This window comes from Kitasatospora sp. NPDC086791 (assembly GCF_040685975.1).
Classification (GTDB): domain Bacteria; phylum Actinomycetota; class Actinomycetes; order Streptomycetales; family Streptomycetaceae; genus Kitasatospora.
On sequence record NZ_JBFBOC010000006.1, the window covers coordinates 112,072 to 222,006 of the forward strand.

At 74.4% G+C, this 109,935-nt stretch carries 104 protein-coding genes, 1 tRNA gene, 1 other RNA gene and 1 riboswitch (2 of these 107 cut by a window edge); of the genes, 57 read left to right on the plus strand and 49 right to left on the minus strand.

Annotated elements, in window-relative coordinates; genetic code table 11:
• Positions 1–553: the 3' portion of a Tellurium resistance gene (locus AB0Q99_RS12055; RefSeq protein WP_363570643.1), read on the plus strand. It extends 197 nt beyond the left edge of the window; the window shows 553 of its 750 coding nt (coding positions 198–750); the start codon falls outside the window, past its left edge; its stop codon occupies positions 551–553.
• Positions 554–651: 98 nt separating this feature from the next.
• Here the strand turns inward: AB0Q99_RS12055 and AB0Q99_RS12060 are convergent, their stop codons facing one another.
• Entirely contained in the window at positions 652–1,845 is a 1,194-nt protein-coding gene (locus AB0Q99_RS12060) for a TerD family protein (RefSeq protein ID WP_363570645.1), read from the minus strand.
• A 367-nt stretch (positions 1,846–2,212) separates the two neighbouring features.
• On the opposite strand from AB0Q99_RS12060, the gene AB0Q99_RS12065 reads away from it, so the two are divergent.
• The 3 genes from AB0Q99_RS12065 to AB0Q99_RS12075 all read left to right on the plus strand — a co-directional run bounded on the left by AB0Q99_RS12065 (position 2,213) and on the right by AB0Q99_RS12075 (position 7,158).
• Positions 2,213–3,508: an HpcH/HpaI aldolase/citrate lyase family protein gene (locus AB0Q99_RS12065; protein ID WP_363570647.1), complete on the plus strand. Its 1,296-nt coding sequence runs from the start codon at positions 2,213–2,215 to the stop codon at positions 3,506–3,508.
• A gap of 147 nt (positions 3,509–3,655) precedes the next feature.
• A complete protein-coding gene (locus AB0Q99_RS12070) occupies positions 3,656–6,337 on the plus strand; it encodes a phosphoribosyltransferase (protein ID WP_363570648.1) in 2,682 nt (893 codons plus the stop codon).
• A complete protein-coding gene (locus AB0Q99_RS12075; RefSeq protein ID WP_363570650.1) occupies positions 6,337–7,158 on the plus strand; it encodes an HAD family hydrolase in 822 nt (273 codons plus the stop codon). The genes AB0Q99_RS12070 and AB0Q99_RS12075 overlap by 1 nt, the downstream gene beginning before the upstream one ends.
• An 84-nt stretch (positions 7,159–7,242) precedes the next feature.
• Here AB0Q99_RS12075 and AB0Q99_RS12080 read toward each other — a convergent pair whose 3' ends face one another.
• A complete protein-coding gene (locus AB0Q99_RS12080) occupies positions 7,243–7,470 on the minus strand; it encodes a zinc ribbon domain-containing protein (RefSeq protein ID WP_363570652.1) in 228 nt (75 codons plus the stop codon).
• A 102-nt stretch (positions 7,471–7,572) separates the two neighbouring features.
• Positions 7,573–8,943 carry a hypothetical protein gene (locus AB0Q99_RS12085; RefSeq protein WP_363570654.1) on the minus strand — a complete coding sequence of 457 codons (1,371 nt, stop codon included), beginning with the start codon at positions 8,941–8,943 and terminating at the stop codon, positions 7,573–7,575.
• Between the two features lie 162 nt (positions 8,944–9,105).
• Here AB0Q99_RS12085 and AB0Q99_RS12090 point away from each other — a divergent pair.
• The 3 genes from AB0Q99_RS12090 to AB0Q99_RS12100 all read left to right on the plus strand — a co-directional run bounded on the left by AB0Q99_RS12090 (position 9,106) and on the right by AB0Q99_RS12100 (position 12,654).
• Positions 9,106–9,177 (plus strand) — tRNA-Val (locus AB0Q99_RS12090).
• Positions 9,178–9,392: 215 nt separating this feature from the next.
• Complete coding sequence (locus AB0Q99_RS12095; protein ID WP_363570655.1) at positions 9,393–10,007, plus strand: HAD-IA family hydrolase; 615 nt, start codon at positions 9,393–9,395, stop codon at positions 10,005–10,007.
• Positions 10,008–10,119: 112 nt separating this feature from the next.
• Positions 10,120–12,654: an ATP-dependent Clp protease ATP-binding subunit gene (locus tag AB0Q99_RS12100; RefSeq protein ID WP_363570873.1), complete on the plus strand. Its 2,535-nt coding sequence runs from the start codon at positions 10,120–10,122 to the stop codon at positions 12,652–12,654.
• Positions 12,655–12,766: 112 nt separating this feature from the next.
• Here the strand turns inward: AB0Q99_RS12100 and AB0Q99_RS12105 are convergent, their stop codons facing one another.
• From AB0Q99_RS12105 to AB0Q99_RS12115, 3 genes are all read right to left on the minus strand, one after another.
• Positions 12,767–13,651, minus strand: coding sequence for a metallophosphoesterase (locus AB0Q99_RS12105; RefSeq protein ID WP_363570657.1), 885 nt, complete (start codon positions 13,649–13,651; stop codon positions 12,767–12,769).
• Positions 13,652–13,774: 123 nt separating this feature from the next.
• Positions 13,775–14,053: a DUF4190 domain-containing protein gene (locus tag AB0Q99_RS12110; protein WP_363570659.1), complete on the minus strand. Its 279-nt coding sequence runs from the start codon at positions 14,051–14,053 to the stop codon at positions 13,775–13,777.
• A gap of 61 nt (positions 14,054–14,114) precedes the next feature.
• Entirely contained in the window at positions 14,115–14,270 is a 156-nt protein-coding gene (locus AB0Q99_RS12115) for a hypothetical protein (protein ID WP_189918519.1), read from the minus strand.
• Between the two features lie 116 nt (positions 14,271–14,386).
• Between AB0Q99_RS12115 and AB0Q99_RS12120 the strand changes: the two genes are divergently transcribed.
• The 6 genes from AB0Q99_RS12120 to AB0Q99_RS12145 all read left to right on the plus strand — a co-directional run bounded on the left by AB0Q99_RS12120 (position 14,387) and on the right by AB0Q99_RS12145 (position 21,317).
• Positions 14,387–15,016, plus strand: a complete 630-nt coding sequence (locus AB0Q99_RS12120; RefSeq protein WP_363570661.1) for a TetR family transcriptional regulator — start codon at positions 14,387–14,389, stop codon at positions 15,014–15,016.
• A 153-nt stretch (positions 15,017–15,169) separates the two neighbouring features.
• A complete protein-coding gene (locus tag AB0Q99_RS12125) occupies positions 15,170–16,051 on the plus strand; it encodes a serine protease (RefSeq protein ID WP_363570663.1) in 882 nt (293 codons plus the stop codon).
• Between the two features lie 217 nt (positions 16,052–16,268).
• A complete protein-coding gene (locus AB0Q99_RS12130; RefSeq protein ID WP_363570665.1) occupies positions 16,269–17,771 on the plus strand; it encodes a S28 family serine protease in 1,503 nt (500 codons plus the stop codon).
• Between the two features lie 189 nt (positions 17,772–17,960).
• Positions 17,961–18,749, plus strand: a complete 789-nt coding sequence (locus AB0Q99_RS12135; RefSeq protein ID WP_363570667.1) for a TetR/AcrR family transcriptional regulator — start codon at positions 17,961–17,963, stop codon at positions 18,747–18,749.
• Entirely contained in the window at positions 18,733–20,367 is a 1,635-nt protein-coding gene (locus AB0Q99_RS12140; RefSeq protein WP_363570669.1) for an acyl-CoA dehydrogenase family protein, read from the plus strand. Before AB0Q99_RS12135 ends, AB0Q99_RS12140 begins: the two co-directional genes overlap by 17 nt.
• A 104-nt stretch (positions 20,368–20,471) precedes the next feature.
• Positions 20,472–21,317: an amidohydrolase family protein gene (locus tag AB0Q99_RS12145; protein WP_363570874.1), complete on the plus strand. Its 846-nt coding sequence runs from the start codon at positions 20,472–20,474 to the stop codon at positions 21,315–21,317.
• On the opposite strand, the gene AB0Q99_RS12150 is transcribed toward AB0Q99_RS12145, so the two are convergent.
• Positions 21,318–22,157: an inositol monophosphatase family protein gene (locus AB0Q99_RS12150; RefSeq protein WP_363570671.1), complete on the minus strand. Its 840-nt coding sequence runs from the start codon at positions 22,155–22,157 to the stop codon at positions 21,318–21,320. It abuts the gene before it with no gap.
• 117 nt (positions 22,158–22,274) lie between these two features.
• Here AB0Q99_RS12150 and AB0Q99_RS12155 point away from each other — a divergent pair, with 117 nt between their 5' ends.
• Together AB0Q99_RS12155 and AB0Q99_RS12160 are read left to right on the plus strand one after the other, a co-directional pair.
• On the plus strand, positions 22,275–23,297 hold the full coding sequence (locus tag AB0Q99_RS12155) for an Lrp/AsnC family transcriptional regulator (protein ID WP_363570673.1): 1,023 nt from the start codon (positions 22,275–22,277) through the stop codon (positions 23,295–23,297).
• A gap of 280 nt (positions 23,298–23,577) precedes the next feature.
• Positions 23,578–23,940, plus strand: coding sequence for a hypothetical protein (locus AB0Q99_RS12160; protein WP_363570876.1), 363 nt, complete (start codon positions 23,578–23,580; stop codon positions 23,938–23,940).
• A gap of 43 nt (positions 23,941–23,983) precedes the next feature.
• Here AB0Q99_RS12160 and AB0Q99_RS12165 read toward each other — a convergent pair whose 3' ends face one another.
• The 5 genes from AB0Q99_RS12165 to AB0Q99_RS12185 form a co-directional block, all read right to left on the minus strand.
• A complete protein-coding gene (locus tag AB0Q99_RS12165; RefSeq protein ID WP_363570675.1) occupies positions 23,984–24,859 on the minus strand; it encodes a helix-turn-helix transcriptional regulator in 876 nt (291 codons plus the stop codon).
• 61 nt (positions 24,860–24,920) lie between these two features.
• Positions 24,921–25,403 (minus strand): hypothetical protein, encoded by a 483-nt coding sequence (locus tag AB0Q99_RS12170; protein WP_363570677.1) that lies wholly within the window; start codon positions 25,401–25,403, stop codon positions 24,921–24,923.
• A gap of 139 nt (positions 25,404–25,542) precedes the next feature.
• Entirely contained in the window at positions 25,543–26,250 is a 708-nt protein-coding gene (locus AB0Q99_RS12175) for a 4'-phosphopantetheinyl transferase superfamily protein (RefSeq protein WP_363570679.1), read from the minus strand.
• A 186-nt stretch (positions 26,251–26,436) separates the two neighbouring features.
• Positions 26,437–27,663, minus strand: coding sequence for a kynureninase (gene kynU, locus AB0Q99_RS12180; protein WP_363570681.1), 1,227 nt, complete (start codon positions 27,661–27,663; stop codon positions 26,437–26,439).
• Positions 27,664–27,719: 56 nt separating this feature from the next.
• Entirely contained in the window at positions 27,720–28,550 is an 831-nt protein-coding gene (locus tag AB0Q99_RS12185; RefSeq protein WP_363570683.1) for a tryptophan 2,3-dioxygenase family protein, read from the minus strand.
• 215 nt (positions 28,551–28,765) lie between these two features.
• Here AB0Q99_RS12185 and AB0Q99_RS12190 point away from each other — a divergent pair, with 215 nt between their 5' ends.
• The gene (locus AB0Q99_RS12190; RefSeq protein ID WP_363570685.1) at positions 28,766–29,200 is read left to right on the plus strand and encodes an Lrp/AsnC family transcriptional regulator; all 435 of its coding nucleotides are present in this window, start codon (positions 28,766–28,768) and stop codon (positions 29,198–29,200) included.
• A gap of 94 nt (positions 29,201–29,294) precedes the next feature.
• Positions 29,295–29,834, plus strand: coding sequence for an NAD(P)H-dependent oxidoreductase (locus tag AB0Q99_RS12195; RefSeq protein ID WP_363570687.1), 540 nt, complete (start codon positions 29,295–29,297; stop codon positions 29,832–29,834).
• Positions 29,835–29,930: 96 nt separating this feature from the next.
• Here the strand turns inward: AB0Q99_RS12195 and AB0Q99_RS12200 are convergent, their stop codons facing one another.
• On the minus strand, positions 29,931–30,563 hold the full coding sequence (locus AB0Q99_RS12200; protein ID WP_363570689.1) for a MarC family protein: 633 nt from the start codon (positions 30,561–30,563) through the stop codon (positions 29,931–29,933).
• A gap of 277 nt (positions 30,564–30,840) precedes the next feature.
• On the opposite strand from AB0Q99_RS12200, the gene AB0Q99_RS12205 reads away from it, so the two are divergent.
• The 3 genes from AB0Q99_RS12205 to AB0Q99_RS12215 all read left to right on the plus strand — a co-directional run bounded on the left by AB0Q99_RS12205 (position 30,841) and on the right by AB0Q99_RS12215 (position 34,469).
• Positions 30,841–31,401: a DoxX family protein gene (locus AB0Q99_RS12205; protein ID WP_363570691.1), complete on the plus strand. Its 561-nt coding sequence runs from the start codon at positions 30,841–30,843 to the stop codon at positions 31,399–31,401.
• Between the two features lie 295 nt (positions 31,402–31,696).
• Positions 31,697–32,350: an FxLYD domain-containing protein gene (locus tag AB0Q99_RS12210; RefSeq protein ID WP_363570693.1), complete on the plus strand. Its 654-nt coding sequence runs from the start codon at positions 31,697–31,699 to the stop codon at positions 32,348–32,350.
• A gap of 289 nt (positions 32,351–32,639) precedes the next feature.
• Positions 32,640–34,469 (plus strand): glycosyl hydrolase family 18 protein, encoded by a 1,830-nt coding sequence (locus tag AB0Q99_RS12215; protein ID WP_363570695.1) that lies wholly within the window; start codon positions 32,640–32,642, stop codon positions 34,467–34,469.
• A 226-nt stretch (positions 34,470–34,695) separates the two neighbouring features.
• Here AB0Q99_RS12215 and AB0Q99_RS12220 read toward each other — a convergent pair whose 3' ends face one another.
• On the minus strand, positions 34,696–35,277 hold the full coding sequence (locus tag AB0Q99_RS12220; RefSeq protein ID WP_363570697.1) for a MarR family transcriptional regulator: 582 nt from the start codon (positions 35,275–35,277) through the stop codon (positions 34,696–34,698).
• A 144-nt stretch (positions 35,278–35,421) separates the two neighbouring features.
• Here AB0Q99_RS12220 and AB0Q99_RS12225 point away from each other — a divergent pair, with 144 nt between their 5' ends.
• The 4 genes from AB0Q99_RS12225 to AB0Q99_RS12240 all read left to right on the plus strand — a co-directional run bounded on the left by AB0Q99_RS12225 (position 35,422) and on the right by AB0Q99_RS12240 (position 40,207).
• Complete coding sequence (locus AB0Q99_RS12225; RefSeq protein WP_363570699.1) at positions 35,422–36,726, plus strand: MFS transporter; 1,305 nt, start codon at positions 35,422–35,424, stop codon at positions 36,724–36,726.
• Between the two features lie 191 nt (positions 36,727–36,917).
• On the plus strand, positions 36,918–38,552 hold the full coding sequence (locus AB0Q99_RS12230; protein ID WP_363570701.1) for a phospholipid carrier-dependent glycosyltransferase: 1,635 nt from the start codon (positions 36,918–36,920) through the stop codon (positions 38,550–38,552).
• A complete protein-coding gene (locus AB0Q99_RS12235) occupies positions 38,552–39,328 on the plus strand; it encodes an ABC transporter permease (RefSeq protein WP_363570878.1) in 777 nt (258 codons plus the stop codon). The genes AB0Q99_RS12230 and AB0Q99_RS12235 overlap by 1 nt, the downstream gene beginning before the upstream one ends.
• Before the next feature lie 291 nt (positions 39,329–39,619).
• Positions 39,620–40,207, plus strand: a complete 588-nt coding sequence (locus AB0Q99_RS12240; RefSeq protein ID WP_363570880.1) for a TMEM165/GDT1 family protein — start codon at positions 39,620–39,622, stop codon at positions 40,205–40,207.
• Between the two features lie 67 nt (positions 40,208–40,274).
• Here the strand turns inward: AB0Q99_RS12240 and AB0Q99_RS12245 are convergent, their stop codons facing one another.
• Positions 40,275–41,510, minus strand: a complete 1,236-nt coding sequence (locus AB0Q99_RS12245) for a peptidoglycan-binding domain-containing protein (protein ID WP_363570703.1) — start codon at positions 41,508–41,510, stop codon at positions 40,275–40,277.
• A gap of 360 nt (positions 41,511–41,870) precedes the next feature.
• On the opposite strand from AB0Q99_RS12245, the gene AB0Q99_RS12250 reads away from it, so the two are divergent.
• The gene (locus tag AB0Q99_RS12250) at positions 41,871–43,943 is read left to right on the plus strand and encodes an MDR family MFS transporter (protein ID WP_363570705.1); all 2,073 of its coding nucleotides are present in this window, start codon (positions 41,871–41,873) and stop codon (positions 43,941–43,943) included.
• A 128-nt stretch (positions 43,944–44,071) separates the two neighbouring features.
• Positions 44,072–44,548, plus strand: coding sequence for an adenylate cyclase (locus AB0Q99_RS12255; RefSeq protein WP_363570707.1), 477 nt, complete (start codon positions 44,072–44,074; stop codon positions 44,546–44,548).
• Positions 44,549–44,636: 88 nt separating this feature from the next.
• On the opposite strand, the gene AB0Q99_RS12260 is transcribed toward AB0Q99_RS12255, so the two are convergent.
• Positions 44,637–45,113, minus strand: a complete 477-nt coding sequence (locus AB0Q99_RS12260; protein ID WP_363570709.1) for a MarR family winged helix-turn-helix transcriptional regulator — start codon at positions 45,111–45,113, stop codon at positions 44,637–44,639.
• A 62-nt stretch (positions 45,114–45,175) separates the two neighbouring features.
• Between AB0Q99_RS12260 and AB0Q99_RS12265 the strand changes: the two genes are divergently transcribed.
• Both AB0Q99_RS12265 and AB0Q99_RS12270 read left to right on the plus strand, forming a co-directional pair.
• The gene (locus AB0Q99_RS12265) at positions 45,176–45,586 is read left to right on the plus strand and encodes a cupin domain-containing protein (RefSeq protein ID WP_363570711.1); all 411 of its coding nucleotides are present in this window, start codon (positions 45,176–45,178) and stop codon (positions 45,584–45,586) included.
• Positions 45,587–45,700: 114 nt separating this feature from the next.
• Positions 45,701–46,027: an antibiotic biosynthesis monooxygenase gene (locus AB0Q99_RS12270; protein ID WP_363570713.1), complete on the plus strand. Its 327-nt coding sequence runs from the start codon at positions 45,701–45,703 to the stop codon at positions 46,025–46,027.
• 674 nt (positions 46,028–46,701) lie between these two features.
• On the opposite strand, the gene AB0Q99_RS12275 is transcribed toward AB0Q99_RS12270, so the two are convergent.
• From AB0Q99_RS12275 to AB0Q99_RS12310, 8 genes are all read right to left on the minus strand, one after another.
• Entirely contained in the window at positions 46,702–46,962 is a 261-nt protein-coding gene (locus AB0Q99_RS12275) for a hypothetical protein (protein WP_363570715.1), read from the minus strand.
• 83 nt (positions 46,963–47,045) lie between these two features.
• Complete coding sequence (locus AB0Q99_RS12280) at positions 47,046–47,945, minus strand: LysR family transcriptional regulator (protein ID WP_363570717.1); 900 nt, start codon at positions 47,943–47,945, stop codon at positions 47,046–47,048.
• A gap of 140 nt (positions 47,946–48,085) precedes the next feature.
• Positions 48,086–48,919 carry an ECF transporter S component gene (locus tag AB0Q99_RS12285; protein ID WP_363570719.1) on the minus strand — a complete coding sequence of 278 codons (834 nt, stop codon included), beginning with the start codon at positions 48,917–48,919 and terminating at the stop codon, positions 48,086–48,088.
• Entirely contained in the window at positions 48,916–50,538 is a 1,623-nt protein-coding gene (locus AB0Q99_RS12290; protein ID WP_363570721.1) for an ATP-binding cassette domain-containing protein, read from the minus strand. Before AB0Q99_RS12290 ends, AB0Q99_RS12285 begins: the two co-directional genes overlap by 4 nt.
• Positions 50,535–51,644, minus strand: coding sequence for a CbiQ family ECF transporter T component (locus tag AB0Q99_RS12295; protein WP_363570723.1), 1,110 nt, complete (start codon positions 51,642–51,644; stop codon positions 50,535–50,537). The genes AB0Q99_RS12290 and AB0Q99_RS12295 overlap by 4 nt, the downstream gene beginning before the upstream one ends.
• Before the next feature lie 96 nt (positions 51,645–51,740).
• Positions 51,741–52,436, minus strand: a complete 696-nt coding sequence (locus tag AB0Q99_RS12300) for an SCO2322 family protein (RefSeq protein ID WP_363570882.1) — start codon at positions 52,434–52,436, stop codon at positions 51,741–51,743.
• 86 nt (positions 52,437–52,522) lie between these two features.
• A complete protein-coding gene (locus AB0Q99_RS12305) occupies positions 52,523–53,791 on the minus strand; it encodes a prenyltransferase/squalene oxidase repeat-containing protein (RefSeq protein WP_363570725.1) in 1,269 nt (422 codons plus the stop codon).
• A 106-nt stretch (positions 53,792–53,897) separates the two neighbouring features.
• Positions 53,898–53,977: riboswitch (cobalamin riboswitch) on the minus strand.
• A 124-nt stretch (positions 53,978–54,101) separates the two neighbouring features.
• Positions 54,102–54,728 (minus strand): TetR family transcriptional regulator, encoded by a 627-nt coding sequence (locus AB0Q99_RS12310; protein WP_363570727.1) that lies wholly within the window; start codon positions 54,726–54,728, stop codon positions 54,102–54,104.
• Between the two features lie 219 nt (positions 54,729–54,947).
• On the opposite strand from AB0Q99_RS12310, the gene AB0Q99_RS12315 reads away from it, so the two are divergent.
• The 3 genes from AB0Q99_RS12315 (at position 54,948) to AB0Q99_RS12325 (ending at position 58,216) form a co-directional block, all read left to right on the plus strand.
• Complete coding sequence (locus AB0Q99_RS12315; RefSeq protein ID WP_363570729.1) at positions 54,948–56,258, plus strand: glycosyltransferase family 4 protein; 1,311 nt, start codon at positions 54,948–54,950, stop codon at positions 56,256–56,258.
• A 156-nt stretch (positions 56,259–56,414) separates the two neighbouring features.
• Entirely contained in the window at positions 56,415–57,158 is a 744-nt protein-coding gene (locus AB0Q99_RS12320) for a class I SAM-dependent methyltransferase (RefSeq protein ID WP_363570731.1), read from the plus strand.
• A complete protein-coding gene (locus AB0Q99_RS12325) occupies positions 57,155–58,216 on the plus strand; it encodes a prenyltransferase (RefSeq protein ID WP_363570733.1) in 1,062 nt (353 codons plus the stop codon). The genes AB0Q99_RS12320 and AB0Q99_RS12325 overlap by 4 nt, the downstream gene beginning before the upstream one ends.
• Before the next feature lie 69 nt (positions 58,217–58,285).
• On the opposite strand, the gene AB0Q99_RS12330 is transcribed toward AB0Q99_RS12325, so the two are convergent.
• The 4 genes from AB0Q99_RS12330 to AB0Q99_RS12345 form a co-directional block, all read right to left on the minus strand.
• Positions 58,286–59,176 carry a hypothetical protein gene (locus tag AB0Q99_RS12330; RefSeq protein ID WP_363570735.1) on the minus strand — a complete coding sequence of 297 codons (891 nt, stop codon included), beginning with the start codon at positions 59,174–59,176 and terminating at the stop codon, positions 58,286–58,288.
• A gap of 215 nt (positions 59,177–59,391) precedes the next feature.
• Complete coding sequence (locus tag AB0Q99_RS12335) at positions 59,392–60,399, minus strand: N-acetylmuramoyl-L-alanine amidase (protein WP_363570737.1); 1,008 nt, start codon at positions 60,397–60,399, stop codon at positions 59,392–59,394.
• Between the two features lie 7 nt (positions 60,400–60,406).
• Positions 60,407–61,672 (minus strand): hypothetical protein, encoded by a 1,266-nt coding sequence (locus AB0Q99_RS12340; RefSeq protein ID WP_363570739.1) that lies wholly within the window; start codon positions 61,670–61,672, stop codon positions 60,407–60,409.
• Positions 61,673–61,871: 199 nt separating this feature from the next.
• Positions 61,872–62,525 (minus strand): class I SAM-dependent methyltransferase, encoded by a 654-nt coding sequence (locus tag AB0Q99_RS12345; protein ID WP_363570741.1) that lies wholly within the window; start codon positions 62,523–62,525, stop codon positions 61,872–61,874.
• A 270-nt stretch (positions 62,526–62,795) separates the two neighbouring features.
• Here AB0Q99_RS12345 and AB0Q99_RS12350 point away from each other — a divergent pair, with 270 nt between their 5' ends.
• Positions 62,796–63,878 carry an alcohol dehydrogenase catalytic domain-containing protein gene (locus AB0Q99_RS12350; RefSeq protein WP_363570743.1) on the plus strand — a complete coding sequence of 361 codons (1,083 nt, stop codon included), beginning with the start codon at positions 62,796–62,798 and terminating at the stop codon, positions 63,876–63,878.
• Between the two features lie 112 nt (positions 63,879–63,990).
• Here the strand turns inward: AB0Q99_RS12350 and AB0Q99_RS12355 are convergent, their stop codons facing one another.
• From AB0Q99_RS12355 to lanL, 3 genes are all read right to left on the minus strand, one after another.
• On the minus strand, positions 63,991–64,161 hold the full coding sequence (locus AB0Q99_RS12355) for a hypothetical protein (protein WP_363570745.1): 171 nt from the start codon (positions 64,159–64,161) through the stop codon (positions 63,991–63,993).
• A gap of 499 nt (positions 64,162–64,660) precedes the next feature.
• Complete coding sequence (locus AB0Q99_RS12360) at positions 64,661–66,667, minus strand: alpha/beta fold hydrolase (protein WP_363570746.1); 2,007 nt, start codon at positions 66,665–66,667, stop codon at positions 64,661–64,663.
• Positions 66,664–69,726: a class IV lanthionine synthetase LanL gene (gene lanL, locus AB0Q99_RS12365; protein ID WP_363570748.1), complete on the minus strand. Its 3,063-nt coding sequence runs from the start codon at positions 69,724–69,726 to the stop codon at positions 66,664–66,666. The genes AB0Q99_RS12360 and lanL overlap by 4 nt, the downstream gene beginning before the upstream one ends.
• A 554-nt stretch (positions 69,727–70,280) precedes the next feature.
• Here lanL and AB0Q99_RS12370 point away from each other — a divergent pair.
• From AB0Q99_RS12370 to AB0Q99_RS12380, 3 genes are read left to right on the plus strand one after another with little or no spacing between them, the layout of a single operon-like run.
• The gene (locus AB0Q99_RS12370; protein WP_363570750.1) at positions 70,281–71,117 is read left to right on the plus strand and encodes a Nif3-like dinuclear metal center hexameric protein; all 837 of its coding nucleotides are present in this window, start codon (positions 70,281–70,283) and stop codon (positions 71,115–71,117) included.
• Positions 71,118–71,140: 23 nt separating this feature from the next.
• Positions 71,141–71,884, plus strand: coding sequence for a C4-type zinc ribbon domain-containing protein (locus AB0Q99_RS12375; RefSeq protein WP_363570752.1), 744 nt, complete (start codon positions 71,141–71,143; stop codon positions 71,882–71,884).
• A 4-nt stretch (positions 71,885–71,888) separates the two neighbouring features.
• Positions 71,889–73,022 carry a bifunctional RNase H/acid phosphatase gene (locus AB0Q99_RS12380; RefSeq protein ID WP_363570754.1) on the plus strand — a complete coding sequence of 378 codons (1,134 nt, stop codon included), beginning with the start codon at positions 71,889–71,891 and terminating at the stop codon, positions 73,020–73,022.
• 85 nt (positions 73,023–73,107) lie between these two features.
• Here the strand turns inward: AB0Q99_RS12380 and yaaA are convergent, their stop codons facing one another.
• Together yaaA and AB0Q99_RS12390 are read right to left on the minus strand one after the other, a co-directional pair.
• Entirely contained in the window at positions 73,108–73,893 is a 786-nt protein-coding gene (yaaA, locus tag AB0Q99_RS12385; RefSeq protein WP_363570756.1) for a peroxide stress protein YaaA, read from the minus strand.
• A gap of 11 nt (positions 73,894–73,904) precedes the next feature.
• Complete coding sequence (locus AB0Q99_RS12390) at positions 73,905–74,357, minus strand: DUF3995 domain-containing protein (protein WP_363570758.1); 453 nt, start codon at positions 74,355–74,357, stop codon at positions 73,905–73,907.
• Positions 74,358–74,521: 164 nt separating this feature from the next.
• Here AB0Q99_RS12390 and AB0Q99_RS12395 point away from each other — a divergent pair, with 164 nt between their 5' ends.
• The 5 genes from AB0Q99_RS12395 (at position 74,522) to rnpB (ending at position 78,858) form a co-directional block, all read left to right on the plus strand.
• Entirely contained in the window at positions 74,522–74,869 is a 348-nt protein-coding gene (locus AB0Q99_RS12395; protein WP_363570760.1) for a hypothetical protein, read from the plus strand.
• Positions 74,866–75,252, plus strand: coding sequence for a type II toxin-antitoxin system death-on-curing family toxin (locus AB0Q99_RS12400; protein ID WP_363570761.1), 387 nt, complete (start codon positions 74,866–74,868; stop codon positions 75,250–75,252). Before AB0Q99_RS12395 ends, AB0Q99_RS12400 begins: the two co-directional genes overlap by 4 nt.
• Positions 75,253–75,293: 41 nt before the next feature.
• A complete protein-coding gene (locus tag AB0Q99_RS12405) occupies positions 75,294–76,766 on the plus strand; it encodes an RNB domain-containing ribonuclease (RefSeq protein ID WP_363570763.1) in 1,473 nt (490 codons plus the stop codon).
• A 189-nt stretch (positions 76,767–76,955) separates the two neighbouring features.
• Positions 76,956–78,446 carry an MFS transporter gene (locus tag AB0Q99_RS12410; RefSeq protein ID WP_363570884.1) on the plus strand — a complete coding sequence of 497 codons (1,491 nt, stop codon included), beginning with the start codon at positions 76,956–76,958 and terminating at the stop codon, positions 78,444–78,446.
• A 13-nt stretch (positions 78,447–78,459) separates the two neighbouring features.
• An RNA gene (gene rnpB / locus AB0Q99_RS12415) (RNase P RNA component class A) lies at positions 78,460–78,858 on the plus strand.
• A 195-nt stretch (positions 78,859–79,053) separates the two neighbouring features.
• On the opposite strand, the gene AB0Q99_RS12420 is transcribed toward rnpB, so the two are convergent.
• The 3 genes from AB0Q99_RS12420 to AB0Q99_RS12430 form a co-directional block, all read right to left on the minus strand.
• Positions 79,054–79,764 carry an excisionase family DNA-binding protein gene (locus AB0Q99_RS12420; RefSeq protein ID WP_363570764.1) on the minus strand — a complete coding sequence of 237 codons (711 nt, stop codon included), beginning with the start codon at positions 79,762–79,764 and terminating at the stop codon, positions 79,054–79,056.
• Between the two features lie 227 nt (positions 79,765–79,991).
• Positions 79,992–80,249, minus strand: a complete 258-nt coding sequence (locus tag AB0Q99_RS12425; RefSeq protein WP_363570766.1) for a Prokaryotic metallothionein — start codon at positions 80,247–80,249, stop codon at positions 79,992–79,994.
• A gap of 108 nt (positions 80,250–80,357) precedes the next feature.
• Positions 80,358–80,768 carry an ACT domain-containing protein gene (locus AB0Q99_RS12430; protein ID WP_363570768.1) on the minus strand — a complete coding sequence of 137 codons (411 nt, stop codon included), beginning with the start codon at positions 80,766–80,768 and terminating at the stop codon, positions 80,358–80,360.
• Between the two features lie 254 nt (positions 80,769–81,022).
• Between AB0Q99_RS12430 and AB0Q99_RS12435 the strand changes: the two genes are divergently transcribed.
• Both AB0Q99_RS12435 and AB0Q99_RS12440 read left to right on the plus strand, forming a co-directional pair.
• Complete coding sequence (locus AB0Q99_RS12435) at positions 81,023–81,160, plus strand: hypothetical protein (RefSeq protein ID WP_363570770.1); 138 nt, start codon at positions 81,023–81,025, stop codon at positions 81,158–81,160.
• A gap of 46 nt (positions 81,161–81,206) precedes the next feature.
• The gene (locus AB0Q99_RS12440; RefSeq protein WP_363570772.1) at positions 81,207–82,238 is read left to right on the plus strand and encodes a YihY/virulence factor BrkB family protein; all 1,032 of its coding nucleotides are present in this window, start codon (positions 81,207–81,209) and stop codon (positions 82,236–82,238) included.
• Positions 82,239–82,708: 470 nt separating this feature from the next.
• Here AB0Q99_RS12440 and AB0Q99_RS12445 read toward each other — a convergent pair whose 3' ends face one another.
• Positions 82,709–82,960: a hypothetical protein gene (locus tag AB0Q99_RS12445; protein ID WP_363570774.1), complete on the minus strand. Its 252-nt coding sequence runs from the start codon at positions 82,958–82,960 to the stop codon at positions 82,709–82,711.
• 223 nt (positions 82,961–83,183) lie between these two features.
• Here AB0Q99_RS12445 and AB0Q99_RS12450 point away from each other — a divergent pair, with 223 nt between their 5' ends.
• A complete protein-coding gene (locus AB0Q99_RS12450) occupies positions 83,184–83,780 on the plus strand; it encodes a PadR family transcriptional regulator (RefSeq protein WP_363570776.1) in 597 nt (198 codons plus the stop codon).
• Positions 83,781–83,825: 45 nt separating this feature from the next.
• Here AB0Q99_RS12450 and AB0Q99_RS12455 read toward each other — a convergent pair whose 3' ends face one another.
• Positions 83,826–84,023 (minus strand): hypothetical protein, encoded by a 198-nt coding sequence (locus AB0Q99_RS12455; RefSeq protein ID WP_363570777.1) that lies wholly within the window; start codon positions 84,021–84,023, stop codon positions 83,826–83,828.
• Positions 84,024–84,078: 55 nt separating this feature from the next.
• On the minus strand, positions 84,079–84,333 hold the full coding sequence (locus AB0Q99_RS12460; RefSeq protein WP_363570779.1) for a hypothetical protein: 255 nt from the start codon (positions 84,331–84,333) through the stop codon (positions 84,079–84,081).
• A gap of 509 nt (positions 84,334–84,842) precedes the next feature.
• On the opposite strand from AB0Q99_RS12460, the gene AB0Q99_RS12465 reads away from it, so the two are divergent.
• Positions 84,843–85,544 (plus strand): bifunctional DNA primase/polymerase, encoded by a 702-nt coding sequence (locus AB0Q99_RS12465; RefSeq protein WP_363570780.1) that lies wholly within the window; start codon positions 84,843–84,845, stop codon positions 85,542–85,544.
• Positions 85,545–85,637: 93 nt separating this feature from the next.
• On the opposite strand, the gene map is transcribed toward AB0Q99_RS12465, so the two are convergent.
• Complete coding sequence (map, locus tag AB0Q99_RS12470) at positions 85,638–86,483, minus strand: type I methionyl aminopeptidase (protein ID WP_363570781.1); 846 nt, start codon at positions 86,481–86,483, stop codon at positions 85,638–85,640.
• A gap of 191 nt (positions 86,484–86,674) precedes the next feature.
• Between map and AB0Q99_RS12475 the strand changes: the two genes are divergently transcribed.
• On the plus strand, positions 86,675–86,902 hold the full coding sequence (locus AB0Q99_RS12475; RefSeq protein WP_363570783.1) for a hypothetical protein: 228 nt from the start codon (positions 86,675–86,677) through the stop codon (positions 86,900–86,902).
• A gap of 43 nt (positions 86,903–86,945) precedes the next feature.
• Here the strand turns inward: AB0Q99_RS12475 and AB0Q99_RS12480 are convergent, their stop codons facing one another.
• Both AB0Q99_RS12480 and AB0Q99_RS12485 read right to left on the minus strand, forming a co-directional pair.
• A complete protein-coding gene (locus AB0Q99_RS12480) occupies positions 86,946–87,737 on the minus strand; it encodes a hypothetical protein (protein WP_363570785.1) in 792 nt (263 codons plus the stop codon).
• Between the two features lie 13 nt (positions 87,738–87,750).
• Entirely contained in the window at positions 87,751–89,148 is a 1,398-nt protein-coding gene (locus AB0Q99_RS12485; RefSeq protein WP_363570787.1) for an MFS transporter, read from the minus strand.
• Here AB0Q99_RS12485 and AB0Q99_RS12490 point away from each other — a divergent pair.
• On the plus strand, positions 89,123–89,422 hold the full coding sequence (locus AB0Q99_RS12490) for a type II toxin-antitoxin system RelE/ParE family toxin (protein WP_363570789.1): 300 nt from the start codon (positions 89,123–89,125) through the stop codon (positions 89,420–89,422). The genes AB0Q99_RS12485 and AB0Q99_RS12490 overlap by 26 nt on opposite strands.
• A 42-nt stretch (positions 89,423–89,464) precedes the next feature.
• On the opposite strand, the gene AB0Q99_RS12495 is transcribed toward AB0Q99_RS12490, so the two are convergent.
• Positions 89,465–90,070 carry a hypothetical protein gene (locus AB0Q99_RS12495; protein ID WP_363570791.1) on the minus strand — a complete coding sequence of 202 codons (606 nt, stop codon included), beginning with the start codon at positions 90,068–90,070 and terminating at the stop codon, positions 89,465–89,467.
• A gap of 47 nt (positions 90,071–90,117) precedes the next feature.
• Between AB0Q99_RS12495 and npdG the strand changes: the two genes are divergently transcribed.
• The gene (gene npdG, locus AB0Q99_RS12500; RefSeq protein ID WP_363570793.1) at positions 90,118–90,810 is read left to right on the plus strand and encodes an NADPH-dependent F420 reductase; all 693 of its coding nucleotides are present in this window, start codon (positions 90,118–90,120) and stop codon (positions 90,808–90,810) included.
• A gap of 110 nt (positions 90,811–90,920) precedes the next feature.
• Positions 90,921–91,112 (plus strand): hypothetical protein, encoded by a 192-nt coding sequence (locus AB0Q99_RS12505; RefSeq protein WP_363570795.1) that lies wholly within the window; start codon positions 90,921–90,923, stop codon positions 91,110–91,112.
• On the opposite strand, the gene AB0Q99_RS12510 is transcribed toward AB0Q99_RS12505, so the two are convergent.
• On the minus strand, positions 91,109–91,924 hold the full coding sequence (locus tag AB0Q99_RS12510) for a site-2 protease family protein (protein ID WP_363570796.1): 816 nt from the start codon (positions 91,922–91,924) through the stop codon (positions 91,109–91,111). The two genes, AB0Q99_RS12505 and AB0Q99_RS12510, sit on opposite strands and share 4 nt — an antisense overlap.
• A gap of 205 nt (positions 91,925–92,129) precedes the next feature.
• Between AB0Q99_RS12510 and AB0Q99_RS12515 the strand changes: the two genes are divergently transcribed.
• The gene (locus AB0Q99_RS12515; RefSeq protein ID WP_363570798.1) at positions 92,130–95,546 is read left to right on the plus strand and encodes a BTAD domain-containing putative transcriptional regulator; all 3,417 of its coding nucleotides are present in this window, start codon (positions 92,130–92,132) and stop codon (positions 95,544–95,546) included.
• Positions 95,547–95,677: 131 nt separating this feature from the next.
• Here the strand turns inward: AB0Q99_RS12515 and AB0Q99_RS12520 are convergent, their stop codons facing one another.
• The 3 genes from AB0Q99_RS12520 to panB all read right to left on the minus strand — a co-directional run bounded on the left by AB0Q99_RS12520 (position 95,678) and on the right by panB (position 98,540).
• Positions 95,678–96,490: an ABC transporter permease gene (locus AB0Q99_RS12520; protein WP_363570800.1), complete on the minus strand. Its 813-nt coding sequence runs from the start codon at positions 96,488–96,490 to the stop codon at positions 95,678–95,680.
• A complete protein-coding gene (locus AB0Q99_RS12525; protein WP_363570802.1) occupies positions 96,487–97,509 on the minus strand; it encodes an ATP-binding cassette domain-containing protein in 1,023 nt (340 codons plus the stop codon). Before AB0Q99_RS12525 ends, AB0Q99_RS12520 begins: the two co-directional genes overlap by 4 nt.
• Before the next feature lie 161 nt (positions 97,510–97,670).
• Positions 97,671–98,540: a 3-methyl-2-oxobutanoate hydroxymethyltransferase gene (gene panB / locus AB0Q99_RS12530; protein ID WP_363570803.1), complete on the minus strand. Its 870-nt coding sequence runs from the start codon at positions 98,538–98,540 to the stop codon at positions 97,671–97,673.
• A gap of 322 nt (positions 98,541–98,862) precedes the next feature.
• Between panB and AB0Q99_RS12535 the strand changes: the two genes are divergently transcribed.
• From AB0Q99_RS12535 to AB0Q99_RS12550, 4 genes are all read left to right on the plus strand, one after another.
• Positions 98,863–100,470: an MFS transporter gene (locus AB0Q99_RS12535; RefSeq protein WP_363570805.1), complete on the plus strand. Its 1,608-nt coding sequence runs from the start codon at positions 98,863–98,865 to the stop codon at positions 100,468–100,470.
• Positions 100,471–100,651: 181 nt separating this feature from the next.
• Positions 100,652–101,302: a TetR/AcrR family transcriptional regulator gene (locus tag AB0Q99_RS12540; RefSeq protein ID WP_363570807.1), complete on the plus strand. Its 651-nt coding sequence runs from the start codon at positions 100,652–100,654 to the stop codon at positions 101,300–101,302.
• A gap of 245 nt (positions 101,303–101,547) precedes the next feature.
• Positions 101,548–102,597: an endonuclease/exonuclease/phosphatase family protein gene (locus tag AB0Q99_RS12545; protein WP_363570809.1), complete on the plus strand. Its 1,050-nt coding sequence runs from the start codon at positions 101,548–101,550 to the stop codon at positions 102,595–102,597.
• A 203-nt stretch (positions 102,598–102,800) separates the two neighbouring features.
• On the plus strand, positions 102,801–103,064 hold the full coding sequence (locus AB0Q99_RS12550; RefSeq protein WP_051746784.1) for a DUF6059 family protein: 264 nt from the start codon (positions 102,801–102,803) through the stop codon (positions 103,062–103,064).
• A 36-nt stretch (positions 103,065–103,100) separates the two neighbouring features.
• Here the strand turns inward: AB0Q99_RS12550 and AB0Q99_RS12555 are convergent, their stop codons facing one another.
• Positions 103,101–104,423: a cation:proton antiporter gene (locus tag AB0Q99_RS12555; protein WP_363570811.1), complete on the minus strand. Its 1,323-nt coding sequence runs from the start codon at positions 104,421–104,423 to the stop codon at positions 103,101–103,103.
• Positions 104,420–105,664, minus strand: a complete 1,245-nt coding sequence (locus AB0Q99_RS12560; RefSeq protein ID WP_363570813.1) for an FAD-dependent monooxygenase — start codon at positions 105,662–105,664, stop codon at positions 104,420–104,422. Before AB0Q99_RS12560 ends, AB0Q99_RS12555 begins: the two co-directional genes overlap by 4 nt.
• Positions 105,665–105,946: 282 nt before the next feature.
• Here AB0Q99_RS12560 and AB0Q99_RS12565 point away from each other — a divergent pair, with 282 nt between their 5' ends.
• The 4 genes from AB0Q99_RS12565 to asnB form a co-directional block, all read left to right on the plus strand.
• Positions 105,947–107,227: a beta-ketoacyl-[acyl-carrier-protein] synthase family protein gene (locus tag AB0Q99_RS12565; protein ID WP_363570815.1), complete on the plus strand. Its 1,281-nt coding sequence runs from the start codon at positions 105,947–105,949 to the stop codon at positions 107,225–107,227.
• The gene (locus AB0Q99_RS12570; protein ID WP_033348117.1) at positions 107,224–108,429 is read left to right on the plus strand and encodes a ketosynthase chain-length factor; all 1,206 of its coding nucleotides are present in this window, start codon (positions 107,224–107,226) and stop codon (positions 108,427–108,429) included. Before AB0Q99_RS12565 ends, AB0Q99_RS12570 begins: the two co-directional genes overlap by 4 nt.
• A 69-nt stretch (positions 108,430–108,498) precedes the next feature.
• On the plus strand, positions 108,499–108,753 hold the full coding sequence (locus tag AB0Q99_RS12575; RefSeq protein ID WP_033348116.1) for an acyl carrier protein: 255 nt from the start codon (positions 108,499–108,501) through the stop codon (positions 108,751–108,753).
• A 2-nt stretch (positions 108,754–108,755) separates the two neighbouring features.
• Positions 108,756–109,935 carry the 5' portion of an asparagine synthase (glutamine-hydrolyzing) gene (asnB, locus tag AB0Q99_RS12580; RefSeq protein WP_363570817.1) on the plus strand. It continues 650 nt past the right edge of the window, so the window shows 1,180 of its 1,830 coding nt (coding positions 1–1,180); the start codon lies at positions 108,756–108,758; its stop codon lies off the right edge, out of view.

Below are 109,935 nucleotides of genomic sequence, written 5' to 3' on the forward strand. Positions count from 1 at the left end.
GGTCAAGCGGTTCTTCAGCCCGCGGATCCTCAGCCCGCTGGAGCCGGACTCGCCGCAGGGCAACGAGCCGATGAACGTCGACCTCGACCTGGCCTGCATGTATGAACTCTCCGACGGCTCCACGGGCGTGGTGCAGCCGCTCGGCGGTCTCTTCGGCGACCTCCAGAACGCGCCGTACATCAAGCTCAGCGGCGACGACCAGTACGGGGCGCCGTCGGGCGAGACGATGTACGTCAACCTGGAGAAGAAGGACAAGTTCAAGCGGCTGCTGATCTTCGTCTACATCTACGACGGCACGCCGGCCTTCGAGCAGTCGCAGGCGGTGGTGACGATCGTGCCGCAGACCGGGCCGCGGATCGAGATCAAGCTGGAGGAGCGGGCCCGGGCGGCGCGTTCCTGTGCCGTGGTGCTGATCGAGAACGCGGGGGACAACCAGCTGAGGGTGCGCCGCGAGGTGCGGTACGTCAACGGGTTCCAGTCGGACATCGACCGGTTGTACGGGTTCGGGATGCAGTGGCAGCGCGGGTACAAGAACCAGTCGGGGGGCGACTGAGGGGCTGGGGCTGGGGCTGGGGGGCTGGTCGGCGTCGGGGTCGGTGACGGCGTCGTCGGCGCCGGGGGCCCGGGCGGGACCCGCCGCCCCGGCGGGCGTCAGCGGGGCTGGAACTGCGGGCCCTGCGGGGGCAGCGCGAACTCCTCGCCGGTGGGCGCCCCCGACGGCGGCCGGGCCGTCGGCGCCTGCGGCGGGACGGGCGGCTGCTGGCCGGTGCCGGGCTGCGGGTAGCCGTAGCTGCCCGGGTGCGGCTGCGGTGGGACGTGCTGCGGCGGGACGGGCTGGTTCGGCTGGGGGTAGCCGTACCCGGTGCCGGGCTGCTGCGGGTACGGCTGGGTGGGCTGCGGGTAGCCGTAGCCGGTCCCGGGCTGCTGCTGGGGGTAGCCGTACCCCGTGCCGGGCTGCTGCTGGGGGTAGCCGTAGCCGGTGCCGGGCTGGTGGCCCGGCGGCTGGGTGGGCGGTGCCGGCGGGACGGCCGGGGGCACGGTCGGCGGGGTGGTGGGCGGCGGCGGTGCGGTGGGCGGTGCGCCCGTCGGCGAGCCCGCGGCGGCTGGGGCCGGGGCGGCCGGGGCCTGGTTGGCAGGCGGCTGCGGGACGGCCGGGGCCAGGGTGAAGGTGCCCGGCTCGGGGGCAGGTGTGCGCCGGTCCGGCAGCGGGGTGCTGCGCGGGTCCACCGCGCCGGTCGGGGAGGCGGTGGAGGCGGGGGCCGGGCTCTGCGTGGGGTCGGGCGCCGCGTTCGACCCCTCGTCCTCGACGGTGATGCCGAAGTCGGTGGCCAGGCCGATCAGCCCGGAGGTGTAGCCCTGGCCGATCGCCCGGAACTTCCAGGACCCGGACCGCCGGTACAGCTCGCCCGCGACCAGCGCGGTGACGCTCTCGGCGTCGCTGATCTCGAACTCGGCCAGCGCGGACGCGCTCTCGCCCGCCGCGGCGTCGAACAGCAGCAGCCGCAGGCCCGGCACCGTGCGGAACGGTCCGCCCTCGGAGGAGCCCGCCAGCACCACGCGGTCGACGTCGGCGGGCAGCTTGCCCAGCTCGACCTCGATCGTGTCGATGATCTCGGCGCCGCCGGAGGTCTGCTGCTTGGGCAGGTGGCGGACCAGGCCGGACGGGTGGCGCGGCTGGTTGTAGAAGACGAAGTCGGCGTCCGAACGGACCTTGCCGTTGGCGCCGAGCAGCAGCGCGGACGCGTCCACGTCCGGCGCACCGGGCGTGGCGCTCCAGCGCAGCACGGCGCGGACCGCCGCCGCCGGCAGTGCGATGTTGGCGCCCTTGGCCATCACGTGCGTCATAGCCGACCATCCTGCCTGTTCGCCACCCCTTCGGACAACGTGACCGGGACGGTTCGCGTCGGGTCGGACTTTGCCAAGACTTGCGCTTCCCGGGGTTTGCCCGCGCGGGGCCCGTGACCGTCCAAGTGGACCGGGATGTTCCGGGAGTTCAGTGCCGGGGAACCGGGGGCGGCCGGATCCCGTCCGTACGATGAGCAGTCGAAAGGCCCCCCGGGGGGTTCCGGGGATTCGACGGAGGGGCGTCCGCCGGTGGCGCGTCCGGGGAACCACGGAGCCCGGTCGGCCGGTTGACCAGGGTGTCGTCCGGTCGGCGGGGGCGTTGTCGGCAGGGGGCCGGAGGCCCGTCCACTTCCTGGAGGAGAGCACCTTGCGCCATTTCGGCCACCTCGGCGAGGACGTACGCGGCCGGCTCTTCCTGAAGCAGCCGCGCGCGTTCACCGCGCAGAGCGAGCCCCAGGTGCTCGCCACCGCGCTCGGCGGCACCCTCTACAGCCCCGCCACCAGGCCCGCGCTGGCCGCCGACATCCGCAAACTGGCTGCTCGGGGCGTGGTGTCGATGGTGCTCTGCCTGGAGGACGCGATCGCCGACCACGAGGTGGACGCCGGGGAACGCAACCTGGTCGAGCAATTGAATGACCTGGTCAAGGATTTCACCGACTGCGCACAGAGTCATCCGCTGCTCTTCATCAGAGTCCGTGCCGCCGCGCAGATTCCCGACCTGGCCGAGCGGCTCGGTCCGGCCGTCGAACTGCTCAGCGGCTTCGTCCTGCCCAAGTTCACCCCGGAGAACGGCGGCGGGTACCTGGCCGCGCTCGCCGCCGCCGAGGCCGCGACCGGGCGGCGGCTGTTCGCCATGCCCGTCCTGGAATCGCCCGAGCTGGCCCACCTGGAGACCCGTCGGGAGCAGCTCTTCGGGATCGCCGAACTGCTCGCCGGGCACCGGGAGCGGGTGCTCGCCGTGCGCCTCGGCGTCACCGACCTCTGCTCCGCCTACGGCCTGCGGCGTTCGCCGGACCTCACCGCGTACGACGTCGCACTGGTCGCGTCGGTCATCGGGGACGTGGTCAACGTGCTGGGCCGGGCGGACGGGACGGGGCACACCGTCACCGGACCGGTCTGGGAGTACTTCCCGGTGCAGGAGCGGATGTTCAAGCCGCAGCTGCGCCGCACTCCGTTCGTCGAGGCGTCGGTCGGGGTGGGGGTCGGGGTGGGGGTCGGTGGGGTGGTCGGGGGTGCGGTCGGTGGGGCTGGTGGTTCCGGTGACGCCGAGGGCACCGGCGGCACCATCGGCACCGTTCGGGGCTCCGCCGGAGAGGAGGTCCGCCGCCGGATCATCGAGCACGACCTGGACGGGCTGATCCGGGAGGTCGAACTCGACCGGGCCAACGGCCTGCTCGGCAAGACCTGCATCCACCCCAGCCACGTGCCCGCGGTGCACGCCCTGTCCGTGGTCACGCACGAGGAGTACTGCGACGCCCAGGACATCCTCCGGCAGGAGCAGGGCGGCGGCGGGGTGCTGCGCTCGGCGTACACCAACAAGATGAACGAGGCCCGGCCGCACCGGGCCTGGGCGGAGCGGGTGCTGCTGCGGGCGGAGGTGTTCGGGGTGGCCCGGGAGGATGTGAGCTTCGCGGAGTTGCTGGCGGCCTGTTTGTGCGGATGAGGCCGGGCCGTTCCCTCCGGTTCCCGTAGGGCGGATAGGAAGAGTCGGGCATGGCGGGTCGGGCCCCGTGAATCGGGCCTGGCTGGTCGGGCCTGGCGAGCTGGATATGACGAACGCACCATCGCACCATCGAAGGCAGGACCAGCAGTGACAGCAACACCCCAGACGTGGACCGGCCGTTGGGTCGCCGACCGGACCGGGATCGCGCTGACCGGTTCCGAGCGCCTCCCCGAACTCGTCGGTCTGGCCCTCCGGGAGAACCGCAAGCGCGCCCACCTGCTGGTCTCCACCGTGCTCGGCAAGCACGTGCCGCAGCGGCCCTCGGTGGTCCACGGCGCCGGGCTCGAACTCGGCCGCAGGGTCCGCGACCTGCTCGGCGACGAGGCGGCCGCGCGGGCCGTCGTGCTCGGCTACGCGGAGACCGCCACCGCACTCGGCCACAGTGTCGCCGACGGCCTGGACGCCCCCTACCTGCACTCCACCCGTCGCCCGGTGCCCGGGATCCCCCCGGTCGGCGGCTTCGAGGAGGAGCACTCGCACGCCACCTCGCACCTGCTGCTCCCGTCCGACCCCGAACTGTTCGCCGGGGACGGGCCGCTGGTGCTGGTGGACGACGAGTTCTCGACCGGTCGGACGGTGCTCAACACCATCCGCGAACTGCACGCCCGCCACCCGCGCGACCACTACGTCGTGGTCGCCCTGGTCGACCTGCGCTCCGCCGCCGACCGGGACCGGCTCGCGGAGGCCGCCGACGGACTCGGCGTCCGGCTGGACCTGGTGGCCACCGCGAGCGGTGGCGTCGAGCTGCCCGAGGACCTGCTGGACCGGGCCCAGCGGCTGATCGCGGAGGTGGCGGCGGACGGCGGGGCGCCGTTGGTGCGGGCCGAGCCGGCGCGGGCCGAGCTGGTGCAGGCCGAGCCGGTCCGGGCCGAGCTGGTGCGGGCCGAGCCGGTCCGGGCCGAGCTGGTGCGGGCCGAGCTGGACTGGCCCGTCGGGCTCCCGGACGGCGGTCGGCACGGCTTCACCGCCCGTGACCGTGCCCGCCTGGACGCCGCGCTGCCCCGGCTGGCCGGGCAGCTCGCCGAGGCCCTGCCCGCCGAGGCGCGGCGGGTGCTGGTGCTCGGCTTCGAAGAACTGATGTACGCGCCGCTGCGCCTGGCCGACGCCCTGGCCGAGCGGCTCGGCGGTGACCGCGTCCGCTACTCCACCACCACCCGCTCGCCCGTCCTGGCGGTGGACGACCCCGGCTACGCCATCCGCACCCGGCTGGCCTTCCCCGCCCACGACGACCCGCAGGACGACGCCTCGCGCGAGCGCTACGCGTACAACGTCGCCCCCGGCAGTGATCCGGCACGGCGGTTCGACGCCGTCGTGCTGGTGGTGGACGACGTCGGCGACACCCCGGCGCTGCACCGGGGCGAGCGGGCGCTGCTCGGCCAGCTGCGGCAGGTCACCGACCGGGTGGTGCTCGCGGTGCTGCCCTCGCACCGGCCGGTGTCCCCGCCGTCGGCCGCGCCGCTGCCTCCGCTGCTGCCCGCGCTGTCGCCTGTGCAGTCGCCCTCGCCGTCACCCTCGGACGGGCCGGTGCCCGCACTGCCGACCCCCCTGTACGGGCCGGCGTTCTCGTCCTACCGGGCCGAGGAGGTGGCCTGGCTGCTCAAGGACCTCTCCGGGGTCGCGCTGGAGGCCCCCACCGAGGAGCGCGAGGAGGCCGTGCAGAACGGTGGCGCGCATTACGCCGAGTCGCTGCCGGTCGAGTACCAGCCCAGTCCCGCGTACCAGGAGCTGTTCCAGCAGGCGCTGCACGGCTCCGCCCGCCGGATCGCGCTCGCCGTCGGCACCGTCGCCGAGACGCTGCTGCGCGAGCGCGGCCCCGGGCTGGTGCTCGCCTCGCTGGCCCGGGCCGGTACGCCCGTCGGCGTCCTGATCCGTCGCTGGCTGGCCTTCGCCCACGGCCTGTCCGTACCGCACTACGCCGTCTCGATCGTGCGGGGCCGCGGCATCGACCCGGTCGCGCTGCGCTACCTGGCGGCCCACCACCGCGCGCAGGACGTGGTGTTCGTGGACGGCTGGACGGGCAAGGGCGCGATCACCCGGGAACTCGCCGACGCGCTGGCCGGCACCGGCTTCGATCCGGACCTCGCGGTGCTCGCCGACCCGGGCCGCTGTGTGCGCACCTACGGCACCCGGGACGACTTCCTCATCCCGTCCGCCTGCCTCAACTCCACGGTGTCCGGGCTGGTTTCGCGCACCGTCCTGCGGGCCGGGCTGATCGGCCCGGACGACTTCCACGGGGCCAAGCACTACGCCGAGCTGGCCGGGAGCGACGTCTCGGCGGCCTTCCTGGACGCGGTGGCCGGGTGCTTCGGAGAGGTCCGCGCATCGGCCGTCGAGGGCGCGGACCGGCTGGCCGCCGACCCGGACCGGGCGCCCGACTGGGCCGGCTGGGCCGCCGTCGAGCGGATCAGCGCCGAGTACGGCATCGACAACGTCAACCTGGTGAAGCCGGGCGTCGGCGAGACCACCCGGGTGCTGCTGCGCCGTGTCCCCTGGCGGATCCTCGCCCGTCGCGGCGCCGGCGCCGACCTGGACCACGTCCGGCTGCTCGCCGCCCAGCGCGGCGTCGAGGTCGAGGAGGTGGACGGCCTGCCGTACACCTGTGTCGGCCTGATCCACCCCCGCTACAGCCGCGGGGCGACCGGGGCCGACGGGCGGTCGGCGGTGTCCGGGGGGTCCGAGGCGCCGGAGGCGTCCGCGGCCTCTGCGGGGTCGGTGGTTTCGGTGGGGTCGGTGGCTTCGACGGCCTCCGTGGCGGGGAGGGATTCCTGATGAGTGTCCTGGTGGCCAGCGACCTCGACCGGACGCTGATCTACTCCGACCGGGCCCTCGCCCTGGACGTCCCCGACCGGCTCGCGCCGCGCCTGCTCTGCGTCGAGGTGTACCAGGGGCGGCCGCTGTCCTACATGACCGAACGGGCCGCCGGGCTGCTCGCCGACCTCGCCCGGCAGGCCCGCTTCGTCCCCACCACCACCCGGACGCCGGAGCAGTACGAGCGGGTCACCCTGCCCGGCCCGACGTCGGACCGGCTCCCCGAGTACGCGATCTGCGCCAACGGCGGGCAACTGCTGGTGGACGGCGTGCCGGACCACGACTGGCGCGCCGAGATCACCGCGCGGATCGACGCCGGCTCGGCCCCGCTGGAGGAGGTCGTCCGGCGGCTCGCGCTGTGCGCCGACCCGGAGTGGACGCACAAGCGGCGCGTCGCCGACGAGCTGTTCGCCTACCTGGTGGTCGAGCGCGCCGCGCTGCCGGCCGGCTGGCTGGAGGAGCTGACCGGCTGGTGCGCCGAGCGCGGCTGGGTGGTCTCGCTGCAGGGCCGCAAGGTGTACGCCGTCCCGGCGCCGCTCACCAAGAGCGCCGCCCTCGCCGAGGTCGTCCGGCGCAGCGGCGCGACCACCGTGCTCGCGGCCGGGGACTCGCTGCTCGACGCGGACCTGCTGCTCGCGGCGGACGCGGGGTGGCGGCCGGGGCACGGCGAACTCGCCGACAGCGGCTGGACGGCCCCCGGCGTCACCGCCCTGGAGGAGGTGGGGGTGACGGCGGGGGAGGAGATCGTCCGGCGGTTCCTGGCGGGGGTTACGGCGGGTTAGCGGCCGGCCGGCTGCTGTCCGGGTTGTCGTCCGGGTTGTCGTGCGGCTGTCGCCGGTTGTCGTCCGGTTGCTGTTCGGCTTCGGTCAGCCGCAGCAACCTCCGCCGCAGCAGCCGCCGCCACCCCCGCTCCCGCCCCCGGCGGCGGGGGCCGGTCGACCGGTGGCCGCGCCGGTGACGGCGACGGTGGACAGCAGCTTCACGGTGTCCTCGTGCCCCTGGGGGCAGAGGGCGGGGTCGTTGGCCTGCGCCATCGGGCGGCGGAGCTCGAAGGTGGCGCCGCAGGAGCGGCAGCGGAAGTCGTAACGTGGCATAACGGCAGGGTACCGAGGCCACCCCGCCGTTCTCCCGCCCTCACCGCTCAGCCGTCACCACTCAGCCGTCACCGGTCACCGATCACCCTCGACCGTCACCGGTCAGTGGTGCCCGCCCAGGTCACCGCGGATCAGCCCGATCACCCGCGCCGACGTCTCCCGCACCGCCGCCAACTCGGTGAGGAAGGCCCAGTAGTCGGGGTGCCGGCCGGCCGCCTCCAGCGTGGCCACCGCGCGGTCCAGCCGGGCCACCGCCTCGTCCAGCGGGGCGGCGTGCCGCGGGTCCGGCGCGCTGCGCCCGGCCATCGCCAGCCGCTGCGCGTCCCGGATGGCGAAGCGGGCGCGCTCGATCTCCCGGTTGGGGTCGTGCTGCACCTCGTTCAGCTGCCGCAGCCGGTCGTTCACCGCGGCGACCGAGCCGTCCGCGGTCTCCAGCAGCGCGCGGACCGTCCCGATCGCGCCGGTGGCCTCCGCCCAGCGCTGCTCGTCCCGGGCGCGGGCGGCCTCGGCGAGCTTGCGCTCGGCGGCGCGCCCGGTCTCCGCGACCTGGTCCGGCACCCGCTGCAGGTCCTGCCAGCAGGCGGCGCTGAACCGGCGGCGCAGCTCGCTCAGGGCGGGGTCGACCGTGCCGGCCTTGGTCTCGAGCGCCTGGATCCGGGTCCGCAGACTCGCCACCCGCCGGTCGATCTCCCGTGCCCGCTCCGGCAGCTGCGCGGCGTCGGCGGCGATCGCCTCCGCGCGCTGCCGCACGTCGTCCGCGCGCTGCAGGGTGCCAGCCACCCCGTGCCGGGCCGGGCCCTCGTTCAGCCGCCCCAGCTCCGGCGCCAGCTCGGCCAGCCGGGCCGCCAGGTCGTCCGCCCGCAGACCGGCGCCGCGCGCCTCGTCCAGCGCGTTGGAGGCGGTGAGCAGCGCGCGCTTGGCCTGCTCGACCGCGGGGGTGACCCGCATCAGCTGCTGCTCGGCGTGCTGGACGGTCGGCTGCAGGCGCTGCAGGAAGTCGTTCAGCTCGGCCCGGGCGGAGCCCAGCTGGCCCTTCACGTCCTCCAGTTGGCGCTTGGCCTGCGCCGCCGCGCCCGCGTCCAGGGCCTCGCTGTCCAGGTTGTGGGCGTCGAGGGCGCCCAGGTAGTTCACGGTGACCTGGTCGACCCGGCCGGAGATCGCCGCCAGATCGGCCAGCGCGCGCTGCACCGTCGGCCCGTCCTCCGCCGCACGGACGGTCTCCACCGCGAGCTGCACCTCGCGCTGGGTCTCCTCCAGCTCGTAGAACGCCTCCTGCGCCGCGGCCCGGGCCTCCCTCGCCCCCGCCCGCACACCCTCACCTGCGCCGCGCCGGCCCCACCACCCACCGGTCCCGGCCGACGCCAGCCCGACCGCGCCCAACGCACCCGCCAGCACCACCGGCAACACCAGCGCGTCCGCCAGCGCACTCCCCGCCCGACGCCGCCCCCGCCCGCTCCCGCCGGCCACCGTCACTGCGCGCTCCCTGCTCCGACCCGCTGATCCGGCCCCATTCTCCCCGATCACCCCACCGCCCCGGCACCCCCTCCCACCCCTCCACCCCGGACGCCTGGCCCACACCACCCCCGGGACCAGGTACCCTAGGCACTCGTCGTACGCCCATCGGGCCACGACGGGGGGCGCGTAGCTCAGTGGTAGAGCGCTGCTCTTACAAAGCAGATGTCGGCGGTTCGAAACCGTCCGCGCCCACCCCCTGGACGATTGAACGTGTACTGCGGCCCAGGTCAGGAGCATGCTCCTGACCTGGGCCGCAGTCGTTGCGGCAGTTCTGCGGCAGGCTCGGGCTGCCTTGTTGTCGGACTTGTCCTCCTGGACTTCCCCCAAACGATCACGGTGTCCGACTCGTCGGCGCCGGGCGCACCCCGGGTGTCGGGAGGGCGTGGTGCTGCTGGTAGGGAAAAGGGGTGACTACCAGGGCGTTTGATGCGGTGTTGTGTGATGTGGACGGGGTGATCCGGTTCTTCGACGGGGCCGGGGTGGCGGCGTTGGAGCGGGCGGCGGGGTTGGGGGAGGGGAGTACGGCCGGGGTGGGGTTCGCGCCGGAGAACGACCGGCCGTTGTTGCTGGGGCGGATCGGCAGGGCGGAGTGGGTGGAGTCGATCGCGCGCGGGCTGGCCGGGCGGGTGTCGGAGGGGCAGGCGCGGGGGTTGGCGGAGGCGTTCGCGAACTCGCCGTTCTGGGCGGACGAGGTCGTGGTGGGGATGCTGCGGCGGGTGCGGGAGCGCTGCCGGGTGGTACTGGTGACCAATGCGACGGCGTGGTTGGACGAGGACCTGGCGCGGATGGGGCTGACCGATCTGGCGCACGAGGTGGTGAACAGTTCCCTGGTCGGCAGTGCCAAGCCGGAGCGGCGGATCTACGAGATCGCGGCGGAGCGGGCCGGGGTGGCGCCGGAGCGGTGCCTGTTCGTCGACGACCGGCAGGAGAACGTCGATGCGGCGGTGGCGTTGGGGATGACCGGGGTGCTCTACCGGGGGCCGGAGGACCTGTGGCGGGCGGTGGCGCCGGTGCTGGGGTAGGCGGTGGTGGCCCGTGCCGGCTCCGTTGGGGTGGGGGCGACTCGACGGGCGGGGGTGGGCGGGCTGTGTTTGTGTGGCTGCAAACCGCTTGGGAGAGGTGAAGGCCGTGACCATGCCCCCGTTCGGATCGAACGATCCGTTCTCCGATCTGCTCAGCCGGTTCTTCGGGATGAGTCCGCTGGCCTCCCCGCCCGCCGTGCAGCGGGTGCCGATCGGGCGGCTGCTCAGCGAGTCCTCGCAGGAGCTGCTCGCGCTGGCCGCGCAGCGTGCGGCCGAGGACGGCTCCAGTGACCTCGACACCGCCCATCTGGCGTGGGCGGCCACCCGGGTGGAGCCCTCGCGGCGGATGCTGGAGCGGGCGGGCATCGATCCGGACCGGCTGTCCGGGGACTTGGAGCAGGCCCTGCCGTCCGGTGCCCCGGACGCGGTGGACGGCCGGCCGGCGCTCACCCCCTCGGCCAAGCGCGCCCTGCTCGCCGCGCACGCCCGCTCGCGGGCGGTCGGCGCTTCGTACATCGGGCCGGAGCACATCCTCGGTGCGCTGCTGGACCAGGAGCGCTCGGGCGCGGGGGTGGCGCTGCGCAACGCGGCGCCCTCGCAGGAGGCGCTGCACTCGGTCCTGGACGAGCGCGGCGCCGGTGGCGAGCGCGGTGGTGCGGGGGCGCAGCCGAGCGGGACGCCGACGCTGGACGAGTACGGGCGCGACCTCACCGAGGCGGCGCGCTCGGGCCGGCTGGACCCGGTGGTCGGGCGGGCCGAGGAGATCGAGCAGACCGTCGAGATCCTCTCCCGGCGGACCAAGAACAACCCGGTGCTGATCGGTGAGCCGGGGGTCGGCAAGACCGCGATCGTGGAGGGCCTGGCGCAGCGGATCGTCTCCGGGGACGTGCCGCAGAGCCTCGAGGAGAAGCGGGTGGTCACCCTCGACCTGACCGCGCTGGTGGCCGGCTCCAAGTACCGCGGCGAGTTCGAGGAGCGGTTGAAGAGCGTGATCGACGAGGTGACGGCGGCCGAGAAGAGCGTCATCCTCTTCCTGGACGAGCTGCACACCGTGGTCGGCGCGGGCAGCGGCGGCGAGGGCTCGATGGACGCCGGCAACATCCTCAAACCGGCCCTGGCACGCGGCGAGTTGAGCGTGGTCGGCGCGACGACGCTGGACGAGTACCGCAAGCACGTGGAGAAGGACGCCGCGCTGGAGCGGCGGTTCCAGCCGGTGCTGGTGCCGGAGCCGAGCGTCGAGGAGACCGTCGAGATCCTGCGGGGACTGCGCGACGCCTACGAGGCGCACCACCAGGTCCGGTTCACCGACGAGGCGTTGGACGCGGCGGCGACGCTCTCCGACCGGTACGTCAGCGACCGCTTCCTGCCCGACAAGGCGATCGACCTGCTGGACCAGTCCGGTGCCCGGGTGCGGTTGCGCAGCCTCAGCGGGTCCACCGAGGCGACCGGGGTGCAGGACCGGATCACCAAGCTGAAGCGGGAGCTGGAGGAGGCCGTCGCGGACGAGGAGTTCGTCCGGGCCGCCAACCTGAAGACCGAGCTGCGGCAGACCGAGGACGAGTTGGCGGCGATCGCCGAGTCCCGCGAGGAGGTCGTCGCGGTGACCCCCGACGACATCGCGCAGGTGCTGTCCTCCCGGACCGGCATCCCGGTCGCCGAGCTGAACGCGACCGAGAAGGAGCGGCTGCTCAAGCTGGAGGAGCACCTGCACGAGAAGGTGATCGGGCAGGAGGAGGCGGTCACCGCCGTCGCCCAGGCGGTGCGCCGCGGCCGGGCCGGGATGGGCGATCCGGAGCGGCCGACCGGCTCCTTCCTCTTCCTCGGGCCGACCGGCGTCGGCAAGACCGAGCTGGCGAAGGCGCTGGCGGCGCTGCTGTTCGGCGACCCGGACCGGATGATCCGCTTCGACATGAGCGAGTTCCAGGAGAAGCACACCGTCTCCCGGCTGGTCGGTTCCCCGCCCGGGTACGTCGGCTACGACGAGGCCGGGCAGCTGACCGAGGCGGTGCGCCGCAAGCCGTACAGCGTGCTGCTCTTCGACGAGGTGGAGAAGGCGCACCCGGATGTCTTCAACCTGCTGCTCCAGGTGCTGGACGACGGGCGGCTGACCGACTCCCAGGGGCGCACGGTCGACTTCCGCAACACCGTGGTGATCATGACCAGCAACATCGGCTCGCAGCGGATCCTGGAGCACGCGGGGGACGTGCGGCAGATCAGGGACGAGCTGATGCGCGACCTGCGGCAGCACTTCCGGCCGGAGTTCCTCAACCGGATCGACGAGGTGATCGTCTTCCACGCGCTCACCCGGAAGGACCTGCTGTCGGTGGTGGACCTGCTGCTGGAGCGCAGCCGGCGCCGGCTGCGGGCCCAGGACGTCCGGCTGGAGGTCACCGAGGCGGCCAAGGAGTTCCTGGTCAACCGCGGCTACCAGCCGGAGTTCGGGGCCCGGCCGCTGCGCCGGACGATCCAGTCGGAGCTGGACAACCGGATCTCCAACCTGCTGCTGGACGGTTCCGTGCGGGAGGGGGACACGCTGATCGCGGACCTGAGCGGCGGGGAGCTGGTGGTGACGCTGGTGCGGCCGGAGGCCTCGGCGACCTTCGAGGAGGCTGAGGAGAAGGCGCGGGCCGCCGCCGCGGACCGCTGAGGGAAGCGGGGCGGCTGCGGGTGAGTGCGGGCGGCTGCGGCTGCGGGCGAATGCGGACGGGTGCCGGTGCGGGCGGCTGCGGCTGCGGGCGAATGCGGAAGGGAGGCGGCGGTCAGCGCGCGGCCCGCAGGACCACCTCGCGCAGCAGCGGGTCCGGCAGGCCGCGCTTGCGCCACTCGCGCGGGTAGCCCAGCGAGACCTCCTCGAACGGCACGCCGTCGTAGCTGGTCCTGCGCGGGATGTGCAGGTGGCCGTAGATCATCGCCGCGGTGTTGTAGCGGCGGTGCCAGTCGGCGGTCAGCTCGGTGCCGCACCACTGGGCGAACTCGGGGTACCAGAGGACCTCGGTGGGGTGACGGACCAGCGGGTAGTGGTTGACGAAGACGAGCGGGACGTCCGGGTCGCAGGCCGCCAGCCGCTCCTCGGTCAGCCGGACGCGCTCGCGGCACCAGGAGTCGCGGTCCGGGAACGGGTCGGGGTGGAGCATCCGCTCGTCCGCGCAGACGATGCCGCTCTCGTAGGCGGCCGCCAGGGACGCCTCCTTGGTGCTCGTGCCCGGCGCGCGGAAGGAGTAGTCGTAGAGGAGGAAGAGCGGGACGATGCGGACCGGGCCGTCCGCGCCCTCCCAGACCGGGTACGGGTCTTCGGGGGTCAGCACGCCGATGCCGCGGCAGAACTCCACCAGGTGCTCGTAGCGGGCGACGCCGCGCAGTGGGAGCGGGTCCTCGGGGTGGGTCCACAGCTCGTGGTTGCCGGGCGCCCACACCACGCGGGCGAAGCGCTCGGCGAGCAGGCCGAGGGCCCACTCGATGCTGGTGGCGAGTTCGGCGACGTCACCGGCGACGAGCAGCCAGTCGTCGGGGTGGGTGGGCTGGAGCTTCTCCACCAGGTCGCGGTTCTCCTGGTAGGAGATGTGCAGGTCGCTCACCGCGAGCAGCCGTCCGCCCGTCGGGGCGGGTCGCGCCGCCTGTGCGTCGCTGCGGTTCTCCGCGGTCACTCCTGCCCCCTGAGGTCGTCCGGCCGATGTGGCCACCCTACGTGGCGGGCCGGGGGCGCGGGGCGGGTTGACGGGATCAGTGGTTCGACCGTTCCGCTTTGGCGCGGGTGAGTTGAGGACGGCTCAGGAGCTGAAGTCCATGAGCACGCCGTGCGAGGTGGCGGTGGTGACGGCGAGGATCACCAGCGAGGCGATGCCGAGCACCAGGCCGAGGACGGCGCGGCCGCGGCGGCTGGTGCCGCGGGCCAGGGCCAGGGTGGCGAGGGTGATGGCGATCGGGCCCAGGACGATGTTGAAGAGCAGGAGGCCCGGGAGGCCGAGGAGGAAGGAGGCGACGGCCAGGCCGTCGGCCTCGGCGGTCTCCCGGCGGCCGGTGTGCTGAGGGGTGGTGACGGTGCTCATGGCGGTGCGGGTCCTCTGGAACGGGAGTGGACGTGGGTGCGGTCCGGGGGGGGCGTCCGGGTCAGCGGTGACGCAGGCGGGCGATGCCCTCGCGGGCGCCGAAGGCGAGCAGCCAGGCGGTGATGGCGGCGGAGGCGGCGAGGAAGACCGGGAGCGAGGTGTGGGCGGCGGTGCCGATCAGGACGGCCATGGCGACCAGGGCGGAGAACAGGATCACGGCTGACTCCTTCGGCTGCGGCTGTGGTGCGCCGATTTCGGTTGACAAGTGTTCACTGACTTCTGTCACTGTACTCCGGCTGGCCAAGTTCGGCAAACGACTGTTTACTGAATGGCGTGAGTCACACCGGAGGGGCCAGACAGGCCCAGAAGCAGCAGAGTCGGCGGGCGTTGCTGGACGCGGGATTGCGCCTGTTGGCCGATCAGAACCTGGCCAGCCTGGGCGTCCGCGAGGTCACCCGGGAGGCCGGGCTCTCCCCGGCTGCGTTCTACCGGCACTTCCCGGACCTCGCCGCCCTCGGGGTCGCACTGGTCGAGGAGTCGCTGGCCAGTCTGCACGTGATGATCCGCTCGGTGCTCGCCGAGGCCGGCGGAGCCGAGGAGCTGATCGACCGTACGGTGGACGTGATCGAGCGGCACGTCCGCGAACACCGGTCGCACGTCCGCTTCCTGGCGCGCGAGCGGCACGGCGGGGTCCGGCGGGTGCGCGAGGCGATCGACGCCGAGCTCGGCCGCTTCGCCGCCGAGGTGGGGGCCGCGCTGGCGCTGCAGCCGGTCTCGCGGGGGTGGAGCGAGCAGGACCTGCGGATGCTCGCCGAGTTGTACGTGGACCACATGGTGTCGACGGCCGCCGCCCTCCTGGACGCGCAGGAGGCCGACCCGGAACGGGAGCGGCGGATCGCCGCCACCGCGCGCCTCCAGCTGCGGCTGATCAGCCTGGGTCGGCGTCACTGGCAGGGGAGTTGACTCGGTGGCGTAGCGGGAGCGCGGGCGCTCCGGCGCCGGTGGGGACGGTAACCGGTCATTGTGATCGGGACGGTTTCTTGGTCGTGTCTTGACTCTTGACAGGGGGTCATGTCCGCGACAGTTTTGGTGGACCCCCACACCGAGAGGTCTCTCATGAAGAAGCCGCTCATAGGCATGCTCGCCACGGCCTTGGCCGTCGGCGCCGGCGCCCTCGCCGGCGCCGCCCCCGTCCAGGCCGCTCAGACGTCCCAGACCGTTCAGACGTCCCAGACCGTCCGGACTTCCCAGGCCGCCCCCTCGGCCGCCGTCAACTTCGCCGGTACGGTCGCCCTCAGCAACTGCTCCGGCTCGCTGGTGCGGATGCCCGGCTCGGCCGCGAGCGATCCCGCGCTCGTGCTCTCCAACGGCCACTGCCTGGAGTCCGGCATGCCCGGACCCGGCCAGGTGGTCGTCAACCAGCCCTCCAGCCGGACCTTCACCCTGCTCAGCGCCTCCGGCGGCGGTCTCGCCACGCTGCGCGCGACCAAGGTGGTCTACGGCGCGATGACCGACACCGACGTGTCGATCTACCAGCTGAACACCAGCTACTCCTCGATCCAGTCCCGGTACGGGATCGCCCCGCTGACCATCGCCGCCGGCCACCCCGTCCAGGGCACCTCGATCAAGGTCGTCTCCGGTTACTGGAAGAAGATCTACTCCTGCTCGATCGACGGCTTCGCCTACCGGTTGAAGGAAGCCGACTGGACCTTCAAGGACTCGGTCCGCTACACCCCGACCTGCAACGTGATCGGCGGCACCTCCGGCTCGCCGGTGGTCGACGCCTCGTCCGGCCAGGTCGTCGCCGTGAACAACACGATCAACGAGAACGGCGAGCGCTGCACCCTGGACAACCCCTGCGAGGTCGACCAGAGCGGCACGGTGACGGTGCGCCCGGGCATCGGCTACGCCCAGGAGACGTACGGGATTCCGGCCTGCTTCGCCGCCGGCAACCGGCTCGACCTCACCCGCGCGGGCTGCACCCTGCCCCGCCCGTAGACCCGCACCCGCAGACCCGCACCCGCAGACCCGAACCCTGGGCACGCACCCGTCGGAGAGCAGCGCAACCCCAGTGACCAGCACTTCTACCCCGATGGGCCATCCACCGACGGCGGATGGCCCATTCGGCCGTCCACCGGGCGGCCGCCGTACCACCCGCACCGCAGAGTTGTGCCCACGAGGCGGCAGTCATGTCCGTTGACCAGATGGAGAGTTGATGACAACCACGCTGCGAAGGCTGCTGGTTTCCACCCTGCTGATACCGCTGCTCGCGTTCGGCGGCCTGGCGTCCCCGGCGCTGGCCGCCGACGCCCAGGGCGCCCGGGCGGCCGGGGCGGCCGGGTCGGCCCACGGCCGGAGCCCCGCCGACGACCCGAACGCCGACATCAAGGACCGCCTGGCGGCGATCCCCGGGGTGACCATCACCGAGGAGAAGCCGACCACCACCGGCCACCGCTACTTCATCGCCACCTACACCCAGCCGATCGACCACTTCCGGCCCTGGCTGGGCACCTTCCAGCAGCGCTTCAGCCTGCTGCACCGCGGCTACGACCGCCCGACCGTCTTCTACACCAACGGCTACACCCTGGGCACCAACCCGTCCCGGACCGAGCCCACCCGGCTGGTGGACGGCAACCAGGTCTCCATCGAGTACCGGTTCTTCACCCCCTCCCGCCCCGAGCCGGCGGACTGGTCCAAGGCCGGCATCCGGCAGGCGGCCGCCGACTCGCACCGGCTGGTGACCGCGCTCAAGCGGATCTACCAGCAGGAGTGGCTCTCCACCGGCGCCAGCAAGGGCGGCATGTCCTCCACCTTCTACCGCCGCTTCTACCCGGACGACGTGGCCGGCACGATCGCCTACGTCGCGCCGAACAACACAGACGTCAACGACTACGCGGCCTACAGCGAGTTCTTCCGCACCGTCGGCACCCCCGAGTGCCGGGACCGGCTGAACGCCGCCCAGCGCGAGCTGCTGGTGCGCCGCGACCGGCTGGTGGCCCGTTACACCGCCGACAACAAGGCGGCGGGCTCCACCTTCACCACCCTCGGCACCCCGGACCGCGCGTACGAGGCGGGCGTGCTGGACGTGGTCTGGGCGTTCTGGCAGTACAGCCTGGAGGCGGACTGCGCCAAGGTCCCGGTGGCCGCCACCGCGACCGACGACGAGCTGTACGCCTGGTTCGACGCGCAGTCGGGCATCACCGGCAACAGCGACCAGTCGCTGGCGAAGTACACCGCGTACTACTACCAGGCCGCCACCGAGCTGGGCGCGCCGTTCTTCGACGTCTCGTACCTGAAGGACCTGCTGCACTACGACTACAAGGAGCTCTACTCGGCCCGCAGCTACGTGCCGAAGGAGATCCCGACCACCTTCAACCGCTACGCGATGCCCGACATCGACCGCTGGGTGAAGCGCGAGGCCGAGCGGATCATGTACGTCTACGGCGGCAACGACCCGTGGGGCGCCAAGCCGTTCCACCTCGGCCGGGGCAGTGAGGACAGTTACGTCTACACCGTTCCCGGTGGCAACCACGGCTCCAACATCGGCAAGCTGCCCGCCGCGCAGTCGGCGGAGGCTACCGCCAAGGTGCTGGAGTGGGCCGGTCTGGGCGACCAGGACACCGCCCGCTCGCTCGCCAAGTCGCCGCAGTCGATCCCGGCCTTCGGGCCGCTGGACGTCGAGGGCCAGCGGCTGGAGCAGGAGCGCCGCCCGCTGTAGCGCTGCCCCCGCTGCAGTGCCGGCCGCCCTGGCGCGCCGGCCGGCAGCACCATGAACGGAGGAGGCCGCCCCGCTGCCCGGGGCGGCCTCCTCCTGCTTCCGCCCCGGTGCGAGGGAGCGGAAGGAGGCCGACGGCGGAGACGGCCCGGCCCCTCCCCGAAGCGATGAATCAGTGCTTCAATGCTTTCCGTGGCCTACCGACGCACGCCCGCCGTACAAGCCCGCCTGGATGCCCAGCGCGAGGCGGTACTGCAGGCGGCGGTCCTGCTGCTCGCCGAGCGCGGCTACGGCGGCTGCACGATGGCCGCCGTGGCGGACCGCGCCGGGATCGCCACCGGCAGCCTCTACCAGCACTTCGCCAACAAGGCCGAGCTGTCGGTGGAGTTGTTCCGGCGGGTGGTCACCCGCGAGATCGACGCGGTCAACGCGGCCGTCGCCCAGCGGGACACCCCGCAGCTGCGGATCGCCGCCGTGGTCGAGACCTTCGCGGCCCGCGCCCTGCGGGTGCCCCGGCTGGCGTACGCGCTGCTGGTCGAACCGGCCGACGCGGTGGTGGACGGCGAACGCCTGGTGTTCCGGCGGGCGTTCCGCGATGTGATCGCCGCCGAGATCGCCGCCGCCGTGGCGAGCGGCGAACTGCCCGAGCAGGACCCGGTGCTGACCGCCGCGGCCCTGGTCGGCGCGGTCGGCGAGGCCCTGGCCGGCCCGCTCGCGGCCACCCCCGGACGCGGCCGGGTCGCGCGCGGAAGCAACGCGGCCATGCGCGGAAGCGCCACGGCCACACCCGCAGGCGCCACGGCCACACCCGCAGGCACCACGGCCACACCCGCAGGCGCCACGGCCACACCCGCAAGCAGCACGGACACACCCGCAGGCAACGGGGCCACCGATCCTCGGGCGGTCGCCGCCGAGGTGGTCCCCGCCCTGGTCTCCTTCACCCTGCGTGCCCTTGGAGGACGCGATGACAGCGACGCATGAGGTCACCAACCAGGTGCCCCTGCCGTACGGACACGACACCGCCGCCGACCCCGCCCTGCTCGCCGCCCTGCGACGGGCGGGCGCCGGCTGGGCCGAGCCCGAGCTGCACGAGCTGGGCCGGCTGGCCGGCTCCGAGCAGGCCGCCGAGTGGGGCCGGCTGGCCAACGAGAACCCGCCGGTGCTGCGCACCCACGACCGCTTCGGCCACCGCGTCGACGAGGTCGAGTTCCACCCGTACTGGCACGAACTGATGCGCACCGCCGTCTCGTACGGCCTGCACGCCGCGCCCTGGCGGGACGAGCGCCCCGGCGCCCACGCCGCCCGCGCGGCCAAGTTCTTCGTCTGGGGCCAGGTCGAGGCCGGCCATACCTGCCCGATCTCGATGACCTACGCCGCCGTCCCGGCGCTGCGCGCGAACCCCTCCCTGGCCGGGGAGTGGGAGCCGCTGCTGGCCGCGAAGGAGTACGACTTCGGGCTGCGCGAGCCGCACGCCAAGCGCGGGCTGATCGCCGGCATGTCGATGACCGAGAAGCAGGGCGGCTCGGACGTCCGCAGCAACACCACCGCCGCGGTTCCGCAGCCGGACGGCACCTACCGGATCACCGGCCACAAGTGGTTCACCTCGGCGCCGATGTCCGATCTCTTCCTGACGCTCGCTCAGGCCCCGGGCGGGCTCAGCTGTTTCGCGCTGCCGCGCGTGCTGCCGGACGGCAGTCGCAACCGCCTGCACCTGATGCGACTCAAGGACAAGCTCGGCAACAAGTCCAACGCCTCCGCCGAGTTGGAGTACGACGGCGCGGTCGGTTGGCTGGTCGGCGAGGAGGGACGCGGCGTGCCGACCATCATCGAGATGGTCAACATGACCCGCCTGGACTGCACCATCGGCGCGGCCTCCGGGATGCGCTACGGCGCCACCCGTGCCGTCCACCACGCCCTGCACCGGCGGGCGTTCGGCAAGGCGCTGGTCGAGCAGCCGCTGATGCGCAACGTGCTGGCCGACCTGGTGGTGGAGTCCGAGGCGGCCACCACCGTCGCCATGCGGCTCGCCCAGTCCACCGACCTCGCCCTGGCCGGGGACGAAACCGAGGCGCTGGTACGGCGGTTGGGCCTGGCGGTGGCCAAGTACTGGGTGTGCAAGCGCGGTCCGGCGCACGCCGCCGAGGCGCTGGAGTGCCTGGGCGGCAACGGCTACGTGGAGGAGTCCGGGATGCCCCGGCTCTACCGGGAGGCGCCGCTGGTGTCGATCTGGGAGGGCTCCGGAAACGTCGCCGCCCTGGACGCGCTGCGGGCCATGGCCAAGCGCCCGGAGAGCGTGGAGGCGTTCTTCGGCGAACTCGACGCCGCCGCGGGCGCGGACCGCCGGCTGGACGCGGCCGTGGCCGCGCTGCGCAAGGAGCTCGCGGACCTGACCGACCCGGAGTACCGCACCCGCCGGCTGGTCGAGTCGATGGCGCTGGCCTTCCAGGGGTCGCTGCTGGTCCGGTACGGGGATCCGGCGGTGGCCGACGCGTTCTGCGCGAGCCGGCTGGGCGGCGACCGCGGTGCGGCCTTCGGCACCCTGCCGCCCGGGGCCGACACCGCGGCGATCATCGACCGCGCCCGCCCGGTGACCGCGTGAACGCCCACCGGGAGGACGGCCGGGAAGACCGCCGGGCGCACGGCCAGGAGGACGACCGGGAGGACGGCCAGGAGGCCGCGGGCGTACGGGAGTTCTGGCAGGCCCTGGGGCTGCCGGGGCTGATCGACGTGCACACCCACTTCATGCCGAAGAACGTCCTCGACAAGGTGTGGGCCTACTTCGACGCGGCCGGCCCGCTCATCGACCGGCCCTGGCCGATCACCTACCGCCAGGCCGAGGCGGAACGCGTCGCCCGGCTGCGGGAGTTCGGCGTCCGGGCGTTCACCTCGATGCTGTACCCGCACAAGCCCGGGATGGCCGCCTGGCTGAACGCCTGGTCCGCCGACTTCGCCGCCCGCACCCCCGACTGCCTGCACACCGCGACCTTCTTCCCCGAACCGGAGGCCGCCGGGTACGTCGCCCGCGCGATCGGTGACGGCGCCCGGGTGTTCAAGGCGCACCTGCAGGTCGGCGGTTACGACCCGACGGACCGGCAGCTGGACGAGGTCTGGGGGCTGCTCGCCGAGACCGGCACCCCGGTGGTCTCGCACTGCGGGTCCGGGCCGGTGGCGGGCCGGTTCACCGGCCCCGGCCCGATCGGCGCGGTGCTGGAGCGCCACCCCGGGCTGGTCCTGGTGGTCGCCCACCTCGGCATGTCGGACTACCGCGAGTTCCTCGACCTGGCGGAGCGCCACCCGGCCGTCCGGCTGGACACCACGATGGCGTTCACCGACTTCGTCGAGTCCGACGCGCCGTTCCCGCGCGGGGAACTGCCGCGGCTGCTCGGTCTGCGGGACCGGATCCTGCTCGGCAGCGACTTCCCCAACATCCCCTACCGGTACGTCCACCAGCTGGAGGCGCTGGCCGGGCTGGGCCTGGGGGAGGAGTGGCTGCGGGCGGTCTGCCACGACAACGCCGCGGAACTCTTCGGCATCAAGCCCGGGGACTGATCACCGCACCGCCCGCAGCACCCCCAGTGCGGCGGCGTGCAGCCCGGGCGCGGCGGTGAGGAAGCTGTCGGAGCCGGCCGTCCAGGCCGCCCCGGCGGCGTCCGTCACCGCCGCGCCCGCCTCGCTCGCGATCAGCGCGCCGGGCAGCAGGTTGCCCGCGTCCGGCCCGTACTCCCAGAACAGTGCCAGGTGCCCGGAGCCGACCTGCGCCACCTGCAGCGCGGTCGGGCCGAGGTTGCGCACCGCCAGCACCGCCCCCGCCATCGCGGACAGCGACTCGCCCGCCCGGCGCAGGGCCACCGGGTCCCCGGCGACCCGCGGCGGCTGGCTGGTGGCGGCGACGGTGATCGCCGGCTCGCGTTCCAGTGGGGTGATCGGCCGTCCGTCCAGCTCGGCGCCGCCGCCCAGGACGGCCCGGTAGGTCCGGCCGCCGTCCAGTTCCGGGGCGTGCACCACGGCCAGCACCGCGGCGCCGTCCCGGACCAGCGTGGCGGTGACCGCCCAGTGCGGGTGGCCGAGCAGGTACTGCACCGCGCCGTCGGTCGCGTCGCAGAGCCACCACTCGCCCTCGGCGGGCACCGAGCCGTCCAACTCCTCCGGCGCCCAGCCGGCCTGCGGGCGCAGCGCGGTCAGCCGCTGCCGCAGCCCGGCGGCGGCCGGGCCGTCCAGCTCGGCGAAGCGGGTCCCGGCCTCCTCGACGGTCCGTGCCGTGATCGGTGCGGTGGACCGGCGGGCCGCCAGTTCCGCGCCGACCTCGCGCACCGCGGCCGCCACACCCCCGGCCAGCGTCCACAGTTCGCGCATTTCGTGTGTGTCGCGCATTCCACGCATGTCGCTCATCGCGATGACTCCTCCCTGCTCCCGGACCGGTTCGCTCCGGTCTGCCGGGACCAGGAGTACCGTCGGTCCGGCCGAACAGGACGCTCAAGCCGCCGGAAACGGCGGGGATCGGACATCATGGACCTCTCCACTGCTGATCCGGACGCCGTGCTGGACGTCCTGGACCGCCGCCTGGTCTGCGCCCTCCAGGTGGACGGCCGGGCCGAGCCCGGCCGGATCGCCGAGGCGCTGGGCGTCTCCGCCCGGACGGTCACCCGTCGGCTGGCCCGGATGCGGCAGGCCGGGGTGCTGCGGGTGGTCCGGATGCCCGACGTCGAGGACGCCGCCGTGGGCGCGCTGCTGCTGCGGGTCCGGGTGCTGAGCGGCCGGGTGGACGCCGTCGCGCAGGCGCTGGCGGACCGCCCCGACGTTCCGTTCGTCGACGTGATGCTCGGTGGCCACGAGGTGGGCGCGGTCGTGCTGACCGGCGCCGGGGCCCGTGACCGGCTGCTGTACGGGCAGCTGCCCGCGACCGCCGCCGTCACCGAGACCACCACCCACGCGGTGCTGCACGCCTTCGCGGACGCCGGGCAGTGGCGGGCCGGCCACCTGACCGGGGAGGAGGTCGCCGCGCTCACCCGACCCGCTGTCCCGCGACCCGCTGTCCCGCGACCCGCCGCGCCGGGCCCCGCCGTGCCGCCGCCGCTGGACGACCTCGACCGCGCGCTGCTGGAGCGGCTGGGCGAGGACGCCCGACAGTCCCACGCCGTCCTGGCCGCGGCCGTCGGCGCGCCCGAGTCGACCGTGCGCCGCCGGCTGCACCGGCTGGACGGCCTCGGGCTGCTGCGCACCCACGCCACCGTCGACCCGCGCCTGCTCGGCATGGCGGTGGACGCCAACCTCTGGCTGGAGGTGCCGCCCGGCCGACTCTCCGAGGTCGGCAGCGCGCTGGCCGGCCACCCGCAGGTGCACGGCGTGTTCGCCACCAGCGGCCCGACCAACCTGCTGGCCACGGTGTTCTGCGCGGACCACGGCGAGCTGTACCGCTTCCTCACCGACACCCTCGGCCCGCTCGGCGCCGCCCGCGTCGAGACCACGATCACCGCCCGCGCGGTGAAGCGGGCGGGCGTGTCGCTCCGGCAGCCGCCCCGGCGGCCGTGACCGGCGGCTGTGACCGGTGGGAGGGATCGGTGGGCGGGATCGGTTGTCGTGGCCGCTGGGCGGGATCGGGTGGGACCGGGAGGCGTGGGCGGGGGCGTAGCGGAGGCCATTACCTGCGGGGTCATCGACGCCCGCGGCCGGCCCGGGCAGGGTGGAGGCACCCCGGTGAGGCCGCGACGGCCCCGGGCTCCCACCCCCTGACCGGAGGCGATCCGCCGTGTCCGCCCACGCGAACCCCCGCACCCCCGCCCGGCCGGGCTCCGCCTTCTCGTCGTGGACGGTGCGCGGCGTCCTCGCCCTGGACGCCCTGGTCACCGACGGCAACGGCCTGGCGTACCTCGCCTTCGCCGGCCCGCTCGGCGACCTGCTCGGCGTCGGCCGCGCCACCCTGACCGGCCTCGGGCTCCTCCTCGCCGGCTACGCGATCGCGGTCGGTGTGCCGGCCGCCCGGCGGCAGCCGCCGCGGCCGGCCGTGCTCGCGGTGATCGGCCTCAACCTCGGCTGGGTGGTGCTCAGCCTGGTCGCGGTGGCGGTGTGGCCGGGGCTGACCACCGCCGGGCTCGTCTGGATCCCGGCGCAGGCCGCGGCGGTGGGCCTGTTCGTCGTCCTGCAGTCCACCGCCCTGCGGCGGACCGGTCGTTAGGCGGAGCGGTCGTTGGGCGAGCGGTCGTTGGGCCGAGCGGTCGCTAGGTGTTCTGGCCCGTGGGGTCCGGCCCGACCGTGGACCGCAGGAACCGCGCCGTGTCCGCGTCGGCCGGGAGGAAGGTCTCCATGGCCAGCTCGGAGACGGTCACGTCCAGCGGGGTGTTGAAGGTCGTGACGGTGGAGAGGAAGGAGAGCACCCGCCCCTGGTGGCGGATCCGCATCGGCAGCGCGAACGGGAAGCCGTCCCCGGCCGGGCCGCTCGCGGGGCCCTGAGCCTGGCCGTCCCCGGTGCCGTCCCCCGGGCCGTCGTCCGGCTCGGGGTAGCCGCTGACCTCCTCGAACAGCCGCCGAAGCGGCTCGGCGCGGACCAGCTCCAGCCGGCGTTCCATCCGCTCCAGCAGGTGCCGCCGCCACTGCCGCAGGTTGACGATGCGCGGCGCCAGTCCGTCCGGATGGAGGGTGATCCGGACGGCGTTGAGCGGTGCCCGCAGCAGGTGCGGGGCGACCCCGTCGAGGAGCAGGCCGAGCGAGCGGTTGGCCGCCAGCACCCGGAAGCCGCCGTCGATGACGACCGCCGGGTACGGGTCGTGGGCGGCCAGCAGCCGCTCCATGCCGCCGCGCAGCGCGTCCATCGAGGGGTCGTCCAGCGGTGTCTCGGGGTACTGCGGGGCGTAGCCGGCGGCGAGCAGCAGGGTGTTGCGCTCGCGCACCGGGACGTCCAGCTGGTCGGCCAGCCGCAGCAGCAGCTCGCGGCTCGGGCGGGAGCGGCCGTTCTCGACGAAGCTGAGGTGGCGGGCCGAGGAGTCCGCCCGCAGGGCCAGTTGCAGCTGGCTGAGCTGCCGTCGTTCCCGCCAGCCGCGCAGCAGCGGGCCGACGCCGGTTCCCGTCGGGCTGCCCATGCCCGCCATGATCGTCATGGCCCAGGACGGTACTCGAACGAGCCCGGTCCGCGGGAGGGGACGAAGCGGGCGAGGAGGATCAGACGCCGGTGCTGGATCCCGGCCGGATGACCATGATGACCACGACCACGGCCCACAGCAGGTTGAACACCCCGGCCGTCATCGGCAGCAGGCGCAGGCCGCCGACGGCCTTGGCGCGCTGCTCGTCGGCCGGGTCGAGCGCGAGCGCGTCCACGGCGGCCTGCTGGCCGGGCAGCACGAAGAGCAGCAGCGCGAGCGCGGCGACCGCGGTCAGCACCATCGAGACGATCACCCAGGACTGGCCCATCACGTCCATCACCTGGGCCAGGCCGATGCCCAGCACCGGTACCGCGACCCCGAGCAGCGCGTAGACCTGGGTGATCCGGTGCAGGACGCGCAGCACGCCCGCGTCGGAGGCCTGGTCCGGTCCGCCGGCCAGTGCGGCCTTGGCCCGGCGCGGGAACATGCTGACGGCCACCGCGACCGGGCCTATGAACAGGACCGACACGAGGACGTGCAGGCTCAGCAGGAACTTGGCCATGGCGGGGCACCCTTTGGATCCGGTGGGCTGGGAAGCGGGCGCGCGCGGTCGGCGGGCCCACGACCAGGCACGCTAACACCGCTTATCCGCGGGCCTCCCGGCGCGGGTGCCCCGGCGCCCCGCCCGCTGCCGTCGGCCGTCAGCCCGCGGCCGTCAGCTCCACGATCCGCGGCGGGGCGGTGCTGACCGCCGCGACGGCGGCGCCGTGCTCCGGGTCGGTCCAGTCGACCAGGTGCAGGTCCTCGTGCCGGCCGCGCAGCGGCGCGCCCGGCGGTACGGCCAGCGGCAGGGCGGAGAGGTCGATCCGGCCGAGGGTGTCCAGGGTGGCCCGCCCGATCTTGATCAGCGACTCCTTGCGCACCCACAGCCGCAGGAACGCCCGGTCCGGCTCCGGGTCCGCCTCGACCAGCGCGAGTTCGGCCGGGGCCAGCACCCGGCGGGCGACCGCGCCCAGCGAGCCGCCCCGGGCGGACAGCTCGACGTCCACCCCGATCGGCTGGTGGCCGGCGCCCGCGGCGACCACGCCCCGGGTGTGCGACAGGCTCACGTGCACCCCGGGGTGGTCCGGCAGGTACGGCTTGCCGTGGTCGGCGAGCCCGCAGTCCGGGCACTGCTGGGCGAGCACCAGGCCGGCCGCCGGGACGCCGAGCAGCCGGGCGGCGCAGAGCCGGACCAGCAGGTGCCCGGCGGTGAAGTCGACCCGCCCGGACTCGTGCCGGAAACGCGCGGCGCGCTCCCGTTCGAGGGCGGTCAGCAGGTGCTCGCCCGCCTCCGGGTGCCGCAGCACCGCGTCGGCGGACGCGACGGCGACGAGCGGCGCGCTCTGGTCCTGGGCCTCGGTGGTCATGGCTCCAACCTAGCTCCCAGCCGGAGGGCGTCGACGGGGGCTGTCGGTCGGGCCGTCGGCGGGGGCTTCCACCCGGGCCGCCCGAGCCGACCCGACCCCGGTCGGCCTGCGCCGTCCCGGGGTCCCGGTCCTCCTGGTCCTGTCGGCCCACCGGGTACTCCGTGGGAGCCGACCCGGGGGTGGGGGTCAGGTCACCTCGCCGCGGCGGGAGAAGCGTTCCGCCTGCCACTCGCCGCTCTCCAGGACCTCGGCGAGCTGCCGGGCGGCGTCCCAGACCTCGGTGTAGGAGAGGTAGAGCGGGGTGAAGCCGAAGCGCATCAGGTCCGGTGCGCGGAAGTCGCCGATCACTCCGCGCTCGATCAGGGCCTGCACCACCGGGTAGCCGTCGGCGTGCCGCAGGGCGACCTGGCTGCCGCGCCGGGCGTGCTCGCGCGGGGTGACCACCTCGATGCCGTCCAGGCCCTCGGTCAGGGAGATGAACAGATCGGTCAGCGCCAGGCTCTTCGCCCGCACCGCCGCGAGGTCGGCCCGCTCCCAGACGTCCAGCGAGGCGTCGAGGGCGGCCTGGCCGAGCAGCGAGGGCGAGCTGGTCAGGAAGCGGCCGATGCCCTGCTTGGGGTCGTACCCGGGCTCGAAGGCGAACGGGCGGGCGTGCCCGAACCAGCCGCTCAGCGGCTGCGGCGGACCGGCCGCCAGGTGGCGCTCGGCGACGTACAGGAAGGCCGGGGAGCCGGGGCCGCCGTTCAGGTACTTGTAGGTGCAGCCGACCGCGAAGTCCGCGTTCGCGGCGCCGAGTTCGACCGGCAGCGCGCCCACCGCGTGGCACACGTCCCAGATCATCAGCGCGCCCGCGGCCTGCACCCGGGCGGTGATCCCGGGCATGTCCAGCAGCTCGCCGGTGCGGTAGTCCACGTGCGAGAGGACGACCGCGGCGACGTCGCCGTCCAGGTGCCGGTCCAGCTCCTCCGGCCGGACCAGCGCGCTGCGCGTGTCCTCGACCAGGCCGGTCACGCCCTCGGCGATGTACAGGTCGGTCGGGAAGGCCTCGGCGTCGCCGAGCACCGTGTGCCGCCCCGGGCGCAGCCGCAGCGCGGCCGACAGCACCTTGAACAGGTTCACCGAGGTGGTGTCGCAGACGACCACCTCCGCCGGATCGGCCCCGATCAGCGGCGCGATCCGCCGTCCCAGCCGGTACGGCTGCTCGAACCAGCCGGCGTCGTTCCAGCTGCGGATCAGCTCCCGGCCCCACTCCTCCTCGACCACCCGGCGCACCCGCTCGGGCGTGCGCACCGGCAGCGCGCCCAGCGAGTTGCCGTCCAGGTAGATCACCCCGTCCGGCAGCGCGAACTCCTTGCGGAACGCCGCCAGCGGGTCGACGGCGTCCAGCGCCGCGCACTCCTCGCGCGTGGTCATGCCCATCTCTCCCTCGTCACCCTTGCTCACAGCTCGTCCGCTCACAGCTCGTCCGCTCACAGCTCGTTCCGGATCGTCCACAGCTCCGGGAACACGTCCTGCTCGGCCGACTTGCGCAGCCAGGTCAGCCCGCTGGAGCCGCCCGAGCCGGGCTTGCCGCCCATGGTCCGCTTGACCGCCGAGAGGTGCCGCTGGCGCCAGCGGGTGACCCGCTCGGCGACGTCCAGCAGGGCCTCGCCGAGCGGCTGCAGCGCGGCGAACTCCGGCTCGGTGTACACCCGGCGCCAGGCCGCGGCGACCTCCTCGGACGGGTGGTAGCGCTGCTCGGAGGGCGCCGGGCGCAGCGCCAGGCCGTGCCGCGCCAGCAGCGCCAGCGCCTCGTCGTACAGGCCGGGGGAGCGCAGCGCCCCGATCAGCTCGTCCTGGGTCTGCGGCATCCCGTCGTACATCTTCAGCAGCGCGGCGTTCTTGTTGCCGAGCAGGAACTCCAGGTGCAGGAAGGCCGCGGACTGGAAGCCGGAGGCCTCGCCGAACAGCGAGCGGAAGGAGTTGAACTCCTGCGGCGTCATGGTGGCCAGCAGGTCCCAGGACTCCACCAGCACGTCCTGCGCGTGGGTGCCCCGGCGCAGCGCGGCGAGCGCGGCGGGCAGGTCGTCCTCGCGCAGCGCCTGCCGGGCGATCGTCCACTCGTGCCGCAGCAGGTCGAAGAGCAGCTCCATCACCTGGGTGGTGACGATGAACGACAGCTCGGCGGGCTCCTTGCTGCGCGGGTGCTGCAGGCTGTGCAGCTCGTCCAGCCGGGCGTACTGGGCGTACGGGGTGCTCCGGCCCGGCGTCCCGCTCCTACCGAACGACAGGTTGGGTGTCTCCACCGTGTCGTGCCCCATCCCGATCCTCCTGATCCGTCCGGGCCCCGTCGCCCGCTCCGGTGAACCGGACGGACTGCCCGGTTCCACCGGGTGCCCATTGTGCGGCGGTGGTGGCCCCCGCTTGAATGGTCGACGGACACCGCAACCGCCGTCGGAGCTGTTGATCGCGAGGCGTTCGGCCGGTTCGCTTTACGAATGAAAATCCCTTGATCCGAACCACCCGGGGAGTCGCCATGGACGCCGTCGACCGCCGCCTGCTGGCCGAGCTGCAGGCCGACGCCCGGCTCTCGTACAACGAACTCTCCCGTCGGGTGAGTCTGTCCGCACCCGCGGTGGCCGAACGGGTCCGCCGCCTGGAGGCCGAGGGCGTGATCAGCGGCTACCACGCCCACGTGGACCCGACCCGGGCCGGACTGCCGATCACCGCGCTGGTGCAGATCCAGTGCTACGGCCCGCGCTGCGTGCTGCGCGACCCCGACGTGGCGACCTGGCCGGAGGTGCTCCAGCTGCACCGGGTCACCGGCGGGGCCTGCTGCGTGCTGCTGGTTGCGGTGCCGACGATGGCCGAGTTCGAGGCGCTGTGCGACCGGCTCGGCGGCTACGGCCAGCCGTCCAGCTCGATGATCCTCTCCAGCCCGGTGCCGTGGCGGCCGCTGGCGCCGCGCTGACCGGAGCCGTGCCGACCGGAGCGCGGGCGAGCGCGGGAACAGGCGCGCGTGGCCGCTGGCCTTGACGCGGACGTCAGGGAGTAGGTTCCAGCGCATGTCGAACGAGCGCCACATCCTGCTGTTGCCGGGGAGCCTGCGGGCCGGTTCCACCAACGAGACCGTGCTGCGCACCGCGGCCGCCGTCGCCGCCGCCACCCCGGGCCTGCGGACCACGTACTACACCGGGCTGGCCGGGCTGCCGCACTTCAACCCGGACCACGACACCGACCCGCTGCCGGAGCCGGTGGCCGCGCTGCGGGCCGCGATCGGGGCGGCCGACGCGCTGCTGGTCTGCACGCCCGAGTACGCCGGGACGCTGCCGGGCTCGTTCAAGAACCTGCTGGACTGGACGGTCGGCGGGGTGGAGGTCTCGGAGAAGCCCACCGCCTGGATCAACGCCGCCGGGGCGGGCCGCGGCGGGGGCGCCGAGGCCACCCTGCGCACCGTCCTCGGTTACACCGGCGCGGCCGTGGTGGAGGAGGCCTGCGTCCGGATCCCGCTGGAGCGCGGGGCGGTCGGCCCGGACGGGCTGATCGCCGACCCGCTGGTGCGCGCGCGGATCGGCGAGGTGCTGGCGAAGCTGGCGGCGGCCTGACCGGTGCCGACCGGGGTCCGAGCGGGGGTTGACCGGGCCCCGCCCGTGCGCCGTCCTGGCCGTGGCCCGCTCGCCGTCCGGCAGCCGGGCCCGGGTTCAGTGCGCCGGAGGCAGGTGCACCCCGAGCCCGGCCAGGCCCTCCAGGAACAGCTCCACGCCGACCGCCGCCAACAGCAGCCCGAGCAGCCGGGACAGCACCTCCAGCGAGGTCCGGTGGGAACGCTGCAGCAGCGGTGCGAGCAGGGCCACGCAGAGGTAGTTGATCACCGTGACGGCCACGTACGCCCCGGCGATCGCGGACTTCCAGGCCCAGTTGTCCTGGGTGAGCGAGGCGACCAGGACGGCGGTCACCGCGAGCGGGCTGGCGATGTACGGCAGCAGCAGCTCGCGGATGCCGTCCACCAGCGGGTTCGACAGGTGGTCGTCCTGCTCGCCGTCGCTGCCGAGGTGGACGCCGAAGACCAGTGCGACGGCGTAGACGAAGAAGATCAGCCCGCCCGCGAGCTGCAGCGACTGGTCGCTGATGTGGAAGAGGGTGCTGACCTCGTCCGCCGTGAACCCGAGCACCAGGCCGATCACCGCCGAGATGAGCGTGCTCCACGCCGCCAGCCGCCGCAGCTCCCCGGTGCTGCGGGTGGTGGCCAGCCGGGCGAAGGACAGCAGGGTCTTCGGCGGTCCGACCACGGCGAAGAAGGTGATGAACGCGCTGCTCAGGTTGAAGACGAACATGCGCCCAGCATGACCGCGGCGCCCCGGGCGGCCGGACCGCCACGCCCCACGGTCGGGCGTGGCGCGGGTCTCCCCTGCCCCCGGTTCGTCCCCGTCCGCGTTTCATTCCCGGTCTGCGGCGAATTCGCCCGGATGGCGGCACCGGGCTCGAACGGGTGGACGGTCTCGGTTGCTATGGAGGCAGGACTGCCCCGGGGGCGGGCTCCACCGGTACCACCACCGGCGGGGACCGCACCCGCGGGCAGGGACCACTCCGCCGCGGAAACGAGGATGCGACATGTGCCTGAACCGGAAGGACCTGGGCCTGCTGGCCCTGCGCAGCGCGGTCGGCGGGGTGCTGATCGCGCACGGCACCCAGAAGCTGTTCGGCTGGTTCGGGGGCGGCGGCCTGGAGGGCACCACCCAGGCCATGGACCACATGGGCTTCCACCCGGCCCGGGAGAGCGCGATGGCGGCCGGCCTCGGCGAGGCGGGCGGCGGCGCGCTGCTGGTGGCCGGGCTGGCCACGCCGGCGGCCGGTGCGGTGGTGGCCGGGACGATGGCGACGGCGGTGGCGGTGCACGCCCCGGCCGGTTTCTTCGCCATGGGCGGCGGCTACGAGTACCCGGCCTTCCTCGGTGCGACCGGCCTGGCGATCGGCCTGGCCGGCGCCGGCCGGTACTCGCTGGACCACCTGACCGGCCACGTCTTCGACCGCTCCTGGATCGGCGCGCTGGCCTTCGTGTCGAGCGCGGCCGGGGCGTACGGCGTGGTGGCGCGGCGCCGGCACGTGGTGCGGCTGCGCGAGGAGCGGGCCGCCGTGGAGGCGGACGAGCAGGAGGGCTCCGGGCTGTCCTGACCCGGCCCGGGGGACCGGCCGGGGACCTCACGGCCCGGCCCGGGGCCCGGCCCGCCGTCGGTCTGAGGTCCGTCCCGCTGCCGTCCCGCTGCCGTCCGGCGGCCCGGCCCGGGGCCCGCACCGCCGTCGTCCGGCGACCCGTCCCGGGGTCGGGCGAGCGCGGTCACCCGGAGGCAGCAGCCCTGCTGGCGGCTGTCCCCGGGCCCTCGGAGGGTGGGCGGGAGGCGTGCCGGACAGCCCGGCGCCGACCGGAACCGGCCGACCGGAACCGGCCGATCCGGAAACGAGGGACCGCATGGACCGCCAGCCGCTCACCCGGGGCACCGCCCCGCGTCCGAGGGTCACCGCGCAGGACCTGGAGGCGTCACCGCTGCGCCGCCGGCCCCACGCGCTGGCCGGGGTGCTGACCGCGGCGCTGGTCGGCGTCGCGGCGCTGGCGGGCTGCTCCTCCGGCCAGAGCGCGAGCAGCGTCGCCTCCGAGGCGGCGTCCGCGGTGGCGAAGGGCGCGAGCGCCGCCGCCTCCGCCGCCTCGGCGCTGGTCTCGGCGGCGGGCGGGGCCGGGTCGGCGCTGGCCTCGGCGGCCGGCGGAGCGGGGTCCGCGCTGGCCTCGGCGGAGGCGCGGGCCTCGGAGGCGGTGTCCTCGGCCTCCTCGGCCCTCGCCGGGATCAAGGGCGGGCTGGACGCGAAGGGCGACGTGACGGTCGGGGCGGTGACCACCGGTACGGACAACAAGGTGCAGGTCCAACTGACCGTCACCAACCACGGCCAGCAGTCCTACCGGTACGTGATCCAGGTGAACTTCACCGACGAGTCCGGCAAGGTGGTCGACGCCACGGCGGTGACCGTCCAGGACCTGGCCGCGGGCCAGAGCGTCCAGGCCGCCGCGCGCAGCAACCGGGAGCTCTCCGGCACGGTCAAGGCCGAGGTGGCCAACGCCGTCCGGTACTGACGGCCCGGCTCGGTGCGGGTGCGGAACCTTAAGCGGGACTCAAGGCCCAACGGGACCCCTTGACGGGTGAGTTGGTCTAGTCCATTTTTATTCCCCAGGTGCAGGGAGCCCCTGAACCGGCGCCGGCGGCCTCGTGTCGCCGGCGCCGGTTCGGCGCATCCCGGTGTCCGTCATGGCCTGATCCGCTCGATTCCCCACCCTTTCCTGTCATGTCCCGGTCGTCCGGCCCCACCCCGGACGCGCGCCCCCGGGACCGGCGGGAACCCCCACGACCAGGAGTCACGCACCCATGCTGCGCTCACGCATCGAAAGGGCCGGGGCCCCGGCCCCGCAGGGCGGCCGCCGACGCCGCCCGAAGAGCCTGACCGCCGTCGCGGCCGGCACCACCGCCTCCCTGCTGCTCGGCGCGGGCCTCGCGCTGTCCGGCGGCGCCGCGGCCAACGCCGCGACCACCAACAGCACCGGCGCGCCCGCCACCAGCGGCGGCATCAAGGTCGCCTACTTCGACCAGTGGTCGATCTACGCGAACGGGTACTACCCGAAGACGATCCAGGACACCGGCGTGGCCGGGAAGCTGGACTACCTGATCTACGACTTCGCCAACATCCACCCGAGCGACCTCGGGTGTTTCGAGGCCACCAAGGCCGCCGACACCAACGACAACAACCCCAACGCGGGTGACGGCGCGGGCGACGCGTTCGCCGACTACCAGAAGAGCTTCGGCGCGGACATCTCGGTCGACGGCGTCGGCGACGTCTGGAACCAGCCGATCGCGGGCAACTTCAACCAGCTGAAGAAGCTGAAGGCGAAGAACCCGAACCTCAAGGTCCTGATCTCGCTGGGCGGTTGGACCTACTCCAAGTACTTCTCGTCGGCCGCGGCCACGGACGCCTCGCGCAAGCACCTGGTGTCGTCCTGCCTCGACATGTTCATCAAGGGCAACCTCCCGAGCGACGCCGGCTTCGGCGGCCCGGGCACCGCGGCCGGCGTCTTCGACGGCGTGGACATCGACTGGGAGTACCCGGGCGGCGGCGGCCACGCGGGCAACGTCTCCAGCCCGGCCGACAAGCAGAACTTCACGGCGCTGCTGAAGGAGTTCCGCACCCAGCTGGACGCGCAGGGCAAGGCCGACGGCAAGACCTATGCCCTGTCGGCGGCGGTCGGCGCCGGCCAGGACAAGATCATGAACGTCGAGACCGACAAGGTCGGCCAGTACCTGACCTTCCTCGACGTCATGACCTACGACATGCACGGCGGTTGGGACGCGCAGGGCCCGACCAACCACCAGGCGCCGCTGTACTCCGGCCCGAACGACCCGTCGACCCCGGCCAAGCCGGGCAACGGCAAGTACTCGATCGACAACGCCATCAAGGCGTGGACGGTCGGCGACGCGCAGTACGGCATCCCCGGCGGCTTCCCGGCCAACAAGATCAACATGGGTGTGCCGTTCTACTACCGCGGCTGGACCGGCGTCCAGAACAACGGCAAGAACGGCCTCTTCCAGCCCGCCGCCAACCCGGCGGCCGGTGCGGCGATGTCCGGCAACGTCCCCGGCATCCAGATGTTCAAGGAGCTCTCGGGCTTCGTCGACAACCCGTCCAAGACCTTCTGGGACGACACGGCCAAGGCCACGTACTTCTACGACGGCAACACCTTCTGGAGCGGTGAGGACACCAAGTCGATCCAGGCCAAGATCGACTACGCGCACTGCAACGGCCTCGGCGGCTCCTTCGCCTTCTCGCTGTACGACCTCGGGACCAAGACCGGCCTGTTCGACACGATGGTGAACGCCACCAACGGCTCCGCCGCCGGCTGCCCGGCCCCGCCGACCGGCACCCCGACCCCGACCCAGACGCCGACCGGCACCCCCACCGGCACGCCGACCGGCACCCCCACCGGCACGCCGACGGGCACTCCGACCGGTACGCCGACCGGCACCCCGACCACGCCGGCCACCTGCTCGGCCGCCCCGAGCTGGGACGCGAACACCACCTACGCGGCCGGCGGCACCAAGGTCTCCTGGAAGGGCCACTACTACACCAACAAGTGGTGGACCAAGGGCGACGACCCGAGCCTGAGCGGCCAGTGGGGCGTCTGGACCGACAACGGTCCCTGCTGACGACCCGCACCACCGGATGACCGGGGGTCCGACGGACCCCCGGGGCACACGAAGAGGTCCGGCCCGCCGGGGGAGCATCCCCGGCGGGCCGGACCTCCGTCGTTCCCGCGAAAGGCCGGATGCCAACGGGGAGTCGGCCGGCCCCGGTCGGTTCGTCTGCCGACCCCGGCCCGTTCGGTCGCCGATCCGGCCCGTTCCGGCCGTGCCCCGGCCCGCCGGTCCGGGCTCAGGCCAGGTCGACGGTGCGTCCGAGCGCGTCCGGCTGGCTCTCCTCGATCCGCCGCAGCATCCGGGCCAGCAGGGCGGAGAGCGCGCCGCGCTCCTCGCCGGCGATGTCCTGGAGCAGCTCCTCCTCGAACACCGCCGCCATCCGCATCGACTCCAGCCACTTGTCGCGGCCGGTCTCGGTCAGCTCGATGATCACCCGCACCCGGTTGGACTCGTCCCGCTCCCGGGTGACCAGGCCGTCGGCCACCATCCGGTCGATCCGGTGCGTCATCGCCGCCGGGGTGAGCCCGAGCCGCTTGGCCAGCTCGCCCGGCCCGAGCCGGTACGGGCTGCCGGAGACCACCAGGGCCTTGAGCACCTCCCACTCGGCGGAGGTGATTCCGAGCACAGTCAGTTGACGGTCGTACGCCACGCCCATCCGCCGGGAGACCCGGTTGAGGGTCTGCACGATGGTCTCCACCTGGGGGTCGACGGTGGGGAACTCCCGCTGGTACAGAGCGACTTGTTCGGCGATGCCGAACTCCAGGGGGGTGGCCGGGGCGGGCTTGTGACCAGCCGGCGCCGGCTTGTCCGTAGTCATGCGGACCAGTGTCGCACGAGGGTGCACTCCTTAAGCCTTTGACTCGGCAGTCTTCCGGTGCTAAGACTTTATCTCGTCAAACTTTAGCTCTGAAATCTTCTGGACTTAAGAGTATCCAGTCGAACCTTGGAAGGGATGTGCACGGTGACCGGCACGGTGAAGCAGCAGAGGCAGCAGCGACGTGAGGCGGGCAGCCCGCTGCGCCGCGTCCAGATCGGCAACGCGCTCAGTGCGTTCGGCAGCGGGTTCACGATGCCGTACATGTTCGTGTACGTGGACCAGGTGCGCGGGCTGGGTTCGCTGGCGGCCGGGATGGTGTTCACCGTCTTCGCGCTGGCGGCCCTCGCCGTCCTGCCGCTGACCGGGCGCGGCATCGACCGGTACGGCCCCCGTCCGGTGCTGCTGGCCGGCACGGCGCTCGCCGCCACCGGCGCGTTCGCCTTCGGCCACGCCACCGGCACGCCGGCCCTGCTGGTCTCCTCCTTCCTGTTCGGCGCGGGTGTCACCACCTGTCAGCCGGCGCTCGCCACGATGATCGTCCGCTGCTCGACGGCGGCGACCCGCTCGCACGCCTTCGCGCTGCAGTTCACCCTGGTCAACCTGGGCATGGGCATCGGCGCGCTGGTCGGCGGGCAGATCGTGAACGTCGCCGACCCGGCCAGCCTGACCAGGCTGTTCACCATCGAGGCGGCGACCTTCCTCGGCCTGGCCCTGGTCGCCGGCACCGCCCGGATGCCCCGGATCCAGCTGAGCGTCGTGCACCGGAAGAGCGACGGCCCGACGGGCCTGCGCGCGCTGGTCGCCGACAAGGCGATGCTGCGGCTCTGTGTGCTCGCCGGGCTGATCTTCTTCACCTGCTACGGCCAGTTCGAGTCCGGCGTCGCGGCCTTCGCCACGGACACCGTCGGCACCGCGCCCTCCACCCTGGGCTTCGCGATCGGCGCCAACGCGCTGACCATCGTGGTGCTGCAGATGTTCATGGTGCGGATCACCGCGCGCCGCCGCCGCACCACCGCGATGGCCGCGGCCGGCCTGGTCTGGCTCGGCGCCTGGGCGATGGCCCTGGTGGCCGGTCTGATCCGGACCGAGACCTTGGCCGCCACGGTCGCCATCGTCTCGATCTACGCCCTCTTCGGCGTCGGCGAGTCGCTGCTCGCGCCCACCATGGGCCCGATGGTCGCGGACCTCGCCCCGGCCCGGCTGCTCGGCACCTACAACGCCGGGTACGCCCTGGTGAAGCAGATCGCGATCGCGGTCGGCCCGGCCGTCGGCGTGCTGCTGGTCGGCTCCGGCACCTGGCCGCTCTACCTGGCGGCGATGGCGGGCTCGACGCTGCTGGTCGTCGTCCTGGCGCTGAAGCTGCGCGGGCACCTCACGCCGGAGCAGGACAACGCCGCCCCGGCCGTGGTCCGCGCCGTCCCGGTCCGGGAGCTGCAGACCGCCGCGTAACCGCCGCGTAACCGCCGCGTAGTCGAAGAGTGCGCACGGGTGTTCGGCAAGGGCGCCGACCAGGTCACCTGGTCGGCGCCCGTCGCGCTTGGCTTCACGACCACCGCCACATAGTGTCAGTGGCTGTTGACCGCCCGGATCGGCCGCAGCGCCGGGGCCCGGGCAGAGCAGACAGGCGAATCGGCGAGGCTATGACGCAAGCGGCGCTCACGCACCCCCCGGCGGCCCCGGCCCCCGTCGCCCCCGCACCGGCCCCCCGCAGGGGCACGGTCCGCTGGGCGGCCGACCGCTCCGGCTGGCTCGGGCCGATCGGCGTCGCGCTGTTCGCGGGCCTGCTGCGGTTCTGGAACCTCGGCTACCCCAACGCCTTCGTCTTCGACGAGACGTACTACCCCAAGGACGCCTGGTCGCTGCTCCGGCAGGGCTACGAGGGCACCTGGCCCGACCACGCCAACGCCGACATCCTGGCCGTCCCGCAGTCCGTCCCGCTCGGTTCCGCGCCCGAGTTCATCGCGCACCCGCCGTTCGGCAAATGGGTGATGGCGATCGGCGAGCAGCTGTTCGGTCTGCACCCCTTCGGCTGGCGGTTCATGACCGCCCTGCTGGGCACCGTGACCGTGCTGATGCTGGCCCGGATCGGCCGTCGGCTCTTCGGCTCCACCCTGATCGGCTGCACCGCCGCACTGCTGATGTCGGTGGACGGCCTGCAACTGGTGATGAGCCGGGTCGGGCTGCTCGACGGGATCCAGATGTTCTTCGTGCTCGCCTCCTTCGGCGCCCTGCTGATCGACCGCGACCACGCCCGTGCCCGGCTGGCGGCCGTGGCGGGGCCGGACGGGGACGCCGACCGGGTGGGGCTCGGGTGGCGCCCCTGGCGGATCGCCGCCGGGGTGTTCATCGGCGCCGCCTGCGCGGTGAAGTGGAACGGCGCCCCGATCCTCGCCGCCTTCGGCGTGCTGACCGTGCTGTGGGACCAGGCCGGCCGGCGCGGCGCCGGAGCCCGCCGCCCCTGGCGCTCCATGCTGCGCCGGGACGCCGGACCGGCCGTCCTCGCCATGGTCGGCTCCGCGCTGGTGGTGTACGTCGGCGCCTGGGGCGGCTGGCTGCTCAACGGCGGGAGCGGCGGCGTGAACGGCGGCGGGTACGACCGGCACTGGGCGGACGGCCGCGCCGGGCTCTCCCCGGACAGCTTCCTGGGCGTCCCGCTGCCGCAGGTGTCGATGAGCTGGGTGCCCGCGCCGCTGCGCAGCCTGTGGCACTACCACTCGCAGATGTACGACTTCAACACCGGCCTGAGCACCCCGCACGCCTACCAGTCCAACCCCTTCGCCTGGCTGGTCGACGCCCGCCCGGTCTCGATGTACTGGGAGCAGGCCCCGAACGGCACCCGCGGCTGCACCTCCTCCGGCGGCTGTACGGCGCAGATCCTGGGCCTGGGCACGCCGTTCCTGTGGTGGGCGGCCTGCTTCGCGCTGGTCTACCTGCTGTGGCGCTGGTTCTTCCGGCGGGACTGGCGCTCGGGCGCGGTGCTCTGCGCGGTCGCCGGGATCTACCTGCCCTGGTTCCGCTACCAGGAGCGGACGATCTTCTCCTTCTACATGGTCGTGCTGGTGCCGTTCCTGTGCCTGGCCGTCGCCCAGATGCTCGGGGCGGTGCTCGGCCCGCCCGGCTGCACCCGCGAGCGCCGCCGGATCGGCGCGATCGCGGCCGGGGCGGTCGTGCTGGCGATCGTCGGCTGCTTCGCCTTCTTCTACCCGCTGTACACGGCGGAGGTGATCCCGATGTCGTCCTGGCAGGACCGGATGTGGTTCACCAGCTGGGTCTGATGGTTCTTGCGGCGTCCGGCGGACAGCTGCTGCCGGTCACCCCGGCGCTCGGGGTGGTCACCGCCGTGCTGCTGCTGGTCGCCGTCGCGGTGGCCGGCAAGGGCCTGCTCGGCCACGGGCACGCGGTGCTGCGGGCCGGACTGCGGGCGGTGGTGCAGCTGGCGGGCGTCGCCGCGGTGATCACCTGGGTGGTCGGCTCGCTGTGGTGGTCGGCGCTGTTCGTGCTGCTGATGTTCACGGTCGCGGTGCGCACCGCCGGGCGCCGGATGACCCCCGGCCCGGGCTGGGTCTGGGCGGCCGCGCCGATCGGCGCCGGGGTGCTCCCGGTGCTCGCCCTGCTGCTGGGCGTCGGACTGCTGCCGCCGAAGGGCCTGTCCGTCATCCCGGTCGCGGGCATCCTGATCGGCGGGGCGCTCACCGCGACCTCGCTGGCCGGGCGGCGCGCCCTGGACGAGCTGCGGCAGCGGCGCGGCGAGGTGGAGGCGGCGCTGGCGCTGGGGTTCGAGGACCGGGAGGCGCGGCTGGAGATCTGCCGGACGGCCGCGGCGACCTCGCTCGTCCCGGCCCTGGACCAGACCCGTACGGTCGGGCTGGTCACCCTGCCCGGGGCCTTCGTCGGGATGCTGCTCGGCGGGGCGTCGCCCGTCCAGGCGGGGGCGGTGCAGCTGTTCGTGCTGGTCGGGTTGCTGGCGGTGGAGTCGGTGGCGATCGTGGTGGTGCTGGAACTGGTCGGCCGGGGCCGGGTGACGGCGGGGGCGCCGGGCGAGGGCCGATGAACGGTTGAGCGTGGGCCGGGGGCCGGGGGCCGGGGGCCGGGGGCCGAGGGCTGGCGGCTGACGGCGCCGGGGGCCGGGCGGCGTGGGGTACGCTTGGGCACGTTGAAGGGGAGTAGCCCTCCACCGGACCGTCGACATACTGGCCCCCCGGGGCCCGGCGCCCGGGGCACCGCTCGCAGAGCGTCGCCGGCGAGACCTTCGGCCGCAGTGCTGTGACCATGACCAGTGCTGTCGGGCCGAAGCGTCCCCTGACGGAGCTGCGGAGGCCGGGCAGCCGGACCGAGGAACCCCCTGATGAGTTTCACCGTTGCCGCGTTGACCTTCGGCATCATCTTCCTGGCCGAACTGCCGGACAAGACCGCGCTGGCCAGTCTGGTGCTCGGCACCAAGTACCGCGCGAGCTACGTCTTCGCGGGCATCGCCGCCGCCTTCGCCCTCCAGGTGGGCATCGCACTCGTCGCCGGGCACCTGCTGTCGCTGCTCCCGCACCGCTGGGTGGAGGGCGTCACCGGCCTGCTCTTCCTGGCCGGCGCGGCGATGCTGCTGTTCCACGGCGGCGGGGACGAGGACGAGCACGCGGCCAAGGAGCCCTCCTCGAACAGCTTCTGGAAGGTGTCCGGGGCCAGCTTCGTGGTCGTCGCGATCGCGGAGTTCGGCGACCTGACCCAGATCATGACCGCCAACCTGGCCGCCAAGTACGCCGATCCGCTGGCCGTCGGCCTCGGCTCCTGGCTGGCGCTCTGCGCAGTCGGCGGGATCGCCATCGTGGGCGGGCAGAAGCTGCTCAAGTACGTGCCGATGAAGCTGATCATCCGGGTGGCGGCGGCGATCATGGTGGTGCTGGCGGGCGTCAGCCTGGTGGGGGCGGTCACCGGCTGACGGCCACCGGCCGGCCGACGGGCGGCGTCCGCGTGGTGCGGGCGCCGCCCGTTCGCGTGTCCGGGGGTCAGCAGCCCTGGCTGGCGGTGAGGGCGGCCTGGGTCTTGGGGCCGTAGACGTAGTTCTCGCCCTTGATGTGGTTCTGGCGCTGGAAGTCGCTGAGCACCGACTGGGTCCAGTAGTCGAAGGTGCCGGTGATGATCGACTTGTCGACGAACCCGCATTCGGCCACGTACAGGCGCTGCTGCATGTCCCTGACGTCGGGCCCGGTCATCCCCAGCGACAGCACCCGCGGGGTCTGGGTGGGGGTCGGGGTGGGCGTCGGCGTCGGAGTCGGGGTCGGCGTGGGAGTCGGGGTGGGGGTCGGGGTCGGCGTGGGAGTAGGCGTCGGAGTGGCGGACTTCGTCGGCGTCGGCTTGCGGGTGGGCGTCGCCGACGGGCTCGGCGCCCCGCCGGTCGCCGTCGACGCGGTCGCGGTGGGCGTCGTCGCCGGGCTCGGGTCCACCGGCGCGGGCGCCAGGGTGGTGGTCGGCAGCGGCTGCGCCTGCTTGGCGTCCGGCTCGGAGGACGGGGTCACGGCGTACGCGACGCCGATGGTGAGCGCCACCAGCGTGGCGCCGACCCCGACCAGCAGCCCCTTGCGTTCGGCCAGCGGGCTCCCGGGGCTCCCGGCTCCCTGCTCGGCCGCCCGGCGTGCGGCCCGGCCGCCGGCCTGCGGCTCGGGCCCGGCCGGGGCGTTGTCGAAGTTGTCGAAGGGGAAGAAGCCGATCTCGTCTTCTCCGCCCCGCCCGGCGCCGGGCCCGGCGGGGGACCGCGGTGGCGGCGCGGCCGCGTACGCGCCCGGCCCGGAGGGCGGCACCGGCGGCAGCACCGTGGTCGCGTAGGCATCGGCGTCCGGCCCGAGCGGGGGCCCCGCGAGGACGGGCGGCAGCACGGTGGTGGCATAGGCGTCCGCGTCCGGCCCCAGCGGGGGAGTGACCGGCTGCCCCGGTGCGCCCGGCCCGCCCGGCGCGAACGACCGGCCCGCGGTGAACGGCTGGCCGGGGGTGAACGGCTGACCCGGAGTGAACGGCCGGCCGGGGGCGACCGGCGGCAGCACGGCGGTCGCGAACGGGTCCACGGTCGGGGCGTGCGCCGGCGGTTCCTCGGCCACCTGATCGGCGGTCCGCGGGACGTACGGGCGGACCAGCGGCGGGCCCTCGAGGTGGGGGAGGACGGCGGTCTCGGTGAGGCTCGGGTCCGGGACGCAGCCGCACCCGGCTGAGCGTGCGGTGCCGCACGTCGGGCAGTGCTGGTCCGGCATCGGCCGGTCCTCCTCGGTTTCGGGTCGGTTTCGGGTCGGTCTCGGGTCAAGGTCCCGCGGACGCTCTCGGCGGCTCCCGGGCCGGGCCCGGGCGCACGATCGCGCCTGATTATGCAGGACGGCCCGGGGGCGGGACAGGGGCGTCCGGCCCCGGCGGGGGTGTTGTGCCGGTTGGTGCCGGTTGGCTCCTCCGGGAACGCCCCGGACGCCGCGGACGTCCCCGCTGCTTACGTTCGGCTCAACCCGGCGGAACAAATCAGGACGAATCTGCCAGCATGGTGAGCCGGGAGTGATCATCCGCACGGGGCCCGTCAGCCGGGGCCCGCGACCCCACGGAGACGCCATGCCCACGGAGACGCCATGACGGATCCGCTCGCCGCGGCCGAGCGGAGCCCGGCGAGCGAGCCCGGCCCACCGACGGCCGCCGTCCACAACCTCTGGGTGCCGATCGGCGCCCTGCTGCTGGCGATGCTGCTCGCCGCCCTCGACCAGACCATCGTCTCCACCGCGCTGCCCACCATCGTCAGCGACCTCGGCGGCCTCGACCACCTCTCCTGGGTGGTCACCGCCTACCTGCTGGCCTCCACCGCCGCGACCCCGCTCTGGGGCAAGCTCGGCGACATGTACGGCCGGAAGCGCTTCTTCCAGGCCTCCATCGTGATCTTCCTGCTCGGCTCGGTGCTGTGCGGGATCGCGCAGAACATGGGGGAGCTGATCGCCTTCCGGGCGCTGCAGGGCCTGGGCGGCGGCGGGCTGATGGTGCTCTCCCAGGCGATCGTCGGGGACCTCGTCCCGCCCCGGGACCGCGGCCGCTACCAGGGCCTGTTCGGCGCGGTGTTCGGCGTCACCAGCGTGCTCGGGCCGCTGCTCGGCGGGCTGTTCGTGGACCACCTCAGCTGGCGCTGGGTCTTCTACATCAACCTGCCGATCGGCGTCGTCGCCCTGGTGGTGATCGCCGCGGTGCTGCACGGGACGGAGGTGCGGCGCGAGCACCGGATCGACTACCTGGGGACGGTCCTGATCGCCGCCGTGGCCACCTGCCTGGTGCTGATGACCTCACTCGGCGGCACCACCTGGGACTGGAACTCCTGGCAGATCACCGGCCTCGGCGTGCTCGGGATGGTGCTGTTGCTCGCCTTCGTCCTGGTCGAGCGGACGGCCGTCGAGCCCGTCCTGCCGCTGCGGCTGTTCCGCTCGCGGACCTTCAGCCTGGTCGCGGTGATCTCCTTCGTGGTCGGCTTCGCGATGTTCGGCGCGCTCACCTACCTGCCGACCTTCCTCCAGGTGGTCATGCAGGTGTCGCCCACCATGTCCGGCATCCACATGCTGCCGATGGTCCTGGGCATGCTGGTCACCTCGATCGGTTCCGGGCAGATCGTCGCCCGCACCGGTCACTACCGGATCTTCCCGATCGCCGGGACGGCTGTGACGACCGTCGGGCTGCTGCTGCTCTCCCGGCTGGACGAGCACAGCAGCACGGCCGAGATGAGCTTCTACTTCCTGGTCTTCGGCCTCGGGCTGGGCCTGGTGATGCAGGTGCTGGTGCTGATCGTGCAGAACTCGGTCGGCTACGAGGACCTCGGCGTCGCCACCGCGGGCGCGACCTTCTTCCGCTCCATCGGGGCCTCCTTCGGCGTCTCCATCTTCGGGACGGTCTTCGCGAGCGGACTGCGGGACCGGCTCGCCGAGGTCCTGGCGGGGGTGCCGCTGCCGCCCGGGTTCCGGCCCGAGGCCATCACCTCCGACCCGAGGGTCATCCCCCGGCTGCCGGCCGACGTCCAGCAGGGGATCTACCACGCGTACGCCGAGTCGATCACCCGCGTCTTCCTGTACGCGGTGCCGGTCATGCTGGTCGCCTTCGTGCTGTCGCTGTTCCTGCGCGAGCAGAAGCTGCGCTCCACCGTCACCGCGCCGGACCTGAGCGAGTCCATCGGGCTCAACCCGGTGGAGCGCACGTCCCTGGACGAGATCGCCCGCGCGCTCTCGGTGCTGAGCACCCGCGAGGCCCGGCGCGACCTCTTCCGGCGGATCACCGCCACCGCCGGACTGGACCTGCTGCCCGCCTCCAGCTGGCTGCTGCTGCAGATGCACCAGCACGGCTCGGTCGAGCCGGCGGAACTGGCCGAGCGGCGGATCGTGCCGGTCGCCGTCGTCGAGGAGGCCGTCCGGGAGGTGGAGGGCCGGGGGCTGGCCGCGCGGACCGGCGGGCTGCCGCTGCGGCTCACCGAACCGGGGGAGGAGACCGCGCTGCGGCTGGTCGCGGCCCGGCGCGCCCAGCTCGCCGACCTGCTGGGGGACTGGGACGAGAAGCAGTACGCCGATCTCGCCGAGCTGCTGACCAGGCTCAGCTCCACGCTCTGCGCCGACCTGCGGGACAAGCCCGACCCGGTCGGGCCGGAGCCGTCGTCCCGGGGCGAGGGGCGGTCGTTCTGAGGGCGGCCGAACGGCGGGGAGTCGGCGGGGAGTCGGCGGAGCGGCGAGGTGCGACCGGGTGACGTATCGTCGCGTACCGGCCCTGGCTGGGGCCGGCTGTCGGAGGAACTCCGTCGAGAGGGTGTGGCATGCCGCTCGAAATCGAGCGCAAGTTCCGGCTGACCTCCTTCGAGCCGCCGGAGACGGCGGTGCGTCAGCACATCGAGCAGGGCTACATCGCGATCAAGGACGACGGGACGGAGGTGCGGCTGCGGCGGATCGGCGGCCGCCGCGTCCTCGGCGTCAAGCGCGGCACGGCCGGGGCCTCCGCCGTCCGCGTCGAGGTGGAGCGCGAGCTCGGCGAGGAGGAGTTCGCCGAGCTCTGGCCGGCCACCGAGGGAGCCCGGCTGCTCAAGGACCGGTACACCTTCGCCTCGGCCGGTGTCACCGTCGAAGTCGACGTCTACCAGGGGGAGTTGGCGGGCCTGCGGACGGTCGAGGTGGAGTTCGGCTCGGTGGCCGAGGCCGAGGCCTTCACCCCGCCGGACTGGTTCGGCGCCGAGATCACCGGCGTCACGGCGTACAAGAACCAGACCCTCGCGACGCGGGGGTTCCCGGCGGCCTGACCCCCGTACGGCCGCCGGTGGAGCCCCCGAGGGCCGCCGGCCGCGTCCCCGATCTCACGGGTCGGACACGAGCGCCCGGGTCCTTCCCTCACGGCGAGCCGAACCAGCGCGGAGTGTCGAGGCGGAACGGGTCGCCCGGGGCGAGTCGGCGCAGGCCGTCCTCCACCTGGCGCAGCTGCTCCTCGCCGAGGGCGGCGGACCACTCGGCGCGCAGCTCGTCGAAGATCCGGGCCGAGCGGGCCAGGCAGTCCACACCCCGTTCGGTGAGCCGGACCACCTTGCGACGGGCGTCGGCCGGGTCGCTGCCGCGTTCGACGTAGCCGAGCTGTTCCAGCTGCTCGACGGTCTTGCCCGCCGCCTGCTTGGAGACGCCGAGGCGGCGGCCGAGTTCGACGGCGGTGGTGCCGTGCGGGCCGATCGCCTGGAAGACGAAGCCGTGCATCGGGCGCAGGTCCGGGTGGCCCTCGCGGGCGATCCGCTCGTGCAGCTCGTCGATGATCGTCCGGAAGGCGAGGAGCAGGCGCAGCGGCAGCTCGAAGCCGGGCGGGGCCGGGTCACTTGACACGATAGACAACCTCATTGACCATATAGACAACTTCATTGTCCATCATAGGGGGTTCCTTCGTCATGCCCGTCATCCGCCGGTCCGACGCCCGCCGCTCCGAGACCCCGAACGCCGCGATGACCACCTTCGCCTCGCCCACCCAGGGTTCCGCCGCCCTCGCGCTGTGGCAGGTCGACATGCGGCCCGGCACCCGGGGCCCGCTGCACGCCATGGACGCCGAGCAGATCTGGACCTTCCTCGCCGGCTCCGCCACGGCCGAACTGGCCGGGGAGTCCCACGAGCTCGCCGCCGGCGACACCCTCGTCCTCCCCGCCGACACCGCCCGCCGGATCACCACCGTCGAGGGCTTCACCGCCGTCGTCGCCTCCACCTCCCCCTCCCGCGCCTACAACCCCGACGCCATCACCCCCGAGGACGCCTGCGCCATGGCCCCGCGCGACGCCGACCGCGTCCTCCCGGCGTGGATCGTCTGACCGGCGGGAGGTGCACCCGACCGGTGTGAGGTGTAGGAGACTGCTGCCGTAGGCAGTCACCGGACCGGCGGCCGCACCCGCACCCGCGGCCCCGGCGAACCAGCAAGGAGCGGCATGTCCGTAGTCAAGATCAACGTCCTGACGGTGCCCGCCGAGCAGCGCGAGGTGCTGGAGCAGCGCTTCGCCTCGCGGGCCGGCGCGGTCGAGGGTTCCGACGGCTTCGAGTGGTTCGAACTGCTCCGCCCGGTCGAGGGCACCGACAACTACCTCGTCTACACCCGCTGGCGCGACGAGGAGTCCTTCCAGGCCTGGATGGAGGGCCCGATGAAGTCGGCCCACCAGGGCGGCGGCGAGGGCGAAGCCCCGAAGCGCCCGGCCGCCTCCGGCTCCACCGTCTGGTCCTTCGACGTGGTCCAGTCGGCCGGCCCCAAGAACGCCTGAATCACTGTGCTGCTCTGCTCTTCGGGCCCTTCCCCTGGTGGGGGAGGGCCCGGAGTGTTCCTCAGCTGCCCGCGATGATCGAGAGGTGCCCCGCAGCGGACTTCGACAGGCTGTCGAGGAGGGCTCGGCCCTTGGCCGCCGTTCCGAGGGAGGGCTGTCCGATGATGCCGTTCTTCCGCGGATCCGCGCAGGACGACCACTCCGCCCCCGAGCGCCCCCACCTCCTGTTCCGGCGGATCTTCGGCTGCGAGGAACAGTCTCGGGACCGCCCCTGACCTGATCAGGGACAACTGAAGACGTGCCGGACCACCCCGGAACCTTGGTCGGAGAGGGGTGGTCCAGTGGGGAGGAGCCCGATGCCGATGGCATCGGGCTCCTCGGCATGTCTGTGGACGAATGGCCGGTTCGGTCCTTGCCCAGGGGAGTTGAAGAGCAGTTGGACAGGGACGACGACCTCAGCGCGGAGTTGGCGGTGAGCCTCAACCCTGACGCGTGGACGTGGCTGCTGGGAGTGGACTGCGCGGCTGGCGGGCAGTAAGAAGGGCGCCGACGAGCTGAACAGCGTCCAACTGGTCCACGCTGCGCGGCTGTTTCCGGGGACGCGTTCTTCTTCGGGTCCTTCCCCTGGTGGGGGAGGGCCCGGGGTGCGTTCAGGTCGGTGGGGAGGCGGGTGGTTATCGAGCGGTGGGGTGGAGGCCCAGGGCGCTCAGGATCATCGTGATGGCGGCCATGCCCGTGACCGTCATGACGAGGCCGCCCCAGAGCTTCGGGAAGACCCGGTGGAGCCTGGGGGACTGGCTGATCAGGCTGCGGGGTGTCAGTTTGTGTCTGAAGGCCTGCAGGCCGAGGGTGAAGAGGCCGCCGAGGATGGCGAGCAGGAGCCATTGCGCGGGGTTGCTCAGGTCCGTCTGCTCGGCCGGATCCGCATGGCGCACGGTGGCTCACCCCCTGATGTGGACCGTCTTCACTCCGGACCGTACGTAGGCCGGTTCGTCTCGTCAAACGAGCCTGTGGGGCCTCAACCGGCTGTGGTGTGAGCGGGGTTCGGGTGGAGGGCCTCGGGGAGGCCGGGTGGGGTTTCGCGGTCCGCGCGTCGGACGAGGCGGAGGTGGAGGGGTGGGGGGTCGAGGGGGAGGCGGATCAGGGTGCCTGCGGTGAGTTGGTGGTGGACGGCGAACTCGGGCAGGAGGGCGATGCCGAGGCCCTGTTCGGCGCAGGCGCGGGTGACGGCGATGCCGCCGGTGCGGACGCGGTCGACCTCGTGGCCGAGCAGGCGTTCGCCGGCGAGGTGGAAGGAGCAGGCGGGGGTGTCGACGAGGAGGTGCCGGCCGCGCAGGTGGCCGGGGGTGAGGGCGGCGGCGCCGGCGAGCGGGTCGGTGGGGGCGGCGACCAGGGCGAGCGGGACGTCCTCCAGGTCGACGTGGGCGAGCGGGGCCGGCGGCAGGTAGAAGCCGAGTCCGCCGAGCGGGCCGGCGGTGTCCAGGATCAGCGCCACCTCCAGCGCTCCGGCCGCGACCCCGCCGAGCAGGGCGTCCCGGGCGGGGTCGGTGTGCAGGGATATCTCCAGGTCGGGCCGGCGTTCGGCGAGCCGGGCGAGGACGGCGGGCAGGTGGGTGGCCGCGATGGCTTCCAGCGCGCCGAGCCGCAGCCGGGTGCGGGTGCGGGTGGCGACCACCTCCCGCCGCGCCTGTTCGGCCTGGTCCAGCAGCCGCCGGGACCACGGCAGCAGCCGGTTCCCGGCCGGGGTGAGGGCCATGCCGCGCGGGGCCCGGTCGAACAGCTCGGTGCCCAGGCTCCGCTCCAGCGTGCGGATCTGCTCCGCGACGGAGGAGGGGGCGAGTCCGAGCGCCGCGGCCGCGCCGGCGACGGTGCGGTGGGCGACGACGGCCTCGAAGACGCGCAACTGACGTAGTTCCACTGGTTTCCCCGACTCCCGAACGCCATCGCTCCCGGTGCTGCGGGACAGCGTACGGGTGCGTGTGTGCGCAGTGGTGCCCCGCCGTTCGGAAGTTCCGGACGGTGCGGGCGGCGCGCGGGCCGGGAAGGGGAGCGGCGGGTTCAGCCCTCCGGCGGGCGGAAGGTGACCGGTGCGTCGAAGGCGGCCCGGCGGGTGGTGCGACGCAGGGCGCGCAGGACGGGCGTGCCGAGGGTGAGGCACAGCACGACGGTCAGCACGGCCCGGGGAAGGTCCCAACCCAGCGAGGTGGTCAGGCAGTAGGCGGCGAACCGGACCAGGTTGGCGGGCAGCGGGTCCCCGGGAACGAAGGAGATGGAGCCGGCCAGTCCGCCGATGTACGGCCAGCCCTGCAGGTTCATGACGGTCCCGTAGAGGACGGCGGCGGTGGCGCCGTACCCGGCGAGGAGCAGCAGTTCGCGGCGTCCGCGCAGTGCGGCGGACCCCGGCAGCAGTCCCGCGCCGAGGCAGACCCAGCCCATCGCCAGCATCTGGAACGGCAGCCAGGGCCCGACCCCGCCGGTGAGCAGTGCGGAGGCGAACATCGACAACGAGCCCAGGACGAAGCCGAACCCCGGGCCGAGCACCCGCCCGGACAGCACCATCAGGAAGAACATCGGCTCCAGGCCGGCCGTTCCGGCGCCGAGCGGCCGCAGCGCGGCACCGGCCGCCGCCAGGACGCCGAGCAGTGCGACGGACTTGGCGTCCAGCCCGGGCGCCCCGCCGCCCGCCGAGCGTCCTTCGGAGATCTGCGCGATCACGACGGCGAGCAGGAGGGGCAGGAGCAGGGCGAACAGCCAGGGCGCGTCGGTGGCGTGGCCGACCAGCGCGGACTTGGTGGAGGCGAGCAGCGGCCAGCCGAAGGCGGCGACGCCGACCGCGGAGACGATCAGCAGGGCCGCGGCCGACCGGCGGCCGAGGGGCACCGGACTGCTCATGCGCCGATCGCCTCCGCCACCTGCCGCACGGTGAGCCACGGGCCCGGCGCCAGCACCTTGGCGACCTGCGGGGCGAAGGCGGGCGAGGAGACCACGACCTCCGCCGTCGGTCCGTCCGCGACGATCTCGCCCTCGGCCAGGATCACCGTGCGGTGGGCGAGTTCGGCCGCCAGTTCGACGTCGTGCGTCGCCAGCAGCACCGCGTGGCCCTCCGTCGCGAGGCCGCGCACGATCTCCACCAGCCGGGCCTTGGCGGCGTAGTCCAGACCGCGGGTCGGCTCGTCGAGCAGCAGCAGCGGGGGCCGGGCGGCGAGCACGACGGCGAGCGCGAGGCTGAGCCGCTGGCCCTCGGAGAGGTCGCGCGGGTGGGCGGTGTCGGCGGTGCCGGGCAGCAGGCGTTCGACCAGGGCGCGGCAGGTGCCGGGCTCGGCGCCCGCGTCGGTGTCGGCCGCCGCGCACTCGGCGGCGACGGATTCGCCGTACAGCAGGTCGCGCGGGTCCTGCGGGACGAGGCCGACCTCGCGGATCAGCTCGGCGGGGCGGGTGCGGTGCGGGACGCGGCCGCCGACCCGGACGCTGCCGGAGGCGGGGGCGTGCAGGCCGACCAGGCCGCCGAGCAGGGTGGACTTGCCGGCGCCGTTGCGGCCCATCAGCGCGGTGATCTCGCCGCGGTGGAGCGCGAGGTCGACCCCGCGCAGCGCGTGGACCGGGCCGCGGCGCACGGCGAGGCGGTCGGCGACGGCGATCGGCTCCCCGGCCGGGACGGGCGCGGCAGGAGGTGAGGCGGGTACGGTGGCGGGCGCACGGCCGTCCAGCTCGGCGCGCAGCGAGGCCGCCCTGCGCCGGGCGTCGCGCACCGACAGCGGCAGCGGCCGCCAGCCCGCGAGCCGGCCGAGGCCGACGACCGGCGGGTGCACCGGCGAGTGCGCCATCACCTCGACCGGCTCGCCCAGCACCGGGGGCGCGCCCGGGGTCAGCAGCAGCACCTGGTCGGCGTACTGGACGACCCGCTCCAGCCGGTGCTCGGCCATCAGCACGGTGGTGCCGAGGTCGTGCACCAGCCGCTGCAGGACGGCCAGCACCTCCTCGGCCGCGCCCGGGTCCAGCGCCGAGGTCGGCTCGTCCAGGACCAGCACCCGCGGGTGCACGGTGAGCACCGAGCCGATCGCGACGCGCTGCTGCTGGCCGCCGGAGAGCGAGCCCAGCGCGCGGTCGCGCAGCTCGGCCAGGCCGAGCAGGTCGAGGGTCTCCTCGACCCGGCGGCGCATCACGTCGCCCGGCAGGCCCAACGACTCCATGCCGTAGGCGAGTTCGTCCTCCACCGTGTCGGTGACGAAGTGCGCCGCCGGGTCCTGCCCCACCGTGCCGACCAGGTCCGCGAGTTCGCGCGGCCGGTGCTCCCGGGTGTCCCGGCCGCCGACGGTGACCCGGCCGTGCAGCACGCCGCCGGTGAAGTGCGGTACCAGGCCGCTGACCGTCCCCAGCAGGGTGGACTTGCCGGAGCCCGACGGGCCCACCAGCAGGCAGAGTTCCCCCTCGGGGACGGTGAGGTCCACGCCGTCGAGGACGGGCGCGGCGGAGTCCTCGTACCGGACGGAGACCTGCTCGAAGGTGATCACGATGCCCTCCGGGGCGGGGTCGGGGCGGCGAACGCCGGTACCAGGCCGAGCAGGACGGCCAGGACGGCGGCCAGCGGCAGCACGGGCACGGTCGGCGGGACGACGGTGGGGGCGAAGGCGGCCGGATCCCGCGCGGCCAGGTAGCCGGTGAGGGCCGCCACGGCCACTCCGGACCCGGCGGTCAGCCACTCGGGCAGCGCCCAGGGATCGGGCCGGTAGCGAGTTCTGACGGACCGTCGGCTGCCGAGCAGCAGCCCGGCGAAGGCGGCGGCCAGACCGAGCGCCAGCACCGGGAGCGCCCAGCCGGCGCCGCCGGCGGTCAGCAGCCCGTACGCCGCGAGGCAGACTCCGAGCAGCCCGGCCAGGGTGAGCGCCGCCGTCGCCCGGGCGAGCCGGCGCGGGACGTCGGCGGTACGGCCGAAGCCGCGGGTGTCCATCGCGGCGGCCAGCGCGACGGACCGCTCCAACGCGCCCTCCAGCACCGGCAGTCCCACGCTCAGCACGGCCGCGACGCCCTTGTCGGTGCGGCCGCGCAGCCGCCGTGCGGCGCGCAGCCGGCGGACGTCCGCGACCAGGTTCGGCGCGAAGGTCATCGCCACCACCACGGCGACGCCCGCCTCGTAGAGCGCGCCGGGCAGGGTGCGCAGCAGCCGGGCCGGACTGGCCAGCGAGTTGGCGGCGCCGACGCAGACCAGCAGGGTGGCCAGGCGCAGCCCGTCGTACAGCGCCGCGAGCAGGCCCTCGACGGTCACCCGGCCGCCGATCCGCACACCCTGTGCCCAGACCGGCAGCGGCACTTCGGGCAGCGTGAACAGCACGTGGGTGCCGGGGATCGGCGAGCCGAGGAACACGGCGAACACCAGCCGGATGCCGAGCACCAGCAGGCCCAGCCGCAGGAACGCCCCGTACGACCGGGACCAGGGCGCGTCGCCGCGCCGGGCCGCGACCACGTACCCGGCGACGGCGGCGAGCAGCAGCAGGATCGCCGGGTTGGTGGTGCGGGTCGCCGCCGCGCCCAGTCCGAGCGCCCACAACCACCAGGCGCCGGGGTGCAGTTGGCGGGGGCCGGTGGGCGGGCGGGTGCTGCGGGCGGGGGTGCTGCGCACGGCGGGTTCCTGGGCGGGTTTCACGGGTTTCACGGGTTTCACGGGTTTCACGGGCTGCACGGCTGCACGGCTGCACGGCTGTACGGGTCCACGGCTTCACGAGGCACGCCGCCGGCGCGCCTGCCAGACGGCGCCGCCGGCGAGGACGGCGACCAGTGCGCCACCGGCGATCAGCCCGAGGTCCGGGCCGCCGCCGTGGTCGGCGGACGTGCCCGGGCCGGCCGGCCGGGCGGCCCCGCCCGCAGCGCCGACCTGGTCGGCGCAACCCGCCGTCGGGTACCCGGCGATGGCGCACAGCAGCCCGTTGGTGTCGTACCGCAGCGGCGGTGCGACGGCGGCCAGCACCTCGGCCGAGGTGGCCCGCGGCGCGACGGCGGCACAGACCGTCCGCGGCTCGGGCACCGAACCGGCGCCCGAACCGACTGCCGAACCGGCGTCCGAAGCAGTGTCCGCCCCGGCGCCCGACCCGGCGTCCTCGGAGGTCCCGAAGTCCAGGACGACGGCCACCCGCTTGCGCCCCTCCTGCGCGGGCGTCCGCGCGCAGATGTCGGCGAAGTTCCCGGCCGTCCGCGGCTTCGCGGCGTCCTGCCCGCCGTCCGGGCTCACCGCGAACCGCCAGCCGTCCACGGTCCCGTCCGGCGGTACGGCGAGCGCCGGCCCCTGCTGCTGGTACGCCCAGCCGCCGTCCGCACCGCGCCAGAACGACCAGTACCGGTACCCCGCCGCCTGCGCGGGCGCGGCCCCGGCGACCACCAGCGCCCCGGCCACCACCAGCACCGCCGCCGGCGACAGCACCGCGGCCGGCGACAGGAGCAGCGGCAGCAGCACGGCGGAGCGGCGACGCGGGCGGGCGGCGCCGGAGCGGCGGGCCGGGAGCGTCACAGCTGCGGGTTGCGCTTGCGCTGGAGGCTGAGCAGGAGGCCGCCGCCGACGCCGACCAGGAGGCCGATGCCGATGAGCCAGAACTGGCCGAGACCGGTGTTCTTCTTCTTCGCCGGGGCGGCGTCGTCCGCGGTGGCGGCGGTGGCCTTCGGGGTGGGGCCGAGGGCGGTGAGCTTGCCGGTGAGGTCGGCGGTGGTGCGGTGACCGGCCTGGGCGACCAGGAGCAGGGTGGCGGTGGCGCCGGCGTCGGTGCCGTTCTTGGTCCAGGCGGCTTCCTGCGCGTCGAGCCAGTCGACGGCGCCGGAGGCCTGGTCCGGGTGGCCGCTCTGGGTGAGGGCGAGGGCGGCCCAGGCGGTGGCGGTGTAGTCGGGGCTCGGGGCGGCGCCCGGGGTGGTGAGGGTGAGGTGCTCGCTGCCCGTCGTGAGCTGGGCGGTGAGGTAGGCGCCGGCGGCCTCGCCCGCCTCGGCGTGCGGGACGGCGGCGGGCGCGGAGCCGTCGGCGCAGGCGAGGGGCTTGGGGTCGGCGTCGGCGCGCACCGAGCCGGCGACCGGCAGGTGTCCGCCCGCGGCGGCGAGCGAGGCCTGGGCGCTCGCCAGGGCGTTGGGGGCGAGAGCGCCGGTGGCGGCGTCCGGCTGGTAGGCGAAGGCGCCGCGCTGGTCGGCGGGGGCGGCGCAGCCGAGCTGGAAGCGGGCGAGGCCGTCGAACGCGTTCTTCCCGGCGCCGACGCCGCCGTTGCCCGCCTTGGCGACGCTCGCCGGGTCGGTCCGGGCGGCGAACAGCGCGCTGACCGCGAGCCCGGTGGAGTTCGCGTCGCCCGCCCCGCCCGGGTTGTAGGCCCAGCTGCCGTCGGTGTTCTGGTTCGCCTTCAGCCACGCGACGCCCTTGTCGACGGCCGGCTGGTGCCCGCCGAGGGCGACCAGGGCCTGGATCGCGACGGCGGTGGCGTTGCTGTCCTCGGTCTTGGGGTCGCAGGCCGCCCCGGCCGCCCGGTAGGAGGGCCATCCGCCGTCCTCGCACTGCTGGCCGGTGAGCCAGCCCACCGCCGAGTCGGCGGGGGTGACCTTGGCCGCCGTCAGCGCGGTGAGCGCCAGCGACTGCCGCCACACGCCGTCGTACGTCGGGTCGCCCTTCCCGTACAGGCCGTCGGCGACGGGCGCGGCGGCGGGGGTCGGTGAGGGGCTGTCGGCCAGGGCCGGTCCGGCGGCGACGCCGGTGAGCAGCGTGGCGGACAGGGCGGCGGCGCCCAGGCGGGCGGCGGTCGGCATGGTGCGGGTGTGCCTTTCGGTGAGCGGTGGTGGCCCGGGCGGGGCCGTTCCGTAGTCCTCGACGGTGCCGGGCGCGTGCGTCCGGTCGGACCGCTCGCCCCGCCCCGGGCGCTCCGACTCGTCCGGTGGCCCAGTGGGCCGGACTCACGGTTGCGGGGTCAGCGCCGGATTCGCACCGGCTTCCCCCGGGGAGGAGCGGGATGGAGTTGTGCTGCCCGTCGACTCTAACCGCCCGAGCGCGTCCGCCACCGCGCCCCGGCAGGAACAGGTTCCAGTCGGCCGGGGTCCGCCGGTGTCCGGCGGGGTGCGGTCAGGGCAGGGTGAGCAGCCGGGCCGCGGTGTGCAGGTCGGCCCGGACCTCGGCGATCGAGGCGCGCCCGGAGAGCCAGGCGACGAGCGCCGAGTGCCAGGTGTGCTCGATCACCCGGACGGCCGCGCGCTGGCTCTCGCTGGGCGGGCCGGACTGGCCGATCGCGTCCAGGATGAGCTGTCCGGTGGCCGTGCTGACCTGGTCCACCTCGGCGCCGACCGAGCGGTCCGCGAAGGACAGCGCCCGGACCATCGCCTCGGCCAGCAGCGGCTCGCGCTGCAGCGCGTGGAAGGCCCGGGTGAGGGTGTCGGCGACCCGCAGGGCCGGTTCCGGGTCGGTCGGCGGGTGCCGCCGGATGTGCTCGTGCAGGCCCTGGAGCTGCTCCAGCATCACCGCGACCAGCAGGTGGACCTTGGACGGGAAGTACCGGTAGAGCGTGCCCAGCGCGACCTGCGCGCTCTCCGCGACCTCCCGCATCTGCACCGCCTCGTACCCGCCCCGGGCGGCCAGCGCGGTGGCGGCCCGCAGGATCCGCCGGCGGCGCTCGGCCTGCCGCGTCGTCAGCGGCAGCTCACCGGGCCGGGGCGCGACGGAGGTCGGGGACAGGGGCTCGGTCGACGGCGGCAAGGGTGCTCCCGGGCGGGCGAGAGGGGCGGTGTGCTCCACGTGGTCGGCAAGGTCGGGGTGGCGGGAATCACCAGGCCTGGCTCCTGAGGAAATGCTACGGGCCGGTATCTTCGAGGTCTCTCATTGTTCACGTGGTCGATGACGAGTTCCACTGCCACTGAAACCTGATCTACTTTAGCGACCGGCAGCACAGATAGCAGCTAGAGATGAGGGCCCAGGATGACCGCGCAGCCGCTGCGGATTGCCCTGCTGTCGTACCGCGGGGACCCCTTCTGCGGCGGTCAGGGCGTGTACGTACGGCACCTCTCCCGTGAGCTGGCCAGGCTCGGCCACCACGTGGACGTGATCGGCGCCCAGCCCTACCCGGTGCTGGACGAGGTCGAGGGCCCCGGTTCGGTGCGCCTGGTCGAGCTGCCCAGCCTGGACCTCTACCGCGCCGACGACCCGTTCCGCACCCCGGGCCGCGGCGAGTTCCGCGGCCCGGTGGACGTGCTGGAGTTCGCCACCATGCGCACCGGCGGCTTCCCCGAGCCGCTGACCTTCTCGCTGCGTGCCCGCCGCTACCTGGCCGCCCACAAGGGCCGCTACGACGTGGTGCACGACAACCAGACCCTCGGCTACGGCCTGCTGGGCCTGGCCCGGCACGGCTTCCCGCTGGTCACCACGATCCACCACCCGATCACCGTGGACCGGCAGCTGGAGCTGGACGCGGCCGCCACCCGGCTCAAGCGGCTCTCGCTGCGCCGCTGGTACGCCTTCACCCGGATGCAGCGCCGGGTCGCCGCCCGGCTGGACCACGTGATCACCGTCTCCGGCAGCTCGCAGCGCGAGATCGCCGAGCACCTGGGCGCCGCGCCCGGCGCGATCTCGGTGGTGCCGATCGGCGCCGACACCCGGCTCTGGTCGCCCTCGGACGCGGTCGAGCGGGTGCCCGGCCGGATCGTCACCACCTCCAGCGCGGACGTCCCGCTGAAGGGCCTGGTCTTCCTGGTCGAGGCGCTCGCCAAGGTCCGCACCGAGCGGGACGCCCACCTGGTGGTGGTCGGAAAGCCGCAGAAGGAGGAGGGGCCGGTGGCCGAGGCGGTGCGCCGCTTCGGGCTGGCGGACCACATCGAGTTCCGCAGCGGCCTGACCGACGAGGAGCTGGTCGACCTGTACCGCTCGGCCGAGGTGGCCTGCGTCCCGTCGCTCTACGAGGGCTTCTCGCTGCCCGCCGCCGAGGCGATGGCCACCGGCACCCCGCTGGTCGCCACCACCGGCGGGGCGATCCCCGAGGTCGCCGGGCCGGACGGGGAGACCTGCCTGGCCGTGCCGCCGGGCGAGGCGGACGCGCTGGCCACGGCGCTCGGCCGGCTGCTGGACGACCCGCGGCTGCGCGCCGGACTGGGCGCGGCCGGCCGGGAGCGGGTGCTGGCCCGGTTCACCTGGGAGCGGGCCGCCGAGCTGACCGCCGAGGCCTACCGCGCGGCGATCGCCACCGGCGTCGGCGCCCGGGCCCGCTCGGGGCCCGGCTGGCGGTACGTGGCCTAGCCGCCCGGGCCGGGTGCGCCGACCCGCGTCCGCGGACCCGGATCCGCCGCCCCGGGGCGGCGCGCGCGTCGCCCGGCAGGGCGTGATGAAGCGTGACGAAGCGTCAAGGACGAAGCGTCGAAGACGCTTGGTAGCAATAGGAATGGGAGTCCTGCAGTGCTGACCGTCGATTTCTCGCGCTTCCCGCTCGCCCCCGGCGACCGGGTGCTCGACCTGGGCTGCGGCGGGGGCCGGCACGCGTTCGAGTGCTACCGCCGCGGCGCCAACGTGATCGCCCTCGACCAGAACACCGAGGAGATCGCCGAGGTCGCGAAGTGGTTCGCGGCGATGGAGCAGGCCGGTGAGGCCCCCGAGGGCGCGTCGGCGGTCGCGATGGAGGGCAACGCGCTGGCGCTGCCGTTCGAGGACGAGCACTTCGACAAGATCATCATCTCCGAGGTGATGGAGCACATCCCCGACGACAAGGGCGTGCTCAACGAGATGTTCCGGGTCCTCAAGCCGGGCGGCCTGATCGCCGTCACCGTGCCGCGCTGGCTGCCCGAGAAGATCTGCTGGGCGCTGTCCGACGAGTACCACGAGGTCGAGGGCGGCCACATCCGGATCTACCGGGGCGACGAGCTGCTCGGCAAGCTCAAGGACGCCGGCCTGGAGCCGTACGGCACCCACCATGCGCACGCGCTGCACTCGCCCTACTGGTGGATCAAGTGCGCGGTCGGCGTGGACAACGACAAGGCACTCCCGGTCAAGGCCTACCACCAGCTGCTGGTCTGGGACATCGTCGGCACCCCGGTGATCAGCACCCTCACCAAGGCCGCCGAGCGCGCGCTCAACCCGGTCATCGGCAAGAGCTTCGTGGCCTACGCCGCCAAGCCCAACCGCGCCCCGGGCGGCGCGGCGTGACGGCCGCCGTTCCCGAGGTGCTACTCCTGGACGGGGTCCTCGACGCCGAGCAGGCCGCCGACACCGTGCGCAGCATCCTGGCCGAGCAGCGCCCCGACGGCGCCATACCGTGGTTCGCCGGCCACCACCTGGACCCCTGGGACCACACCGAGGCCGCGATGGCCCTCGACACGGCCGGCGAGCACGCCGCCGCCGAGGCCGCCTACCGCTGGCTCGCCGCCGCCCAGAACCCGGACGGCTCCTGGTACGCCGCCTACACCGACGGCGTGGTCACCGACCGGGCCAAAGAGAGCAACTTCTGCGCCTACGTGGCGGTCGGGGTCTGGCACCACCACCTCAGCACCGGCGACGACGCCTTCCTGGAGTGGATCTGGCCGGTGGTCCGGCGCGCCCTGGACTTCATCGTCTCGCTGCGGCTGCCCGGCGGCCCGATCGCCTGGCGGGTCGGCGAGGACGGCACCGCCACCGACGAGGGGCTGCTCACCGGCTCGTCCAGCATCCTGCACGCGCTGCGCTGCGGCCTGGCCATCGCCGACTACCTGGAGGAGCCGCAGCCCGACTGGGAGCTCGCGGCCGGCCGGCTGCGGCACGCCGTGGCCCACCACCCCGAGCGGTTCCTGGACAAGGGCCGCTACTCGATGGACTGGTACTACCCGGTGCTCGGCACCGGCCTGCGCGGCGAGGCGGCGCTGGCCCGGATCGAGCGGGACTGGGAGCGCTTCGTCGTCCCCGGTCTCGGCGTGCGCTGCGTCAGCGACCGTCCGTGGGTGACCGGCGGCGAGAGCGCCGAACTGGCGCTCGCGCTCTGGGCGATCGGACAGTCCGACCGCGCGGTGGACATCCTGCGCTGGATCCAGCGGCACCTGCGGCACGAGGACGGCTCGTACTGGACCGGGTACGTGTTCGAGGACGACGCGATCTGGCCGGAGGAGCGCACCACCTGGACGGCCGGGGCGCTGCTGCTCGCGGTGGCCGCGCTCGGCGGGGACCCGGCGACGGTCGCGGTCTTCGGCGGGGACCAGCTGCCCGCCGGGCTGGTGGTCCAGGACTGCTGCTGAGCGCGGGTACGACGAAGGGGGCGGGACCGGTTCTCCGGTCCCGCCCCCTTCGGTGTGCGTCCGCGGACGTCAGCCGCGCTGCAGGCCCGAGGTGTCGGCCAGCACGCCCTGGGTGCCGTCCGCCAGCTGCGCGACCAGCGCGGTGCCGCGCTGCTCGACGGCCAGGTACCAGGTGCCGGGCACGACCTCGCCGACCGGGGCGCCGGCCGGGTTGTCCTTCGGGGCCAGCTGGCGCGGGGCCGGGACGGCGAACCAGTACGGCTGGAAGTCCGCCGCCGGGGCGGCCGGCTGCGCGACCTGGGTCGGCTGCGGGGCCTGGGCGCCGGTGTCCTGGGGCTGGGCCGGCTGGCCGGGCTGCGGCTGGCCGCCGGCCGGGAAGCCGTAGCCGCCCTGGGCACCGAACGCCGGGTCCTGGCCCTGCGCCGGGAAGCCGTACTGGCCGGGCTGGCCGGGGCCGGGGAAAGCACCCTGGAACGGGGAGGCCGGCTGGTCGGAGACCAGCGGGGCCCGCAGCGCGGGCACCAGCGGGCCGACGGCCGCCACACCGGCGAGCACGATCAGCGCGATGAGGCCCAGCCAGGCGCCGAAGCCGTGGCTGATGCTGATGGTGCTGATGCCGCTGGAGATGCCGCCGCCCAGCGACCAGACCGAGGTCCACAGCGCGGCGACGCCGAAGGCGATGCCCCACTGGTCCAGCCGCAGCCCGAGCACCTGACGGTTGGCCGCGCCCTGGCCCTGGAAGCGCTGCACCAGGATCAGCACCGCGGCGACGACGCCCAGCAGGTAGATCGAGGGCAGGATGGGGAACAGCTCGGTGCTCCACGCGTTCTGCGAGGTGTCGGACCCGCAGTACCGGCCGGAGCAGTCCACGGTCCAGTAGGGCAGGAAGGAGGCGATGAAGAGCAGGACGGCCGCGCCTGCGACGGCGGCGTCTCCCCTGGTGAGCGCGCGCAGATTCACTGACGTTCCCCTCGTTGTGTGTCGTGGACGGCGGTTCGTGCGGTCGGGCTGACCGGCCGAAACTCCCGAACGGACCAGAAGCCTAGGCCCAACCGTCCTGCCGGTGCACGGCGGGACCGGGAACGGGGCGAAGTCGTTGCGAACCGTGCGGGCCGGGCGGGTGTGCCGCCGGGCGGGGTCTGCGGCTCGACTGCCGTACCGGGTCTTCGAGTCTTCTATTGAGCCGTCAGGAACGCGGTCAGCGCGTCGGCGATCCCCTGGGCCGCCTGCTGGCGCCACTGAGGGTCCGTCATGCGCTTCGCGTCCGTCGGGTTGCGCATGTTACCGCACTCGATGAACACCTTGGGGACGGTCGACAGGTTGAGGCCGCCCAGGTCGGAGCGGGTGTCGAGGCCCTGGTCCGCGATGTAGTCCGCGTACGGCTCGCCGGTCGCGGCGTGGAAGCGGTCGCGCAGCAGCAGGCCGAGCCGGTGCGAGGGTTCGACGATCGCGGAGTTGTCCGCCTTCCCGGCCACCACCCTGGCGGGCATGATCACGTGGAACCCGCTGCCACTCGCCGGGCCGCCGTCCCCGTGCACCGAGACCGCGGCGTCGGCGTGCGCGTCGGCGCCGGCCCGGGCGCGCTCGTCGATGCACGGGCCCCAGGGGCGGTCGCCGTCCTGCACCAGCACCACCTTGGCGCCCCGGGCGGCCAGGACGGCGCGGGCCCGGCGGGAGACGTCCAGGGTGTAATCGGCCTCGGTGTAACCGGCGTTGGTCTCGGTGCCGGTGGTGTCGCACTCCTTGCGGGCGTTGCCGATGTCCACCTGACGGTTGATCTCGGCGGTGTGCGCGACGTTGCCGGGGTTGTGGCCGGGGTCGAGGACGACGGTGCGGCCGGCGAGGCTGTTCGCCGCGGCGGCGGCCGTCGGGGTCGGGGCCGCGGTCGGGGCCTGCGTCGACGGTGCGGTGGACGGTTCGGGCGCCGGCGTGTCGGAGGTCGGCGGCGGCGCGACAGGAGGGGTGAGGGGCGTCGCGCCGGGGTCCGCGGTGCCGGTCGCGCCGGGGGAGGACGGCGCCGTGGGCGGGGCGGAGGCGGCGGCCGTGGCGCCCGCCGGGCCGGAGCGGTCGAGGGCCTGCCAGCCGAACCAGCCCGCCGTGCAGAGCGGAACGGCCGCGGCCACCACCGTGGTGGCGCGCAGCAGGGCGGAACGGCGGGGCGGTCGAGGGGTGGCGCCGGTCACTGGTGGGTCAGATCCTGTCCTGGGTCCGCGGGGTGAGGCCGTAGCTGGTGGCGATCGGGTTCCACTTGGTCATGAAGTCCGTCTTCGCCTGGGTGGCCTGCGGGTTGAGCTCGTCGGCGTGCTTCTTGTCCTGGGTGGTCGGGGCCCTGCCGGAGCAGCCCTGGGCGGCGACGGCGCGCGCCCAGCTCGCGTACGCCTTGTCGATGTCGGCGGACAACTGCCAGGCGGACTTCAGCGAGTTCAGCGCGTCCGGGCCGCCCGGCACGTCCGTGACGCTCAGCTTGGCGAGCTTGGTCAGCAGCGCGGCGCGCTGGTTGGCGCCGTTGTCGAAGACCTGGGCCGCGGTCTCGATGTCGGCCTTCGACGGGCAGCTGCTCACCTTGGCGACGGCGTTGCCGATCGGGGCCTTGGCGTTCTCGCCCTCGCTGAGCAGGCCGTCCAGCGCCTGGGCCTGGGCCTGGGCGTTGGGCCCGGCGCCGGTCGCGGTCGGGGAGGGCGCGGCGGTGGGCGAGGCCGCGGCGCTCGCGGCGCCGTTCGGCGCGGTGTCCGTCCCGGTGGGCGCGGGCTGCGGGTTGCCGGCGCCGGCCCCGGGGGTGGCGGCCGGGGCGGGCACGGCCCGGTTGTCCTTGTCATCGCCGCCCCGGGCGGCGAACACCAGGCCGCCGCCGATGGCCAGCACCAGGAGCAGAGCGAAGCCGATCAGCAGGGGAGCCTTGCGGTTGACCGGGCGGTCCTGGTCGTCGTCCTCGTCCTGGTAGGAGGTCGGGTAGTCGGCCGGGTAGCCGGGCTGGGCGCCGTACGGGGGCTGCGGCGGGGCGCCGGGGGGCTGGGGGTAGCCGTAGCCCTGCGGGGCCTGGTACTGCGGGGCCTGGTACGGCGGGGTCCCGTACTGCGGAGGCTGCTGCGCGGTCGCGTGGGAGGGGAACGGCGAGGCCGCGGGCGGGGCGCCGTACGGGGGCTGCGGCGGGGCCTCGGTGCGGGGGATCGGGGCGGTCGGCGGGTCGTAGCCGGGCGCGTCGGCCAGGTACGGGCGGGCGCCGAGCGGGGGGCCCTGGTCGCCGACGGCGCCGGGCACGGGCGGTGGCGCGACCATGCTCAGGCGGGGGTCGACGGGGGCCTGCGGGCCTGCGGGTGGCCGGGCGGCGGCGGGTGCGGGGGCCTCGGGGGCGGGCTCGGCACCGGCCGGGTGCTGCGGGCCGCGCACCCAGCCGCCGGCCCCGCCGCGCGCCGTGGGGTCCCAGACCGCCGGAGCGGTGTTCTGCTGGTCCGTCATGTCGCTGCTGGCCCCCACCGTCCGCCGATGCTCTGCCTGGTGCTGCGCGGCCACCGTACCGTTCGAACCCCCGCCCGACAGCCTCGGCACGACGTTAGAGCATCGGCGCGGGGCCGTGGGGCGGCTCGGGGGATCCCGTGGGCGGCTCGGCGGAGACGGGGGAGACGGCGGGGGCGGCGGGGCCCGGGGGCGTCGGGGGTCAGCGGGCGGAGCGGCGCAGGACGCGCAGGGAGCCGGTCACCGAGACCTCCTCGAAGCCCTCGGCGAGCGCCCGCAGGTACACCCGGTACGGGGCCTGGCCGCCGTCCGCCGGGTCCGGGAAGACGTCGTGCACCACCAGCAGGCCCTCCGGCGCCAGGTGCGGCACCCAGCCCTCGTAGTCGCCGGTCGCGTGCTCGTCGGTGTGCCCGCCGTCGATGAACACCAGGCCCAGCGGGCGGCCCCAGAGGGCGGCGATCCGCGGCGAGCGGCCGACCAGCGCCACCACGTGCTCCTCCAGCCCGGCGGCGTGCAGGGCGCGGCGGAACCGGGGCAGGGTGTCCATCAGCCCGACCTCGGGGTCGACCAGGGTCGGGTCGTGGTACTCCCAGCCGGGCTGCTGCTCCTCCGAGCCGCGGTGGTGGTCCACGGTCAGCGCGACCGTCCCGGTCTCCCGGGCGGCCGCCGCCAGCAGGATCGCCGAGCGGCCGCAGTAGGTGCCGATCTCCAGAACGGGCAGACCGGTGCCGCGGGCCGCCGCCACCGCGGCCGCGTACAGCGCGAGCCCCTCGTCCACCGGCATGAACCCGGTGGCCGCCTCGAACGCCGCCAGCACCTCGGGCGCCGGGCGGGCGCTCTGCAGCAGGTCGGACATGCGATGCTCCTCGGGTCGGGGCGGGGACGGACGTGGGTCGGACCCTACTGGACGGTAGCGGTGGCGGCGCGCGCGGGCCCGGCGCTCCGGCCGGAATCGGGCGGTCCTCCGGGCGGTCCGGTCGGAGCGGGCGGCCCAGGCGGCCCAGGGTGGACGAGCCGCTGCCCGCCCCGGGTGGAACCCGTTCTACTGGCGGTGCGCGGGCCGTGCCAGAATCGCCCCGTCCGAGGATCCACTCCGCGTCACGCGATGCACACAGGGAGCAGCCCCATGCGCGCAGCCGTCCTGCACAAGACCGGCCAGGACACCCTCGACGTCCGCGAGGACGTGACCGCGGTCGGCTTCGGGAAAGGCGGCGTCCGGGTCCGGATGCGCGCCGCCAGCCTGTGCCACTCCGACCTCTCCGCGATGAGCGGCGTCCTGCCGCAGCCCGCGCCGTTCGTCCCCGGGCACGAGGGCGCCGGCGACGTGGTGGAGGTCGGCGAGGACGTGACCGGGTTGCGCGTCGGCGACCGCGTGGTGCTCTGCTGGATGGCCCCCTGCGGCCGCTGCGACCACTGCGAGCGGGACCGCGGTCACCTCTGCGTCGCCAGTCTGCGCCGGCTCGGCGCCCCCGGCTTCCGGATCGAGGAGGGCGGCCTGACCGCCTCCGGCTTCTACGGCACCGGTGCCTTCGCCGACGAGGTCGTGGTCGACGCCGCCGCCGTCATCAAGGTGCCCGACGACCTGCCGTACGAGATCGCCGCGCTGATCGGCTGCGGGGTGACCACCGGCATCGGAGCGGCGGTGAACACCGCCCGGGTCGAGCCCGGGGCGTCCGTCGCGGTGATCGGGGCGGGCGGCGTGGGCGTGGCCACCGTCCAGGGCGCCCGGGTCTGCGGCGCCGGCCGGATCACCGTCGTCGACCCGGTCGCCTCCCGCCGCGAGCGGGCCCTCGCCTTCGGCGCCACCGAGGCGATCGCCCCCGAGGACCTGAAGGCGGTGGCCAAGAAGCTGCCCGGCGGCGGCTTCGACTACGTCTTCGAGGCGGTCGGCCGGGCGGCCACCGTCCGGGCCGGGTACGACGCGGCCCGGCGCGGCGGCGCGGTGGTCGTCATCGGCGCGGGCGCCCAGGACGACCTCGCGCAGTTCACCATGGGCGAGCTGTTCTTCAACGAGAAGCGCCTGCTGCCCTCGCTCTACGGCGGGGCGACCGTCGGGCGCACCGTCGCGCTGGTGGTGGACCTCTGGCGGGCCGGCCGGATCGACCTCGGAGGCATGATCACCCACCGGGTCGGCCTGGCGGACGTCAACGAGGCGATCGCGCAGATGCGCAGCGGCGAGGCGCTGCGGACCGTCGTGACGATGGACTGACGCTTGGCGGGTTGCCCGGGCCGGCGGCAGAGCCGGCGCTCGGGCGAACGGACCGGGGCCCGCCGGGGGAGTGCTGCTCCCCCGGCGGGCCCCGTGCGTGGTGCGGGTGGGATCAGCCACGCGCCACGGCCGCGCGGTGGCGGCCGTGCGGGGCGGAGACCGGGCTGTCATCGGAGGCGGACCGGCCGCGGTGGCGGCCGTGCGCGGCGTCCTCGGCCGTCTTCTCGTCGGCGTCGGTCCCGATGAGCGCGGGTCCGGTGGTGTCGGTGAGGGTGTCGGACATGAGAGATCGTCTTTTCCGTGCGGAGGGTGCAGGTCATCGGCGCCCGGCCGGCGCCGGGGGCGCACGGGCGAGTCCCCGATCGGGCGCTCGGTACGCGTCCGTACCAGGTGATCGCGGCCCGTGCCCCGGCCACCATAACGGCCGGAACGATCGAGATCCTATCGAGATCATGACGCCGGCCCCGCGCTGGTCCGGGGCCCGGAACCGAGCCGGTGACCGACCGGCGCGCGGGTGGCGGCGGCCTCGACGGGCGGGGCGAGGCCGGGGGCGAGGGTCCGGCCGATGGGACGTCGGGGCAACCGGGAGCTCCCGTCGGAGAGTTCGGAGCGGTGGGGGACAGGAGGGGGGACAGGAGGGGGCGGAAGAGGGGGGAAGGGGGAGGGAAGGGGACGGCGGAGCCGGTGGGAAGACGGCGGGTACCGCCCCCGCCCGCCCACCCGCCCGCCCGTCCGGACGGACAGGCGGGCACGGCACCCGGTCACGGCCGCCCGATCGGCGGTCAGCCCGGTCGGCCGGTCCGCAGGAACGCGGCCAGCAGCTCGTGCAGCACGGCGGCGCCCTCCTCGGCGAGCACCTCGTGCCCGGACCCGGCCGCCTCGACGTACCGGAAGTCCGCGCCCTCGATCCGGCCGATCCGCAGCAACTCGTGCCGCAGCGAACGGGACTGGCTGACCGGCACGACCTGATCCCGGTCGCCGTGCACCACCAGCAGCGGCGCGCTCAGCCGGTGCGCCAGCTGCAGCACGTCGCGCGGGCCGCGGGCGTCGGCGATCGGCTCGCCGCCGCCCAGCCGGGCGGTCAACGCCGCCACGGGGGGCGCCGCTTCGGCCAGCAGCCGGGCGCCGGACAGGAACGGGGCGACCACCGCGCAGCGGGCGACCTGCTCGGCCGGTGCGTGCGCGGCCGCCAGCAGCGCCAGGAAGGCGCCGTAGCTGACCCCGAACAGCGCGGGCGGTTCCAGGCCGAGTGCCGCGCGCTGGCCGGCGATGCCGTCCAGCAGGTACAGCACGTCGTCCAGGTCGGGGCCGCCCCAGGCGCCCCGGATGGCCAGCGCGTGCGCCACGCCGTAGCCCGTGGAACCGCGCTGGTTGGGCGCGACCACCGCCAGGCCCTCGGCGGCCATCCGCTGCAGCGCCGGGTCGAACTCCAGCCGCCAGGCGTCGGCCGGGCCGCCGTGCAGCGCCAGCACCAGGTGGGGGCTGCTCAGCCAGGCGTCGCCGCCGTACACCACCGCCTCCAACGGGCTTGTCGGGCCCGCCAGTTCGAGGCTCTGCGCGGGATGCCAGCGGCCGCCCTCGCCGGGCGGGGTGCTGCCGTCCAGCCGCCAGCCGGGCGGAGGGGTCCGGGCGGGGCGCACCTCGCCGGGCTGCCAGGGCAGGACGGTGTCCCGCCACGGGCCGGGCGATCCCGGGGCCGACGGGGCGAGTCGGAGCGGCGCGAGTTGCAGCGGCAGCGGCATCGGGCCGGTACCGGTCGGCACCGGGCCGTGCGCCAGCAGCGCGTCCACGTCCAGGGTGGCCAGCGCCGCCGGGTGGTCGGGCGAGGAGTACGGCAGCCGCAGCCCCGCCGCGTCCCAGTGCCCGACCGCGCCGAGCCGCCCGGGCGGCACCGGCAGCGGGTCCAGCCGTCCGGTGGACGGCCGCCACAGCGCGAGCGCCGACCCGGCGCCGTGGTCGATCTGCAGCACCACCCGGGGGCCGTCGGCCCCCTGCCGCAGCGCGACCGGCCGCAGGAACACGCCCCCGATGTGCAGGCACTCCGGGAACCGCAGCGGCTCGCCGCCGCCGAGGACGCCCCAGCCGAGCCGGTCGGTGCCGGGGGCGTCGCTGCGTACCATCGCGAACCGGCTGTCCGGGTCGAACAGCACCAGCCGGTCGTTGCTGTGCTCGCCGATCTCCAGCAGCGGGGTGGTGGTGCCGCTGCGCAGGTCGAGCACCACGCTGCGGACCAGCCCCGCGTCCACCCGGTCCAGCGCGAGCAGTGCGCCGGTGTGGTCCAGCCAGGCGCCCCCGCCGTGCAACCCCGGGATCTCGGCCACCGGTTCGGGCGCGGTGCCGTCCGTCCGCACCAGCCAGGCGGTGGTCGCCGGACGGGTGTCGGTGCCGAGGGCGACCGCCACCGGTGCCCAGGGGCCGGCGCCGTCCGGCACGGGGAGCGGCAGCAGCCGCAGCCCGGCCATCCGGAGGGATGCCAGGGGCTGCTCCACGGCGGCGGTTCCGCCGTGGTGGAGGCGGACCAGGTCGTGCCGCTCGCCGTCGTGCCGGCCGACCAGCACCGAGCCGTCCGGCAGCGCGACCAGCTGGGAGCGCGGGCTCTCCGAGCGGTTGCCGGGCAGCGGCAGCGCGAGCGGCGCGGCCGGGGTGCCGTCCGGCGGCAGTCGCCAACCCTCCACGTACCAGCCGCTGTCGGCGGAGGAGGCCAGGCAGGCGGCGTGGCTGCCGTCGGCGGCGAAGGCGAAGCCCAGTCGGCGCAGGGCCTGTGTCACGGTCCGGGTGGCCACGGTCATGCTCCGCTCACCCCGCTTCCGTCGGGCGGGAGTCGGCGCCCGGCGGGTGGGAGACAGCGCCCGGCGGGCGGAAGCGGACTCCCTGCGGGCGGGACCGGGTCCAGCCAGAGCCGGGGGCCGCCGTGGCGCAGCCGCAGCAGGAAGGCCAACGGGCCCGTCGTGCCGGTGCCGTAGGCCGGGGCACAGCCGGTGCCGGTCTCGTCCGGGAGTACCAGGAGGCCCTCGCGCAGGGCCGAGCGGGTGGCCAGCAGGGTGGCCAACTGCTCGGCGCCGGTGCGGAATCCGGGCTCGCCGGTGGCCTCGGCGAGGTCCAGCAGGTACTCGCCGTCGCCGGCCAGTCCGTGGCAGGCGCTCGCGCCGCCGTGCCAGCGTCCGGCCAGTACGGCGCGTCCGGCGGCGCGGGCCAGGTCGAGCGATTCGGCGTCGCCGGTGGCGCGCCAGAGCCGCAGCAGGAAGCTGCCCACGCCGGAGGAGCCGCTGCACCAGTGCGCGCGCCGGACGTGCTCCGGGTCGTTCGCGCCCTGCGGCCACCAGGCGGTCTCCTGCCCGGCGCCCGGCCGGTCGCCCGGTCCGTCGCCCCACCGCACGGTCGCGGCGAGGGTCCGGCCGGCCTCGGCCGCGCCGGTGAGCAGGGCCTCGTCGCCGGTCGCCCCGGCGGCGGCCAGGAGGAAGGCGCCCACGCCGGCCGCGCCGTGGGCGAAGCCGAGCCGGGTGATCCCGGCGAGCGCCGAGTCGAAGTCCGCGGGCACCGGCCAGACCGTCCCGTACGGCGCGCGCCGGGCCGCGGTGAGCAGGGCACGGGCGCCGCGGCAGGCCCGGGCGCCGAAGCCGTCGGCGGTGAGGTCCGCGGTGGCGGACGGCCCGCCGGCGAAGCCATCCGCGGTGGCGCCATCGGCGGTGAAGTCATCGGCGGCGAAGCGGAGCTGGGTGAATCCGGCGCCGGCCGCGCCGTGCCGGACGCCGGGGTCGGGCCATTCGACCGGGATCCGGCGGGCGAGGCCGGCGGCGCGGCCGGCGAGCGGGGAGTCGCCCAGTGCGCGGGCGGCGTCCAGCAGGGCCCAGGCCGTCCCCGAGCGCCCGAAGTGCAGCCCGGGCAGCACCACCGGTTCGGCGGCGATGCGCCGCTCGATCCAGTGCGCGGCGGTCCGGGCCGTCCCCGCGGCCTCCGCCCGCACCCCGGCCGGCAGCCCCTCGGCCGCGACCGCCCGGGCCAGCACGGCCAGCACCCCGGCGGCGCCGTGCTGCACGTTGCACGGGTCGGTCCGCTCGCCCGCGGGCACCACGGGCCACAGCCGGTCCGGTCGCTCCGGCGTGACGGTGGCGGTGAGGTGCCGCAGGCCGTCGTGCAGGAGGCGGTCGAGCAGCGGACGGTCGAGCAGGAGGCGGCCGAGCGGCGCGGCGCCGTCGGTGGCGCTCCCCGGAGCCGTGGCGGTCCGGGCGCCGCCCCATCGGGTGCGGGCGTGCGGGAGGGGTGCGCCGCCGGAGGGGCGCGCGGCGCCGTACCCCGGGCGCGCGCCCGGGGCGGTGGGCGCATCGGCACCGCCCGCGCCCGCGCGCAGCGCCTCCCGGACCCGCGCGACGGGCCACCGCTGCCCGGGCTCCTCGGCCCGCAGCCCGAGGACCGCCGGGGCCAGGCGGCGCGCGGTGGTTCCGGTCCGGGCCGCGAGGACGAGCCAGCGGCCGAGCCGTTCGGCGACCGGACGGGCCTGCGGGAGGTCGTCCGGCAGGAGCGGGTCGTGGCCGGTGGCCAGGAGGAAGAGCAGCCCGCCGAGGGCGTACCGGTCGACGGCCGGGTCGGCGACGAGGCTGCCCGCGGGGGCGAGCCGGCCGGGTCCGTGTTCGGGGGCGCGGTAGCCGGGGGTGCCGGCCGGTCCGGCGGGCCGGCCGGCCTCGGCGGCGAGTCCGAGGTCGATCAGCCGCAGCGTGCCGTCCGGGCGGACCAGGACGGTGCCGGGGGAGAGGTTGCGCAGCACCAGGCCCTGCGCGTGCACCCGCTCGACGAGGTCGAGCAGGGCGTGCGCGACCGGCCCGGCCTCGGCCCAGACGACGCCGGGGCTGCCGTCGCGGCGCAGCCGGGCGCCGACCCAGCCGTCGAGCGGCTGTCCGACGACGCGTTCCTGCACCAGGAAGACGGAGTCGTCCTGTTCGATCAGCTCGACGGCGCGCGGCGCCAGGTCCTGCCCGCTCAGCCGGTCGAGCAGCGCGGCCTCGTGCCGCAGCGCGTCACGGGCGTCGGTGCCCGCGCGGTCGACCTCGATGTGCGCCCGGGCCTGCTTGACCACGACCTCGGTGCCGCTCGACGCCTCCCGTCCGAGGAACACCCCGCCCTCGGCGCCGTGCCGGACGGCGGCGGTCACCTCGTACCGGCCGGCCAGCAGTGCGCCGCCCTCCCGCCTGCCTCGGGCCCGGCTCCGAGCGGGGGCCGATGTCGGGTTCGATGCCGCGGCGGCCCGGGCGCCCAGCGGATCCCGCACCCACCCCGGCACCCGGTACGGCCCCCCGCGCACGTCCACGGCCCGCTCCCCGCCGGGCCCGCGCAGCACCGACCGGTACTCCCCGTCGTTGCCCAGCTCCGCCGGCCGCGCGAACGCGCCGTACCGGTAGTGCACCCGGCTCCCGGGCCGGTACGGCCGGGCGGAGGGCACCACCGGCCCCGGCAGCCCGGCGGTGGCCCGGTCGAGCTCGGCCGCCAGCCGCTGGAACTGCGCGTCGTCCGCGGGATGGACGGTGATGAACTCCCCCGTCGAACCACGGTCGCCGTGCCGGGAGTTGAGCTCGCTCAGCCGCTCCTGACCGGCGGCGAACCGGAAGTCGCACGGGTCCTCGGCGAGCACCCGGACGACGGCCGAGAGCACCTCCTCGCCCACCACCGACGCCGCGCTCACCTGGAGCTTCCACCCCTGCTCGGGCAGCGGCGAGGACGCGGACGGCCGGGCCGTGCACCAGAAGCCGTCGACGGTGACGTCCCAGCCGCCGTCGCCTCCCCGGCCTCCGGCACCGGCCAGTGCCGCCCGCGTCGTCTCCGGCCACGAACCGACCGCACTCGGTCCGCGCCCCACCGATCCCCTGCCCCCGGCCGTACGCAGCGATGTGCCCGCCCCCATGCCGCCACCACATCCCTTCGTCTCCGCCGCCACGGGTGCCCACTGCTCCGGCCCCCGGGCGGACGGCCCGGCCCGATCGGTTTCCTCTCGCGCCCCTCGGCGCCTCCCCTCCGAGGGGGCCACGGGACGCGGCCTCCGGCGGCTCACGCGGGGCCGCTGCCGGGGCAACTCCCGTTCGCAGGAGTGAAGTTAGTTTCGAGAAAACCGGCAGCTCAACGCAGAGCCGGTCACTTCACTCGTAAGGGTGATCCGGGAGCGGTTTCGGATTCGTCCGAGAGCGCCGTTGTGAGCAGTGAGCGCCGGGCGCACCGGCGTGCACGGCCCGCGCGGGCCGGTCCGAGCGCCCCTCGCCGCAGGTTGACGCGCATCCGTGCGCCGGCGGCACCCCTCGCCGCCCGCACTGCCGCCCCCGTCGCCGCCCCGCCACCACCCCGCCACCACCCCGCGGCGGCCCCGGCACCCGAACGGCCGAGGCCCGATCGCCCCCGCGCGCACGGTAGTCTCGACAGGTGCCGAAACTGTCCGACGTCATCACCGCGCTCGAAGAGGTCTACCCGCCGCAGTGGGCGGAGTCCTGGGACGCCGTCGGCCTGGTCTGCGGGGACCCTCAGGCCGAGGTCCGCCGCGTGCTGTTCGCCGTCGACCCCGTCCAGGCGGTCGTCGACGAGGCCGTGGAGTGGGGCGCCGACCTCGTGGTCACCCACCACCCCCTCTACCTGCGCGGCACCACCAGCGTCGCCGCCACCGGCTTCAAGGGCCGGGTGGTGCACACGCTGATCACCAACGGCATCGCCCTGCACGTCGCCCACACCAACGCCGACCACGCCGACCCGGGCGTCTCGGACGCGCTGGCCGAGGCGGTGGGCCTGCGGGTGACCGGTCCGCTGGTGCCGGACCCGACCGACCCGCTGGGCCGCCGGGGCGCCGGCCGGATCGGCCTGCTGGAGCCCCCGCTGCCCCTGTCGGCGTTCGCCGCGCGGGTCGCCGAGGGCCTGCCCGCCACCGCCACCGGCGTCCGCGTCGCGGGCGACCCGAACCGGCTGGTCAGCCGGGTCGCGGTGTGCGGCGGCTCGGGCGACAGCCTCTTCGCCGAGGTGCGGGCGGCCGGCGTGGACGCCTACCTGACCGCCGACCTGCGCCACCACCCGGCCTCCGAGGCCGCCGAGGCGGCGTCCGTCGCGCTGATCGACGCCGCCCACTGGGCCACCGAGTGGCCCTGGCTCGGCCTGGCCGAGCGCGCCCTGCAGTCCGCCGCAGACAAGCGCGGCTGGGCCGTGGAGACCAAGGTCTCCCACCGGGTCACCGACCCGTGGACCGCGCACGCCCCCATGTCCTTCACCGCCTGACCCGATTCACAGGAGCTCTCCGCTTGAACGCCGCGCCCGCCGACCAGATCCGCCTGCTCGACCTCCAGGCCTTCGACTCGAAGCTCGACCAGCTGGCCCACCGGCGCCGGACGCTGCCCGAGCACGCCGAGATCGACAAGGCCTCCGCCGACCACACCGCCCTCAAGGACCTCGTCGTCGCCGCCGAGGCCCAGAAGAGCGACACCGCCCGCGAGCTGACCAAGGCCGAGCAGGACGTCGAGCAGGTCCGCACCCGGGCCGCCCGCAACCAGCAGCGGCTGGACTCCGGCGCGATCACCTCGCCGAAGGACCTGGAGAACCTCCAGCACGAGATCGGCTCGCTCTCCAAGCGCCAGGGCGACCTGGAGGACGTCGTCCTGGAGATCATGGAGCGCCAGGAGAGCGCCAAGAGCCGGGTCGAGGAGCTGTCCGCCCGCCTGGAGCACTCCACCGTCGTCCTCACCGAGGCCGAGGGCCGCCGCGACGCCGCCTTCGCCGAGATCGACACCGAGGCCGACAAGGTCAAGCGCGACCGCGAGACGGTCGCCGCGGTCATCCCGGCCGACCTGCTGAAGGTCTACACCAAGCTGCGCGAGACGCAGGGCGGCGTCGGCGCGGCCCGCCTCTACCAGCGCCGCTGCGAGGGCTGCCGCACCGAGTTCTCGATCACCGAGCTGAACGCCATCAAGGCCGAGCCGGCCGACAAGGTCGTCCGCTGCGAGAACTGCTCGCGGATCCTGGTCCGCACCGCCGACTCGGGCGCCTGAGCCGGTGCCGGCGCGCTTCATCGTCGAGGCGGACGGCGGGTCCCGGGGCAACCCGGGGCCGGCCGGCTACGGCGCGGTGGTCCGTGACGGGGACACCGGGCAGATCGTCGCCGAGGCCGCCGAGTTCATCGGCCACGCCACCAACAACGTGGCCGAGTACAAGGGCCTGATCGCCGGGCTCAGGGCGGCCCGCGAGCTCGACCCGGACGCCTCGGTGGACGTCCGGATGGACTCCAAGCTGGTCGTCGAGCAGATGTCCGGTCGCTGGAAGATCAAGCACCCCGACATGCAGCCGCTCGCCGCCGAGGCCCGCACGGTCTTCGCGCGCGGCCGGGTCACGTACACCTGGATCCCGCGCGAGCGGAACAAGGACGCCGACCGGCTGGCCAACGAGGCGATGGACGCGGGCCGGGCCGGGCGCCAGTGGGAGCCGCGGCCGAAGGCCGTGGCCGTCGACGAACCGCCGCCGGAGACCACCGCCCCCAGGGCCGGCTGGGCCGCCCCCGCCGACCTCGGCACCCCGACCACCTTCGTCCTGCTGCGCCACGGCGAGACCCCGCTCACTCCGGAGAAGCGCTTCTCCGGCAGCGGCGGCAGCGATCCGGAGCTCTCCGACAAGGGCCGCTGGCAGGCCGGGCGGGCCGCCGAGGCACTCGCCGAGCGCGGCAGCGTCCAGGCCGTGGTCGCCTCCCCGATGCGCCGCACCCGGCAGACCGCCGAGACCGTCGCCGCCCGGCTCGGCCTGGAGGTCCGGTACGAGGACGGGCTGCGCGAGGTCGACTTCGGCGACTGGGAGGGACTGACCTTCGCCGAGGTGCAGGAGCGCCACCCGGCCGACCTGGCGGCCTGGCTCGGCTCCGCCAAGGCCAAACCGACCGGCAGCGGCGAGAGCTTCACCACCCTCACCCACCGGGTCGGCGTCGCCCGGGACAAGACCATCGCCCGGTACGCGGGGAAGACGGTGCTGGTGGTCTCGCACGTCAGCCCGATCAAGACGCTGGTCCGGCTGGCCCTCGGCGCCCCGCCGGACTCGATGTACCGGATGGAGCTGAGCGCCGCCTCGATCTGCGCCGTCCAGTACTACGCGGACGGCAACGCCTCGCTGCGGCTGCTCAACGACACCTCGCACCTGCGCTGATCCGGTCCCGCTGCTCGCTCCCCGCCCCGCCGCGGTGGCCCGGGGCGGGCACGGGAGCGGGAGCGGGTGCCGGTGGGGGTGCCGGTCAGTGCACCTCGGTGACGACCACGTCCAGCTGCCACGGCTTGCGGGCGGTGCCCTCCGCCGCGAGCTCCACCCGGTGGCCCAGCGCCGCCAGCGCGTCCATCAGCTCGCCGGGCGTCTTCGGCTCGGCCCCGGAGACCAGCAGGTCCCGGACCAGACGGCCCTTGGTCGCCTTGTTGAAGTGGCTGACCACGGTGCGCCTGCCGTTCCGCTCCTGCAGCACCCGGACGGTCGCGGTCCGGGCGGCCACCTCGCCGGCCGGCTTCCAGGCCGCCGCGTACGCGGAACTGCGCAGGTCCAGCACCAGCCCGTCCGCCACCTCCGGAAGCACGGCGGCCATCGCGTTCCGCCAGTACGCCCCGAGCGCCCCCGGTCCGGGGAGTTTCACGCCCATCGAGCAGCGGTAGGACGGGATCCGGTCGGAGATCCGCACGGCGCCCCAGAGACCGGAGAACACCAGTAGCGAGCGCTCGGCCCGGTCGTAGGCGGCGGAGTCCAGGGTGGCCAGGCCGAGGTTGTCGAACAGCACCCCGGTGTAGACCTCGCCCGCCGGACGGGCCCCGGCGGTCGGCAGACCGGCGTTCTTGGCGATCTCGCCGCGCAGCCCGGGGGAGAGGCCGAGCACCTCGGCGGCGGTGTCCTCGTCGCCCCGGCAGAGGCCGACCAGTGCGTCCAGCACCGCCCCGCGCGCCGCCGTCAGCCCGGGCAGCGACAGCCGGTCCAGCGCCACCGGCCCGCCGTCCCCGGACCCGGCCTTGCCCTCCGAGGGCGGCAGCAGCACCAGCACAGCGGACTCCTTCAACACGTCGTGGCGGACGAACCCCGCCACCCTACTGCGGCCGCCCCGGCTCCCAGCGCCACGCAGAGGGGCGCGTAGTACCGGCGGTCCAGCCGCCGGAACCGCTCCGAGCGCTCGACCGCGCCGCCGAACAGCGCCGGCCCCCCGACCCCGCGCGCCAGCAGCACCCCGGCCACCGTCCGCACCCCGGCCCGCCGCACCCGCGCCGGCCCCACCCCGGGCAGCACCCCGGCCTCCGCGCCCACCAGGTACGCGGCCGCCCCCAGCATCCCCGCCACCGCGACGCAGGCCGCCGCCGGCGGCACTCCCTCGCCCGCGCCCACCACGGTGTCCGCGAACTCCTCCGGCGTCCGCAGCGGCCACGGCGTGACCGCCCACACCGCGTGCAACGCCCCCGTCGCCGCCAGCACCCCCGACACCACGACCCCGGTCGCCCGCACCGCACCGCTCATCGCCGGAACCCCCTTCGCGCCGCCCACGTCCACCCGACCCACCCTACGAAGCCTTACACCGGGCCCCGTCGGCCCCGCCGCCCCCGCCGGCCCGACGACCCCGGCAATTCGGTGGGAACCTTCCGCGTCCGCGACTACCGTGAGCAGCGAGGAGAGTGATCGAGATGACCCTGCGACCCCTGGACCTGGTACCCGACGACGGTGACGCCGTGGAGGAGTCGCTGTCCGTGCGGCTGCCGGCGGGCCTGCCGGAGGAGACGCGGCAGGCGCTGGAGTTCGCGCTCCGGGCGACGGCGCAGGCGGTGATGGCCGGGCGGGTCCGGGTGACCGGGGCGCCGGGCGGGTCGGACACCGCCGAACTGGCCTTCGAGGTCCGGCAGTCCGAGCTGCCGGACGCGCTCACCGAGCAGGCCCGGCCCGACCGGCCCGACCGGGCCGAGCGCCGGGCGGCCATGGTGGCCCGGATCCGCGCCGCCAACGCGGAGACGCTGGAGAGGCTGAAGGACCTGTGACGGCGCCCACCGAGTACCAGTACCTGGACCTGGCGGACGTCACCTACCTCGCCGGCGGTCCGCAGAACATCCGCGACCTCGGCGGCCTGCTCTCGGCGATCGCCCGTCCGCAGGCGAGCGTGTTCGGCGGCGACGCCTACCCGGACCTCTGGTCCAAGGCGGCCGCCCTCGGGCAGAGCCTGGCCCGCAACCACCCCCTGGTGGACCGCAACAAGCGGACCGCGTTCGAGGCGATGCTGCTGTTCCTGGACTACAACGGCGAGCCGTACACCGACCCGCGTCCGGACGACGCCGTGGCGTTCATGCTGCGGCTGGCCACCGGCGGGTACGACGAGGCGGTCGCGCTCGCGGCGAAGGACCTGAAGTCCCTGCTGGGACGCTGAGCCTCCGTCCGGACTCACCCGATCCGCCCTACGCTGCCTCCATGCCTCGCCGAAAACTGCGCGTCAAGGCCGCCGACTCCGCCCGGATCAACACCGAGCTGACCGAACTCCGCACCCGCCTGGAGATCCACACCGAGTGGCCGGAGGCGGTGCTCGCCGAGGCGGAGGAGGCGGCCGAACGCCCCCGGCTGCCCGAGCACGACGCCACCGACCTGCCGCTGTTCACCGTCGACCCGCCCGGTTCGCGCGACCTCGACCAGGCCATGCACCTCACCCACCGCCCGGGCGGCGGCTACCGGGTGTACTACGCGATCGCCGACGTCGCCGCCTTCGTCCGCCCGGGCGGCGCGATCGACACCGAGGCCCGCCGCCGGGTCGAGACCCTCTACTTCCCGGACCACCGGATCCCGCTGCACCCCACCCGGATCTCCGAGGACGCCGCCAGCCTGCTCCCCGGCGAGCCCCGGCCCGCCCTGCTCTGGCAGCTGGACCTGGACGCCGACGGTTCCGTCGTCCTCGCCGACCTGCGCCGCGCCCTGGTCCGCTCGCACCGCCGCCTGGACTACGCCGCCGTCGAACGCGCGGTGGACCTGGGCGGCGCCGACGAACAGCTCGCCCTGCTCGCCACCGTCGGCCGGCTGCGCGAGGAGCAGGAGCGCGCCCGGGGCGGGATCAACCTGCCGGTGCCCGAGCAGGAGGTCGAGGAGACCCTGCACGGCTACGTCCTCGGCTACCGCGCGCCCGGCCCCGCCGACGGCTGGAACGCCCAGATCTCGCTGCTCACCGGCATGGCCGCGGCCGAACTGATGCTGGACGCGGGCGTCGGCCTGCTGCGCACCCTGCCCGCCGCGCCCGCCGGCGCGTACGAGCGGCTGCGCCGGATCGCCGCCGCGCTGGACGTGCCCTGGCCGCAGGCGCTCCCGTACCCGGAGCTGATCCGCTCCCTGGACCCGGACGTGCCGTTGAACGCCGCCTTCCTGAACGCCTGTACGGGCCTGCTGCGCGGCGCCGGCTACCACGCCTTCGACGAGTCCCGCGGCCGGCCCGCCCCCGCCGAGCCGGGCCACGCCGCGCTCGCCGCCCCGTACGCGCACTGCACCGCGCCGCTGCGCCGGCTCGGCGACCGCTTCGCGCAGGAGGTGTGCGCCGCGGTGGCGGCGGGGGAGGACGTGCCGGACTGGGCGCGGGAGGCGCTGCCGGACGTGCCGGCGCTGATGGCGAGCGGGGACCGTCGCGCGGGCGAGGTCGAACGGGCCTGCGTGGACCTGGTGGAGGCGGAGCTGCTGGCGGGCCGGGAGGGCGAGGACTTCCCCGCGGTGGTCATCGACGTGGACGAGAAGCGGCCCGCCGCCGGCACCGTGCAACTGCGCCACCCCGCCGTCCGGGCCCGCTGCGACGCGTCGGGGGTCGCCGCGGACGGCGCCGCCGCCCGGCTGCCGCTCGGCCGGGTGATCGAGGTCCGGCTGACGAAGGCCGACCCGGCCACCCGGACCGTCCGCTTCGCGGCGGTGTAGCGGTGTAGCGGCGCAGCGGAGCTGTGGGGCAGCGGGGCGGGGTCCTGCTGGGACACGGTTCCGCCACCCGGACGGATCCGTTCCGCCACCCGGACGGATCCGTTCCGCCACCCGGACGGGTCCGTCCCGCCGTCCGCCCCCGGCCCGCGGTGGGAGGATCGGCCCGTGCTCGATGCCCCGTCCCCCGCCGTGGCGCCGCCGCCCGCGCCCGCGCCCGCACCCGGGCGCCGCCGCCGGCTGCTCGTCCTGGCGATCTGCTGCCTGAGCCTGTTCATCGTCGGCCTCGACAACACCGTGGTGAACATCGCCCTGCCCGCGATCCAGCGGGACCTGCACGCCCCGGCGTCCGGGCTGCAGTGGATCATCGACGCCTACACCCTGGTGCTGGCCTCGCTGCTGATGCTGTTCGGCTCGGTGGCCGACCGCTTCGGCCGCCGCCGGGTGTTCCAGACCGGGCTGGTGTGCTTCGCGCTCGGCTCGCTGCTGTGCAGTCTGGCGCCGAGCCTGGAGTGGCTGGTGGCGTTCCGGGCGCTGCAGGCGGTGGGCGGTTCGATGCTCAACCCGGTGGCGATGTCGATCATCACCAACACCTTCACCGACCCGAGGGAACGGGCCCGGGCGATCGGCGTCTGGGGCGGTGTGGTGGGCATCTCGATGGCGCTCGGCCCGCTGCTCGGCGGCTTCCTGGTGGACGGCGCGGGCTGGCCGTCGATCTTCCTGATCAACGTCCCGGTCGCGCTGGTCGCCATCGCGCTGACGGCCCGCTACGTCCCGGAGTCCCGCTCGCCCCGGCCGCGTCGGCCGGACCCGGTGGGGCAGCTGCTGATGATCGTGCTGCTCGGCTGCGGCACCGCGGCGATCATCGAGGGCCCGGGCAACGGCTGGACCTCCCCGCTGATCCTCGCCCTCGCCGCGACCGCCGTGGCCGCGCTGGTCGCCTTCCCGCTGTGGGAGCGGAGGGTGGCCGAGCCGTTGGTGGACCCGCGGTTCTTCGCGAGCGCGCCGTTCGCCGGGGCGACCGTCACCGCGGTCTGCGCCTTCGCCGCGCTCGGCGGCTTTCTCTTCCTCAACACCCTCTACCTGCAGGACGTCCGGCACTACGGCCCGGTCGAGGCCGGCCTGTGGACGCTGCCGATGGCCGGGATGATGCTGGTCTGCGCGCCGCTGTCCGGACGGATCGTCGGCAGCCGGGGCCCGCGGCTGCCACTGGTCGCCGCCGGTCTCGGCCTGGCCGCGAGCGGGCTGCTGCTCACCCGGCTGGCCGCCGACTCCCCGCCGTCGCTGCTGCTGGCCGCGTACGGGCTGTTCGGCTTCGGCTTCGGCATGGTCAACGCGCCGATCACCAACGCCGCCGTCTCCGGGATGCCGCGGGCCCAGGCGGGCGTGGCGGCCGCGGTCGCCTCGACGAGCCGTCAGATCGGCCAGTCGCTGGGCGTCGCGGTGATCGGTACGGTCGTCGCCTCGGCCGTGGTCGGCTCGGTCGCCACCGGCTTCGCGCGGGCCAGCCACGCCGGCTGGTGGATCCTGGTCGGTCTGGGCGGCGCGATCCTGGCGCTGGGCCTGGTCACCACCACCGCCTGGGCGGGCGCCACGGCCGCCCGGGTGGCCGCCCGCCTCGGCGGCGAGCCGCCGGCCGTCCGGTCCGGTGTACGGGAGGCGCCGCCCGAGCGGCTACGATGACCACTACGGCGGAAGAGCCGGCCGGGCGGTCGCGACGGGTCACCAGACCCGCCGAGGAACGTCCGGGCTCCACAGAGCAGGGTGGTGGGTAACGCCCACCCGGGGTGACCCGCGGGACAGTGCCACAGAAAACAGACCGCCCACCGCTTCGCGCGGCGGGTAAGGGTGAAACGGTGGTGTAAGAGACCACCAGCGACCGGGGTGACCCGGCCGGCTAGGTAAACCCCACCTGGAGCAAGGTCAAGATCGGCGCCCTCGGGCGCCGTGCGCGGACGCCTGAAGGCTGCTCGCCCGAGTCCGCGGGTGGACCGCACGAGGCTGTCGGCAACGGCAGCCCTAGATGGATGGCCGCCTCCCCGGGCCGCGCAAGCAACCCGGGAGACAGAACCCGGCGTACAGGCCGACTCTTCCGCCGTACCAGGGGCTTTGCCCCCGGAAGGGCCTCTGACCTGCGTCGGAGGCCCTTTCCGAGCTTTCGGGGGCTGCCGTGTCAGGCGGTAGAACGCCCCTCGAAAGCCCCTCGGACAGAGCCGAAGGGCCCAGAAAAGTCCCCAGGAATGATCTTGACCTGGGATGGTTGAGCAGGCCTGATGCAGAGCGGGGATGGTCACTCAGCGGCCTTACGGGTGTAGCGGGCGAGGGTGCGGGCGCGCAAGGCTGCGGCGTCGAGTTCTCCGCGTGCGTAGGCGTCGAGGCCGGCGGTGGTGTCTGCGCTGACGCGCAGCCCCTCGGCCTCGGTGGAGCCGATGGCAGAGGCGACCGCCGCTTGGCGACGTTGGGCTTGCTCGTTCTGTTCGCGTCGTCGGTAGCCCTCCAGGGATGCGACGTCCACACGGCGGTGGGTGCCGACCATGCGGAACTCGATCAGGCCCTTGTCGAGCAGCTTGACCAGGTGCGGCCGGGAGACGCCGAGGGTCTTCGCCGCCTGGATAGTGGACAGCTCCATACTCTTGGCGATGACCTCGACCGTGCGGCCGGAGGCAATGAGCGCCATGGTCTCCATGAGGACCGCCAGGGCTTCGCGCGGCACCTCCACGGTGACCTCGCCCGCTTCGGCGACGGTGATGTGGAACGTCTCGGCACTGCTGGTGAGGGCGTCCCGCAGGCATGGCACGGCCTCCTCGACGCTGCGCTTGCGCTGCTCCTTCCGCGTCCGCAGGGCCTGGGTCCCACGCAGTGCCAGCGGGTTCTCAGCGGGGCGCTTGCGCGGCAGCTTCTTCCGAGTGCGGGAGGTCTCGATCTCGTAGCTGAAGATCGTCGTACTGTCGCCGGTGGGGTGCTTCTTCGGCTTGGCCGGTTTCCGTTCCTGGTGGGTCACGGGCATAGGTGCGGACGGCAGTCCGCGCCTTTGTCCCGCAGGTCGTACGGCCGCAGTGCCGTGGACTGTCCGCGCCCGGGGAACGGGTCCAGGGTCTTCGCCCCAGCCTCGCGCATCTGCTCGGCAGCCTGGTTCGGCTCGGTTGAGGCGGAGGCGGCTCCCAGCGCCGTGCTGACTGACGGCTCGCTCCGCCCCCTCCCCGCCTTCGGGCGGGGCTGCCCCCGCGGCTAGGCGGGGTGGGTGCCGACGGCGTCGCGGATCTGCTCGCCGAGGCCACCGTTGACCCGGGCGCAGTTGGCGCAGCAGAAGAACATCCCGGCCACTTCGACGCCGTGGCCCACGATGCGGACGTCGCACTGCTCGCAGCGCGGCGCGAGCTTCTCCATCGCGCACTCGAAGCTGTCGAAGGTGTAGGTGTCGCCGGTGACCGTCCTGATCTCGAAGGCCAGCCAGTAGTCGTTGCCGCAGGTGACGCAGATGGCCATGGCGGCCGTCTCCTTCCGGTCGGGCCGCCCCCGGCGGGGCGGCTCCTCCCAGTGTCGAAGGCCCGGTCGGCGGCGGCCACCCGGCGGGACTGTCGGGGCGTACCGGGCTCAGCCCGAGGACGGGCCCTGGCGTTCGGAGAGCTCCTCCAGGGCGCGGACGGCGCGGTCGGCGTCGTCGGCGGCGACGAACAGGTGGTCGTGGTGGAAGCCGGCCACCACGTTGCAGCTGATCCCGTCCTCGGCGAGCCGGGCGGCCACGGCGGCGGTCAGACCGACGGCCTCCAGTGCCGAGTGGATCTGCAGGGTGATCCAGGCCGCCACGTACTCGTAGCGCAGCCCGAGCGCGTCCGCCTCCTCCTGGGTGACCACCACCGTCACCCCCTCGGGCTCGGCGACGGTCACCACCGGCCGCATGCCGGCGGGCACCTTCGCGGGCAGCGTGCAGTAGACGTACCGCCCCGGGTTGAGCTGCGGGCGCATCCCGCGCAGTAGGGTCGCAAGATCTCGTTCTCCGGCCATGCCCGCCACCGTAGCGGCTGGGCGGTGGGCGCGTCCCGGGCCCAACGGCCGTGTCGGGCGCAGCCGGGCGGGCCGCCGGGGGAACTGCCGGGCGGGCCGGCGGTGTCATCGAAGATCGACCGCCCACGTCGGGACTGTCCGGTTCCCCGTTCCAGCTCGGCCGGTTCCCACCGTGCGGCCGGCGGTGGGACCATGAGAAAGCGGTTACCGTGCCGCCGACCATCGCACCTCGGAACGAGGGATGATCATGGTCAATGGGCCTGGCCCTGCCGTTCCTGGCGGTGCTGATCAATGACTGGCCCCATATGAAGGTGCTCTGGGCCTACCACCTTCAGTCGTCCGGTCACGTGCCCGGAGTCATCTACGGCATCTACCAGGTGGTCAAGGGCTGAGGCCCCACTCGCCAGAACAGGTACTCGACACGCCGGATTGACACCCATGTCACGACACGAGAACGAACACCGGCACACAAGCACAGGTGACGAGGCCAGGCCTGCCACCGGTGGCGCCGGTTCCACCGAGAGCCCGACCGACCTGCCCAAGAGGTCGTGGTGGGGCGTCCTGAAACGCACCACCAAGCAGTTCAAGGCCGACAGCCTCAGCGACGCGGCAGCCGCGCTCACCTACTACGGCCTGCTGGCGATCTTCCCCGCTCTGCTCGCGCTGGTGTCGATCCTGGGGCTGGTCGGCAGCCCCGCCACCAAGCCGCTACTCGACCACATTCGCGACCTCGGCCCCGGATCCGTCCGCCAGATCCTCACCGCCGTGGTGCAGCAACTCCAAGCCGCCCAAGGCAAGGCAGGCATCGCGCTGGCCATCGGGATCATCCTCGCCCTGTGGTCCGCCTCCGGCTACGTCGCGGCCTTCACGCGCGCCGCCAACAACGTCTACGGCATCGACGAAGGCCGCCCGTTCTGGAAGGCCCTGCCCACCCGGCTCGCCCTGACCGTCGTCCTCGTCGTACTCCTCGCCCTGACCGCCACCGGAGTCGTCTTCACCGGCACACTGGCCACCAAGACAGGGAAGATCCTCGGAGTCGGCGAGAACGCCGTACAGGTCTGGGGCATCGTCAAATGGCCGATCCTCGTCATCATCGTCACTGCGATGGTCACCCTGCTCTACTGGGCCGCGCCCAACGCCAAACGACCGAAGCTGCGCTGGATCGTCCCCGGGAGCCTGGTCGCCGTAGCCCTCTGGATCATCGCGTCCGGCGCGTTCGCCCTCTACGTCGCCGACCTCGGCAGCCTCAACAGCACCTACGGCAGCATCGGAGCCGTGATCCTCTTCCTCCTCTGGTTCTGGGTCTCCAACGTCGCAATCCTGCTGGGCCTCGAGTTCAACTTCGAGCTGGAGCGCGGACGAGCCATCGAAGCCGGTCACCCACCCGAGGAAGAGCCCCACCTCGAACCCCGCGACACCCACGAACCACCGCCCGACACCGCACAAGATCACGACAGCCCCAGTCACTGACTCCCCGGTCTGCTCGCCGCTTCGCCTGTCGCCACATGGAGCGGTGCGCCGGTGGGCTGTGCGCCGCCTCGACCTCGCTCCGGATCCGTACCGAGCGGACCACCGGCATCCGGCCGAAGCGCCAGGTGTGGACCGCCACTCCGGTCACTACCTCAAGGCTCGGCAAGTCCGGGTAACGCTCGAATCCAACACGGAGGCGGGTGAGTCGGGTCACCGGGTGTCCCGTCTGAACGTGGTTTGACCGGACCCAGCGACGTTTGATCGCGGCACGACGGGCCGGCCCACCCCCGACGAGCCTGCGGGTCCGACGTCCCCGGCCCGTACGGCGGCCGCCGCCGCCAAGAGGGACCAACCGTCGACCTGCACCGCCCGCCGTTCCTCCGGCTGCCACCCGCGGGCCGACGCCACGTCGAGCAGCGCCCGGACGGTGCCTGGTCAGTTGTCTTGTGTCAAATGATCTCGACCGTTCGTCAAGCGATCTTGACGAGTGGGCTCTCCCCGGAGGCGCCGTCGGCGAGCATCGGAATGTCGGCGTTCAGGCACCATCGCGGTGAATCGGCTGCGCCTCCGGGGGTGCCCAGCCGGACGATGGCGTCGCCGAGCGCGACGTACCAGGCCGAGGGCGGGCCCTCGCTCCGACAAGGCGGTTCGGCTCCGCGCGGCGGACCATCCCGCAGCCGATCAAGATCAAGTGGCGGGAACCTGTCGTCCATCAAGATCATTTGGCAAACAATCAAGATCATCTGGTGCGGGGTGGCAGTCGGCGATATATCGGTGAGTCGTTGACGAGCGACAGTCGCCGATATATCGTCGAACTATCGAGACAGTGACTCGACTGTTTCGGAGAACCAGGAGGAGGTGGGCGCCATGCGCTCAGGAAAGCGATTTCGTGGAGAGGGCCCGGGCGGCGGACGTCGGCGCGGGCCGGGGCCGGAGTTCCGGGGGATGCCCGGGGAGGGCTTCGAGGGCCGGGAGGCGTTCGGGGGGTTCGGCCCACCGTTCGGCGGCGGTGGTCCCGGGCGGCCGATGGGCGGCCCGTTCGGGCACGGCTTCGGTGGGCACGGCGGTCGGCGCGGGGGCCCGCACGGGCGGCGCGGCGGGCGGGCGCGGCGCGGTGACGTCCGCGCCTCGCTGCTGGCCCTGCTCAAGGAACGGCCGATGCACGGCTACGAGATGATCGCCGAGATCGCCGAGCGGACCGGCGGGGCCTGGCGGCCCAGCCCGGGCTCGATCTACCCCAACCTCCAGCTGCTGGAGGAGGAGGGCCTGATCACCGCGGAGGAGGTCGGCGGCAAGCGGCTGGTCTCGCTCACCGAGGCGGGCCGGGCCGAGGCCGAGGCCGGACCGGCGGAGCCGTGGGCGGAGGCCGGTCGGGAGGTCGACTGGGAGGCCGTCCAGGAGGTCGGCCAGGCGCTCGCCGCCGTCGACCAGGCGATCCAGCAGGTCATGCGGACCGGCAACGAGGCGCAGCGTGCCAAGGGGCTGGTCGTGCTGACCGAGGCCCGCAAGAAGCTGTACCTCATCCTCGCCGAAGATGACTGACCGGCGCGGGGGGAGGCGCACCGGCGCGACGGGCGGTGCCGCTGCTCACGGGTGGACCACGAACAGGGCCACGCAGACCAGCAGCAGCACCGCCCAGCCGAACCAGAGCCAGCCGTTGGGGCCGATCGTCACGGTGTAGAGGCTCACCGCCAGCAGCAGCACACCGGTGACCTCGGCGACCTGCCGGTTGTGCCGGGCGACGGCCCGGGAACTGCTCCGCGGGTGTCGTACCGTCCTGGCCATGCCGACCTCCCGGGAAGGCGATGGGGGATCGGGCGGCCCGTCGGCCTGCGGCCCGTCAGTCGGAGGCCTTCTCGGAGGCCTTGACCGAGGCCTTGTCGGAGGCCGCCTCGTCGTACTCGTAGCGCCAGAACCAGCTCAGGCCCCGTACCTGCTTGGCCCGGACGTACACCAGTGTGCGCGCGGCGGCGTCGCCGTGCGCGGGGACCGGGACCTGGTACTTCTTGGGCACGCCCAGCATCGGCCCCAGCGGGATCGGGAGGACCCTCCCGTCCAGGGGGCCGCCGACGAATTCGGTGTCCGCGCTCTTCATCCCTCCAGGGTCTCACCTCCGCGCGAGTGGCCGGCTTCCCTGCCCGACTCCCTCCGGGCTTGCTGCCGGACTCTCTCCCGGGCGGCCGGGAACCCCGGGGTGGGAGGGCGGGCGGGAGGCCCGGTGAGGGCCGAGTGCCGGGAGTGTGTCCGGGGTGCGCACGGGAGTGTGACCGGAGAGGCACCGCCCCCGGTCATCCGGAGGGTCCGCGCACCCCTATCCTTTCCTGTACGCCCTCGGGGTTCACCCGGGTCAGCGGGCCCCGTACGGGCCGGGCGAGGCGCGGATCCGCGCGCCCTCCGGCCGATCCGGCGCGGACAGCGTGCTGCCGTGACTGCGTACCGTGACCCGGGCGTCGGCCGTCCGGTGACCCCGGGCCGCGGCCGACAGGGCGCGGACGGCAGGGCCGAACACCCCCGGGAAGCAGCGGGGGGCGTCGGGCGTTGCGTCGGAGTGGAACGTCGAACGCTGTGTCGCACCAGGCACGGCAGTTGCGCGGAAGGGGCCCGATGGAAGCCGGCGGCAAATGGACGACCTGGTGGCAGAAGCGTGATCGTCAGCGGGCCCGGGCGGGGGACCCGGACGGCCCGGCCGCCGGCCTGGACCAGCTGCTCGGCGCGGTGCGCGCCGGTTTCCCGCTCGCACCCGCCGCGCATCCGACCGGCTACCGCTGTTCCTGTGACCGGGTGGCCTGTCCGGCCCCCGCCCAGCATCCGGTCTCCTTCGCCTGGCAGACCCAGGCCACCACCGACACCGAGCAGCTCTCCCGCTGGCTCGCCCGCGATCCGCAGGCCAACTTCATCACCGCCACCGGCCGGGTGCACGACGTGCTGGACGTCCCGGCCGAGGCCGGGCAGCTGGCGCTGCAGCGGCTGATCGCGGCGGGCGTCGAGGGCCCGGTCGCCGCCGTCGGCGAGGACCGCTACCTGTTCTTCACCGCCACCCGCGGCACCCCGCAGGACGAGGACGAGTGGTGGCCGAGCGCGCTCGACTCCACTCCGGACACCATGTCCGAGCACCCCGGGCTGCGCTGGCACTGCCGCGGCTCGTACACCCTGCTCCCGCCGGCCGCGCTGCCGGACGGCTCCCGGGTGCGGTGGGTGCGCGGGCCCGAGCAACCGCTGCCGGACCCGCTGCGCGTCCTGGACGTGCTGACCGACGCCTGCACCGAGGTGGGCGCGGTGGCCGAGGAGCAGTGGCTCATCGGCTGAGGCCGTCCGCCCACCGGCCCGCCCGCGCTCAACCCCCACCCGCCCGCTGACAAACCGCCCGCGCCCGCCCCGAGCCCCCCGGAGGGGGCGGGGTCACGGCAGGGTCAGGACCTCGGCGCCGTCCGCCGTGACCACCAGGGTGTGCTCGAACTGGGCGGTGCGCTTGCGGTCCTTGGTGACGACCGTCCAGCCGTCCGGCCAGATCTCGTAGTCGTAGGTGCCCAGGGTCAGCATCGGCTCGATGGTGAAGGTCATGCCCGGCTTGATCACCTCGGTGGCCCGCTCGCTGTCGTAGTGCGGGATGATCAGGCCGGAGTGGAACGACGTGTTGATGCCGTGGCCGGTGAAGTCCCGTACCACGCCGTAGTCGAAGCGCTTGGCGTAGGACTCGATGACCCGTCCGATGACGTTGATCTGACGACCCGGCTTGACCGCCTTGATCGCCCGGTCGAGGGACTCCCGGGTGCGCTCGACCAGCAGCCGGGACTCCTCGTCCACGTCGCCGACCAGGTAGGTGGCGTTGAGGTCGCCGTGCACCCCGTGGATGTACGCGGTGGCGTCGATGTTGACGATGTCGCCGTCCTGCAGCACGGTCGAGTCCGGGATGCCGTGGCAGATCACCTCGTTGATGGAGGTGCAGACCGACTTGGGGAAGCCCCGGTAGCCCAGGTCGGACGGGTAGGCGCCGTGGTCGCACATGTACTCGTGGGCGACGGCGTCCAGCGCGTCCGTGGTGACCCCGGGGGCGATCAGCTCGGCCGCCGCCGCCATCGCCCGGGCGGCGATCCGGCTCGCGATCCGCATCTTCTCGATCGTCTCGGCGGTCTGCACCTCGGGCCCGGTGTACGGCGCCGGAGCGGGCCGCCCGACGTACTCGGGGCGCGCGATGTGCGCCGGGACCTTGCGGGTGGGGGACTGGATGCCGGGTACGAGAGCCATGGCCGCGAGTCTAGTCGCCGGGCCCCGCCGGGACGGGCGGTGTACGGAGGCCGGGGCAGGGGCACGGTGCGCGGGCGCGCGGTGCGCAGTGCGGAGGCACGGGGTGCGGTGTGCGCGGCGGCGCCGGGCGGGGAATGATCGGTACCGACCCCATCCGTGAACGCCGACCGTCTGAACGGGAGAGCCCGCCCATGCCCCTCGGATTCCACCGCAAGCCGACCGGAAAGCCCGGCGAGTGGTTCTACTGCATCAAGCACGGCAAGGTCGAGGAGGGCCCGGAGTGCCCGGCCAAGGACCGCCTCGGCCCGTACGACAGTCCCGAGGAGGCCGCGAACGCCCTGCAGATCGCGGACGAGCGCAACCGGGAGTGGCAGAACGACCCGCGCTGGAAGGACGAGCCGAAGGACCCGACCGAGTAGGTCGGCCCGAGTGGGTCGGCCCGAGTGAGCCGGCCCGGGTGGGTCAGCGCGGCTCGGGGCCGGTGAAGTACTCCTCGTCCACGCTCAGCACGGCGAGGCGCCGCCCGCCCGCCACCGCCTGGGCGGCGGCCTGCTCCACGGGCGCCGCGGGCCTGGACTCCCGGTCGGCCCAGGCCTTCGCGCCGGTGTTCGGGGCGGAGAGCTCCCGGGGGAAGTCCGCGCCCGGGGCGGGGGAGGCGCCCGGGTCCTTCCGCTCGTCGAAGGCCAGGGTCACCCCGAGCAGGTCGCGGTCGCCGTCGCCGCGCGGGAAGCCGTACCAGAGGCCCTCGCCCGGCCGGGGCGAGGCGTTGGTGTCGGCCGCCTGTGCGCCCTGAGCGGTCATCACCTGGTCCCAGCGGGCCCGGACCTGCTGCGGAGTGCCGCTCACCGCGAGGTACTTGACCACCTGTCGGCGGCAGGTCGGGGCCGGCCAGTGCGGGTCGGAGCCGACCGGGCTGCCGGCAGCGCCGGACTGACCGGGGCCCACTCCGCAGCCGTCCTGGACGCCCTCGCCGATCGGTTGGGCGCCGGAGAGCGCCGGGAGCAGCGCGGCCAGCCGCCGGTCGATCTCGGCGGTGAGGACCTGGTCGGCGGCGGCCACCTCGGGGGAGGCGGCCAGCGCCGCGACGTCGGGCGGCTTCGGGGTGGGTACGGCGACGGAGGTGTCGGCCGTGGGCGCGGGCGCGGGCTTTCGGGCCGCAGGGCTGGCGCCCCAGAGCGCCAAGCCGAGCGCGCCGGCCACGGCGGTCACGACGACCGCCGTGGCGGTCCACTGCTTCCAGCCCCCGGTCCTCATGCCGGGAAGTTTGTCACAGCGCGGCCGCCGTCCCCGGCGACTTCTCCGCCTCCGCCTCTCCCTCCGCCTCTCCCTCGGCCCCTTGCTCCGCCGCCCGCTCCGCCCGTTCGTGCTCGGCGCGGACGGCGGCGGTGTGCGGGTCGGTGCGGTCGTCGTAGGCGAGCAGCCGCGGCAGCGCGGCGGCGACCGCGAGGACGGCGACGACGCAGGCGACACCGCCGGTCCAGACGGCGGCGCGCACCCCGACCAGCCCGGCCACGGTGCCCGCCCGGACCTGGCCGAGCTGCGGGCCGACGGAGTAGCTGAGCAGCTCGACGCCGGCCATCCGGCCGCGGACCGCGTCCGGGATGGACTGGTTCCACATGGTCGAGCGGGCCAGCCCGCTGATCTCGTCGGCCCCGCCGGCCAGCGCCAGTCCGAGCAGCACCACCCAGACGCTCCCGGACAGTCCGGCCAGCGCCATCGCCGCGCCCCAGCCGACGGCGGCGACCACCAGCAGCCGCCCGTGCCGGTGGATCCGGGAGGTCCAGCCGCTGGTCGCCCCGACCAGCAGGGCGCCGGCGGCGGAGGCCGCGTACATCGGGCCGAGTGCCCAGTCCGCGCCCAAGTCCGAGGCCAGGAAGGGGAAGACGGCCACCGGGTAGGCGAACAGCATGGCGCAGACGTCGATCGCGTAGGTGCCGAGCAGATCCTTTCGGCTCCACGCGTACCGGATGCCGGTGAACACCGCCCGGACGGACGGCCGTTCGGCGCCGGTGGCGGGTGGAACCGCCCTGATCCGGACGAGCAGCAGCAGCGAGGCGCCGAAGGTGAGCACGTCCAGCGCGTACGCGGTCTGCACCCCGGCGAAGGCCACCACGACCCCGGCCAGCGCCGGCCCGGCCACCGAAGCGGCGTTGCGGTAGAGGGACTTGAGGGCGAACGCGGCGGCCAGGTGCCGGTGCGGGACGAGCCGCGGGGTGAGCGAGTCCAGGGCCGGGCGCTGCAGGCCGTCGGCGGCCGCGACCAGCGCGGCGACCAGGTAGAGCGGCCAGAGCAGCGGGTGCGGCAGCAGGGCGTTGACCAGCAGCAGCCCGGCCAGCAGGCCGAGCGCGGCCTCGGCGCGCAGCACCAGCTTGCGGCGGTCCAGGGCGTCGGCGAGGGTGCCTCCCCACAGGCCGAAGACGATCAGTGGGACGAGTTCGACGGCGCCGATCAGACCGACCGCGAAGGAGGAGCCGGTGAGCTCCTTGATCTGCATCGGCAGGGCGACGAACGTGAGGTAGCTGCCGAAGCTGGTGACGCACCCGGACGTCCAGAGGTAGCGGAAGTCGCGCGAGACGCGCCACGGCGACAGATCGGGCGTCAGCGAGCGCAGCGCCGTCCGGATCCGACCGGGCGCGGGGGTGTGCGGGGGTTCGTCGACGTTCACGAACTGTCATCCTCGGCCGGGCACCACCCCTCCCGCAAAGGGTTTTCGGCGGCTCCAGCGGACGATCCCCCGCGACATGGCGCTCCGGATCCTGGCCAAGCTGACCGAGCTGGAGAGCGATCCACTCGGTTTCGGCACCACCGCGCTCGTGTCGCAGCCCGAGCGTCGACGCCTGCGCGTGGGCGACCACCGGATCGACTACACGGTCGACAACGGGCAACTGGTGGTGGTGGCCGTCCACGTCGGCCACCGCTCCACGATCCACCAGATGTGACGCACTCCGGGGCCGCCCGTCGTCGGCGTCTCGGGGCGCCGGCTACCAGCGGCTGATCGCGGGGGCCGAGGCGAGTCGGCCGGCCAGGGCGGCGAGCCGGTCCAGGGGGGAGCGGTGGGTCGGGGGGCGGCCGGCGGCGGCGCTGAGGAGGTGCTGGGCGAGGTCGAACGGCTCCTCGGCGGCGGTGCCGACGGCCAGCCGCTCGTGGGCGAGCCCGCCGAGGTCGCCCGGTTCGGTGGGGGCGGCGCCGTCCAGGGCGAGCACCGTCGCGCCGTGCCGCCGGGCGTCGTGCACCCGCTCCAGCAGCGGGGCGCCGGCCGCCTCCGGGGCCACCACCAGGACGGTGGCGCCGCGCCGGGCCTCGGTGAGCCGCCGCAGGTCGTGCGCGAGGTGGGCCGGGGCGCCGGCCGGCGGACGGTGCCGCAGCAGGGTGGGCGCCAGTCGGGGCACGGCCGACCAGGCGGCCGCGTCCCCCAGGTGGGCGGCCAGGTGCCAGGGCTCGTACGCCTCGGTGCCGACCAGCAGCAGCCCGCTCGCCCCGCGCCGCTCCACCGAGCGGCGCAGCGACCCGGCGAAGCCGCCCACCGCCTCCCACCAGCCGGTGCCCGCCAGTCGTTCCCGGAGTGCCGAAACTCTCACCGCGTCCATGCGGGCCAGGATGTCGCGCCGGGCCGGGGATTTGGCAGGATCGGCCCATGACTTCCCTCGATTCAGCGACCAACCCGGCCCATGAGCTGCCGGACGTCTCGCAGCTGGTGGTCGGCGTCCTCGGCGGCACCGGCGACCAGGGGCGCGGCCTGGCCCTGCGGCTGGCCAAGGCCGGCCAGCAGGTGATCATCGGCTCCCGCGACGCCGCCCGGGCCGAGGCCTCGGCGGCCGAGCTGGGCCTCGGCGTGCGCGGCGCCGACAACGCCACCGTCGCCCGGGAGAGCGACGTGGTGATCATCGCGGTCCCGTGGGACGGCCACGCCGCCACGCTGACCGCGCTGCGGGAGGACCTCGCCGGCAAGATCGTCGTGGACTGCGTCAACCCGCTCGGCTTCGACAAGCAGGGCGCCTACGCGCTGAAGCCGGAGGAGGGCAGCGCCGCGCAGCAGGCCGCCGCCCTGCTGCCGGACTCCCGGGTCACCGCCGCCTTCCACCACCTCTCCGCGGTGCTGCTGCAGGACGAGTCGGTGGAGGAGATCGACACCGACGTCATGGTGCTCGGCGACGAGCGGGCCGCCACCGACGTCGTGCGCGCGCTGGCCGCCCGGATCCCCGGCATGCGCGGCATCTACGCGGGCCGGCTGCGCAACGCCCACCAGGTCGAGGCGCTGGTGGCCAACCTGATCTCGGTCAACCGCCGTTACAAGGCCCACGCCGGCCTGCGGATCACCGACGTCTGACCGGGGACGCCGTGTCGACCTCACCCCTGGACTCCGCCGGAGGTGAGGTCGGCGACAATGGGTCCCGGCCGGGACCCGGCCGGCCGCACCCGTCCTAGGAGCCTCCCGCCATGCCCCGCACGTCCCTGCTCGCCCTGATCGTCGTCGTCCTCGCGCTGGCCGCCGCGGTCTTCTCGCTGACCCAGGGCCTCTGGCTGGGCCTGATCTGGCTGCCGCTGGCCGGTGTGGCCAGCAACGTGCTGTGGCTGAACCGCCGCCGGGCCAAGATCGCCGAGGCGGCCGCGGCCGCCGAGCGGGGTTAGTTCTTCCAGAAGCTGAAGAGGTACCGCCCGAGCGCCGCGTAGTCCTGATCCACGCCGAAGAGGTTCATCAGGCCGTGGACGATCCCGAAGAAGAACGAGTTCACCGAGGGCTGCCACAGCAGCGCGAACACCGCGAGCATCCCGTACGGCGCGAACGGCTCGACCGCGCGCCGGGTCTGGTACGAGAGCCAGGGCTCGACGATGCCGTAGCCGTCCAGACCGGGCACCGGCAGCAGGTTCAGCACTGCCGCGCTGAGCTGGAGGAAACCGAGGAAGCCCAGCGCGGCGGAGAACGGCGAGACGTTCAGCTCGTAGCCGTTCCAGACCGCGTGCACCGTCGGGTCGTCCAGCCAGCCCGCGCCGACCGGGATCAGCAGGAGCGCCCCGATCACCAGGTTGACCAGCGGACCGGCCGCCGAGATCAGGCTGTGCTTGAGTCGGCCCTGGATCCGGTGCCGCTCGATCCACACCGAGCCGCCGGGCAGGCCGATGCCGCCGAGGATCACGAAGACGATCGGCAGCACGAAGCTGAACAGCACGTTGGCGTACTTCAGCGGGTTGAGCGTGAGGTAGCCCTTGGCGCCCACCGTGAGGTCGCCGCCGTGCAGCGCGGTGCGGGCGTGGGCGTACTCGTGCAGGCAGAGCGAGACCATCCAGCCCGCGACCACGAACAGGAACACCCCGAACGAGGCGTTCCCGTAGCCCGCGTACACCGCCCAGCCGGAGGTGCCGAGTATGGCGAGGAGCACCCAGAACACCGGGCTGATCCGGCGGTCCTCGCTGCGGGAGCGCGGCGTGGCGGCGAAGGTCATGGTGTGGATGCTCCGTGGGCAGGGGGACGGCGGGTTTGCGGGCCGGGGTCGATCATGCCGGGCGGGCGGTGACCGGACAAGCCGCTCCGGGGTGAACGTCCGGACGCCCGGTCGCGTTCCGCCGGGTTCCGTCGCGGGCCGGGAGCGGCCGGGGCGCCTGCACAATTGTGCGGCCGCATTCCCGCCGATCGACCAGAATGGTCCGGTGCACTACGGCATCCTCGGGACGACCACGGCCCACCACGACGACGGAACCCCGGTGCCCCTCGGCGGCGCCCGGCTGCGGGCGCTGCTCGCGGCGCTGGCCCTGCGGCAGGGCCGCCCGGTCCCGGCCGACCTGCTGGTGGACGAGGTGTGGGACGCCGCTCCGCCGCAGGACTCCTCCGCCGCGCTGCAGACCCTGGTCGGCCGGCTGCGCCGCACCGTCGGCCGGGAGGAGATCGGCTCCGGCCCGGCCGGGTACTGGCTGACCGGCCCGGGCACCGACCTCACGGACTTCCAGCGGCTGAGCGCCGAGGGCCGCCGGGCCCTGGACGCCGGGGACCACGCGCTGGCCGCCGAGCGGCTGCGCGCCGCCCTGGCGCTGTGGCGCGGCCCCGCCCTCGCGGACCTGCCGGACCGCACAGGCCCGGCGGTCAGGCTGGAGGCCCAGCGCGAGGAGGCCCGCCGGCACCGGATCACCGCCGATCTGGGGCTCGGCCGGGCCGCCGACCTGGTCGCCGAGCTCGCCGAGCTGTGCGAGCGGCAGCCGCTGGACGAGCCGCTGCAGCTGCTGATGATCCGGGCGCTGCACGAGAGCGGCCGGACGGCCGAGGCGCTGCGGCACTACGAGCGGACCAGGCGGGCGCTGGCCGAGGAACTGGGCGTCGACCCAGGCCGGCACCTCCGTTCCCTGCACGCCGAGTTGCTCGCCCCGGTGGCCGGCTCGGAACCGGTGGCCGACCCGGGGCCGGAGGCCGGTCCGGAGCCGAGGGCCGAGGCGGCGCCGAAACCCCGGCCGGAGCCGGCCGGGTCCGTCCCCGCCCCCGCGCCCCAACTCCCGCGCCCCGGCGGCAATCTGCGCGGAAGGCTGACCAGCTTCGTCGGCCGGGAGGCCGATCTCGCCGCGCTGCGCGAGCTGCTGACGGAGCGCCGGCTGGTGACCCTGACCGGCCCGGGCGGCTCCGGCAAGACCAGCCTCTCGGTCGAGGCCGGCCGGGCCGAGCAGTCCGCGGGTGCCTGGCCGGACGGGGTCTGGGTGGCCGAACTCGCCCCGCTGGAGAGCCCGGACGCGGTGCCCGCCGCCGTGGTGTCGGCGCTCGGCCTGCGCGAGATCGTGCTGCACAGCACCAGCATGGTCGCCGAGGTGATCGACAAGCGGGCCGAGGATCCGCTGCGCCGGCTGGTCGAGCACTGCGGCCACCGCCGGATGCTGCTCGTCCTGGACAACTGCGAGCACCTGATCCAGGCCGCCGCCGACCTCGCCGACGTGCTGCTCGCCGAGTGCCCCGGGCTGACCGTGCTCGCCACCAGCCGCGAGCCGCTCGGCGTGCCCGGCGAGACGGTGCTGCCGGTCGAGCCGCTGCCCGACCCGGTCGCGCTGCGGCTGTTCGCCGAGCGCGCCGCCACCGCGCGTCCCGGTTTCGACCCGCAGGGCGATCCGGAGGCCTGCGCCGAGATCTGCCGCCGGCTGGACGGGCTGCCGCTGGCCATCGAACTGGCCGCCGCCCGGCTGCGGGTGATGACGGCCCGCCAGATAGCCGACCGGCTGGACGGCCGGTTCGCGCTGCTCACCGCGGGCAGCCGCACCCTGCTGCCGCGCCAGCAGACCCTGCGCGCGGTGGTCGACTGGAGCTGGGACCTGCTGGGCAAGCGGGAACGGGCGGTGCTGCGCCGGCTCTCGGTGTTCTCCGGCGGCTGGCAGCTGGAGGACGCCGAGGCGGTCTGCGCCGACGGCGTCGACGTGGCCCCGGGGGAGGTCGCCGACCTGCTGCTGTCGCTGGTGGACAAGTCCCTGCTGGTGGCCGACCTGGACGGCGCCAGCCTGCCGCGCTACCGGATGCTGGAGACCATCCACGAGTACACGACCGAGCGCCTGGCCGGGTCCGCCGCCGAGCGCACCGCCACCGAGGCCCGCCACCTGGCGCACTTCCGCGCCCTGGTCGCCGAGGCCGAACAGCAGATCCACGGCCCCCTGCAGTTGCACTGGCTGGCGGTGCTGGAGCGCGAGCAGGACAACATCCGGGCCGTGCTGCGCCGCGCGATCGACCTCCGCGACGAGGAGCAGGCGCTGGTCCTCGCCCTCGGCATGAGCTGGTACTGGTCGCTGCGCGGCTACAGCATGGAGGCCCGCGGCTGGTACGACGCGATCGCCGCCCTGGGCCCGGACCCGTTCGGCCCGGACGTCCCGCCGCCGCTGCCGCTGGAGCGCGACGTGCTCGGGTACGGCGTGCCGATGCCCGAGGGCGTGGTGGAGGAGGCCCGCCGGATCCTCGCGATGCACCGGCTGATCGGGCTGTTCGAGGGGAACCTGGACGTGCTCGGCGACACCGAGGCGGTCGCGGTCTCCCGCCAGCTGCTGGACGTCTACGGTCCGGAACTGCCGCAGTCCTACCGGTTCCCGGCGCTGATGCGGGTGTTCGGGGCCTTCCTGTCCGGCCGGCTGGAGCTGATGAGGGACCTGATGGACGACGCCGTCCGCGGCTGCGAGCAGTACGGCGGGCCGGGCGATCTGGCCTTCATCCTGCAGGTCCGGGCCCGGATGATGAACGACTGGCCGGGCGGCGCGGAGCAGAGCCTGCTCGACGGCGAGCGCTCGCTGGAGCTGTTCGAGCGTGCCGGTGACCTCTGGGGGATCTCCCAGGCGCTGGCCGCGCACGGCGAGAGCCTGGCCAACCAGGGCGAGTCGGAGGCCGCCGCCGCCGCGTACGCGCGGGCGATCGAGCTGGCCGAGGAGCTGGGGGCGCCGCAGGAGGTCCCGATCCTGCGGGTGCACCTCGGCACCGCCCTGCTGGAGCACGACCTGGAGCGCGGCGAGCGGATCGTCCGGGAGGCGCTGGCCGCCATCGACGCCCCGGGCGCCAACCAGCCCACCACCGGCGCCCTGCTGTTCGGCCACCTGACGCTCTGCGGCGTCCACGCCCAGCGCGGCGAGTTCGACGCGGCCCTGGCCGAGCTGGACGTGCTCGACGTGGTCAGGGAGGGCAGCTTCGTGCCGGGCGTCGTGGACGGGATGCTGATGAGCACCCGGGGCTGGATCACCGCCCGGGCCGGCGACCCGGACCGGGGCCTGGCGATGCTGCGCGAGGGCCGGCGGCTACTGAAGACGATCACGGTCGTGAGCGGCTTCGCCGAGCACATGACGGTCATGGTGGTGCCCGCGGTGATCGCGGTGCTGTGCGCCCTCGCCGAGCGGGACGGGGACCTGGCGCGGGCCGAGGTGGCGGCCGTGCTGTTCGGCGCGCTCGGCGGTCTGACCGGCCCGAAGGGCGGCTACCTGGACCGGGTCGAGCACAAGCGCCTGGGCGGCGTCCTGCGGGAACTGCTCGGCGACGCCGCGTTCGAGGGGGCCCGGGCCCGCGGCCTCGGGATGACCCAGCAGCAGACCCACGCACTGCTGGAGGAGTTGATCGGCGGGCAGTAGGGGGCCCGGCGGTCCGGTGGCCGTCCCCTGGCCACCGGACCGCCGGGCCGGTACGACGGCCGGCGCCTGTCCCGGGCGGCCGGCCGTCCCGTCCGCCGGCCCTCCCCACGGAGGGCCGGCGCGGTCCGGGGTCAGGTCCGCTTGCGGAAGCGGGCGACCGCGAGCGGGGCGAAGACGGCGGTGACGGCGGCGGACCAGATCAGCACGATCGTCACCGGGTGGGCCACCGCGCCCTCGCCGTTGAGCAGCGCGCGCGAGGCGTCGGCCAGTGCCGACAGCGGGTTGACCTTGGTGAACGACTGCAGCCAGCCCGGCATGGTGTCGGTCCGGGCGAAGATCGAGCTGCCGAACTGCATCGGCATCAGGACCAGCATGGCCACGCCCTGGACGGCCTGGGCGCTGCGCAGCGCCATGCCCAGCAGCATCGAGATCCAGACGATCGACATGCCGAACACCAGGGCCAGGCCGATGGTGGCCAGCACCTCCAGCGGACCGGTCTTCACCTCGAAGCCGATGCACATCGCGAAGCCGATCAGGATCGCGAAGGAGAGCAGTCCGCGCAGCGTCTCGGCGGCGATCTTGGAGAGCAGGACGGAGGCCCGGCCGATCGGCAGGGTCCGGAAGCGGTCCATCACGCCGGTCTGGAAGTCGCTGTTGAGGCCGGTGCCGACGGCCATCGCGAGGGTGAGGCCGGTCTGCCCGAGCAGGCCGGGGATCAGGTACTGCTTGTAGGTGTCCTGGTCGCCGGCCATCGCCCCGCCGAAGACGTAGACGAACAGCACGGTGAAGATGATCGGCATCAGCACGGCGTCGAACATCGACTCCGGGTCGGCCTTGATCCGCATCAGGTTGCGCCGGGTCAGCGCGCCGACGTGGCGCAGGGTGCCGGACAGGCCGATCCGGGAGTCCTCCACCCGGGCGGGGGCGAGCGTGGCGGCGGTCATGCGACGGGCTCCTTGGCGAGGCTGGGGGCGGCGTCCGCCGCGGCGGCGGGCTTGCCGGTGATGGCGAGGAAGACCTCGTCGAGGCTGGGCACCTTGGTGTCGATGCCGGCGATCGCGAAGCCGCGGCCGCCGAGCACGCCGATCACGGCGGTCAGCTGCTCCTCACCGGTGATCGGCACCGCGAGCAGGCCGGTGTCGGCGGAGAAGGTGGCGGTGGTGATGCCGCCGTCGTGCAGGCAGCGGGCCATCTCGGGCAGCTCGGCCGGGTGGACCGGGCGGACCTGCAGGGTCTGCCCGCCGACCTTGGCCTTGAGCTCGGTGACCAGCCCTTTGGCGATCACCTTGCCGCGGTCGATGACGGTCAGCTCGTTCGCGAGCTGCTCCGCCTCCTCCATGTACTGGGTGGTCAGCAGCACGGTGGTGCCCTCGGCGACCATCCGCTGGACCTCGTCCCAGACCTCGTTGCGGGTGCGCGGGTCCAGACCGGTGGTGGGCTCGTCCAGGTAGAGCACCCGGGGGCGGCCGATCATGCTGGCGGCCAGGTCGAGGCGGCGGCGCATGCCGCCGGAGTAGGTCTTGGCGGTCCGCGTGGCGGCCTCGGTGAGCGAGAAGCGCTCCAGCAGCTCGGTCGCCCGGGCCTTGGCCTCGCGGCGGGACAGGTCGAGCAGCCGGCCGATCAGGTAGAGGTTCTCGTACCCGGAGAGGAGCTCGTCGACGGAGGCGTACTGGCCGGTGAGGCCGATCGTGCGGCGCAGCTGCTTGGGCTGGTGCAGGACGTCGTAGCCGCCGACGAAGGCGGTGCCGGCGTCCGGCTTGATCAGCGTGGAGAGGACCCGGACCAGGGTGGTCTTGCCCGCGCCGTTGGGGCCGAGCACGCCGAGGACGGTGCCCTCCCGGACGGTGAGGTCGACCCCGTCGAGGGCCTTGGTGGTGCCGTAGTGCTTGACGATGCCGCGGACCTCGACGGCATTGCCGGCGGCGGCTCCCCGGTCGTTCGGGGCGGTGGCGATTCGTGTCATGCCACCAGGTTGGCCGACCTCGCTGTCAGCCCCCTGTCGTCGCGGTGACGGCTCGGGGGCGCCGCTGCCAGGCGGCTGTCACGCCGCTGTCATCCGCGGGCCGGGCACGACAGCGGCCCTGCTCCGCACGCGCGGGGCAGGGCCGTGGCCGGGGTGAGCGGTCAGTGGAAGCTGTGCTCCGCCGCCGGGAAGGCGCCGCCGCGCACGTCCTCGGCGAAGGCCCGGGCGGCGTCGCCCAGGACGGTCCGCAGGTTCGCGTACTGCTTGACGAACTTCGGCACCCGGCCGGCCGTCATGCCGGCCATGTCGGTCCAGACCAGCACCTGGGCGTCGGCGCCGGGGCCGCCGCCGATGCCGACGGTCGGGATCGCCAGCTGCTCGGTGACCTGGGCGGCCAGCTCGGCCGGCACCGCCTCCAGCACCACCGAGAAGGCGCCCGCCTGCTGGACCGCCTTGGCGTCGCGCAGCAGTTGGTGCGCCGCCTCGTCGCCGCGGCCCTGGACCGGGTAGCCGCCGAAGGCGTGCACGGACTGCGGGGTGAGGCCGATGTGCGCCATCACCGGGATGCCGGCCTCGACCAGCAGCTCGATCGAACGGGCGCTGCGCTCCCCGCCCTCCAGCTTGACCGCGCCGACCCCGGCCTCCTTCATCAGCCGGGCCGCGTTGTGCATGGCCTGCGCGGGGGACTCCTGGTAGGAGCCGAACGGCAGGTCGGCGACGATCATCGACCGCTTGGTGCCGCGGACGACGGCGGCGGAGAGCATCACCATCTGATCCATGGTCACCGGGACGGTGGTCTCGTAGCCGAGGTGGCAGTTGCCCGCCGAGTCGCCGACCAGCAGCACCGGGATGCCGGCCTCGTCGAAGACGCCCGCGGTGAGGGCGTCGTAGGCGGTCAGCATCGACCACTTCTCGCCGCGCTGCTTGGCTGCGGCGAGGTCGCGGACGGTGACGCGGCGGTTGGTGACCCCGCCGTACAGGGTGGCGGTCGACGCCTGGTTCTGGGCAGGCGAAGGCGAAGAAGCGTTCATCGAACGGACTCCTGAAGGGTTGTCGTCTCGTGGCGCCGTGCGGCGTCCCCGGATCACCTCCATGCTTGCACGCCCCGGCGTGCGCGCAAAGAGGGGTGCGTTCGCTCCGGTGCGATCCGTGACACACCGGGGGTGGGCCGGGGCCGGCGGGAGGTGGGTCGGGGGCCGGTCGGGGCCCGCGGGGCCGCGGGCTTTGCCTGGTTTTTGCGAAACGGGGTCGTCTCGTATCGAATATCCCCGCTACGCTGATGCCGGGGGGTTACGAGACGGTTCCGGCTCGGAATTTCCCGCCAGTGCCACGCCAACACGGACGGGAAGACCAATGACCACCGCAGCCGCGCCACCCCGTGTGCCGGAAGCCATCCACCGTCGGCGCTGGGCGATCCTCTGCACCCTGGTGCTCGCCCTGCTCGTCGTCGTGCTCGACAACTCGATCCTCAACGTCGCGATGAAGACCATCGCGACCCCCGCTCCGGTCGGCCTCGGCGCCACCCAGAGCGACCTGGAGTGGTCGATCAACTCCTACACCCTGGTGTTCGCCGGGCTGCTCTTCACCTCGGGCCTGCTCGGCGACCGCTTCGGCCGCAAGCTCGCGCTGCTGGCCGGCATGGTGGTCTTCGGCATCGCCTCGCTGCTGTCCTCGATGGCCGGCTCGCCCGGTGAACTCATCGGCTTCCGCGCCCTGATGGGCGTCGGCGCCGCGCTCGCGATGCCCGCCACGCTGGCGATCATCATGAACGTCTTCGAGCGCGCCGAGCAGCCCAAGGCGATCGGCATCTGGGCGGGCGCGGTCGGCCTGGCCATCGCCATCGGCCCGATCACCGGCGGTGTGCTGATCGAGCACTTCTGGTGGGGCTCGGTCTTCCTGATCAACGTCCCGATCGTGATCGTCGCGGTGATCGCGATGGTGGTCCTGGTGCCCGAGTCCAAGGACCCCGCCCCGGGCAAGCTCGACCCGGTCGGCGTGCTGCTGTCGATCGTCGGCCTGGTCGCGCTGATCTACGGCATCATCAAGGGCGGCGAGCTGGCCGACTTCACCGCTCCCGCGGCCTGGGTGCCGACCCTGGTCGGCGTGGTCGCGCTGGTCGCCTTCGCCTGGTTCGAGCGCCGCACCGCGTTCCCCGCGCTGGACGTCACCTGGTTCCGCAACAAGGTGTTCAGCGCCTCCGTGGTGGTCGTCGGCGTGATCTTCTTCGCGCTGATGGGCGTCTCCTTCTTCGGCGTCTTCTACACCCAGAGCGTGCGCGGCTACAGCGCCCTGCAGGCCGGCCTGCTGATGCTGCCGCTGGCCGTCGCCCAGCTGATGTTCGCGCCGCGGGCCCGGCTGGTGGTCGACCGCTTCGGCGTCGCCGCCACCGCCGCCGGCGGCATGCTGCTGGTCGCGATCGGCTTCGGCGGCTACACCGTGCTGACCGCCACCACCCCGATCTGGGTGCTGGTCGTGCTCGGCCTGGTGATGGGCGCCGGCATGGCGCACGTCATGCCGCCGGTCACCGTCGCGATCATGGGCTCGCTGCCGCGCGAGAAGGCCGGCGCCGGCTCGGCCGTCAACAACACCTTCCGCCAGGTCGGCGGCTCGCTCGGGGTCGCCGTGCTCGGCGCGGTGCTCTCCACCGTCTACCGCGACGGGATGTCCGACACGCTGACCCAGCTGCCCGAGAACCTGCGCGACAAGGCGGGCGAGTCGCTGGAGGCCACCCTGGCCATCGCCGAGCGGATCCCCGGCGGACAGGCGCTGATCGCCCCGGCGAACGACGCCTTCATCCACGCCATGCACGTGGTGGCCGCGCTCTCGGTGGGCATCTCGCTGATCGGCGCGCTGGTCGCCTGGCTCCTGCTGCCGCGCCGCGCGGCCGCACCCGGCGCTCCGGCCGGTCCGTCCGCCGGGCAGCCGGACACGACCCGGGAGACGGCGCCCGCGGAGGCCTGACCAGCGGCCGGGCCGGACGGCGGCCCGGTGCCGGGGGAAGACCGAGGGACAATGGCCCTGCCGTCCGGTACGTCCGGGCGGCGGGGCCGCGGCCCCACGGCGGGCCCCCGCCCGCCGGACGGACCGCCGAGAACACGGACGGCGCCCGCGCGCCCGGGCACAGCGAGGGAGAACAGCGGGGATGAAGACGGACATGCCGACCGCCGACACCGAGGAGGACCGCGCCGCCGACGGACCGGCCTGCGCCGCCACCCGCCGCGGCCGGCCGCGCAGCGAGGCCGCCGAGCAGGCGATCTTCACCGCGGTGGTGGACCTGATGGCGGGCGGCACCACGATGGCCGAGCTCACCATCGAGGGCATCGCCACCGCCGCCGGCGTCGGCAAGGCCACCATCTACCGGCGCTGGCCCAACAAGGAGGCCCTGCTGGTCGACGTGGTCGGCAAGCTGGAGGTCCCGATGCCGGAGCCGACCGGCGGCGGCGTCCGGGTCGACCTGATCGAGATGATCGACTACATGCGCCGGCGCGGCCTCGCCAAGCGCACCCGCTGGGTGCTCAAGGCGGCCCTGGGCCAGATGCACAGCCTGCCCGAGCTGCACAAGGCGTACCACGAACGGGTGGTCAAGCCCCGCCGGGAGGCCGGGCTGAGGCTGATCCGCCGCGCCGTGGACGAGGGCGTGCTCCGCTCCGACCTCGACGTCGACCTGCTCGGCGACCTGCTGATGGGCCCGATCCTCTACCGCAGCATCCTGTGGGAGGACTCCGACCTGGAGGACCCGGACCTGGCCCGCAAGATGGTCGACTCGCTGATCGAGGGCCTCGCCCCGCGCTGACCCCGGCGCCGCCCGCCCCGCGCGACGCCCCCCCGGGGGGCGAGTCGCGCCGTCGACCGCCGCGACCGGACGTGGTCTAACTCACCAAACCAGGCCGCGCCGGAACCCGCTCCGAGGGCGTGACGTCTGTCCCGGCATAGGCTGAGCCGGGTGTCCGATCGACCCGGCAGCCGTCCGGAGCCGTGCCCGTCCGTACGGGCCGGACCCCGGACCGGCGGACGGCACGAGCGAACGGGAGCCACGGCATGGCGCAGGCGGACAGGACCGAGCGGATCACGGCCCCGGGAGGCGCCGACGACTCGGCCCCCGCGGCCCGGTCCGGCGGCTTCCTCGGCCTGCGGAACTGGGGCCGGGACGCCCGCGGCGCCACCACCTGGCGGCGCGGCCTGGTGGTCGCCGCGCTGGCCGCGCTGACCGCCGCGCTGTTCGCCTTCCACGCCGAGGTGCCCAACAGCGCCGGCAACCTCGGCAGCCTGCTGGAGACCTTCCTGCCCTGGCTGGGCCTGGCCGTCCCGGTGCTGCTGGTGCCCGCGCTGCTGCGCCGCTCCGCCACCGCGCTGCTCACCCTGCTGCTGCCCGTGGTGCTCTGGGCCAACCTGTTCGGCGGCCTGCTGACCGACAGGAGCGGCGGCAAGGGCGACTGGACGGTGGTCAGCCACAACGTCGCCGCCGGGAACACCGACGTCCCGGCCACCGTCCGGGGGCTGGCTGCCTCCGGCGCCCAGATCGTCGCCCTGCAGGAGCTGGCCGGCCGGTCGCTGCGCTCGTACGAGACCGGGCTCGCCGAGGCCTACCCGTACCACACGGTGGAGGGCACGGTCGGGCTCTGGTCGAAGTACCCGATCAGCGGGGTCGCCCCGGTGGACCTCAAGATGGGCTGGACCAGGGCGTTCCGGGCCCAGGTCGGCACCCCGCAGGGCCCGGTCGCGGTGTACGTCGCGCACCTGCCCTCGGTGCGGCTGAAGGCCGAGGGCGGCTTCACCGTCAACCAGCGGGACGCCAGCGCGCAGGCGCTCGGCGACGCGATCGAGGCCGAACCGCTCAAGAAGGTGCTGCTGCTCGGCGACCTCAACGGCACCATGAACGACCGCAGCCTGGCGCCGGTCACCTCGCAGATGCGCTCGGCCCAGGGCGCCGCCGGGGACGGCTTCGGCTTCAGCTGGCCCGCGGCGTTCCCGATGGCGCGGATCGACCAGATCATGAGCAAGGGCGGGCTGAAGCCGGTCGACTCCCGCACCCTGCCCCGGGACGGCAGCGACCACCTCGCGGTGGTCGCCACCTACCGGTACCAGTGAGGCTCGGGGCCGGTCCGGCGGGAACCCTCGGACACGCCCGACCCTCCTGCGGCGGATCGTCAGCGGGACGGGCACCCGCAGCTCCGACGGCGCCGTGGTCATGCTCCAGTGGTTCCGAGGGCGCCGGGCTGTCCTTCGCCGTGCCCGGCGCCCCTCCCGTACCGCTCGAACCGCGCTTCAGGACCGGTCGCCATGCTCGGCGGATGTGCGAACCGAACGAACGGCTCCTCGATCTGCTGGCCGTGCTCCTGCGCGGACTGGCGGCGCTGGGGCAGATGGCCGGCTACGTGGCCCCGCCGCCGCAGCCCGGGCCGGTCCGGCGGCCCGGCGAGCCGGGCGGCCCTGCCGGGGGCGGGCCACCGTCGGGGCACCCGGAGCGGCTGCGCCCCGACGTTCCGCTCAGCCCGGTCGAGCGGCGACTGAGTCGGCGGCTGCGCCGGGTCTCCGGGTGGACGGAGCCGCCGTGAGGGGCACGCCCCCCGGAGGTCGTGGCCGGCCCGTCCTCAGGAGGGCGCCCGCGAGGCCTGTGCGGCCTCGGGCGCCGGGTCCGGGAGCGTGGCGGATCCGGCGGAGCCCGCCGTGTGGCGCTGCAGGAGCGGCCCCGTCATCAGCGTCGTGACCAGGGCCATCACCACCATGGCGGTGAACATCCGGGTGTCGATCACCCCGAGCCGGTGGCCCACGTTGAGGATGACCAGCTCGGTCAGGCCCCGGGCGTTGAGCAGGATGCCGAGCACCCGCGCCTCGCGCCGGCTCGAGCCGGTGGCCCGGGCGGCGGCGACCGCACCGACGAACTTGCCGGCGCAGGCCGCCACCAGCACCGCCGCCACGACGGCCAGGCCGCGCAGCCCGAGGCCGGTGAGGTCGACGGCGAGGCCGGTCACCGCGAAGAAGGCCGGCAGCAACAGGAGACCCGCCCGCTCGATCTGCTCCGGGACGTCGGGCGCGATCGCCTCGATCCGGTCCCGGGGCACCGCCGCACCGAACATGAACGCCCCGAACACCGCGTCCAGGCCGATCTCGGCCGTGACCCAGGCGGTGACCAGGGTGCCGGTGACGAGCACCGCGTGGATCCACGGCCGGGGGAGGGGACGGCGCCGGCCGGGGGCGAGCAGCCGGGAGAGGAGCGGGCGGACGACGCCGACCAGCACCAGGACCACCACCGCCGTGTCGAGCGCCAGCCGTCCCAGCGACCAGAGGCCCTTGGCCTCCACCACCGCCACCACCACCGCCAGCGCGCACCAGGCGAGGAAGTCCTGGAAGGCCGCGCAGGCCAATGACAGGCTGCCGAGCGGGTCGTGCTGCATCCGTCGCTCGGCGATGATCCGGGCGAGAACGGGAAAGGCCGTGATGGACATCGCCGCGCCCAGGAACAGGGCCGGGCCGAGCCTCCCGTCGGTGCTCAACTGGGCCTTGTCGAACCAGGGGTAGAGCAGCACCGCGAGCCCCACGCCGAGCGCGAACGGCAGGGCCACCGAGCTGAGCGACACCGCTGTCACCCGGCGACCGGCGCCGCGCAGGTGGCCGACGTCGAAGCGCAGGCCGACGGTGAACATGAAGAGCACCAGGCCCAGTTGGGACAGCACCCGCAGGTAGGACTGGACCTCCGCCGGGAACAGCGAGGCGTCCAGGTGCCCCGGCAGCAGCCCGAGCAGGCTGGGGCCGAGGGCCACCCCGCCGACGATCTCCCCCATGACGACGGGCTGGCGCACCCGGGCGGCGATCCGGCCGCAGACGAACGCGCTGGCGAGGACGACGGCGAGGGCGAGGAGCACCCCGCTCGCCGTCGCCGAGTCGCCGGCGGCGATCGCTGCCCCGCCGCTCACCGCCCCGCCCCGGCGAGCAGGTCGGCGCGCAGCCGGACGGGCGCGGTGCCGAAGGCGATCCGGCGCAGCACGGCCCCGTACAGCGGGGTCCTGGACACCAGCGCCGCGGCCCGGGGGCGCACCGTGGAGGAGATGCGCCCGGTGGAGAGCATCATGCGGCTCTGGACCTGCTGGATCCGGGTGATCCGTTCCACTTCGGGGCGGCGTTGCCGTTCGTACGGGGCGAGCCGGGCCGCGCCGGCGTCGCCGCCGCGGACGGCCTCGACCAGCACCGGGTGGGCCGCGACGGCGTCGCGGACGGCCAGGTTGATCCCCTGGGCGCCGATCGGGCTGTGGGTGTGGGCGGCATCGCCGATCAGGAGCAGGCCGTCGCGCACCCAGTGCTCGGCGCTGCCGGAGAAGACGTCCAGCAGGGAGACGTCGCCGAAGCCGGTGATCTCCTGGCGGATCAGGTCGGCGTACTCCGGTGCGGCGTCGACGAGTTGGTCGACGATGTGGCCGATGCCGCGGTCGGCCAGCTTGCGGAAGCCGCCGTGCGGGAGGGTCCAGCCGAGCTGGAGCGCCTCGGGCACCGAGCGGTAGCTGAGTACCGGATTGCCGCCGGCCCGGAAGACCCGGACGTCGCACGGGCGTCGGGTGTCCGTGCGCGGCGGTGCGCTCAGCCGGAACCACAGGACGTCCTGGCTGAACAGCTCCTGGCGACGGTAGCCGATCCCGGCGAGCGAGCGGACCTTGGAGAAGCGGCCGTCCGCGGCGACGACGCAGCGTGCCCGCACCACCCGGTCGGGGGAGCCGCCCGCGCCGCCCGCGACCACACCGCGGACGAAGCCGCCCTCCTCGATCAGGGCGGTGGCCTTGGTGCCCGCGAACTGGCGGAATCCTTCGTGGCGTTCGCAGGCCGCGAGCAGTTCGGTCAGCAGGTGCCGCTGGGGCAGGCTCAGCAGGCAGTTGTACGGCCCGGGCAGGCGCCGGTAGTCGCCGTCGATGAGGGCGCGTCCGTGCTCCTCGAGCAGGAAGCGGTCGTGCTCGACGGCGCCGTGCGCCCGGGCCGGGCCGAGCACGCCCAGCTCGTCCAGCAAGGCCTGGCCGCCGGGTTGGAGGATCTCGCCGCGGTAGGCCCGGTCCAGGGAGCGGCTGCGTTCCAGCACGGTGACGCGCAGGCCCGAGCGGACCAGCAGCAGGGCGAGGGTCAGCCCGGCCGGGCCGCCGCCGACCACGCAGATGTCGGTGTCGATGTCCATGCGGCCAGACGCTAGGGGGCGCCCTTCGACGCCGGTTCGCGTCGTCTTCCCGCCGCCGTGGGTGCGGCGCCGCCGCCGTCGTGCGTGCGGCCCTTCCCGCCGCGGCGGGAAGGCGGGGGCCGGAGGCGCGTGGACGGCGGCTCGAAGCCGCCGCGAACGCCTGCCAGGACGATCTGATCCGGCTCAAGTCCCCGCCCGCCCGAGCCCGCGGACGGGGCGCACGGACAGGAGGTCAGGGCATGACGCCGGACACGCACGGGGAGATCGACAGGGGGAGCAGTGGTGGGAGTTGACGACGGCCGCCGGCGCGTGGTGGTCACCGGGATCGGCGTGGTGGCACCGGGCGAGGTGGGCACCAAGGCGTTCTGGGAGCTGCTGACGGCCGGCCGGACCGCGACCCGGACGATCTCGACCTTCGACGCCTCGCCGTTCCGGTCCAGGGTCGCCGCCGAGTGCGACTTCGACCCGCAGGAAGCCGGATTGACGCAGCGTCAGATCCGTCAATGGGACCGCACCGCGCAGTTCGCGGTGGTCGCCGCGCGCGAGGCGCTGGACGACTCGGGGGTGTCGGGCGTCAACGACCCGATCCGCACCGGGGTGATGGCCGGCACCGCCTGTGGGATGACGATCAGTCTGGACCGCGAGTTCGCCGTGGTGAGCGACGAGGGCCGCGAGCGGCTGGTCGACGACGCGCACGGCGTCCCGTACCTCTACGACTACTTCGTCCCGTCCTCGATGGCCACCGAACTGGCCTGGCTGGTCGAGGCGGAGGGTCCGGTGGGCGTGGTGTCGACCGGATGCACCTCGGGGATCGACGTGATCGCGCACGCCTGCGACCTGATCCGCGACGACGCGGCCGACGTGATGCTGGCCGGCGCCTCGGACGCGGCGATCTCCCCGATCACGGTGGCCTGCTTCGACGCGATCAAGGCGACCACCCCGCGCAACGACGAACCCGAGAGCGCCTCGCGCCCCTTCGACCTGACCCGCAACGGCTTCGCCCTCGGCGAGGGCGCGGCGATGTTCGTGCTGGAGGAGCGGGAGCACGCGATCCGGCGCGGCGCGCACATCTACGCCGAGGTCACCGGCTACGCCGGGCGCTGCAACTCCTACAGCATGACCGGGTTGCGGGTCGACGGGAACGAGATGGCCGAGGCGATCCGGGTCGCGCTCGACCGCAGCCGGATGAATTCCGAGGACATCGGCTACGTCAACGCGCACGGCTCGGCGACCAAGCAGAACGACCGGCACGAGACCGCCGCGTTCAAGAAGAGCCTGGGCGCCCACGCCTACCGGGTGCCGGTCAGCTCGATCAAGTCGATGATCGGGCACTCGCTGGGCGCGGTCTGCGCCCTGGAGTTCGCCGCCAGCGCGCTGGCGATCGAGCACTCGGTGGTGCCGCCCACGGCCAACCTGCACGTGCCCGATCCCGAGTGCGACCTCGACTACGTGCCGCTGGTGGCGCGGGAACAGAGGGTGCGCACGGTGCTCAGCGTGGCGAGCGGCTTCGGCGGCTTCCAGAGCGCGATCGTGCTCGCCGAGCCGGAGTGGAGCCGGGGATGACCGACGTCGTGGTGACCGGGATCGGCGTGGTGGCACCGAACGGCTGGGGCGTTGCGGAGTACTGGGACGCCACGCTGGCGGGCCGGTCCGGTCTCGGGCCGCTGACCCGCTTCGACTCCACCGGGTACCGGGCGCACGTGGCCGGCGAGGTGAACTTCACGCCGGAGGAACACCTGCCGGGCCGACTGCTGCCGCAGACCGACCACATGACGCGGCTGGCCCTGGTCGCGGCCGAGGAGGCGCTCGCCGACGCGGGGGCGGACCCGACGACGATGCCGGACTTCTCCGCCGGCGTCGTGACGGCCGCCTCGGCCGGTGGCTTCGAGTTCGGCCAGAAGGAACTCCAGGCGCTGTGGAGCAAGGGCCCGGCCTACGTCAGCGCCTACCAGTCCTTCGCGTGGTTCTACCCGGTCAACACCGGGCAGATCTCGATCCGACACGGCATGCGCGGCCCCGGTTCGGCCCTGGTGGCCGAGCAGGCGGGCGGCCTGGACGCGCTGGCCAAGGCCCGCCGGCACGTGCGCGAGGGCACCGCGCTGATGCTGGCCGGCGCGGTGGACGGCTCGCTCTGCCCCTGGTCGTGGCTCTGCCTCAGCCGCAGCGGCACGGTCAGCCCCCGGCGGGACCCGCAGCGGGCCTTCCTGCCCTTCGACGCCGACGCCTCCGGCGGGGTGCCGGGCGAGGGCGGCGCACTGCTCGTGCTGGAGACCCCGGACGGCGCCGCCGAGCGCGGGCAGCACCGCCACTACGGGCGGATCGCCGGCTACGCGGCCACCTTCGACCCCCGACCCGGCTCCGGGCGCCCGCCCGGGCTGCGCCGGGCGATCGACACGGCGCTCGCCGACGCCGGGATCGGCCCCTCCGACGTCGACGTGGTCTTCGCCGACGCCAGCGGCGTGGCCGAGCGGGACCGCGCCGAGGCCGAGGTGCTGGGCGCGGTGTTCGGCCCGCGCGGGGTGCCGGTGACGGCGCCCAAGACGATGACCGGCCGGCTGCTGGCCGGCGGCGCCCCGCTGGACGTCGCGGCCGCGCTGCTCTCCCTGCGGGACGGGGTGATCCCGCCGTCCGTGCACATCGGCCGGCCGGCCCACCCGGACCTCGACCTGGTGCGGGACCGGCCGAGGCCGGCCCGGCTGGGCAGCGCGCTGGTCCTCGCCCGCGGCCACGGCGGCTTCAACAGCGCTCTCGTACTGACCAGTTGACCGGGCCGGCCGACCGCCCGCCTGACCTTCCGGATTTGACGGACCGACCCACCGATGTGAGGAACAGCCATGGCAGAGTTCACCCTTGACGACCTGATCACCGCGCTGAAGGAGGCTGCCGGAGCCGACGAGGGCATCGCCCTCGACGACATCCTGGACGTCCCCTTCGCCGACCTCGGCTACGACTCGCTCGCCCTGTTCAACACCCTCAACACCATCGAGCGCGAGCGCGGCATCACCCTGCCCGACGAGACCGTGGTGGAGGCCACCACGCCGCGGATGCTCCTGGACGCGGTCAACCTCGGTCTCGCCACGGCCGGCTGAGCATGTGCGGAATCGTGGGGGTGGTCGACTATGACGCCCCGGCCGAACACCGCCGGGACCTGCTCCAGGCGATGACCGACACCATGGCCTGCCGGGGGCCGGACGCCGAGGGCCTCTGGTTCGGCCGCGCGGCCGGGCTCGGTCACCGGCGCCTGTCGGTGATCGACCCCGAGCACGGCCGGCAGCCGATGACCGCGGAACACGAGGGCCGCGGCGCGGCGATCACCTTCAGCGGCGAGGTCTACAACTTCCGTGAGCTGCGCGCCGAACTCACCTCGCACGGCCACCGGTTCAGGACGTCCTGCGACACCGAGGTCGTCCTGCGCGGCTACCTCCAGTGGGGCGCCGCGCTGGTCGAGAGGCTCAACGGGATGTTCGCCTTCGCCGTCTGGGACGAGCACAGCGAGGAACTCCTGCTGGTCCGCGACCGGATGGGCGTCAAGCCGCTCTACTACTGGCCGACCGCCGCCGGCGTGCGCTTCGGCTCGGAGCCCAAGGCCGTCCTGGCGGACCGGACCCTGCCCCGCCGGGTCGGCCCGGACGGGCTGTGCGAGGTTCTGGACATGGTGAAGACGCCCGAGGCGGCCGTTTTCTCCGGGCTCGTCGAGGTCCGTCCGGGTCAGCTCGTCCGGGTGGGGCGCGGCGGGGTGCGCCGGCAGACGTACTGGCGGCTGGAGGCCCGCGAGCACACCGACGACCTGCCGACGACCATCGGCACCGTCCGTGACCTGCTCGCCGACACCGTCACCCGTCAGCTGGTCTCGGACGTCCCGCTGGGCACGCTGCTCTCCGGCGGCCTGGACTCGTCGGCCGTGACGGCGCTGGCCGCCCGCAGCGGGCCGGTGCGCTCCTTCTCGGTGGACTTCCGGGGCGCCGCCGACGCCTTCGCCTCCGACGCCGTCCGGCGGGAGGCGGACGCGCCGTACGTGCGCGAGCTGGCGGGGCACGTCGGAGCGGACCACCTGGAGGTGCTGCTGGACAGCCCCGGCCTGTCGGACCCGGCGGTGCGTTCCGCGGTGCTGCGCGCCACCGACCTGCCGCCCGCGTACTGGGGCGACATGTGGCCCTCGCTCTACCTGTTCTTCCGCGCGGTGCGGGAGAACGTCACGGTGGCGCTGTCCGGTGAGGCCGCGGACGAACTCTTCGGCGGCTACCGGTGGTTCCGCAACCCGTTGGCCCTGC

Excerpts from the sequence above, each read along its gene's own strand:
- AB0Q99_RS12060 (WP_363570645.1), bottom strand. The coding sequence starts at position 1,845 with ATGACGCACGTGATGGCCAAGGGCGCCAACATCGCACTGCCGGCGGCG.
- AB0Q99_RS12075 (WP_363570650.1), top strand. The coding sequence starts at position 6,337 with ATGAGTGTCCTGGTGGCCAGCGACCTCGACCGGACGCTGATCTACTCC.
- AB0Q99_RS12080 (WP_363570652.1), bottom strand. The coding sequence starts at position 7,470 with ATGCCACGTTACGACTTCCGCTGCCGCTCCTGCGGCGCCACCTTCGAG.
- AB0Q99_RS12100 (WP_363570873.1), top strand. The coding sequence starts at position 10,120 with ATGCCCCCGTTCGGATCGAACGATCCGTTCTCCGATCTGCTCAGCCGG.
- AB0Q99_RS12110 (WP_363570659.1), bottom strand. The coding sequence starts at position 14,053 with ATGAGCACCGTCACCACCCCTCAGCACACCGGCCGCCGGGAGACCGCC.
- AB0Q99_RS12125 (WP_363570663.1), top strand. The coding sequence starts at position 15,170 with ATGAAGAAGCCGCTCATAGGCATGCTCGCCACGGCCTTGGCCGTCGGC.
- AB0Q99_RS12130 (WP_363570665.1), top strand. The coding sequence starts at position 16,269 with ATGACAACCACGCTGCGAAGGCTGCTGGTTTCCACCCTGCTGATACCG.
- AB0Q99_RS12140 (WP_363570669.1), top strand. The coding sequence starts at position 18,733 with ATGACAGCGACGCATGAGGTCACCAACCAGGTGCCCCTGCCGTACGGA.
- AB0Q99_RS12150 (WP_363570671.1), bottom strand. The coding sequence starts at position 22,157 with ATGAGCGACATGCGTGGAATGCGCGACACACACGAAATGCGCGAACTG.
- AB0Q99_RS12155 (WP_363570673.1), top strand. The coding sequence starts at position 22,275 with ATGGACCTCTCCACTGCTGATCCGGACGCCGTGCTGGACGTCCTGGAC.
- AB0Q99_RS12165 (WP_363570675.1), bottom strand. The coding sequence starts at position 24,859 with ATGACGATCATGGCGGGCATGGGCAGCCCGACGGGAACCGGCGTCGGC.
- AB0Q99_RS12170 (WP_363570677.1), bottom strand. The coding sequence starts at position 25,403 with ATGGCCAAGTTCCTGCTGAGCCTGCACGTCCTCGTGTCGGTCCTGTTC.
- AB0Q99_RS12175 (WP_363570679.1), bottom strand. The coding sequence starts at position 26,250 with ATGACCACCGAGGCCCAGGACCAGAGCGCGCCGCTCGTCGCCGTCGCG.
- kynU (WP_363570681.1), bottom strand. The coding sequence starts at position 27,663 with ATGACCACGCGCGAGGAGTGCGCGGCGCTGGACGCCGTCGACCCGCTG.
- AB0Q99_RS12185 (WP_363570683.1), bottom strand. The coding sequence starts at position 28,550 with ATGGGGCACGACACGGTGGAGACACCCAACCTGTCGTTCGGTAGGAGC.
- AB0Q99_RS12190 (WP_363570685.1), top strand. The coding sequence starts at position 28,766 with ATGGACGCCGTCGACCGCCGCCTGCTGGCCGAGCTGCAGGCCGACGCC.
- AB0Q99_RS12195 (WP_363570687.1), top strand. The coding sequence starts at position 29,295 with ATGTCGAACGAGCGCCACATCCTGCTGTTGCCGGGGAGCCTGCGGGCC.
- AB0Q99_RS12200 (WP_363570689.1), bottom strand. The coding sequence starts at position 30,563 with ATGTTCGTCTTCAACCTGAGCAGCGCGTTCATCACCTTCTTCGCCGTG.
- AB0Q99_RS12205 (WP_363570691.1), top strand. The coding sequence starts at position 30,841 with ATGTGCCTGAACCGGAAGGACCTGGGCCTGCTGGCCCTGCGCAGCGCG.
- AB0Q99_RS12210 (WP_363570693.1), top strand. The coding sequence starts at position 31,697 with ATGGACCGCCAGCCGCTCACCCGGGGCACCGCCCCGCGTCCGAGGGTC.
- AB0Q99_RS12215 (WP_363570695.1), top strand. The coding sequence starts at position 32,640 with ATGCTGCGCTCACGCATCGAAAGGGCCGGGGCCCCGGCCCCGCAGGGC.
- AB0Q99_RS12220 (WP_363570697.1), bottom strand. The coding sequence starts at position 35,277 with ATGACTACGGACAAGCCGGCGCCGGCTGGTCACAAGCCCGCCCCGGCC.
- AB0Q99_RS12230 (WP_363570701.1), top strand. The coding sequence starts at position 36,918 with ATGACGCAAGCGGCGCTCACGCACCCCCCGGCGGCCCCGGCCCCCGTC.
- AB0Q99_RS12235 (WP_363570878.1), top strand. The coding sequence starts at position 38,552 with ATGGTTCTTGCGGCGTCCGGCGGACAGCTGCTGCCGGTCACCCCGGCG.
- AB0Q99_RS12245 (WP_363570703.1), bottom strand. The coding sequence starts at position 41,510 with ATGCCGGACCAGCACTGCCCGACGTGCGGCACCGCACGCTCAGCCGGG.
- AB0Q99_RS12250 (WP_363570705.1), top strand. The coding sequence starts at position 41,871 with ATGACGGATCCGCTCGCCGCGGCCGAGCGGAGCCCGGCGAGCGAGCCC.
- AB0Q99_RS12255 (WP_363570707.1), top strand. The coding sequence starts at position 44,072 with ATGCCGCTCGAAATCGAGCGCAAGTTCCGGCTGACCTCCTTCGAGCCG.
- AB0Q99_RS12265 (WP_363570711.1), top strand. The coding sequence starts at position 45,176 with ATGCCCGTCATCCGCCGGTCCGACGCCCGCCGCTCCGAGACCCCGAAC.
- AB0Q99_RS12270 (WP_363570713.1), top strand. The coding sequence starts at position 45,701 with ATGTCCGTAGTCAAGATCAACGTCCTGACGGTGCCCGCCGAGCAGCGC.
- AB0Q99_RS12285 (WP_363570719.1), bottom strand. The coding sequence starts at position 48,919 with ATGAGCAGTCCGGTGCCCCTCGGCCGCCGGTCGGCCGCGGCCCTGCTG.
- AB0Q99_RS12305 (WP_363570725.1), bottom strand. The coding sequence starts at position 53,791 with ATGCCGACCGCCGCCCGCCTGGGCGCCGCCGCCCTGTCCGCCACGCTG.
- AB0Q99_RS12315 (WP_363570729.1), top strand. The coding sequence starts at position 54,948 with ATGACCGCGCAGCCGCTGCGGATTGCCCTGCTGTCGTACCGCGGGGAC.
- AB0Q99_RS12340 (WP_363570739.1), bottom strand. The coding sequence starts at position 61,672 with ATGACGGACCAGCAGAACACCGCTCCGGCGGTCTGGGACCCCACGGCG.
- AB0Q99_RS12345 (WP_363570741.1), bottom strand. The coding sequence starts at position 62,525 with ATGTCCGACCTGCTGCAGAGCGCCCGCCCGGCGCCCGAGGTGCTGGCG.
- AB0Q99_RS12350 (WP_363570743.1), top strand. The coding sequence starts at position 62,796 with ATGCGCGCAGCCGTCCTGCACAAGACCGGCCAGGACACCCTCGACGTC.
- AB0Q99_RS12355 (WP_363570745.1), bottom strand. The coding sequence starts at position 64,161 with ATGTCCGACACCCTCACCGACACCACCGGACCCGCGCTCATCGGGACC.
- AB0Q99_RS12360 (WP_363570746.1), bottom strand. The coding sequence starts at position 66,667 with ATGACCGTGGCCACCCGGACCGTGACACAGGCCCTGCGCCGACTGGGC.
- AB0Q99_RS12390 (WP_363570758.1), bottom strand. The coding sequence starts at position 74,357 with ATGAGCGGTGCGGTGCGGGCGACCGGGGTCGTGGTGTCGGGGGTGCTG.
- AB0Q99_RS12395 (WP_363570760.1), top strand. The coding sequence starts at position 74,522 with ATGACCCTGCGACCCCTGGACCTGGTACCCGACGACGGTGACGCCGTG.
- AB0Q99_RS12405 (WP_363570763.1), top strand. The coding sequence starts at position 75,294 with ATGCCTCGCCGAAAACTGCGCGTCAAGGCCGCCGACTCCGCCCGGATC.
- AB0Q99_RS12425 (WP_363570766.1), bottom strand. The coding sequence starts at position 80,249 with ATGGCCATCTGCGTCACCTGCGGCAACGACTACTGGCTGGCCTTCGAG.
- AB0Q99_RS12430 (WP_363570768.1), bottom strand. The coding sequence starts at position 80,768 with ATGGCCGGAGAACGAGATCTTGCGACCCTACTGCGCGGGATGCGCCCG.
- AB0Q99_RS12435 (WP_363570770.1), top strand. The coding sequence starts at position 81,023 with ATGGGCCTGGCCCTGCCGTTCCTGGCGGTGCTGATCAATGACTGGCCC.
- AB0Q99_RS12440 (WP_363570772.1), top strand. The coding sequence starts at position 81,207 with ATGTCACGACACGAGAACGAACACCGGCACACAAGCACAGGTGACGAG.
- AB0Q99_RS12445 (WP_363570774.1), bottom strand. The coding sequence starts at position 82,960 with ATGATCTTGATGGACGACAGGTTCCCGCCACTTGATCTTGATCGGCTG.
- AB0Q99_RS12450 (WP_363570776.1), top strand. The coding sequence starts at position 83,184 with ATGCCCGGGGAGGGCTTCGAGGGCCGGGAGGCGTTCGGGGGGTTCGGC.
- AB0Q99_RS12455 (WP_363570777.1), bottom strand. The coding sequence starts at position 84,023 with ATGGCCAGGACGGTACGACACCCGCGGAGCAGTTCCCGGGCCGTCGCC.
- AB0Q99_RS12460 (WP_363570779.1), bottom strand. The coding sequence starts at position 84,333 with ATGAAGAGCGCGGACACCGAATTCGTCGGCGGCCCCCTGGACGGGAGG.
- AB0Q99_RS12465 (WP_363570780.1), top strand. The coding sequence starts at position 84,843 with ATGGAAGCCGGCGGCAAATGGACGACCTGGTGGCAGAAGCGTGATCGT.
- map (WP_363570781.1), bottom strand. The coding sequence starts at position 86,483 with ATGGCTCTCGTACCCGGCATCCAGTCCCCCACCCGCAAGGTCCCGGCG.
- AB0Q99_RS12475 (WP_363570783.1), top strand. The coding sequence starts at position 86,675 with ATGCCCCTCGGATTCCACCGCAAGCCGACCGGAAAGCCCGGCGAGTGG.
- AB0Q99_RS12480 (WP_363570785.1), bottom strand. The coding sequence starts at position 87,737 with ATGAGGACCGGGGGCTGGAAGCAGTGGACCGCCACGGCGGTCGTCGTG.
- AB0Q99_RS12495 (WP_363570791.1), bottom strand. The coding sequence starts at position 90,070 with ATGGACGCGGTGAGAGTTTCGGCACTCCGGGAACGACTGGCGGGCACC.
- npdG (WP_363570793.1), top strand. The coding sequence starts at position 90,118 with ATGACTTCCCTCGATTCAGCGACCAACCCGGCCCATGAGCTGCCGGAC.
- AB0Q99_RS12505 (WP_363570795.1), top strand. The coding sequence starts at position 90,921 with ATGCCCCGCACGTCCCTGCTCGCCCTGATCGTCGTCGTCCTCGCGCTG.
- AB0Q99_RS12510 (WP_363570796.1), bottom strand. The coding sequence starts at position 91,924 with ATGACCTTCGCCGCCACGCCGCGCTCCCGCAGCGAGGACCGCCGGATC.
- AB0Q99_RS12520 (WP_363570800.1), bottom strand. The coding sequence starts at position 96,490 with ATGACCGCCGCCACGCTCGCCCCCGCCCGGGTGGAGGACTCCCGGATC.
- AB0Q99_RS12525 (WP_363570802.1), bottom strand. The coding sequence starts at position 97,509 with ATGACACGAATCGCCACCGCCCCGAACGACCGGGGAGCCGCCGCCGGC.
- panB (WP_363570803.1), bottom strand. The coding sequence starts at position 98,540 with ATGAACGCTTCTTCGCCTTCGCCTGCCCAGAACCAGGCGTCGACCGCC.
- AB0Q99_RS12535 (WP_363570805.1), top strand. The coding sequence starts at position 98,863 with ATGACCACCGCAGCCGCGCCACCCCGTGTGCCGGAAGCCATCCACCGT.
- AB0Q99_RS12540 (WP_363570807.1), top strand. The coding sequence starts at position 100,652 with ATGAAGACGGACATGCCGACCGCCGACACCGAGGAGGACCGCGCCGCC.
- AB0Q99_RS12545 (WP_363570809.1), top strand. The coding sequence starts at position 101,548 with ATGGCGCAGGCGGACAGGACCGAGCGGATCACGGCCCCGGGAGGCGCC.
- AB0Q99_RS12550 (WP_051746784.1), top strand. The coding sequence starts at position 102,801 with ATGTGCGAACCGAACGAACGGCTCCTCGATCTGCTGGCCGTGCTCCTG.
- AB0Q99_RS12560 (WP_363570813.1), bottom strand. The coding sequence starts at position 105,664 with ATGGACATCGACACCGACATCTGCGTGGTCGGCGGCGGCCCGGCCGGG.
- AB0Q99_RS12570 (WP_033348117.1), top strand. The coding sequence starts at position 107,224 with ATGACCGACGTCGTGGTGACCGGGATCGGCGTGGTGGCACCGAACGGC.
- AB0Q99_RS12575 (WP_033348116.1), top strand. The coding sequence starts at position 108,499 with ATGGCAGAGTTCACCCTTGACGACCTGATCACCGCGCTGAAGGAGGCT.